This window comes from Thermodesulfovibrionia bacterium (assembly GCA_030646035.1).
Lineage (GTDB): Bacteria > Nitrospirota > Thermodesulfovibrionia > UBA6902 > UBA6902 > JACQZG01.
The window spans coordinates 1-115,343 of the sequence record JAUSMY010000036.1 but is presented as its reverse complement, the minus strand read 5'-3'; the positions used below and the strand labels follow the sequence as shown (position 1 = coordinate 115,343).

Here is a 115,343-nt window from a genome sequence, read left to right as displayed (position 1 = left end):
GAGGAATGATATTGTAGGTATCGGGTTCTATATCCGCAAATACCGGCCTTGCGCCGCAGTACACTGCGCAGTTAGCTGAAGCAACAAAGGTATTCGGGGATGTTATCACCTCATCTCCCTCTTGCACCCCTGCTGCCAGGCAGGCGATGTGAAGCGCTGAAGTCCCCGAATTGACAGCAACGGCAAAACGTGCGCCGCAGAATCCCGCTAATGCTTTTTCGAACTCATCTATCTTCGGGCCCTGTGTCAGGCGGTCAGACCGCAATGTGCTGACAACAGCCTGAATATCATTTTCATCTATCCACTGCTTTCCGTATGATATGTATTCTGCCGGTTCCATGGCCAGTGATGACCTCAGCACATCAGGCAGGCCGGACTTATAGTCCCTATAGAATAATAAAACAGATTCCTCTATCGTGGGAAGCCTGTATTGCAGTTCCGTTTCAAGCTTGCTGACATTCAAAGATAAGTCCTTCCCCCTTTTAGCCCTGAAACCGAAATCATCAATCGAAAAAGGAATGATCCCATTCTTGTCCAGTGCAAAAACATCAGCGATCTTTAAGGCAAATTCATATTTGGAGCATGAAGTGGTGCTGCCGCAATTATATATACCGCTCAGGCCTTTTTGAATCGCGATATCAATCACTCTCGCAAACTCAAAAGTATATATAGAAGAAAAAAAAGCATCCTTGAAACATCTTATCTCTCTTTTCTCCTTAAGTTCATTTAAGACCCATTCGCCAAGGCTGTATTTATTCTGGACGTTCCATCCGAATATATTTGTCCTGAATACCAGAGCCTTATCTTTATTCAGAACTTCCAGCTCCCCTTGATGCTTGGTCCTTCCGTAATAGTTTGGAGGGCTGACAGCATCATTCTCGGAAAAGTTTCCTTTGACCCCGCCATAGACTGTATCCGTGGATATGTAGATCAATTTAACATCCCTGCCGGAAATACAGTTCACAAGGGACCTGGTTGATAGAACATTCACTTCATTTGTGAGATCTTTTTCTGCTTCACATTGATCGATATTGGTTAAGGAAGCGCAATGAATAATTATTGACGGGTTGAAATCAATAATTATTTTTTTCAGGGAATCGGCATCTAAAAGGTCGCATTTCTCAGTGCAGATATCCTTCATGGTGACCGGATGAGAATTGTAAATGCCCAATACTTCATATTTGTCTTTGAAATAAAAGGCAAGATTATTGCCAAGCAGCCCGCTGACCCCTGTGATGAGCATTTTACGGTATTTAATCATTTCAGTTCATCAACTCGCCTACTGCGGGAGGTCATCCATTGACCATCTGTTCTTCTCAATACTGTAATCATCTGAAATGTCCTCGATCACGACCTTGAGTTCCTCTATGCTTATCTTCTCAGGGTTGCTGTCTGACGCATATTTAAAACCTTCAGCGCATGGACGCGCACCGTCCTTAAAATCAGATTCTTCAAGATGCTGCTTAACAACATAGCATTCATTGTACTCGATGGCATTGCGTCCTTCATCTTCGCCGATCAGGGTCTCATGTATCTTCTCTCCAGGCCTGATGCCGACAACTTCCTGCCTGCATTCAGGAGATATGGCTATGGCAAGGTCTGTTATTTTCATGGAAGGGATCTTCGGGACAAATATCTCAGAGCCTTTTGCCAGCTCCATGACCTTCAGCACAAAATGCACGCTCTGATCCAGTGTTATCCAGAAACGGGTCATGCGCGCATCTGTGATCGGCAGTACGCCTGTCTTTGCGCGCTCTTTAAAGAAAGGTATTACAGAACCCCGGCTGCCGACAACATTGCCGTAACGCACAACCGCAAACACCGTGTCCTCATGAGCTGCATATGATTGAGCAGCGACAAACAGCTTATCAGAGCATAGTTTGGTGGCGCCGTATAAGTTAATAGGGTTACAGGCCTTGTCAGTAGATAACGCAATCACTTTCTTTACTTTATTAGCAACTGCCGCATCTATTACATTCATCGCTCCAATTATATTGGTCTTAATAAACTCCTCAGGGTTATATTCTGCGGCAGGGACCTGTTTAAGTGCTGCGGCGTGGATAACATAATCAACCCCGCTGAACGCCCTCATAAGCCTTTCCTTGTCTCTGACATCGCCGAGAAAATATCGTATGCACGGATATTTCTTTACGCTCCATCTCTGGCTCATCTCAAACTGCTTTAATTCATCACGGCTGAAGATGATCAGTTTTTTAGGTTTGTAATTGTTAAGGATGATCTCTGTGCACTTCTTGCCAAAAGAACCTGTTCCTCCAGTAATTAAAACAACCTTTCCATTTAACATGTTAGTTCTCCTTTATTATTTATTATATTATTTAAACCAAAGTCATTTGATTTTTTACACTGCTCCGCCCTTTCAGTTACATTTACGTAACCTAAGGGTGATAGAATCCTGAGTTTAGAGTTGCTGAAAAACCTCTTAGCTCTTTTTTATATTCTCTCTACATCAGAGGCGTTTATACTTAGCGCAACGCCCTGAGTGAGTATATCAACGGAAAGAACGAGCATATGCCTGCCCGCCTTCTGTACAAGCATCCCTTCAACACCGCGCATCGGCCCGTGCATTATCCTGACCCTCTGCCCTTCCTTAAGATACGGGTATGGGTCAAGCGGTTCATTGCTCTCCACAGCCTTTATGAGTGATATTATCTGTTCATCAGGCACAGGCACAGGCTCTCCCGGAGCGCCGCTTAAGAGATTGACCGCGCCGTTTATCTTCAGCACATTAAGTATGTCATTCGCCCTCTTAGGTATATGAACAAAGAGGTATCCGGGAAAGAGAGGGAAAGATACCAGCTTCTTTCTGTCCTTCCATCTCCTGAGCTTCTCAACGGTCGGAAGGAACGCCTCAACCCCTTTCATTGTAAGCCTCTCCAGCACCTGAAATTCATGCCTTGACCTTACATTCACCGCAAACCACTGCGGCTCTATTGCATCTACATTTTCCATTTATGCTCCATAAAAGTTATTGGCATAAGCAACAGGGTTAAAGCGTATAGACCTTTGCCATATCAGCTCCGAGCCCTTTTATCTTTTCCATTGCTTCTTCACTCTTTAAAGATGTGACAAGTATAACGTCATATTCCAGATTCTTAAAATCCTCAAACGAATAAACATCATGCCCGAAAAAAGCCTTCTCAGCTCTTTTGCTGTCAACCACGCCGACAAGATTCAGAGGCAGTCCGCGCAGAGATATATACGCCAGCTCTGCAACCTCGCCATCTCCCCAGATGAGAATATTCTTCACCCCGTCTGTGATCATCTGTTGGTAAGTTTCATCGATCTTCTTGCGCGCTGATTTGAAATAGTTGACCGACTGGTGCATATAATCATAGGTGAGGCCGACCCGGAGTTTAAGTCCAGCAGGCGTAAGGACATACTTGACCCTGTTCATAGGGCCTTTTGTGATCTTTATATGCCCCTTCTTCACGAGCCTCTTAACATATGCGTTAACAAGGCCGAGCGCTATATTAAGCCTGCTTGAGAGGGTGCGCTGGGTGACGACAGATTCCTGGCTTATCTCATCGAGGATCCTGAGGGTTATCTCATTGTCTTTGCTGTTATCAAGACTGTTCACACTATGAACATACTAAGTTTGGGGAGATTTGTCAAGGGTAAGGGCTTTATTTTTATGAATAATCGCTAAAGTCCGTTCATGGGATGAACTCTCTACATCTACCACGCCCCTTCGCGTCTAAAGACCACCCTCAACGTCTTGAAGAGGATAACTATATCAAGCCAGAGGTTCCAATTCCTTACATACCATGAATCAAGGGCGATCCTGTAATCATAGCTCGTCCCGCTCCTGCCGCTGACCTGCCAGAGCCCGGTAACTCCCGGCGGCACGCCGAAGCAGAGCTCTGCCTTGTCCTTGTAATAGTCATCTATCTCTGTCTTTGTCACCGGCCTCGGGCCTACAAGGCTCATGTCGCCTTTAAGAACATTGAATATCTGCGGGAGCTCATCAAGGGATGTCCTTCTCAGGAAGTCCCCGATCCGCGTCACCCTCGGGTCGTTCTTGAGTTTGAAGTTCTCCTCCCATTCTGTCCTTGCCTGCGAGTCGGATGCAAGCATCTTCTCAAGCCTCGCCTCTGCGTCATGATGCATAGTCCTGAACTTGTAGCACCTGAATGCCCTGTCATGCTTGCCTATCCTCTCCTGTGAATATATCGCCCGGCCGCTTGATGTCAGCCTGATGATAACAGAGAGTATGAGCATCGGAATGGCAAGAATAAGAAAGGCTATAAGGCTGACAATGATATCAAAGCTCTTTTTGATAAATATGTTTGTCGGCCTGGCAAGGTTATTCTTTACCTCAAGGCCGATGACCTGCTCCTGAAAGAAGTTCTGCAGCTCGGTCCCCAGAACAGCGACACCGAAAAGGTCTGGGATGAGCAGGATGTGCTGCACCTTATGCTGAAGGTTATTGATTATCCTGATAAGCTTCTCCCTGTGGCAGCTTGGCATTGCTATAACGATATCGTGGATGTCATGACTGTCAATATACTTTTCAACCTCATTTACGCTTCCGAATACTTCAAGCCCATCGACCCTGCTCCCGATCTTTTGGGGTTCATCGTCCATAAACCCGACAACCTCATAGCCGAGATTTTTGTCCCTTAGTAAGGCTTTAAGGATCAGCTTTCCTGTTTCACCCGCGCCTATGATAAGCGCCCTGCTCTTAAGCAACCCGCTATTTATCAGGATCTTCTTGGCATTGAGCCTGATAAGCGGGAGAAGAGGCAGCGAGATAAGTCCCATAACGACTATTACAGTTCTTGATACCGCCTCGCCGACCTTGCCTAAAAAGAGGATGCTGAATACGGCTATCGTCGCAAAGAAGACCGCCTTCCAGAGTATCTTGATCTCATCCCAGAACGGATACCGCTTTGTATAGAGGCCTTCATACGCAAAGAATGTCAGCCAGATCGGAAATACCCACCAGAAGAAGGTGAAGTTGTTTATCGGAAAATCCGGGAATTTAAAAAAGAAGGGCAGCAGTTCCCTTCTTAATATTATCGCTCCCTGCAGTGTGATGAATATGGAAAAGATATCAATGACAAAAAGAAGAAAAGTTCCTGCCCTCTTACGTTTCATTCGTATCTATCTCCATATGAAAATATTAAGCACTTGCGCAACATTAAAGATATTGTATTGATTGCCTGAGAATAGGTCAATTATCAGAACGCCTGAGGGTTATCTTTTTTTAAGAAATTTGAAGCTTAATAACTTATAGATAAGCTTGGCAGCGAGAAAGTCAGGGGCCTTATCAACTGATGAAGGGCAGAGTTCCATAATATCAAAGCCGACTATGTTCTTCTTTATTGAAACACGCTGGAGCAGTTCCAGCACCTCATACCATCCAAGTCCGCCCGGTTCAGGAGTTCCTGTTGAAGGCATGATGGACGGGTCAAAGACATCAAGGTCGATTGTGATATATACATTAGCGCTCAGCTTTTTTATGGCCTGTTCCATCCAGTTTTTGTTCTTTTGTATGTAAGATGCATAGAACATGTTCTGGGTATTAATATTGCCGAGTTCAGATGAGTCCATACTCCTTATACCGACTGAGACGATAGTATCTGAAACCTCTTTAGCCCTTGCCATGACACAGGCATGGTTGTATTTGCTCCCCTCGTAAGAGTCCCGCATATCAGAGTGTGCGTCAAGATGGAGGATGCTCATATCCTTGGAAGATTCAGCATGGGCTTTTATGGAACCGAATGATACGGAATGTTCGCCGCCGAGCACAACTGCGAATTTTCCGTCAGATATATATTTGGCGGTTCTGTTGTAAACGCTATTCACCATGCCGGCAGGAGTGGAGGAGATTATCGCTTTGGAAGTGTGTATGCCTTTTTTATATACCTCTGAGCCTGTCTCAATATCATAAAGCTCCATATTCTTTGAGGCTTCTATGATGGCCTTAGGCCCTTTGTCAGCGCCTTTCCCCCAAGTGCTGGTCTTGTCAAAAGGAACAGGAACGATAACTATAGCGGAGTCTTTATAGCTTGAATGGTTTTGCGGAAGGCCGCAGAAATTGTTCGGGGTCTTTTGCTTCAATTAATCGATCAACATGACTGCAGCCGCAACAACAGTCGTCCACTGTCCGGATTTTTCGCCCTCTGCAGACTGACAGACGTTCATGGATTTAAAGATATACTTGCTCGCCTTATATACCTGTTTTCTGGAGTCCCATGCCTCATCAGGGTCAAATGATATACCGAGTGTAGTGGCTAACATAGATGCAGCCAGGTCCTCTGCATAGTCACCTGCCTTTTTTGCTGTCTCACCAAAAGAATGGTGCTCGGAAAGATACCCATAATTCTTTCTATCCTTGGGCACGGCAAGCCCGATCGCGGATGAGACAAGCCTGTTAGGCTCATTTGTTGAGTTTCTCGCCATTACACAGAAGGTAATCTGTCCGGGCTTTATCAGGTCCAGGCCTTTGCGTCTGGGTATTATTGTGCATTCCGGAGGAAAGATACTTGAGACATACACAAGGTTGCACTTCTCGATCCCGGCCTTTCTCAAAGCCATCTCAAAAGATGCCAGACTGTCCTTGTGAACCCCTACGCCTTTAGTGAAGAATATCTTTTTAGGTATCATGTCAGTTATAAATATACACCTTTTTCAAAAAATAATATATACGGTAACCCAACTGATTTATTTTTTCAAGTGATGGCTTAAACGCCTCAATTGAATTTACTTACTCAATCCCATAATATAAAAACATGATAGCGATCATTGATTACGGAATGGGGAATCTCAGGAGCGTTGAAAAGGGATTTCAAAAGGCAGGCGTTGAGGTCATGGTAACGAACAGGCCTGAGGATGTGAAAAATGCCGACGGCGTAGTGCTTCCCGGTGTGGGCGCGTTTAAGGACTGCATGGGCGAGCTGAAAAACCTCAATTTGAATGATACGGTCGTTGAATCAATAAAAAGCGGCAAGCCGTTTCTCGGCATATGCCTCGGCCTTCAGGTGCTCTTCAGCGAATCAGAGGAGTTTGGAAAGTGCATGGGACTTGATATCTTTAAAGGAAAGGTCCCAAGATTTAATTTCGGAGATCAAAAACTCTTAACTCTTAACTCTCAACTCTCAACTTTAAAGGTCCCTCACATGGGATGGAATGAAGTGAAGATCAAAAAAGAAAATCCGCTGTTAAAGGGCATCCCGGATAAAAGTTTCTTCTACTTTGTGCATTCTTATTACGTTGCGCCTGAAGACAGTTCCATAATCGCTACTACTACAGACTACGGAATTGAGTTCACATCTTCAATATGGAAGGATAATGTCTATGCCGTGCAGTTCCACCCGGAAAAGAGCCAGGCCCTCGGCCTGCGCCTGCTCAGGAACTTCGGGGATATTGTGAAAGCAGCTCGCTGATACTCTTCTTCAAAACCGGGTGAATCTTCTCTGGCGCGATCTCTGAAAGAGGCTTTAAAACAAATTCCCTCTCTGCGATATGCGGATGCGGTATCTCCAGTTCAGGAGTTTTTAAAACAAGGGCATCATAGAGCAATATATCGAGATCAATGATCCGCGGGCCCCAGCGTTCAGCAGGCTCACGCCCTATTTCAGACTCGATCTCTTTGAGAAGTTTCAAAAGTTCTTGAGGAGATAAAGCGGTCTCAGCCTCGACCGCCATATTGATGAACTTCGGCTGGCCTTCCAATCCCCACGGCTCGGTCTCTATCATGGATGAAAGCTTTGTAACTTTGATGCCGTTGTCTCTGAGAAGAGAGACTGCCTTCATGCAGTTCTCTTCCCTGTTGCCGAGGTTTGAGCCGATGCCGATGTAAGCTTTAGGCATGTTATTTAAAGCGCCTTCTTTATCCTCTCTACAGCCTCTTTCATCCTCTTCTCATCTACGGTAAGCGCGAATCTTATATATCCTTCGCCCGGCGCGCCGAAACCGTTGCCCGGAGTTGCGAGAACACCTGCCTTATCCAGGAGGAGCGCTGCGAATTTTGAAGAAGTGTATCCTGCCGGGACCTTTGCCCAGAGATAGAAAGTGGCTTCAGGCTTTATAGCCTTAATGCCGATCTCCTTTAATCCTTTATACAGCACATCCCTTCTGCCCTGATATGTCTTCCTTATCCTGTCAAGAACAGGCTCTTCCGTCTCGAGCGCAGCTATCCCCGCCTCCTGTATCGCTTGAAAAATTCCTGAGTCCAGATTTGACTTTATCTTGCCAAGCCCTGCTATAACATCTTTATTGCCTGCTGCAAAACCTATCCTCCATCCTGTCATGTTGCATGTCTTTGAGAGAGAGTGAAATTCAATACCAACATCCTTGGCTCCGGGTATCTGAAGAAAGCTCAAAGGCTTCTTCCCGTCGTAGTAGATCTCTGAGTACGCAGCATCATGACAGACGATGATATTGTGCTTTGCTGCAAAGGCGATCACTTCTTTATAAAAACCTCTACCGGCACATGCGGACGTCGGGTTGTTCGGATAATTGATAAAGATGAGCTTCGCCTTCTTCAGGACATCTTTTGGAATCGCCTTCAGGTCAGGGAGATATTTGTTCTTCTCGATGATCGGCATGATGTGGCTCTTCCCGCCCGCAAATAGAGTTGCAACAGGATAAACCGGATATCCGGGCGAAGGCACAAGCACAACGTCTCCGGGATTTACGAATGCAAGAGGTATATGCCCGATACCCTCTTTTGAACCTATGAGAGAGACCACCTCTGTCTTTGGGTCGAGCGTGACCTTGAACCTTCTCTTGTACCAGTCAGCAACAGCCTGCCTGAACGAGAGCATACCTGCATATGACGGATATCTGTGGTGCTCAGGATTCTCAACAGCCTTCTTCATCCTCTGAACAATATGCCTTGGCGTAGGAATGTCAGGGTCGCCTATGCTCAGATCTATAAGGTCAACGCCTTTTTTGAGCGCCTCCTGCTTCATATCATCTATGGCTGCAAAGAGATACGGCGGCAGTTTTTTTACCCTGTTGGCAAGTTCTGCAGAAACCTTTTTACTCACTTCGATCCTCCCGGGGAATTTGATAGTTATAAAAGTCGTTTATTATAAGGAGATTGAATATGATATTGCAAAAAAGATTCTTTTACCCTCTTAATTAATAGCCTTTTTTCTTCAAGCTAAGCCACTATATTTTGTTGTTGTATTTTCTTATTCATATAACTATGATATTCGTATTCCAGCAAATACGGACGGCGGTATACTAATTCTTGTGTGAGAAAACAAAATGAACGAATTAATAATTTCAATAATAACAGCATTAGGTTTTGGAGGTATTATCGGAGCGTACTTTCAATCAATGTTTCAACATCAAAGTCAAATAAAAGAAAAAGAACATGAATTGAAAAGCCGTAGATATAAAACCATTTTAATTCTTATGCTTACAAAATTAGACCCAGAAACTGGCATGCAACACATAGCTGAATTCAGAGATGATTTAAAAAGTATTAGCGACGTTGAAAAAGAAATTGAAACAGAATTGTTAAACTCTGTTTTATTTGCTAACGATGAAGTTATTAAAAATCTAGCCCAATTTAGCCAGAACCCATGTAAAAACACATACATAAAAACAGTAGTTGCAATGCGAAAGGAACTATGGAGCAAAAATACAAAAATAAAAGAAGAGTGGTTAGAAAATATTACTATTGGAAATAAAAACACATAACATAGCGCTTCAGAGGGGTTTTAACAGCGGCGAAAAACCGCCACCATTAAAAACGGGAGTCTCTCACAAACTGTGTGAGTCCGATTTTCACTGTATCCTGTCCTCAAAGCTGAGAATAGGCCTAGAACCAGCCTCTGATTGGCACACGGTCCATTTTCTTTCGAGTTCCAACGCTGCCATATATAGAGACTTCAAAATAGCATCATCAGTAGGAAACAGCCTTCTTGCTCCGGTATCTTCCCCATTAGGTTGAAACTTCCAAAGATGAGCTTCCGGCATTTTGCTTCAATATAGCAAATCCGCTATAATAATATCGTGAACTGGACACTCACCTATTACAGTGAATCAGTGCAACAGGAAATCCTCGCCATGCCGGCAGGCTTTCTTGCCCGCTATCTCCGATATTCCGACAGGATGGAGATATTTGGTCCAGACTTGGGTATGCCGCATACACGCGCATTAGGCGAGGGCCTATTTGAATTGCGGCTAAAAGCAGCAGAAGGAATTTCACGTGTCTTCTACTGCACAATGGTCGGCAAAAAGATCATGGTGCTTCACCAGTTCATCAAAAAAACAGACAAGACACCGGCCAGAGAGATTGCAACAGCTCGACGGCGTATGAAGGAGGTAAAAAATGCTGACACACAAAGAACTTAAGTCTCGCGCGCTTGCTCGTACGGATGTTAAGGCCGAATATGATCGGCTCAATGAGGAGTTTGCCCTCTTCGACGAGTTTTTGAAGGCACGCACCGCAGCCGGTATCACTCAGACGGAGGCCGCCAAACGTATCGGGACAACGCAGTCTGCTGTGGCACGCCTGGAATCCGGAAAAGGGAAGCACTCGCCATCATTGGCCACATTACAGAAATATGCTCATGCCCTCGGTTATCGACTTGAGTTGAGATTGATCAATGAGACCATAAAGGCAAGTGGCCTAACAAAGCGCTCAGCCGGACGCGCGAAAAAACTGCGAGCCGGGTAGTTTCATCGTTAACTGAAGTATTGAACAATATATTTCAATGCCAGGAAGATGATTATCGTAGCGAGCATCAATTTGATAAATTTCTGCGGCATGAACTTCTGAAAACGAGCGCCTAAATACATTCCTGCAAATCCACCGATGCCGAAAAGTATCCCGAGCATCCAGTCCGGCGATGTGGAAAGGCCTGCTTTTGCAGGCATGATGCTGTAGAGAGCGACGCCTGCAATTGATGTTAAAAATGTTCCCATAAGCGCGGCCCCTGCCACCGTATAAACTGGCAGATGGAAGACAGCCACGCAGAATGGCGCAATGATCGCGCCTCCTCCGATGCCGTATGTCCCGCCTATGATACCGACAATAAACGCAAGCAGAAACATTGCAGGCGTGCTGTATGAAAACCTCTCGCCCCAGAACTCATATTCCACACGTGAAAGAGTGAATGAGATCGTCTTTACGACAGCCTCTTTTGGAAGACCTGATGCAACTTTGGCATTCTGCTCTTTCTTTATCTCTGCAGCCCTCTGTTTGAACTTCTCATCAAGGGCCTTGATCTTGTCTTTACCAGCAGATGCCCTGCCGGTCATTTCATAAAAGAGCCTGCTTCCAAGATACAGAAGCACGCAGCCCACAAAGAGCTTGAAGGCGCGCGGGTCGGGCAGATACTGCACTCTAAGGTAATAACCTATGAAGACGCCGGGCAATGTCCCGACAATGACCACCCATGTCAAAGGCCATGCCATGCGGCCTTCTTTTATATAGCGGTAGACGCCGCTTGGGATCGCTACGATGTTAAATACAAAGTTGGTCGCGCTTACAGAAGGGCTTGTGTAGTTAAGAACGCTCATCTGAAACGGCAGGAGCAGGAACGCGCCTGAAACCCCGCCCATGGATGTAAAAAAAGAGACCACAAAAGCCACCAGCGGCGGCAGAAATATATAGGTCTCAACGCCTGATACTGGAAAAAAGATCTTAAATAAATCCAATCAGTCCTCTCTCCGCTCCGAAACTGAACCGCGCTCTTTCTTCTTCTGCGATAGCATATGCTTATCATCAAGCATCTTCTCTTTCGCGCGTTTGGAACGTTTGCGCTTCTGACGCCTTATTTTTTCAGCGCGCTGTTCCTCTTCGCACTCATCCTTTTTAATAAGACGCTCGATCTTTTTAAATAACAGTTCGCGGGCGCGGTATCTGTTCAGCCCCTGTGTCCGTTCCTTCTGGCATTTGACCTCAATGCCTGTGGGAATGTGCTTGAGATAGACGCAGGTGGAAACCTTGTTTACGTTCTGCCCGCCCTTGCCCCCGGAGCGGATAAACTTCTCCTGAATATCCTTTTCAAAGATGGCAAGGCTTTTGAGCTTCTCTCTGAGAGCCTTCTCTTTTTCAGTGGTGACTGAAAGCATTGATCTCCAACTATTAGAAATATAATAATTATAGCACCAAAATGCCGGTTATCGCGCCATAATCTGATCAGCCCTGTTATGATTGACAAGATAAGGTGATTCCATTAAAATACTATACTTTTTTTGAGGGAGGGGAGATTTTATTATGATTAAGGATAAACAGGAAATCAAGGATGATAAGGCCGCTAAAGAAGGGAAGGTAGATGTCTCAAAGCGGACATTTATTAAGGCCGCCGCATTAGGGGTTGTAGCAGCAGGTGCAGTTTTTTCAACGATCTTGATATCAAAGTCCTCTGATAGTGCTCTCAGAAAGAGGGTAAATACAACTTACATGAATGATGACCTTCAGCAGGACAAGGTTATGTCTCAGAAACAACTTGTACTTATGACAGACGAAGAGAAAAAGCAGATGCTCAATGAAATACTGCATGATTATCACGTTACTGCTTAATACTTTAAGGAGGCATTGATGTCAGAAGAAAGAATAGATATAAAAAAAGAAAGGGATGATGGGGACAATACCCGTCGTGATTTCTTAAAGAACATGGGTATTGCGGCCGTGGCGGGTGCAGCAGCGCTTAGCGCAGTTCCTGCTGATGCAGAGGCTAAAGTTGAGTTGGCAGAACATTTACAGGGGCACTTCGAGCTTATGACCGATGGGCAGAAAAAGGAGTGTATCGAGCGCCTGGAAAAGAGGTATACCGAGGAGTTCGGAAAGAAAACGACAGTCTCCAATGCGCCTCCTGTTAAGGGCGTTCTTTTCGGTTACGCTCTCAGTATCTCAAAGTGCATAGGCTGCAGGCGGTGCGTTAAGGCTTGCGTACAAGAGAACAATCAGTCACGTCATGACCCTGAGATTGAATGGATACGCGTGCTGAAGATGGAGAAAGGAAATCTCGCCTTCTCTGCCGATAAATTGGACAAGGGTTATCCGGAAACCAGCGCGCTTGGGAATCATGGCGTGCAGGTCGGCGGGAATGCTTACAATGCTGTCGGTGTCTCCGGCGAAACAGAGCATTATTACGAGCCTGATAAGGTGCCTGAAAAGGATGCCTTCTATTTCCCTGTTCAATGCCAGCAGTGCGAAAAACCTGCCTGCGTCAAGGCGTGTCCTACCCAGGCAACATACAGGGACCCAAACGGCATAGTTGTAATTGATTACAATTGGTGCATAGGCTGCCGGATGTGCCTGCTGGCATGTCCTTATTGGGCAAGGCGCTTTAACTGGGCCCAGCCAAATCTTCCTGCGGAGGATATGAATCCAAAGACCCACTACTTAGGCAACAGGCCGCGTATGAATGGCGTTATGGAAAAATGCACATTTTGCCTGCAGAGGGTAAGAGATGGGAGATACCCGGCCTGTGTTGAGGCCTGCCCTGTTGGGGCAAGAAAATTCGGCAACCTCCTTGATCCTGAAAGCGAAGTCAGAAAGATTTTGGCCACGAAGCAGGTCTTGAGGTTCAAGGAAGAATATAACACTTATCCCAAATTCTTTTATTATATAGACTGAGGAAATAACTATGAAAATAATGATATCTTTTGCAAAAGATTTTGTTTCATATGCCCTAAAAGGGGGGGGGAAGTATTATGCCTGGCTCCTTTTCCTGTCTTTCTTTATTTTGGTCGGGGCTTATACGTCATTCAGGCAGTTTTCCGAAGGCCTTATCACAATCGGCGCCACTGACCAGGTATCGTGGGAGCTGTATATATCAAACTTCATCTTCACGGCGCACATTGCAGCGGCAGCAGTACTGGTGGTAATACCCGCCTATATTTATAAGCGGAAGGACATGAAGGACCTTGCTGTGCTCGGCGAGATAATAGCCCTTAGCTTCGTCACCATCGGCATCATTTTTGTCACATATCACGTTGGCAGGCCAGACAGAATGTGGCACATGTTCCCCGGCATCGGTATCTTCAACTTACCCAACTCAATGCTCGCTTTCGACGTGGTCGTGCTTAATGTCTATCTTATAGTTAACGCTATAGCTGTCTTTTATCTGCTCTTCAAAAAGTATATCGGCCAGCCTATGAATAAAAAATTCTATACGCCGCTTATCTATCTGGCAGTCGGGTGGGGGCCGCTCATACACATCTGCACAGCTTTTGTTCTCAGCAGTAATCCGAGGGTGCACTCTTGGGCCAGCGCGGTTCTGCCATTTGCGTTTCTGTCAATGGCCGGCGCTTCAGGCCCTGCGCTGATCATAATAATATTTCTGTTGATCAGGAAATATACCAAGCTTCAGATTGACGATGCTGTCATTGACCTCTTCTCGCAAATTATCGCGTGGAGCTTAGGCATACTTTTACTGGTACTCAGCGCCGAGTACTTTACAGAGCTTTATTCGAGTACCGAGCATGCTGCCTCTTTAAAACTTAATATGTTCGGCCATCATGGGCTTAACACTTACGTGCCATGGTTCTGGATAACAATGGTATTAATAATCGGTTCCTTTGTCATGCTCCTTATCCCTAAAATAAGGAAAAGCTACAACAGTTTCCTTCCCGCGGTCTGTGCTGTTGTTTTCCTGACGGTATTGCTGGAAAAACCGGTTATCCTTGTATTCCCTGCTTTCAGCCCTACTCCTCTCGGAGAATATGCGATATACTACCCTACGCTTATTGAGTACTTCAATATGCTGTTTGTCTGGGCTCTTGGATTTCTTGGGTTAACGCTTCTGATGAAAGGCGCCATAGGCATATTGACCGGCGAGGTGAGACATTCTGATGCGGCAGCAGTAAAGGGAGGTGTGAAATGAATTTCCGGAATAATTTCACAAAAATAGGCTTTTTTACACTGTCCTGCCTGCTCATTGGCGGTTCGATTATATATCAGACCGCATATTCCCAGGATGCGGAACAGGCAAAAAAAGAGAGTGCGGCGCCTGTAACAAAATGTTTTGAAAGCATGGAGGGCTACACATCTGTCAGCAGGATTGAAAATGCTGTTCCCCAGTATGGGTATCCAAATGTTAAATGCTCGCAGACAACAAGCGGTGTTTTATGGTACGGCGATCCATATGACGGCACAAAGCCCATGGGAGATATGCCTAAGCTGAAGGACGATACCCGTGGCGATTATGACTCTGAAGAAGCGGTTGTAAAACCAAGAGAGTCCAAGCTTAACTATTTTGAATGCACTGGGTGCCATGACGGCGACACAGTCCCGGTCCCGAAGGATAAAAAAGCGAGAGCAATCGATGCGCATGATGATATAGTTGAGAATCCCCTCGAGATGATGCACGGTAGAGGGGCAATCTGGTGCCTCGACTGCCACAGCGCGACAAATCGTAACAAGCTCGTTGATCATCAGGGAAATGAGATAAGTATGGATCAGCCCCAAAAACTCTGCGGCAGTTGTCACGGCGAAGTCTATGCTGACTGGAGAATGGGCATACACGGCAAAAGAACAGGCTCATGGGTTAAGGGCGGCAAGAAGAGATGGTGGGTATGCACCGAATGTCATAACCCGCATACTGTAGAGGTAAATAGATTCGACCCGTTAAAGCCTGAACAGGCACCTGAACTGCCAAGGGGAATGAAAAAAACTGAACATAACACCGAAGAGCACTAAGATTTATCCTGAATAAAACCAGAAGGCGTCCTCCCGATACATCGGGAGGGCGCCTTTTTTATTGTACTGTTTCGTAATACCCGTAGCCTGCCGTAAAGCAGACGCTACTTACAACCAACAACCATTCTCGGAAGCACATTCCCCTTATTCGCCTCTTCAAACGCCTTTCTATACATCGCTATGGCCTTCTCTTTTTCATCCTTGAGTTCATAGGCCTTGCCAAGTTCATAAAAAGTCCTTTGCGGATTCGGGTTCTGCTGAGTGGTATCTGAAAGGATCTTTATAGCGTTGTCAATATCTCCCTTCAGGATGAGCGCCTCGCCGAGGCCTGTCTTTGCGTCATGTGACAAAGGGTCGATTTCAAGCGCCTTATTGAATTCCTGCACAGCGCTGTCTGCGTCATTTGTCCGGATATAAAGAAAACCAAGAAGTATGATTGATTTTAAGAAATCCGGGTGGGACTCCAACGACTTTTTTGCGGTCGTGACCGCCAGTTCAATAAGTTCTGCTTCTGCGAAATTAAGGGCAAGGTTGTAATTTCTTTCAGCTGCAACTTCAGACTCATCTGTGACCTTTTCAATGGGATTAAGCATCCCGCTCAATCCGTCTTCCTTGATCTCGCCGAGCATATACTTGATGTATCCTTCAGATGAAAATTTATAAGAGAGCGAGTGCCCCGGAATGTTATATGCAACCTTGCCGTCCTTGTTGATTATCAGAGTTGATGGATAGACCCTGACCTCATATCTCCCGAATATCTTCATCTCCTTATCGATCAGCACCGGAAAAGTAATTTCATTATCCGTAAGTATTTTGCGGGCATCTGTATAATCCTCAGATTCAGGGATTATGCTCAGGATCTGTACGCCTTTTTCCTTGTAGCCATTTAAAAGGTACTGGCAGTCTTTAAGAGCCAGAAAGGAACGTTTCTGCTCAGGGTTCCAGTAAACAAGCACCACTATCTTTCCACGGTATTCATTCAGCGAAAGAAACTCTCCGTTCAGGGACTTTAATATAAAATCAGGGGCCTCTTCTCCTACAGCTATATTGATAGCGTAGGCTGATGTGTTTAATAAGAAAAACGACAGCAGTAGAGTTAGGATAACCGACTTAGCTGTTTTCATAATCTTATTATACTCCCTTTTTTATCAAACAACGAAAAAACGCAAAAAGGGCACATCCCATTTTTTCGGGATGCGCCCTTTTTAATAAATCTCTCTAATAAAACTTAATGTGCGCTCTTAAGCGGTGTATGTTCGTGGGTCTTTTCCAGTCTATCCTTAAAATTAAACTTATATTTTGGATCGACCTTTTCATTGAACGGACTGTCGCTGCCATGACATGACATACATCCTTTTTCATCTTCTGAAGGAAGGATCAGCCCTGCTCCTTTAATCTCAGCAAGTTTGTAATCCTTGTTCGTCTTCATTATGTCCTTGTACGTACCTCCGGGGCCGTGGCATCCTTCGCACTGTACTCCGGCAAGATCCGGTGTCTCTTCGATACTTGTAAAACCAGTTGGTTTCCCGTAACCGGTTGTGTGGCACTTAAGGCAACCCTTATCATGGGTATAATCTTTGGCGCCATCCAGGCCTGCTTTCTTCTTTTCCTCTGCCTTTACACCAGCCTTGAGGTTCTCAAAACTGCCGGCCATTGTGGTAGCTTCCCATGCCTTAAACTGTTTCATATGGCACATCTTGCATTTTTTAGCGCCGACATAATCAGCAGCAGTTGCAACACCAAATACTGAAGCAACAAAAAGAACTGCAAAAACAACGGTCATAATCTTTTTCATTTGTTTCACCTCCTCTCTTTTTTTATTTTATATCCATCAACTCTAAAATAGAGTGTTTGCAAGCTATACATATCAGTGGCGGAGGAGGTAGGATTCGAACCCACGGGACTTTCGCCCTACGGTTTTCAAGACCGTCGCCTTCGACCACTCGGCCACTCCTCCACTAAAACATATAATATACTTATGAAAAAACAATGAACAAAAAAACTTATATATATTAATCCGTTATCTACTGCTGATCGTATCGGTTCCCATATAATGCCTAAGAACGTCAGGTATTATAACAGAACCGTCCTCCTGTTGGAAGTTCTCCAGTATCGCTGCAAAGGTGCGGCCTGCGGCAAGCCCTGAGCCGTTCAATGTATGGACAAACTCTGTGCCCTTTTTGCCCTCTGTCTTGAACCTGATATCAGCCCGTCTGGCCTGGAAGTCTTCAAAGTTAGAGCATGACGATATCTCCCTGTACTTCTGCTGCGCAGGGAACCATACCTCTATGTCATATGTCTTTGCAGCGGAAAAACCCATGTCTCCTGTGCATAATGAAACCACACGATAAGGCAACCCGAGCCTCTTCAGAACCTCTTCAGCATTATTTGTAAGGGTTTCGAGTTCATCGTAAGAGCCTTCGGGTTTCACAAATTTAACAAGCTCGACCTTGTTGAACTGATGCTGCCTTATCAGCCCTCTCGTATCCTTGCCATATGAGCCTGCCTCGCGCCTGAAGCATGGCGTGTATGCGGTGTAAGAAATTGGAAGTCCGTCTTCCTTCAGTATCTCTTCCCTGTGAATATTTGTAAGAGGCACCTCGGCGGTAGGAATGAGCAAAAGTCCTTTTGCATCGCCCTCTTCAAGCTTGAAGAGGTCATTTTCAAACTTCGGGAGCTGTCCTGTGCCGGTCATTGATTCCCGGTTCACAAGAAAAGGAGGCATGACCTCTGTGTAGCCGTGCTCTTTTGTATGGAGGTCAAGCATAAAGTTTATCAAAGCCCTCTCAAGCGCGGCACCAGCGCCTTTATACAAAACAAAACGCGCGCCTGTTATCTTGCCTGCCCTGTCAAAATCAAGTATCCCGAGATCCTCGCCGATATCCCAGTGATTCTTTGGTTCAAAAGAGAACTCCGGTATTACGCCCCACTTCCTCAGTTCAACATTCTCAGTTTCATCCTTGCCGACAGGGACAGATTCATGCGGGATATTAGGTATCAAAAGAAGCTCATCTTTGGCAAGCGTCTCAAGCTCCCTCAGCTCTGTCTCCCTTGCCGCTGTCAGCTCAGATACCTGCTTTGCCTTCTCCAGAAGTTCAGAAGCATCCCTGCCCTCTTTCTTGAGCTTTCCTATCTCCTGCGACAAAGTGTTCCTCTGCTGCCTGTCATCTTCCACAGCCTTGAGCAGTTCTCTCCTCTTGGCCTCTATCAGGAGGAATTTATCAAGGATAGCGGTATTTTCCGAACGCTTCTTAAGCGCCTCTATGACCTTTTCTGTGTTTTCCCGTACTAATTTAACGTCAAGCATAAATAGTGTCCGTAAAAAACAATTTAATATTCTCTGGTTGTTTACCCCCTTTTCATTCCCCCCTTGGCAAGGGGGGACACAGAGGGGTGGCTTTCCATCAAAAGCAATCTGCTATAATACAACACCTTGCTAAGAAAGTTCATTCATAGATCGCTCCTCCAGCTTTTTCTCTTTATCCTTCTTCTGCCTCCTTGCTCACATGCTTTTAACATTAAAATCCAGCCAAAAGAGACCTTCCCGGGCGATGTCCTGTTTCTGAAGCTTATATCAGAGACCCCGACTTTACCTGAAGCGGTCTTTCTCGGGAAGAATATAACCTTTTATAAACTTGAGGGCAATGAATATGGAGCGCTTGTGCCTCTTGATATTGAGACTGCACCGGGTGATTACAGCATAAGTGTGAAAGCAGAGAACATAAGCATCAGCCTGAACGTCAAGATAAAACCCTATGATTTCCCGACAAAGAAGATGACCCTGCCTGAAGAGAAGGTCACGTTAAGCCCCGAAGACAGCCTGCGCGTGGAAAGAGAGTTTCTCATGCAGGAGGAGATATGGAAGGCAGCTAATGAAAAGATATGGGACGGCGGATTTGTTTCGCCGACAGGCACAGCGGTCTCTGAAAAGTTCGGCGTCATCAGAATCATGAATGAGAAGAAGACGAGCGTGCACAAGGGAATTGACCTTAAGGCAAGCAGCGGGGAACCTGTCAAGGCGATAAATTCAGGAAAGGTCGTATTAAATGAAGACCTCTTTTACGGTGGGAACACCCTGATAATTGACCACGGCATGGGGCTCTTTTCAGTTTACATGCATCTCTCAAAATTCAATGTCAATAACGGCGATGAAGTTACTAAAGGAGATGTGATAGGCTTCGCAGGCATGACCGGCAGGGCAACAGGCCCGCACCTTCACATGAGCGTTAAACTTCAGGGCGTGAGCGTAAACCCCGAATCGCTTATGAAACTGGTATTTTGATCCATGAACATCTATTTAATATTCATCCTCATTGCCTACATTCTCATTACCGCCTTCGGCTACTTGCTCGATTATCTCAATCTCTCTCATTTAGAAAAGCACGGCTCTGTCATACCGCAGGAGTTTGAGGGCAAGATAGATCAGGAACTTTTGACAAAGACCAGAAACTACACGGTTGAGAAGACGCAATTCGGTTTCATCTCCTCAGGCTTTGATAACGTCATACTTCTGCTTTTTCTCTTTGGCGGGATACTGAATATCTACAACTCATGGGTCGCTTCAATGCAGATGCACTTCATACTCTCAGGCCTCGCCTTCTTTCTGCTCCTTACATATGCACAGACAATAATCTCAACTCCATTCAGCCTCTACAGCACATTTAGGATTGAGAAGAAGTACGGCTTCAATACAATGACCATGAAACTATGGATCATGGACTTTATTAAATCACTGCTCTTATCAACTGTCCTGATGGGAATACTCTTGTCAGTCGGGCTTCTCCTCATACAGAAGAGCCCTGAACTATGGTGGTTCTATCTCTGGTGCTTCTTCTTTGCCTTCACCATATTCATGATGTATATCTCGCCCTATGTGCTTGAACCGCTATTCAATAAGTTCACGCCAATAGATGATGAAGAGTTTGTTGATGATATAAAGAAGCTCATGCAGAAGGCTGGAATAAAGGTGAGCAGGGTCTTTAAGATGGATGCTTCAAAACGGTCAAAACATACGAATGCCTATTTCTCAGGAATCGGGAAAGTTAAGCGTATCGTGCTTTTTGATACACTTTTGGAAAAGCTTGATAAGGATGAGATAATAGCGGTGCTTGCGCATGAGGCAGGGCACTGGAAGAAGAAGCATCTTTTGAAGATGCTGGCGGTTACCGAACTGATAGCGTTAATAGTTATGTTCATCGCTTACAAAGCCACACAAAGCAACTTTCTGATAGAACTTTTTAATATCAATGAAAGCACATTCTTTGCAAAGGTCATCTTGCTCTCATTTATCTTCTCCATAGCAAGTTTCCCGTTCTCACCGTTATTTAATCAGTTATCAAGAAGGCATGAGAAAGAGGCTGACCGTTTTTCATATGAGCTGACAGGAGATACAGACGGCATGATCGGCGCGCTTGTAAAGCTCTCAAAAGACAACCTCTCAAACCTGCATCCGCATCCGCTGTACGCATTATTCCATTACTCCCACCCGCCTGTGCTGGAGAGAATAAGGCAGATAAAGGAATTGAAGAAGTAAACTTGTTTCTTCACACTTTTCATATATAATTATTTTAGACTTTATAATTAAACTGATCTTTTGGGATAACTTGAATACATCTGCTAAAAAGATAATTGCCGGACTTATGATAATGCTCGGCCTCTCAGGGTGCGTTACTGTCGGGCCGGATTATATTTCTCCAAAGATATCCGCGCCTGAAAAATGGGATACCGGTTCAGATATCAGGAGCAGCGATGCCGAGACCATGGAGAAGTGGTGGTCAACGCTTAATGATCCGGAGTTAACGAGTTTGATAGAATGTTCTATCAGCAGCAACCTTGGCATACGCGAAGCGAAAGCGCGCGTTCGTGAAGCAAGGGCGCGCAGAGGCATAAGCAGGGCTGGGCTTTTCCCATCAGTTGATGCCTCCGGTTCAGCGCAGCGCAGCCGGGGCAGCAGCGGCACTGAGAATGACTTTTACTATATGGGCTTTGACGCTGGCTGGGAACTCGACCTCTTCGGCGGTGTGAGGCGTTCCGTGGAGGCGGCCGATGCAGACCTTGAGGCGAGCGAAGAAGGCCTTAATGACGTGCTCGTTTCACTCCTTGCAGAAGTCTCTCTGAACTATGTTGATGTCCGCCTTTTTCAGAAAAGGATAGCGATAGCAGAATCAAATCTTGCCGCCCAGACTGAGACCTATAAGATTGCAGGGTGGCGTAATGAAGCAGGCCTTGTGAGCGGGCTCGATGTGGAAGAGGCGATGTACAATCTGGAAAGGACAAAGGCGCAGATACCTGCCTTGCGGAGCGGGCTTGAACAGGCCATGAACAATATTGCGATATTGATAGGTAAATATCCCGGGGCATTGTATGCTGAACGGTCTGAACAAAAAGCGATTCCGGTTACGCCTGTTGAGATAGCTGTCGGGCTTCCCGCTGACCTGCTCAGGCGCAGGCCTGATGTGCGGCAGGCTGAACGGAGGCTGGCAGCTCAGACAGCCCGCATCGGAGTTGCAACTGCCGGGCTTTATCCACAGTTCACTCTCTCCGGGTCGATCGGACTTGAAGCCATGGAGCTTGATGATCTCTTCACTTATGGGAACCGGACGTTCGGGATCGGGCCGGGTTTTAGATGGAATATATTTGACGCTGGAAGCATCAGAAAGAATATCGAGGTTCAGAACGCGCTTCAGGAACAGGCTTTGATACAGTATGAAACCGCAGTGCTTGAGGCGCTTCATGAGGTGAAAAACGCGCTCACAGCTTATGCCGGAGAGCAGGTTCGGAGGCAGTCGCTTTTAAACGGTTCAAATGCTGCTGAGCGCGCTGTCAAACTTGCGCAGGAACAGTATGAGTCAGGCCTGATCGATTTCCAATCCTTGCTGACCGCGCAGCAGTCACTGCTCTCGCTTCAGGATCAGCTGGCAGGCAGCGACGCTGAGGTGACATCAAATTTAATAAGGCTCTATAAGGCGCTCGGCGGCGGATGGGAATCATTGACACCCGCAGCTGAAGATCAGGGGGAATTTATAAAATGAAGACGGATACGGAATCAGATATCATCAAGACATTGGGCGTTGAGCATGCTTCAGGCAGCGGCAAACGGCTGAAGCGATGGCTTGTCATAGTCTTATTGCTGCTGATCTTAGGGGCTGTCCTGCTGATCTGGTGGAGAAGATCTGAAAACGCTAACGCACCCCAGTATAAGACCAAGGAGGCTGCCCGCGGAAATATTATCGTCACTGTTACCGCTACAGGAACGTTGAAACCGGTCAATCAGGTAGATGTTAGCAGCGAGCTCTCAGGCATCATCAAGACCGTTGAGGCGGATTACAACGACCAGGTAAAGGCCGGGCAGATATTGGCAAAACTCGACACCGAGATACTGGAGGCAAAGGTCGTGCAGTCAAAGGCTGCACTCGATGCGGCAGAGGCAAAGCTTCTGGAGACAAAGGCGACTGTCGAAGAATCGCATAATCAGCTTGCGCGCCTGAAAAAGGTCTGGGAGATCAGCAATAAAAAAGTGCCTTCTCAGCATGAGATGGATACGGCAGAAGCTGCATTGAAACGCGCAGAGGCTATGGAGACCAGTGCAAAGGCGCAGGTATCTGAAGCAAAGGCCGCTCTTAATACAAACAAGACAAATCTTACTAAGGCAATAATACGCTCACCTATAAACGGTATTGTTATTTCACGATCAGTTGAACCGGGCCAGACCGTGGCAGCATCTTTCCAGGCGCCGGTGCTCTTTACAATGGCTGAGAACCTCACCCAGATGGAGCTGTACGTTGATGTTGACGAGGCAGACGTCGGACAGGTAAAAGAGGGGCAGGCAGCCACCTTCACAGTAGACGCATACCCAGACCGGACATTTGAAGCCCTTATCACGCAGGTGCGTTACGGCTCAAAGACAGTGGGCGGGGTCGTTACATATGAAACAGTCTTAAGCATGGACAATTCTGATCTTTCATTACGGCCCGGCATGACAGCTTCGGCAGACATTATTGTCAAAAAGATCGAAGACGTGATCCTTGTGCCGAATACAGCACTGCGTTTTCTGCCGGTGATTCAGGAAGAGGAAGCTCCCTCAAGCAGCGGCGGAAGCCTTATCGGTAAACTTATACGCCCCCCCAGACATGCATCAAGGGCAAATGGGGATAAGTCCTCTGATAAAAAAGAGCAGCGTGTCTGGATATTAAAGGAAGGCAAGCCCTTTGCCATACAAATTGTTGTAGGCTCATCTGACGGGATAATGACAGAGGTTGTCTCCGGTGATGTCGAACCCGGCATGGAATTGCTGGTCGATATGAACAACACAAAGAAATAACTATGCCGGATGAATCCCGAAATACTGAAAGCCAAAAGCTGATCCGGCTCAAGGGCGTGAATAAGGTCTACGGAACCGGTGAGGCAGAGATGCAGGCGCTGCGCGGAATAGACCTCTCTATTGAAGCAGGTGAATTTGTGGCTGTGATGGGGCCGAGCGGCTCGGGTAAATCAACCTGCATGAATATACTCGGGTGCCTTGACACCCCTACTTCCGGTGCATATCTATTCCGGGGGGTTGATGCCGGAAAGCTGTATCGTGACCAGCGCGCTCTCCTGCGGCGCAACTATCTCGGATTTGTCTTTCAGGGCTATAACCTTCTGAACCGCACCACCGCCCTTGAAAATGTCGAACTGCCTCTTGTATATCGCGGCATCCCTGCGGTGCAGCGGCGCGCTCAGGCGCTTGAGGCGCTTGAATCCGTAGGCCTTAACGGATGGGAATCACATACCCCTAATAAACTCTCAGGCGGCCAGCAGCAGCGGGTAGCTATCGCCAGAGCAATAGTCACAAAACCGGCCCTGCTGCTGGCTGATGAACCTACCGGAAATCTGGATACCGCCCGCAGCCGTGAGATCATGGATCTGCTGACAAGGTTCAATAAAGAGCGGGGCATTACCATAGTGATGGTGACACATGAGGCTGATATGGCAGCCTATGCAAAACGCATCGTCCGTTTCCGCGACGGCTCTATAGAGACAGACCGGCAGAACGGGGAGAGGCCGTAATGATATTTAATACTATTCTTCTTGCACTAAGGGAGATCAGGCGGAACGTACTGCGTTCGTCCCTGACCATTCTCGGCATCGTGATAGGAGTTGCAGCAGTGATCACCATGGTCACCCTCGGCAGCGGTGCTACTGCGCAGGTCACCTCAGATATAACCAAGCTCGGAAGCAATATGCTGCAGGTGAGGCCCGGCCAGGGATTTCACGGCCCCGGCGGCGGCGCGCGTTCAAGCGCCCCGATGTTCCGCATTGATGATGCCGATGTTATCTCACGTGTGGTCTCAGGCCTGGCTGCTGTCGCGCCTATTGCAAACCAGTCCATACAGGCAATTTACGGGAGCGAGAACTGGTCTACTTCGGTCACAGGCACGAACAACGCTTATCTGGATGTTAGGAACTGGCCTCTGCTTGAAGGCCGGGAATTTACCGATGGAGAACTGCGGGCAGGAAAGTCTGTATGCATCATAGGCACAACGGTGCGTGACAAGCTCTTCGGCGGCATCAGCCCTACCGGTAGCATGATCCGTCTTGGAAAGCTCTCATGCCAGGTGATCGGAGTCCTTGTATCAAAGGGCCAGTCCAGCTTCGGCAGCGATCAGGATGATTTTGTGCTCGTTCCGGTGCATATGTTTCACAGGCGGATAGCAGGAGATATCGATATCAGCACCATACTGGTATCGGCTCAGGACGGGGTTTCAACTGAAAAGGTCAAGAGCGACATCGAACTGCTGATGCGCGAGCGCAGGCGCATCACAACAGGGGAAGAGGATGATTTTAATGTGAGGGATATGAAGGAGATCGTAAGCACACTGACAGGAACGACGCGGGTGCTTACCGCCCTTTTGAGCGCTGTAGCAGCTGTCAGCCTTCTGGTCGGCGGGATAGGCATCATGAATATCATGCTCGTCTCTGTTACAGAACGTACAAGAGAGATAGGCATCCGGCTTGCCATAGGCGCGATGGAGCGCGAAGTGCTGATGCAGTTTCTCATAGAGGCGGTTGTGCTCTCATCATTGGGAGGAATAGTCGGTATCCTGCTGGGACTTTCTGCTTCAGCTGCAGGAGCAAATTTGCTCTCTGTCCCGCTCGTGCTTAATCCATGGGTCGTGCTCACAGCCTTTGCATTTTCCGCGGCAGTAGGCGTGATCTTCGGATACTTCCCTGCGCAGAAGGCTGCGAGGCTCGATCCAATAGACGCGCTTCGGCATGAATAAACCTCCCTGCCCCTGCTTAAGGCACCTACTGTTGGTCCTTGGTAAAGAGGGGATCTTTAATTCTCCCCTTGGTAAGGGGAGACACAGAGGGGTTAATTATATTTTACTTTGACATCTTTCCGCATATTATAGTTAAATAAAATCTCATTAAATAACTACTTACAGGAGCATATCATGGCGCTGAATCACAAAAAATCAAAAGAACTCTTTAATAAGGCAAAACGCCTGATCCCCGGCGGGGTGAACAGCCCTGTCCGCGCATTCAATGCTGTCGGCGGCAACCCTATCTTCATAGATTCCGCAAAAGGCTCAAAGATATACGACGTTGACGGAAACGAATATATAGATTACGTGCTCTCATGGGGGCCGATGATACTCGGCCATGCGAATCCAACTATTATAAAGGCGCTTCAGAAGGCTGCTGAAAAAGGAACAAGTTTTGGAGCGCCCACACCTCTTGAGGTGGAGCTTGCTGGCATGGTTCGCAAGGTATATCCCTCAATGGAAGTGATGAGGATGGTCAGCTCAGGCACTGAGGCAACGATGAGCGCTATCAGAGCTGCGCGCGGTTTTACAGGAAGGGACAAGATTGTAAAGTTTGAGGGATGCTACCACGGACACGCTGATGGACTTCTTGTTAAGGCCGGTTCCGGTATGGCTACATTCGGCGTTCCCACAAGCCCGGGAGTGCCGAAGGATTATGCAAGAAATACTATCACGCTTCCCTATAACGACCTTGCTGCATTTAAGAAGATATGTGGAAAGGCAGGCAAAGATATCGCATGTGTAATCATCGAGCCTGTTGTCGGAAACAGCGGATGTATCCTGCCGAAGCCGGGATATCTTGAAGGTTTAAGAAAGGTGACGAAGCAGCACGGCATCGTTCTTATATTTGATGAGGTCATGACAGGTTTCAGGGTCTCATACGGCGGAGCGCAGAAGGCATTCGGCATAAAGCCTGATATGACATGCCTTGGCAAAGTTATTGGCGGCGGACTGCCGGTAGGCGCATACGGCGGAAGGGAAGAGATTATGAGAAAGATAGCTCCTGACGGCCCGGTGTATCAGGCAGGCACGCTCTCAGGAAACCCGCTTGCAATGACAGCAGGCATTGAGACATTAAAAATACTCTCAAAGCCTGAGACATACAAAACCCTTATGGCAAAATCAAAGGCTCTTGATGAAGCTCTCAAAGATGCTGCAAAGCGCGCAGGCATCAAGACAAAGTTCTACAGGGCGGGCACAATGTTCTGCACATACTTCACTGATAAAGAGGTCTACAACTTCACTGACGCGGCAAAGACAGACACCGCAAAGTTCTCGCTCTACTTCAGAAAGATGCTTGACAGGGGCATAAACCTTGCGCCATCCGCATACGAGGCTGGCTTCATGTCGCTTGCTCATACAAACGCTGATATAAATAAGACAGCAAGGGCTGCGTACGAGACATTTAAAGAGATCAAGTGAAGCTCATAATCACAGGCTTTTCAAATTCGGGAAAGACCACGATTTTTAACGCGCTGACAGGCCAGAACCTTGAAACCACCGCCTATCCTACTTCAATATCCGCTGATATTGAGCCGCAGCACGGCATTGTAAAAGTTCCTGATGCGCGGATCGATAAGCTCGTAGAGATATACGAACCAAAGAAGACTACCTATGCAACAGTAGAGTATCTTGATTACCTCGGCATAACATCAGGCGATACCTCGCAGAACGCAAAGGTCTTCAAACTACTGAAGGATGCTGACGCGATAGTGCATGTTGTGCGCGCATTTGAAGATGCCTCAGTCATACACCCGATGAAGAGCGTTGACCCTCTGCGGGATGTCTCTTCATTTGAGGCAGAGCTTATCCTCGGCGACCTTGAGTTTGTAGAGAAGAGGCTTGAGAAGATAGAGGCGCAGGAAAAGAAAGGCAAAAAGCCTGAGACAGGTGATAAAGGCCTTCTGCTGAAATGCAAAACCGCTCTTGAGGATGAGATATCACTGAGAGATATTGAGTTTAACGATGAAGAGAAGAGGCAGATGCTCCCGTACCAGCTGCTGACGACCATGCATGAGATAATCGTTCTCAATATTAATGAGAGCGATATCAACTCTGATAAGGCAAAAGAGATCCAGAATAAAGTTGAGACATTTTTTAAGGGAAAAGGCAAAGGCATAGCGCCTCAGATCCTGACCCTCTGCGGAAAGATAGAGATGGAGATAGCCCAGCTTCCTCCTGATGAAGCAAAAGAATTTCTGGATGAACTCGGCATTGAGGAACCCGCAATGAAGAAGCTCTGCCATGTATCCTACGATGCGCTCGGGCTTATCTCATTCCTGACATCGGGCACAGATGAGGTGAGGGCGTGGACGATAAGAAAAGGCCTCCGCGCCCAGCAGGCGGCCGGAAAGATACACTCGGATATCGAGAGGGGTTTTATCAGGGCAGAGACTGTCAGTTATGAAGACTTCATCGCCTCAGGCGGAGATATGGCCAAGGCAAAAGAAAAAGGCCTGTTCAGGCAGGAAGGCAAAACCTATGAGGTAAAGGACGGAGATATTATTAATTTTAAGTTTAATGTGTAGCTGATTTCTGCATAACCACGCCATCTTTTCAACGTTTGTAATACATCATAGAAAATCAAAATGGGACTGTATCAATTCCATCAGCAGCGAGATCAATAACTCCGTCAGCCGCGTTGCCCACGCCTGGGATAACCGAAACTACAGCCCCGCCTACTCGCATAGGAACGGTCACGACCTTTGTAAAGAAACAGCCGCTTAGCTGAATGACAAAGAGGAATACGATCAAAAGTTTTAATAATTTCATTATATTCTCCATTACTTATTTAGATACATTATAGAAAAATTAATCAATAACATTGATATGCTCTATCGCCCCGCCATTGAGAAGAAGCTCAGCAACCGCCTCTGCCATCATGCGGTATCCCTTTACATTAGGGTGAATATAGTCGCTCTTCAGGCTTGCGTTCGACACTATGTCAAAGAGTATATGATTATCATAAGGAATATTAAACTCTTCGGCAATCTCTTTGTAAAATCCTGCGGCAGACATTGAGGTCAGGCTGAGCCTCGGAACCCCAAGCAGCACTACATCTACCCCACTCTCCTTAGCCATCCTTATCATCGCCCTGATGTTATCAGCCGCCTTTTCATCTCCGAGCTTTCTCATGAGGTCATTGCCGCCGTGGCAGAGGATCAGAAGCGAGGGTTTATATTCATCCAGAAGTCCGGGAAGCCTTTCAATCCCCTTTGCTGTGACCTCGCCGGATACACCGGCATTTATCACCTTCCGGTTTATTAATTTTTGAAGCACTGCCGGATAGGTATCCTCAGACCCCTCCGCGCCTATCCCGAATGTGAGACTGTCGCCAAAGGCGAGTATAACCGAATTTTCTTGGAGATAGGAGACCTTTGGAGCGGCTTTGTGGCAGGCAAAAACGGGAAAGATTAAAAGAACGATTAAGACAGCTGACAGCCTTTTGAGATCTTTGACCATAATAGCCTTAATGGCTCTTCCTTTGTTTATCTTTTTGATTTCGGGCGTTATCCTAGATTTCTTCCCCAGAACTTTATTAAGTGTACCTCACTATCAAATAAATATTAAAGCACCATCCGCCAATATATTGATAAAATGTTATAGTTGCCGATAGATAGAGTAAATTGACTTTATATTCATTATTATGTTAAAAAATATACCTACATAAAATCTGGAGAAAAACAATGTACGCGATAATAGAGACAGGCGGCAAGCAGTACAGGGTATCTGAAGGTGATACCATAAAGATCGAAAAGATAGAAAATAAGGACAGCGTCACATTCGAAAATGTGCTGATGCTCTCTGACGGCGAGAATGTCACTTACGGCACCCCGATCATCTCGGCTGCAAAAGTAACCGCCAATGTTGTTGGTAGTGCAAAAGACAGAAAGGTCCTTATCTTTAAGCAGAAGACGAGAAAGAACCACAGAAAGCTTAGAGGACACAGACAGACCTTGACCACTGTCAAGATAACTGGTATTGTTTCAAATTAATAACGGAGAATATAGAAATGGCTCATAAAAAAGGTGTTGGAAGTACAAGGAACGGACGCGAAAGTCACTCAAAACGTCTCGGCGTAAAGAAATACGGCGGAGAGCTGGTCAAGGCCGGCAGTGTACTGATAAGGCAGCGCGGCACCAAGATACATCCCGGCTTGAATGTAGGCAGGGGCGGAGACGATACCCTCTTTGCAAAGGCTGCCGGATACGTAAAGTTCGAACATAAGGGTCGGACAAGAAAGCTGGTCAGTATCTATCCTGAAGCACAGGTATAACAAGTTATCCGACTCGTCGGATTCGCAGAGGCGAAGAAGTTAAGAGTTTAAAAATAATATTTCAATGTGAAAGGCGGGTTTCTACCCGCCTTTTTTTATTTAAGGATTTGATGTATTGTTAAAACTATGAAATTTATAGACAGCGCAGAGATACATGTAGTAGCAGGACACGGCGGAAAGGGCTGTGTAAGCTTCCGCAGGGAGAAGTACGTGCCTAATGGCGGGCCTAACGGCGGCGACGGTGGAAGAGGCGGGCATGTCATATTTGTAGCCTCTACCAGTCACAGCACCCTTCTCGACTTTAAATACAGGCGGGAGTATATCGCCAAAAAGGGAGAGAACGGCATGGGACAGGAGATGCACGGCAAGAATGCTGATGACTATATTCTGCCGGTACCGCTTGGAACTCTAGTTAAGGATGCGGAGACAGGTGAAATACTTGCCGACCTTACTATTGAAGGTGAAGAATTCATGGCTGTCAAAGGCGGCAGGGGAGGACTGGGCAATACCCACTTCAAGGGACCGTCAAGGCAGGAGCCGAGATATGCCCAGCCGGGAGAGGAAGGCGAAGAGAAAAGGCTGGTGCTTGAACTCAAGCTCCTTGCCGATGTAGGGCTGATAGGGCTTCCGAACGCAGGCAAATCTACCCTCATATCCGCGCTTTCCGCTGCAAGGCCGAAGATAGCGGATTATCCTTTTACTACTCTGAAACCTGCACTCGGTGTTGTGCAGCACGGGGAATACGGCAGCTTTGTAATAGCTGATATCCCGGGGCTGATAGAAGGCGCTCATAAGGGCACGGGCCTGGGATTCCAATTCCTGCGTCATGTTGAAAGGACCTCAATACTGCTCCATCTCGTTGATATATCAGAGATGGCTGAAGGAGATCCTGTTGAGAACTTTGAAACGATAAACAGGGAGCTTGAACTCTACAGCAAAGGGCTCACGGATAAGACACAGGCGGTTGTCGGCACAAAGCTCGATATAAAAGGCGACGGGAGCAGGCTTGACAAGCTCGCTCAATATTGCAAAGATAAGAACTATGATTTCTTCCCGATATGCGCTGTTACAAGGACGGGCTTAAAAGAGCTGACCGAGTATATCGGAGAAAAAGTAGAGAAACATAAAAACCCATGAAGAGAGTAGTAATAAAGATCGGAAGCAATATAATCGCTTCTGCCGAACAGGGCCTTAACACGAGAAGGCTGAAAGGGATCGTCAGCGACATATCGGAAATAATAGATATGGGCGCTGAAGCGGTCATCGTATCTTCAGGCGCCATTGCGGCAGGGCTCAAAAAGCTCGGCCTGAAAGAGAAGCCGAAAGATATAAAACTGAAGCAGGCTGCTGCTGCGATAGGACAGTCAAGCCTGATGTGGGCATATGAGAAGAGCTTCGCTGGATTTGATAAAAAGGTGGCTCAGGTCCTTCTGACAAGGGATGTGATCACTGAACGCACAAGTTATCTTAACGCAAAGAACACGCTGCTGACACTTATTCACCATGATGTCATACCTGTTATCAATGAGAACGATGCTGTTGCTGTTGACGAGATAAAATTCGGCGACAACGACCTTCTTGCCGCACTTACATCCGGCCTTGTAGAAGCGGAGATGCTCATAATACTCTCTGACGTTGACGGGCTTTACTCAAAAGACCCTAAATATAAAAGCGCAGAGATAATAACCAGTGTAGACAAGATCACTCCTGAGATTGAAAAGCTCGCAGGTAAAGAGGGCAGCGCAGTAGGAACAGGCGGCATGTATTCCAAGCTTATAGCCGCAAAGCAGGCGAACAACCACGGCATACCTGTTGTGATAATGAGCGGCAAGAAGAGAGGGCTTCTCAAGCGCCTGTTTGAGGGGGGAAGTGTCGGGACGTACTTTAAGGCTAATGAGACCAAACTTTCATCCAAGGATGGATGGATAGCTTACGGAGTAAGATCAAAAGGCACACTCGTTCTTGATGAAGGGGCTGTTACCGCACTCCTTAAAAAGAAGAAGAGCCTTTTGCCTTCAGGCATAGTAAGGATCGACGGGGAGTTTAAAAAAGGTGACGCGGTTAACTGCATTGACAGAAAAGGCCATAATATAGCCAAGGGCCTGACCAACTATTCATCAAAAGATCTCAATAAGATCATAGGCAAAAAAAGCTCTGAGATAGAAAAGATCCTGGGATACAAATATTCAGACGAGGTCCTTCACAAAGACAATCTGGTTTTGGTCTAAGAACTCTTTCTTAAAACTTTAAACTCGTTGATAAGCCCGTTCGTGGATGAGTCATGAGAGGTTATTTTGTTTTCACCGGCAAGTTCAGGGAGTATCTTATTTGCAAGCTGCTTCCCGAGTTCCACTCCCCACTGGTCAAAACTGAATATGTTCCAGATAACACCCTGAGTGAATATCTTGTGCTCATACATCGATATCAGACTTCCAAGCGTCCTCGGCGTCAGTTTCTTGAATAATATCGAATTCGTCGGATTATTCCCCTTGAAGACCTTGAAGGGCGCAAGATTTTTAATATCCTCATCGCTCTTTCCTGAAGACTTAAGCTCTGCCATAACTTCCTCTTTTGTCTTGCCCTTCATAAGCGCCTCAGCCTGCGCGAAAAAGTTGGAGAGTAAAATATTATGGTGCCCGCCGACAGGGTTATGGCTTATAGCAGGCGCAAGAAAGTCGCACGGGATAAGCCTTGTGCCCTGATGAATTAACTGATAAAAGGAGTGCTGGCCGTTTGTGCCCGGCTCGCCCCATATCACCTGTCCTGTCTGATACGCAACTTCATTGCCATCCCTGCCGATGCTCTTGCCGTTGCTCTCCATGTACGCCTGCTGGAGATAGGCAGGGAACCTGTGCATGTACTGATCATAAGGAAGAACCGCCTCTGTCTCAGAGCCGAAGAAGTTGATGTACCAGATGCCGAGCAGTCCAAGTATCACCGGTATGTTCCTGTCAAACGGAGTCTCGCTGAAGTGATTATCCATAGCATGCGCCCCTTCAAGGAGTTCAGTGAAATTCTCAAAGCCTATGGAGCATGATATGGAGAGGCCTATAGCAGACCAGAGGGAATATCTGCCGCCAACCCAATCCCAGAATATAAACATGTTCTCCGGGTCTATGCCGAACTTTATTACTTCCTCTTTATTTGTTGATATCGCGACAAAGTGTTTTTTTATAACGGCGTTATCTTTCACAGCCTCCAGAAACCATCTCCGGGCTGTATCCGCATTCGTCATCGTCTCCTGAGTTGTGAATGTCTTTGAAGCAATTATAAAGAGCGTTGTTTCAGGAGAGAGCTTTTGTAAAGTCTCTGTTATATGCGTAGCATCAATGTTTGAAACAAAGTGAGTGGTGATGTTTGGTTTGCGATATGGCTTAAGAGCCTCAGTCACCATCACCGGCCCAAGGTCAGAGCCGCCGATGCCGATATTAACTATGTCGGTTATCGCCTTGCCTGTATAGCCTTTCCACCTGCCTGATATGACCTTCCCTGAGAAATCCTCCATCTGCTTAAGCACAGCATTTACTTCAGGCATGACATCTTTCCCGTCAACATGAACTGGACTGTTCGAACGGTTTCTCAGAGCGGTATGAAGCACGGCGCGGCCTTCGGTCTCATTTGTCTTCCCGCCTGAAAACATATCCTCAATCGCATCTTTAAGCCCGGCTTCTTCAGCCAGTTCAACAATAAGCGCGACCGTCTCTTTATCGATTATATTTTTTGAATAATCAACGAGTATATCCTCTAACCGGAGCGAAAAAGTGCTGAACCTTTCCGTGTCATTATCAAACATATCCCTCATATGCGCGTTCTCCATCAGCGCATAGTGCTTCTCAAGCTTCTTCCATGCCCCTGTCTTCTGCGGGTCGAGCTTATTTAACATCTTCTCCTCCGGCTGCCTGACTTTTAAAATATATTATACTCCTTTTCATCCAGGCCTTATAACTCTCTCTCTTCCGCTCACCGCAGAGGCAAAATAGAGAAGCAGGCATAATAATGTGAAATATACTGTATCGAGAAAGTGCTCAAAGTAATGCGACGCCAGAAGATACGGCACTGACAGCTTTCCGCCTGATGCAAAAGCAGGCTTCTGCGCCAGACTGCCTATCCCGATTGTCAGAGGAACATATGCCTGATAAAGCATTGTTAATAAAAATACAGATGCCAGTATTCCTATAAAATAAGTTAACGCGACAGGAATATCAGCCTGCTTCAGACTGCTCTCTCTCTTCTCATAAAGCAGCATGATGGATAGCGGTATAGGAAAATATGTAATGGGAAAAGTGGCAACCTCCCTGACGCTATGGGCAAGATATCTCGGATCAGTCCAAACTTTATAAAATGCCTCTGAAACATCTTTGTTAATAATAACAGTGAATAGAAAAAACGAGACAACTCCGGCAGCGATATAGAAATAACCTCCTCTATTGATAAATATATCTCTCTTAAATATCCTCTTTATGAAATATATATAAACCGGAATAAAGGCAAAAAATATCATTGTGCTGGGGAGATGCAGATTCCAGGAACCGCCGTCCTCATAAATATTAACAGCCTGCTTCTGCTGGGCTAAAAAAGAAAGCGTATCTTCATAACCGAATTCCTTATAACTGAGGTAAAATGCTGTCGCTATGAATATGAGAAGGAGAAGGGATATTATCAGCATCTTCTTTACGGCATCCTTCTTTACGGCAAATTTGCCAAGCGATAGATAGACTCCGACAAATAAAAGTGCAAGCACTGTATGCACCGGCATATGCCCGAGAAAATGTGAAGAATAAAAGATCGTCTGCAAGAGCGTATACACTCCTCCCTCATGTATCACAGTATTGAAAATAAAGAGCTGCCGGTGGTAAAGAGAAAGGTAAATATAGGAGAGAAGATATGTAAATGCGGGAATCAAAAGAAGCAGGTACGGATTAAGCCAGGATATGTTCATCAACTATCTCCCTGCCGGACCTCATCATGCCGTGGATCCAGGCGTATTCGAACTTTCCGCTCCTTCCTGAAAGCCGCAGATTTTCAAACCGTTTCAGATAGTCGTTCACTTCCTGCACCTTTGCCTCAAACCCGGTCTCAAGCACCGGATAGGCATGGCTGAGCCTTTTAACTGAAGTTGAAATTACATCGCCGGGCTTAAGAATGCCGATGTCCGCAAGATTTGAATACGCTGTCTCAACAAGCTTCTCATCACTGCTATGCCAGAGAAGTTCATCCGGGGCGCACGGCATCTCAACAACCAGTGAGGTTCTGCCTGCCGGAGACATCTGTCTGCTTCTGTTCCTTGGTTCGTACATCCTAGTGATAGGTGTATCACTGTCAGGGAAATAGATAGTTCCGGCGTCTGTCAGCGACTCTCTCTCAAGAAAGAACGCAACAAGCACCACATTACGGTAGCGCAGTTTCTTTGCTATCTCCAGGATGCCTTCTTCAGGCTGAGGGTCCATCATCCTCAGAAAATTATAGAGTGGCAGCGTACTTACCAGCTTATCGACCTCAAGGATCTCACTGCCATTTATCTCAATATGTTTTATTTTATTATCACCACAGAGAACCTTGGTTATCTCTGATCTTCTCCTGATATTTTCTTCACCGCAATATTCTGCCAGCTTATCGGTAATGGCCCCGATGCCGAGGTCAGGATAGTAGAACGAGCCGTCAACATGTTCCGTCTTTGCCCGCTGTCCCATAACCGCCTCAACAACAAAGGTTCTGAGGTCAAGCCCCTTCATCCTCTTGCCTGCGATCTGAGGTGAAAGTTCGCTGCAGTCCCTGCCCCACAGCTTTTCAGAATAGTTCAAAAGAAAACTGTGGGCAAGCGTCTTCCCATAAGTATTGACCGCGAAATCTCTAAAACTGCCCTTGTTCTTTTCAGGCGCAATGCGTGAGGCAAGTATCTCAACGGCAACTTTAAAAAAGGTAAAAGGCCCTAAGTTCTTAAACATGTTAAGAGGTGCAAGAGGAAAGAAGACGAGCTTCCCATTGTGATAGATATAGCTGGGAACTTTTATCTTCCTGAAATCATCACCAAGCAGTTGTCTGAATTCTTCGGTGATCTCATCGTCTTTGTCATGAAAACGGTGCGCGCCTGAATCAAAACGGAAATCCCCTTCCCTGTATGTAATACAGTTTCCGCCTATGCGTTCACCGGCCTCATGAATTGTGAACGGAATCTTGTTCTTACTGGAGTAATAACCGACAGCCAGGCCTGCCGCGCCTCCGCCGAGAATTGTTATCCTGGGATGTGTTGTCATAATTGATTTCGTAAGATGAATGAAATTAATCTGATATCCTGCGGCTGGTCTTAGGATCTGCTCTTAGGCTGGCACACCTTAACACAGAGCCCGCAGATATACTGCCCGATATTATGCTCCTTGGCAAAGTATTTAAGCTTCTCAAGGCAGGCGATCCTGTCCCAATCCTTGTAAGACTCGCTTATGGCGGATACAGGGCAGGCTGATACGCACTTCCTGCACTCTCCGCATCCATTCTCAACAGGTTTATCTGTCTCCAAAGGCATGTCTGTGAGGATGGTCGCTATCCTTATCTTAGAGCCGTATTCAGGGTGCACAAGGAGGCTGTTCCTTCCTATCCATCCTATCCCGGCTCTAAGCGCGATCATCTTATGCGAGAGATGCGCTGTCTGCGCCTGCCAGTCAACTATATGGCTTGCGGGTATCGGCATGGCGTTATAGCCTTTGTCCTGAATGGCGATAGCAAGCCTCAGAGCGGTCTGGTCAAGCATATCGTTTATCATCTTATAGTGATGAAGGTAGTGGCGGGTCGGCCAGTTAATTATCCCCTTCAGTATAGGGTCAGATACCCTTACTGCTATGGATATGCCGTACTTGAGCCCTTCTGTCTGCTCCAGCGGGATAGCCTCAAAATGTTGCCGCAGTTCGTCTATATCACCTACGCCAAAAGCAGATGCTCCTGAAGTAAATGCCATCTCTTTTAAACGGTTATACACAGGCTACAGCCATTTTTCTATCGTGGCTAATGTCTCTTTATTGCCCCATTCCTGAGGGCCTACAAACCGCTCTCTGAGAATTCCTTCTTTGTCTATCAGAAAGGTCTCAGGAACACCGGTGATACCATAAAGTTTTGACATTGAATTGGCCGGGTCTATCAATGTAGCAAATGTCACATTGTTATTCGCATAATAAGATTCCAGATTAGCCGGGTCATCCCTGTAAAGCACTCCGAACATCTGTATGGGCTTGCCCCTCATTATTTCTGAAAGCCTTGCCTTGTGATTCATCTCAGCCTTGCACGTCACACACCATGTCGCCCAGAAATTTATAAGTACAACCTGGCCTTTGAGATCAGACAGCTTCCACATCTTTCCGGATGAATCCATAAGCTCAAACTGCGGGGCAGGTTTGCCCACAGCCACTATCTGATCGAACTTCTTATTCTCCGGGCTCATTAAGAGCATCAAAGCCGCACCGACCAATACAGCTGCTAAAATCAATCCTTTATATTTCATATATCCTCCTGTATTTTTTTATAATTGATACCGCACCTGCTTAAGCAGGCAGGCCGCCTGTGCAACAACTCCTTCGCCTTTTCCAATAAACCCCATGCCTTCATTTGTCTTTGCTTTGATATTGATTACTCCAACAGGTATGCCTGTACCGGAGATATTATCCTTCATTGCATCAATGAACGGCCCTATCTTCGGCTCCTGTATTATAACCGTAGAATCTATCCAGGCTACCTCAAACCCGCCTTCCTTAACCATCTTCACGGTCATTGAGAGCAGGTCAGTGCTTGAGGCATCCTTCCATCTATCATCTATATCAGGGAAGTGCTTCCCTATGTCACCCATACCCAACGCTCCGATAAGGGCATCTATTATCGCATGGCACAACACATCAGCGTCAGAGTGGCCCTGAAGCCCTTTTTCAAAAGGTATCTCAACGCCGCCAATGATCAGCCGTCTTCCAGTAACAAGCCTGTGCGAGTCATAACCAATTCCTATTCTCATAGATGACTCCGTCTTTCTATCAGCATCTCCGCAAGTTCAAGGTCTTCCTGTGTTGTGATCTTTATATTAAAATGATCACCCGGAATTATCTTAACCCTGCCGCCGGCTCTCTCAACAAGCGCCGCGTCATCTGTCCCGTAAAACCCGTCTGCATATGCCATTTTATAAGCCCTTTTGATCACGCCGGATGTAAAGGCCTGAGGGGTCTGTATGGAGCGGAACTTCTCACGGTCAACAGTTGATACCACCATGCCGTTGCCGTCAACCTGTTTAAGCGTCTCTTTTACCGGAAGTCCGGGTATCACCCCGTCAACACCTTCAAGGTTTTCCAAGAGGTTTGCTACAAGCTTCTCTGAAATGATCGGCCTTGCCCCGTCATGGATCAGGACGATACAGTCGCCTTCTATCAGTTTGACGGCATTGTTAATAGAGTCCTGCCTCTCAGCGCCTCCTGCAACTATCTGCCTCACCTTTTCTATCTTATACTGCGCAAAGAGCTTGCGTCCTGTTTCAATATCATCAGCCCTGAGCACAGGTATTATATCTGATATTGATGCAACTTCACTAAGCCTGCTCAGTGTATGCACCAGAAGCGGTATGCCTTTAAGCTCAACAAATGTCTTTCTGACCGACCCGCCGAACCTTCTGCCTATGCCGGCTGCCGGAACAATAGCCACTACAGAGGGCTTTATCAAGAACGCGCCGCCTTAAGCTCTTCTCTGTCCATCTCCTCTTTGAGCCTGGCAAATATCATCCTGCCTGTTGTTGTCTGCAGAACGCTTGTAACAACGACATTGACCTTATTATTTATGATCTTCCTGGCGTTATCAACGACAACCATTGTGCCGTCATCCAGATAACCCACGCCCTGGTTATGCTCTTTGCCCTCTTTTGCGATAAATATATTCATGTTCTCTCCGGGCATAACAACCGGCCTGAGAGCGCTTGCAAGCTCATTGAGGTTTAGGGCGGTGACCCCCTGAAGCTGGGCTATCTTGCAGAGGTTTATGTCATTGGTTATTATCTTTGCGTCAAGCTGTCTGGCAAGGGCTACAAGCTTGGAGTCCACTTCTTTAATATCAGGAAAGTCCTCGCTGACTATCTTGACTGTGACATTGCCCATCTTCTGTATCTTGTCAACAACCTCAAGCCCCCGCCTGCCGCGCGCCTTTCTTAAGACATCAGATGAGTCTGCAATGTTCTGGAGTTCCCGCAGGACAAATTGAGGCAGTATGAATATGCCTTCTGCAAAGCCTGCCTCGCATACATCTGCCAGCCTGCCATCGATTATAACGCTGGTATCAATGATCTTGGGGCTCTCCCCCACAACCCTGCCTCTGAAGACACTTACTATATCAGACAGGGTAAAATCCTTCCCCTTTCTGAGGCCGAAAAAAAGTCCGCTGTAACCGAACAGGGCGTTTAAGGATAACAATATATAAACGCCTTCTGTTTCGCCTAATACCGCCTTGACAGGAAGATATATCAGCTTTGCAAACAAGAGGCCTGCGGAAAGCCCGATAACTCCGCCTATCAGCATGCCGATGCCCAGCTTTGTATTGACATAGTCAAGGGCAAGCGCCAAAAGGCCGATGCCGACACCCCAGTACGCCCCTTCGATGGAAAAACCTTGTTTTAATCCGAAACCATAACCGCCTGCAACAAATACGAGAAAGTAAATAATCCGATAGAGCATAATGAGTTCACCCCTTTTTAAGAAAACATTTTCAACGTAATATAAAATTTGTTTTCGCCCCTGTTAATAAAGAGGAGGACCGTGTCGCCTCCGCGTATATGAGATACCGCCTTATTAAAATCATTTACATTATTTATCCTGGCCTTATTGACCTCCTGTATAAGGTCCCCCTTCTTAAGCCCTGCCTCATCAGCCGCACTGTCAGGCTCCACAGATTCGATCACTACGCCATACACATCTCCGGGAAGACCGAGCTGTTTGGCAGTATCGCTGTTGATATCCATAACAGAAAATCCCGCAAGGGCGTTCTTCTCGGTGCCGCGCCTCTCCTGCCTGCTGTCGCTCCTTGACTCGGCGCTGTCCTGTGCAAGCTCCGCAACAGTCAGATTAAGTGAGATTGACTTTGTATCGCGCAAAACATTTAATGCTATCCTGCTTCCTACCCTGCTCTGCGCGATAAAATTTCTCAGCTGCTCCACATCATCAACACCCTTTTTATTAACCTCAAGGATTATATCTCCCCTCTTCAGCCCGGACTTTTCAGCCGGACTGTTGTCAATGATCTCCGTCACAAGAGCGCCTTCCGGCTTCTTTAAGCCGAACGTCTTGGCAAGTTCGGGAGTCACCTGCTGTATCGCTACCCCGGCCCATCCCCTTGTGACCTTCCCCTCTTTTATGAGCTGGGTCATGACCGATCTCGCCATGTTGCTCGGCACTGCAAAGCCGATGCCCTGATTACCGCCTGTCTTTGAAATGATCGCGGTATTAACACCTATAAGTTCACCTTTGACATTTACAAGCGGGCCGCCGGAATTGCCGGGGTTGATAGAAGCATCCGTCTGGATAAAATCCTCATAATCAGCTATGCCGACGCTCGCCCTGCCTAACGCGCTTACTATTCCCATAGTTACAGTGTGGCTCAGGCCGAAGGGGTTGCCGAAAGCAAGAACGAATTCACCCACATCAAGCTTGTCTGAATCACCCCAGTTAATGGCAGGCAGGTCTTTTGCCTTGATCTTGATAATGGCGATATCGGTCTTGGGATCCGAACCTATGACCTTACCTTTATAGTCCTGTTTGTCAAAGAGGGTCACCTTGATCTCTTCAGCCTTCTCAATGACATGATTATTGGTGATGATATAGCCGTCAGCAGATACGATTACTCCTGAACCAAGGCTCTCTTCCTTCCATTTTTTAGTGTTGCGGAGCTGTCCGAATAAGTCGCCCAAACCTACAACCTTTGTTGTCGATATGTTTACAACAGTAGGGCTTACCATCCTTGCCACATCGGAAAAAGCTGAACCCTCGCCCTTCAGTCCCGGCGGAGCCTGAAAATTATATATGTATGGCGATTGCGCCTTCTCTTTTGTGAATATATCGAGCCTGGTGCCTGCTAAATAACCAACTGCCAATGCTATAATAAAAATCAGTACGGTTTTCTTATTCATATTCTCAGATCATACTCCTGTTCTTTCGAATTTATAGTAATAATTATAACAGATGGCCATAAGATAATGAGTATAAGCGCAACTAAAAGACGCCTTGAACGGCTTGATAAAAAACACCTCTGGCATCCCTTCACCCAGATGAAGGAGTGGAATGATGAAGAGCCTTTGATCATAACAGAAGGAAGGGGTTCGTTCCTCAAAGACATCAACGGCAGATGGTTTCTCGACGGGGTTTCCTCAATCTGGGTCACAGTACACGGACATGGTAAGAAAGAGATAAACGATGCCATTAAGGCGCAGGTTGATAAGATAAGCCACTCAACCCTCCTCGGCCTCACACACCCGCCTGCAATAGAGCTTGCGGAAAAGCTTGTAAATATCGCGCCGAAAGGCCTTGCCAGGGTCTTTTATTCAGACAGCGGTTCTACTGCCGTAGAGATAGGGCTGAAGATGGCATACCAGTACTGGCAGCTTAACGGCGTTAAAGAGAAGACGAAATTCCTTTCTCTGAAAAACTCATATCATGGCGATACAGTTGGCGCGGTAAGCGTTGGCGGCATTGATATCTTTCATAAGATATTTGCTCCTCTGCTCTTCAAATCATTTAAAGCCCCTTCGCCTTACTGTTACAGGTGTGAGCTTAAGAAAGAATATCCATCATGCGGGCTTCAGTGCCTGAAAGAGATGGAGAAGGTTTTAAGCAAAAATCATAAGAAGATAGCCGGCCTGATAATCGAGCCGCTTGTCCAAGGGGCCGGAGGCATGATCGTGTCACCTCCGGGATATCTGAAAGGCGTCAGAAGGCTTTGCACTAAATATAAGGTCTTATTGATAGCTGATGAGGTGGCGACAGGTTTTGGAAGAACAGGGAAGATGTTTGCCTGCGAACATGAGAGTGTGAATCCTGATATCCTATGCGTTGCAAAAGGCATAACAGGCGGCTACCTTCCTCTTGCTGCAACTTTGACAACTAAAAAAATATATGAGGCGTTTCTCGGCGAGTATAAAGACCTCAAGACCTTCTTTCACGGCCATACATATACCGGAAACCAGTTAGCCTCTGCCGCCGCGATTGCAAATATCGATCTTTTCAAAAAAGAGAAGACACTTCAGAAGATGCAGGCGAAGATAGCGCTGTTAAAAAAGGAACTCGCCAAGATCGCTGAACTTCCGCACGTTGGCGATGTAAGGCAGATGGGTTTTATGGTCGGGATCGAACTTGTAAAGAACAAAAATAAGAAAACATCTTTTGCATTGGAAGATAAGATGGGCTGGAAGGTCTGCGAAAAAGCAAAAGAGAAAGGCCTTATCATAAGGCCGCTTGGAAATGTCATTGTCCTTATGCCGCACCTGAGTGTTTCAAAAGAAGAGCTGAAGCAGATAACCGGTAAGACTGCTGAGGCGATAAAGGAAGTGGCGGGATGAGAAAGCTTTTTACTTTCCGCTCTCCTTATCAAACTTCTCCATCCTCTCTCCAAGCAGCTTCCAGTTGCACTCCTGTAAAACCCTGACCGTCCTGTTCATGTCGCCCCGCTCAACCGCCTTTATCCTCTCGGCCTCTTTTTCAACTCCGTGAAATGGAAGCATGATGAAGAAAGCCTGGTCAACATATTTCTTTGCCAAAGGGAGCACATCTTTGTTTCTTGTGTAGTAAGGGTCTTCGCCTTCTTCACACTGTTTCCCGAATACTGTGAACTGCCTGCACGCCATCGGCCTCATGGAATGTATCGGACATGCTCCTTGAATCAGAAAGGGGCACTGGTCACTTCTTGTATATTCTTTAAGCTGTTTTTTTAGAATATCCCGGATATCTCCCGTCATCTTTTCCGCGATATACCATGAGATTCCCATAAGCTCAAGCGGATATATGGGTATGTCCCTGAGCGTTCTGCAGCAGTTGGAGCATCCTTGCGTACACGCCAACACCTTCCCGTTCTTCTCCTCAGTTTCAATCGCTTTTGCAATACCTTTGTCAACGATGTGATAAGCATCAAGGAGCATGGAGAGCCATGGAAGCTTCTTCTCTTCATCAAATGTCAGCCGCTTTGTCTTTATCGTTGTTTTTTTTCTGCTCATGATTTTAACCAGATTAGTAATTAGTATAATATTTTTATCATGCGATACATTATTCTCTGTGTCCTCTGGATGATGAATTAGACGATAATTACAGGGAATATAAGAAAAATTGCCAATGTTTTTACTAAAATTATTATATTAATTAATTTTTGCATGATGCAACAAAAATTCTCTTTATTTACAGCATGTTATCTAATATCACTTTTTTCTTGACAAGAATCATTCTTATCTGGTATTATTTCTAATATAGGGCATCGTATAATATAAACAGTTATAATTGATATTTGGAGGGAATAAATGATGTATACAGAACATACAGTAAGATGCAGATGCGGGAAACGCGCAGTAAGTTTCCACTTTAAAGACAATATAATGCCGCCTAAGATCATTAAAATATTGTATTGCCCGGACTGTGCAAGCGGCATAGCCTTTGATCCGATAAGCATGCTGGCATATAACGGCTGGATAATTTATTACAATATGGATGTTGCCAGTTTTTACAGGTCAAAGCTGCCAAGCAATGATATGGACAACCTGCTTCCGGAGATGCTGTTTGAAAAGGGATATGCGACATGGAACAGGCCGCTTACGGGAAAAGATAAAGATATAGACAAGATAAAAGAAAGATGTGAATGCGGCGCCCTGGTTCAAAACATAAAGTAAAAAAGGGTCACCTAGTTATATATCAGCCTCAAAGCAGCGGTCAACCTATGAGCTTTTTCAGCTCTTCTGCGTCTATCTGTATCTCATGCGCAAGATGTTCCAGCGTGGCTCCTGTATAGCTCATTACCTCTTTAAGGTAATCGATGAAGGACAACTGTTTTTCACAGCTATTGAAGTAATGCTCAAGCACAGAAGCCAGCCCTTCTGAAGGGATTCTGTATCCCTTCTTTGTCGCTTCCTTTTCACCGGTGCTTTCAGGTATGCCGATCACCGATGTCTTGCCGTCCACAATAATGAAACGCATGTTGTGGACCATAAGACAGTTGCTGTAACAGACCTCAGCGCCTGCCTTTGTATAGAGATAACCTATATGAAGCCTGTCAGGGAATTTCGGCAGAAGATACTTCACACGTACCCCTCTGCTGGTCAGCCTTTCGAGCAGAACGATGATGTCCCTTGTCATCTGTTTATCATCACCCTGCGGGATCCTGCCCGTAATACAGCCCGTAACCTCGGTCTTTGCCTCGACCATGGCATGAATTACAGTGAGAAAGTATTCCTGTCGTGAAAGCACCTTTGTTGCCCGGCTCACCTCCATAAGGAGTTTGTCCCTCTGCTTGCCCTCTTTTATGCTGTAGGCAAGAAGAATAACAGTCACAATGAGAAGAATAGACTCAAGAATAATCAGGCCTGTTTCAAGTTGCAATGCTCAACCTCCGATAAAATATTTTTAATTCTATCATTTTTCTTCATCTTTATCATCAAACATCCTGTATTTCGGCCCCTCTATATCATCATACTGCCCGCTCTTTACTGACCATATAAAAAACAACCAGGCCGCTATCCCTGTGCCGAGGCCGATTATTATAAGAAGGAAAACAGACCACATAGTCAGTTCACCTTTAATCTCATCGAATTGCCTACAACGCTTAATGAGCTGAAGGTCATTGCAGCAGCAGCCATTATCGGGTGGAGCAAGCCTGCTGTCGCAAGCGGGATGGCCGCTATATTGTAAACAAATGCCCAGAAGAGGTTTTGTTTAATAACGCTGTAAGTCCTGCCGGATAATTTTAAAGCCTCAGGAATCAGCCTGAGGTCGTTCCTCATAATCACCATGTCCGCGCTCTCAAGAGCTATGTCCGTTGCCCTGCCCACCGCGATCCCGACATCAGCCTGAACCAGCGCCGGAGCGTCATTTATTCCGTCGCCAGCCATTAAAACCTTTCTCCCTTCTCTCTGAAGCCCTTTTATGATTTCAGCCTTTTCTACAGGTGAAACCTCAGCCCTTATCATATCTGTCTTTAATCCTATTTTAGAGGCAACTGAGAGCGCGGTCTTCCTGTTATCGCCTGTCATCATCATGACATCATATCCACTCTCTATCAAGTTTCTTATAACTTCGCCTGCTTCTTTTCTGATACTGTCAGCGATCACGAATATGCCGGCGAGCCTTTTATCATATGAGAGATAAACAACTGTTGAACCGGACATCTCTTCAAAATCAGCCTGTAAAAACAACTCCGGCCCGAGTTCATCCTCAACGCCCTTGAATATACCTTCAGCCTCAATAAAGTTCCTATTGCCGACAAGGACATCCTTCCCGTCTATCTTGCCCTTTATGCCATTTCCAGGCTCTGCCTTGAATTCAGATACGGTCAAAGGCTGAACTTCCGAGGCATCGACTATCGCTTTGGAAATTGAATGCTCTGAAAGCCTTTCAAGCGATGACGCAAGGCGCAATGCATCTTCATCTGAACATCCTATCCCTTTATATGACTTCAGCAGCGGCCTTCCCTCTGTGACCGTCCCGGTCTTATCCAGGACAACCGTATCAATGCCCTTTGACCTCTCAATGATATCGCCGCCTTTTATGAGTATGCCCTTTGATGCGCCGCTTGTTGTGCCGATAAGTATGGCAAGAGGGGTGGCAAGCCCGAGAGCGCACGGGCATGCGATGACAAGTACAGAGACAGCGTTCATTACAGCATTGGTCAGGTCGCCGCTGTATACCCACCATCCCAGCCCGGTCACAAAGCCCAGAAAAAGAACAGCCGGAACAAAGACGCCCACCGCCCTGTCAGCCAGCGCCTGTACCGGAGCGCGCCTTGCCTGCGCGTCCTCAACCGTCTTTATGATCTGTGAAAAGACCGTATCTTCACCTGTTCTGCTCACCTTAAAGATAAAGCTGCCGTAAAGGTTCTGTGTTCCGCAGAAGACCTCACTGCCTTCTGCTTTTGAGACAGGCATTGACTCACCTGTCAGCATGGACTCATCTATCTCTGACCTGCCGTTAAGGATTACTCCGTCAAGAGGGATCCTCTCCCCGGGTTTGACCTGAATCCAGTCGTCTGTTTTAATGGAAGAGATTGAAACCATTTCAGATAACTCTGAACCCTGTTTTATTATGCGCCTTGCCTCTTTGGGATTAAGCGAAAGAAGCCTTGTGATCACATTAGATGCCCTGCCTTTTGCGCCTGTCTCTATGTATCTGCCGAGGAGAATCAAGGTCACTATCATCGCTGCGGTATCAAAATATACCTCCCCGCCCGCGTATATCTGATACGCGCTGAAGAGATATGCCGAACCTGCTCCTGTGGCAATGAGCACGTCCATGTTAAAACTGAGGTTCCTTAACCCACTTATGGATCCTTTCAAAATAGGCCAGCCGGAATAGAAGAGAACAGGGGTTGTCAGCAGAAGGGATATTATCTGAAACGCACCCCTAGTCCTGTCACCGATGCCCTGAAAATATCCGGCATAAAGCGCGACAGAGAACATCATCAACTGCATTGAAAAGAATGCCGCAGTGCCGAACCTCATTAGAAGATCCCTGCGTTCTTTCCTGAGCTCACTCTCATACGCCTCTGCATCAAAAGGTTTTGGGATATAGCCTATTGATATGATGCGTTCAAGTATCTCATTAATGCCCGCTATTTCAGGGGCCCATCTTATCTTTGCCCTGTGGGTCGCGTAATTAGCCCTGCAATATGTAACACCTTTCTTCTTGAGCAGCGCCCTTTCGATCAGCCAGATGCATGAGGCGCAGCGGATACCGTCAATGACTATGTCTATCTCATCCTCATCGCCGGACCTTCTTATCTTCCCTGCAAAGGCGGAAGGCTCTATCTTTACCTCTTGAGCCGGGCCGGGTACCCATGAGGAACCCCTTTTGTCATAAAAAGCATCAAGCCCCTCATCATTTATCAGCCTGTAAACGCCCCTGCAACCGTAACAGCAGAAGGCCTTCTTCCTGCCGTTCACCTCATCAAAGACAGCCTTGCTCCCCTGAAACTCAAGCAGGCAGTGGTCACATGTGAGCATGATGCCTGAACCCCCTTAACAGAAAGAGTATCCCCATAATTATCACTGTGACGCCTGCTGCCTTATAAAAAAGGCCCCTCAGCTTTGAACTGATGAAGGAGGCTGCTATGCCGAAGATGACAAGTGACGGCATCGTGCCGAGGCCGAAGAGAAACGAAAGCAGCATGCCTGAGGCTGTGCTACCCGTGCCTGCGGAAGCAGCAAACGCAGCCATGGAAAAACCGCAGGGCAGAAGGCCGAAGAGCAGGCCGAGAGGAAAGTACTTCATGAGAGAGCCTCTCTTTAAAAGACCCTTCCCCTTCTTCAGTATGAAAACATTATGCCTTTCAAACCATGCCATATTTCCGGGAAGGCCGAGAATGCTCACACCCATAAGGATCATGGTCAGCCCTGCTGTTACAGCTATCGCGTTCCGGATGCCTGAGAGTTGTCCGGCGATGTTAAGAAGAGAGCCTGCAAAGCCCATTGCTCCGCCGATGAGTGTGTAAGTCATAATGCGTCCGGCATTATAAAGCAGATGCGGAAGGAGAAGGCTCATGAAAAAAGGGCGTTCGATATCAGTCTTGCCGCTGATGGAATAAGACGCGACTATCGGCCCGCACATGCCTATGCAATGGCCGAAACCTCCTAACAATCCGGTTGTAAAGATCAGAAGATAATCCGCATTCATGTCAATCATATCAACCCTTCTCCACAAATACTCTCTTTTCGAATATGACCTTATCAGTACTTTTTATCACGTCAGCTTTTATATCCCAGTATCCGTAAAGCGGGAATTCGATATCCAGCCTGAATGTTCCTTCCTTAACCTTCACCAGCTCATAACGACTGTCATATGATGATGTTGACGGCCTGCTGAGCATGACGGATACGGATGAAGCGTCAAGAGGGCTGCCGTCCTTCTCAACAAGTGTGATGGTGATATTGTTTTCACCGGCTGTAAGCTTATCCCCATGCATATCAAAACCCCAGCCAAGCTCAGACTTAATCTTTCGGACTTCATCCCACCTGAGGCCTTCTTCATAAGGGTTGCTTGTTACTGTGCCGTCAAAACTTTCAATGCCTACAAAAATAGCTCCTGCAACAGCAAGCATGGCGAAGATGGCGGAAACAATTATTATCGTCTTCATCTATTCCCCTGAAAAAATAAAATTTGCCGTTCTTGTCAGTCTAAATTCACTCTCTTCTGCAGGAGCTACGGATATGTCAATCGTCTGCGGCAATCTCTCTTTCATATCTCCGGCAACAGTAACATAGGCCGGAATTTTTTTTATCTCGCCTGCCTTGATAAAAATATCCTCTTCAGGAACGATCCTGATCCTGCCTGCAAAACCGGCTGCCATTACTTTAAAAGCCTTATCAACCATTCCCCTGTTCTTTATCGAGAGGATATATGAGTTTGTCATCATGCCGTCCGCTGTTGCCCTGGGATGAAAAGAGTAATTCGGCAGCACAGTGAGGTCATAAGGCAGGCGCGTGAATAAGAGATAGCAAACAAAGAGAAGAGAGAGGAGCGTTGCTGCTCCAAACATGACGGTATTCTTGCGGAGAAGATTCCCTGTCCCGCCCGGCAGCCCCCGGCAGTAATCTATCAGCGTCTCCTTTTGCTTCTTCCCCATGATATCCCTGCACTCGTCTATGCATTTTGCGCAATGTATGCACGCCCTGTTTTCGCCTTGCCTTATATCAATGCCTACAGGGCAGGCCCGCACGCATGCCTTACAGTCAATGCATTCTTCTTTTCTCCGCGGGTCAAAAGCGACGGTCAGGGTGCTTTCGTCAAAGAGCGCTCCCTGGAGCATCGAGTAAGGGCATACGGTAGCGCAGAACCTCTGCCTCAAAAAAGAGAGATCCAGAAATATTATCAATGAAAGCGTTACCCAGAACGCCCATACGACGCTGCCGAGATGCCGGCCGGCCAATGCCGGGAAAAAGTCATAAGGCGATACAAAATACCAGATGAGGTTCGCGCCAACTGCCAGACTCAGAACAAAGACCGCAGCATATGAAATGATCCTCTGATAAAAGCCCTTGCCTGAATATCTCTCAACAGAAGCGGTAATGTCAGACAGCACGGTCTGCGGGCAGGCCCAACCGCACCAGATCCTGCCGAATAACAGAGTCATAGAGATGAACAGGAAGCTCAGGAAGATGATCCCGATAAGCACGATGAAGAACTCCTCCATCCATATGCTTGTGCCGAAAAAGTGAAGCTGAAGCGCCGGGATATCAAATCTCAGGGCGCTTTCGCCTTTTATTTTAAGAAAGGGAAGGCTGACAACGACCGCTGCTCCAAAGAATGCCGCTAACCTGCGCCATTGCTGTAAGTTACCGGTCGTCATCAAGCATTCTGAACTTTGGTTCCTCTATCTTCTTCTGCCTCTTCTTCGAATAATAATAGACGATTATCACTCCGAAGATAATGACCATTGAAAGGCCGAATAAAAAATATGCCGCAGTCTGCATGTTCATATAAGCTACCTGCCGCCTTTCCTGGCTATCAAATAAAGGATCAATATCCCGATTGCGGCTATAGTTGTAAAGCCGATTGTTGCCATGACCGATATATCCATCACATGCCTCCTTTGCTTATTCCTTCAACGCCTCGAAGACCCTTCCGACCAACTGCGCGGAAGGTTTCAACGTCTTGTCGCCTTTGTCCTTCCACTTTGCCGGGCATCCTTCGGCAGAATGTTTTGCAAGGTGAAGATTTGCCTTGAACTTTCTCAGCAGTTCCTCTACATTCCTGCCCATATTAAAGTAATTTATTTCAGCGTTAAGGAGCTTGCCTTCAGGGCTAATGATAAAAGTGCCTCTCAGTGAAAGGCCTGTTGCCTCGTCATAGACACCGAACATCTTTGCAAGCTTTCCCGTGACGTCAGAGCCCATCGGATATTTCACATCCTTAAGCATCTTCTCATCTCTCTGCCATGCAAGATGGACGAACTTTGTGTCCCTGCTTACAGTAATTACCTCAGCGCCCATCTTTTTGAACCTGTCCTGCTGCTCTGCCAGAGCAGCGAATTCCGTAGCTCAGACAAAGGTAAAGTCAGCCGGATAAAATACCAGTATCGTCCACTTCTTGTTCTTCTTCAGTGTTTCAAGGCTGATCTCTCCAAAGTCTCCTTTTGACGGCTCAAAAGTCTCCAATTTAAAGTCCGGCACTGTTGCGCCAATATTACAACCTAAACATACACAATCTTCTGACATGATCATTACCTCCTGTTAATTTTAATTCAAATATTTCTTTCACTTTCCTGCTGACTCCTCATAATCCTTTGCCTGGCTCCACCCGCTGATCTCAGGGGTATACGCTGCAAAATAAAAGATGCCCCATATTATCAGTCCCCAAAAAAGTATAAGCCAGCCGACAGGGAGCTTATGCGCGGTATCCTTTGCCTCAAAGGCCTTTATATCATCATATTCCTCTGCCATGGCTCCTCCTTTTACTTATGCTGTAAAGACCTTATATATGAGATCACAGACCATATCTCATCCCTGCTCATCACATCACTGAACTCAGGCATGCCGCCCTTTTCAGCCCGCCCCTCATCCATCTCACCCTCTTCAGTCCCGTCATTGATAAGATGAAAGTAAACACTATCATTAAGGTCTCCCTCCACATACAAAAACATATCGTCAATGAGGCTCGGCCCTATGTCGCCCTCGCCCGCAACACCGTGGCACATGGCGCAGTTATCATCAAAAAGTTTCTTGCCTGCCGCTATCGCGCCTGCATCTCCGGCAACAGGATTTATAAGCTCCTCTTCCGTTACTGCGGATTTTGGTTTGGCAATCGCCGGCTTCTTTGTGACAGCCGTGCCTATGACCTGCATATACGCGACAAGGGCGTCCATCTCGTTCTTGCCCTGAAGCACATAAATATCCTCATCAGAATAACTGAATCCAAGGGCGTCCATATGGCCCTGTAGATCAGACGGATCGAGCGCCCTCTCTTTTATCCATGCGTAAGAAGGCATGTTCGATTCTTTAAAAAAGGCCCTCGGGTCCTCAAAATGCCTGTAATGCCATGCGTCAGGATACTTCCCGCCTATCCTTGCAATGTCAGGGCCTGTCCTCTTTGACCCCCAGAGAAACGGGTAGTCATATGCGAATTCTCCGGCCTTGGAATACTCGCCGTATCTCATCACCTCTGACTTAAGCGGCCTTACCGTCTGTGTATGGCAGTTGTTGCAGCCCTCTCTCTGATATACATCCCTGCCCGCAAGCTGAAGCGGAGTGTACGGCTTGAGGTTCTCCAGTTTAGGATGCATCTGGTCGGTCATCATGGGAGCGAACATCGTAACGGCCGTTCCAGAAAGTATTACAAGCAGCGCGACTATAGAAAACATTATCGGTTTTTTATATATTTCTCCGGCCATCACCGCACCTCCCCTGCTTTTGCAGCGGCAAGGGCGTTACCCTTGCGGATAGTCATAAATACGTTATAGATAAAATAAAGCATGCCGATGGTGAATATAACTCCTGCAAAAGTCCTCATCTGCCAATACGGATAGTTCTTCGCGAGCGTCTCGACAAAGGTGTATTTTAGTGTGCCGTCAGGGTTCACAGCCTTCCATAACGCGCCCTGCTGTATGCCTGTTATCCACATTGTGACAGAGAAGAGAAGCTGTCCGACCAGGACAAAATAAAAGTGCGTATTGGCGATCTTTTCACTGTATATCTCTGTGTCATATATTTTGGGGATGATGTAATAAATGGAAGCCGCGACGGTCATGGTCACCCATCCCATAGTGCCCATATGAACATGGCCAGGAACCCAGTCAGTATAGTGTATGAGCTGACTGACAACCCTCAGAGCCTGAGTCGGCCCCTGCACGGTCTGGAGACCGTAGAATGTTATGCCTAATATAAAGAACTTTGTGAGATAGTTCGTCCTCATCTTTGACCACTCAGGAGCCACTGTGTAGAAACCATTCACAACAGAGCCCCATGACGGCGCGATAAGGAAGAGGCTGAACGCGATACCGAGCGTCTGGATCCAGTCAGGCAGGGGTGTATAAACCAGGTGATGAGACCCTACCCATAAATATCCGAATACCAGCGACCAGAAGGATATGATCGAGAGCCTGTGGCTGAATATCGGCAGCCCTGTGGACTTAGGCAGAAAGTAGTAGAACATAGCCAGAATGGGAGTTGTAAATATAAAACCAACCGCGTTATGGCCGTACCACCACTCGATATTCGCGCTGTTGATCCCGGCATATACCGAGTAGGACTTAAAGAGCCCCGCAGGCACGGCAAGGTTGTTAACTATATAGAGGACCGCAACCGCAATGACAGTGGCGATGATAAACCAGAGCGATATGTACATCTGCTCCTCTTTTCTTTTGATGACGGTGCCGAAGACATTTACCGCGAACATTACCCACAAGATAACGACTCCTATATCAAGAGGCCACTCAAGCTCAGCATATTCAAGTGACTGGTTCATGCCTGCGAATAGGCTTAAGGCGGCAAGTGTTATGGCGATATTGAACAGGTGCAGATGAAACCTCGCAAGCCGGGGAAATAGCAGGGGCCTTCGTGTAAGCCTCATCACAATGTAGTAGGAAATGCCGAATATCGCTCCGATGCCGAGGCCGAATGCGAGCCCGTTCGTATGCACCACCCTCAGCCGCCCGAAGGTGAAATAAGGCGCGATGTTCCATGAAGGCGCCCACATCTGGATGGATATCCAAAGCCCGATGAGGATGCCGACCACACCCCAGAAGATCGAAGATACGATAAATCCTTTTACCGTCTGATTATCATACTGATAATCACTCATATTGCCGCCTCCTTTTTAATGATTCATGCATGACCAATGCCTATCACTCCCGCTTGTCGGGAGTCTTGCAGCTGCAAAGATTCCGGACAAGCCGGAATGATAAAGTTACAGCATTCAATAATAATTAAGAACATATCACTCTTTAACCTGTCAAACAAGGTTGATCATCATTTTTTCCTGTTTGCGGCAAGCATCTCAAAGTTGTAGCCTTTTAAAAGATTCTCGACCCCGGCCCTTATTCCAACCCATACAGGATGGACAGAGCATGTCCTGCTGAGATCACAGAACTCCCTGTCAACAACGCACTTGTTCATCGCAACCGGCCCCTCGATCGCTTCTACGACATCCAGCAGAGTGATGTCCTTCGGCTTTCTCGCAAGCTGGAATCCGCCTTTAACACCCCTGTAGGATGTGACGATGCCCGCCTTTGAGAGTTTCTGGAGTATCTTGGCAAGAAAGCTCCTTGGAACATCCCTTATGCCGGCGATCTCATCTATCACAACAACCTCATCCGGCGTTCCGGAAAGATGTATAAGGCACCTGACCGCATAATCTGTTTCGCGTGTGATCTGCATAATCAAGAGTATTTTAGTCCCGTTTAAAGAAGATGTCAATAGGCAAGTTTAATTTTTTTCATTTATCTGCTATTATCGAGTCAACTTTGCGATTACGTAAAAAAATATGAAGACAGCATTGGCCCTCGATATTGACAGCACCCTGACCCCGCCGCGCCAGCCCATTACCGCGCAGATGGTCGATATACTTATGCGTCTTAATGTCCCTTTTTATGTAGCTGCGGGCAGCCACTTCTCACTTTTGCAGGGGCAGTTCTTTAATCCTCTCTATGTCCACAGATTCCGCGGACAGTTCGACGCCTTTGTCAGCAACGGCGCAGTTCATTATCATTGTGATTATTCAAAAGAGATGTCAATCAAACTGGTCTCAGAGTTCAATATCAGGAATTATCTCGGAGAGAACGATTATCTCCGTTTGATGGATATACTGGCTGAGACCCTGAAGATGCAGCAGTTTCAGCTTCCTGCTGATCTCATGATAGTGGATAATAGGATAGTTGACAGGGTCTCAATGATAAATCTTTGTCCTATCGGCAGGCTGGAGCATGAAGACCCGGATGCCGTGCGCAACAGGGAACAATTCGTAAGTTTCGACCAGTCATCAGGCTATAGAGAAAAGATAATGGAATATCTCAATCTTTCATTGTCATCGCTTATAAAAGAAAAGCATCTGCATATTACACTCGGCGGGCAGACCTCGTTCGATATCGGGATATCAGGTGAGGACAAGACCAAACCTGTGCGAAAGCTGCTGGAAGAAGGATTTGATAAAGTGGTATTTATCGGTGATGCATTATTTAAAGGCGGCAATGATGCAGCTGTCAATGAACTTATCGACACATGGCCCTCAGGGCCTGAATGCCCGGTGGAGGCGATTCAGACAGGTTCCTGGCTTGAGACGATAGAGATATTTAAAAAGAAGGGTTTTCTGGATTAAGATCTATTACAAAGAAATATCTTCGGGATTACTACATCCCCAACACATCTTTCGTCATCTTCTCAGCAGCTTCAAATACCGCCTTTTTTCCCGCCTCTGACCTTGCTTCAATATAGAACCTCACCTTCGGCTCAGTGCCGGACGGCCTTATCATAAGCCAGGAACCGTCATCAAAAACGAGCTTTGTACCGTCTACTGTGATGATATTTATGACGGTCTTTTTACTGCCGCCGAGATCAACTACCGTCCCCTCTTTATATCTCTCCCTGATGACTGAAAGCTTTTTTTGCAGTGCCTCTCCTGCAAGAGACGGGTCAACAGCGATGCCTGAACGGTCAGGATAGTACCAGCCGAATTCATCCATTATATCTTTAAGATAGTCACCGAGGTTTTTGCCTGTGACAGCCATCATCTCAATAGCTATGAGTATCCCGAAGAGGGCGTCTTTCTCAAGGGTATTGTTAAATCCCGTGATGCCGTCAGACTCTTCAAAACAGACTATCGCCCTCTCCTTTGCATTGCGGAGCATATACGGCCTGAAGTTCTTGAAGCCGACCTTTGTCTCTTTCACAGGGATGTTAAGTTTCTCCGCGATAGCGTTTACAAGGTTGCTTGTGCCGACTGATTTCGCGACAACACCTGATATTCCTTTATGAACATGAAGAAAGTGCAGAGCCATCGCGCCGAAATAATTCATCGGTATCTGAATATTCGGGTCTGCATAACGTATGCGGTCTCCGTCAGGATCCAAAATTGCGCCAAGCCTGAACTTGGCATCGCTTGCAGCCAGGACATTTTCCACTCCTCTCATATTCCCTGCTGAAGGTTCAGGAGCAACGCCGCCGAACAGGTAATCATCTTCTGTGCGCAGATACTTGATCTTTTCGCTCTTACCGATTATTCTTTGGATGCGTCCTCTTGTCGCACCGTGAACATTATCAATACAGATTATGCAGTCCTCTTTTGCGATGAAATCCTTTATCCTCTTTATGTCAATGGTCTTTCTCTCTGTTATGAACTTAATATAGAGTTCAGTGAGGTCTGTCTTTTCAATGCTTTCAGGCTTACGGCTTTCTATCACAGGAGATTCGGCCATCATTCCGTTGGCAATCTCTTCTATCCTTGAAGTGATCTCAGTTCCTGCCGGCCCGCCGTCAGAAGGGTTGAATTTGAATCCGCCGTAATTTGCAGGATTGTGTGAAGGTGTGAGATTGATAGAGCATGCCGCTTTAAGCATCTCTATGCCTGCGGAAAATTCAGGGGTAGTAGCCTCGCCCGCATACCATGTCCTGATGCCTTCTTTCTGAAGAAGGCCGATCACTTCCATGGCAAATTCATGCCCGAGAAAACGGTTGTCATGCCCTACGATAACGCCCATCTTCTGAATATCTTCAAAACCCGAAACTCCCATCGCCTTCATGACAGACGGGTCATTTTCCCTGAACATCCTGATGATGGCAGAAGTCACGATCCTGACATTATTGAATGTGTATTCAGTGCCTATCTCCCCTCTCCATCCTGAGGTGCCGAATACTATATCCGCAGGTTCGTTGTTCTCATAGGCGAATCTTTCTATCTCAGAGAGCAGCCCCCTGTTTTTGTTAACATCAGACAGTATTTTTTCCCAGCAAGAAGAAGCGGTTGCCATGAGACCTCCATTTTCAGTTTCTGAAAGAATTATATCATATGCGATACCGGGCATTTATACGTCTGTATTATTAATGTTCTATGGTTTGACATAAGCCGGTGTAAAGTATTAAATTATACAGCTCGACCGGCAGGCAATTATGCCTGCTAATTTTTTCTCTAAAGAAGATAAAATGTGCAGATTAGCCGCGTTAACTTCAGCTAAATACTTCTCCCCGATAGAGAACGTTATCGCCCTTGAAACCATGAAAGAGGGGCATGACGGCTCAGGAATGGGCCTTATACTCAAGGACCTAGGCGGTGATTTCAAAGACCTTAAAAGCTATCCCATCCTATCCGGTATCTGTTCAAAAGACGGCATAAGCGCTCTTGACAGCTACATGGACAAGCTGGGCTTCCGGCTTAAACATGAATGGTCGCCAAAGATCAAGCCTGTCAAAGGGATCAATAAAAGAGATCATTACTTTGCCAGGGCATATGACTACCCTGATGAATATAAAGGCAGATCTTTAGAAGAGAGAGAAAGCCTGCTCTTAAATACAAGGGTTGCGCTCAGAAAGATGGGCGAGGCTGACGAATCCATAATCGTCTTTGCATTCTATCCTGACATAATCGCATTGAAAGAGGTCGGCGACCCGATGCAGCTTAGCGAGTTCTTCGGCCTTGACAACTCATCGCTTAAGGCAAAGATCATCTTTGCGCAGGGAAGGCAGAACACCAATTACGCTATTAATTTATACGCATGCCATCCCTTCTTTATCCAAGGATACGGCACAATGACCAACGGCGAGAATACAGCATTTATCCCTATCAAAGAGTTCCTTCAGGGAAGAGGTATGCCGGGTTATATCGGTTATAACAGCGACAGCGAGGTATTTGCCCATATTCTTCATTACAGCTGTAAACATCTGGGTTACCCGCTTACTTATTACAAAGATATTATCACGCCTCTTAAGTCAGAGGAGATAGATACGAGGAAAGACAGCGAGGTCGCGAGGCTGCTTAAGATGTCCCTCAGGCCGCTCTGTATAGACGGCCCTAACTGCGTCATCGGTTTTACGCCTGACGGCACCACATTCATGGTGCAGGACGCGAAGAAGTTAAGGCCCGGCATTGTAGGCGGCAATAAAGGAAAGTTCGGACTCATGTCAGAGGAGTGCGGGCTTGACAGCGCAGTGCCAAAGAGAGACAAGTCGCTGGATGTTTTTCCAATGAAATACGATATGGTAATAATCGAGCCTGACGCAAAAGGAGTGAAGGTATGGAACCAGCTTCAAGGTTGGACAACAATCATAAGCTGACGCTGAAAGATTTTCCATATGTCGTCCGCTGGAGAGATGACAGGTGCACACGGTGCGGGAAATGCACCGCCGTATGCCCTATGTTATCCATTGAACCGTCGGTCGTTGTAAAGAGAAGCGTTCATTCCGACGGCCCGATACCGAATCCTAAGTCAGCAAGGCAGACGGTCACGGTTATTAAACAGTCTACTGACATCGACCGTTACTGCACAGGCTGCGCTACATGCTCGCTCGTATGCCCTAATGAGGCCATAGAGCCGGAGTTCAACCCTCAGCACAAATTAGCCTTTCATAAAAACAGGGGCGGCCACCCATACAGAAGGGGCGGCAGAAGAAATGACCCGCTGGTCTCAACACTTGACCGTCTTAAGTTCACAAGGATATCGATGCTCACCGACCCTGCGCTTGACGCTGGAAGACATGAGTTCAGGATAAGGACATACCTCGGAAGGATACTTCCCCCGGAAGAACTGCCGATAAAGCTGGTGAACGGGAATCTTAAATTAGATAAAAAGAGTGATACCTTCATGCCGCCGGTAAGGGAGATCTACCCTATCATGATCGGAAGCATGTCCATAGGCGCGCTCTCTCCGAATATGTGGGAAGGGCTTGCCATGGGGATCACATACCTTAATGAAGTGGAAGGCATGCCTGTTGTCATGTGCTCCGGTGAAGGCGGTATGCCTGCAAGGCTGCTCAGGTCAAGGTTCCTTAAATATTTCATACCGCAGATCGCATCAGGTTACTTCGGCTGGGATGAGATCGTAAGGGCTCTGCCGCATATGATCGAAGACCCGTGCGCGATCGAGATCAAGTACGGCCAGGGCGCAAAGCCGGGTGACGGCGGGCTCCTGATGGCGCATAAAGTGCTCAAGCTTATCTCAGAGATAAGAGGCGTCCCGATGGGTGTTGACCTTCCGTCTCCTCCGACGCATCAGACAAAATATTCAATTGAAGAAGCGGTTGCTAAGATGATCCAGTCCATGTCCATGGCATGGGGATTCAGGGTGCCGGTCTATCCAAAGATATCAGCGACACAGACTTCAAAGGCTGTTCTTAATAACCTCGTGAGAAACCCGTTTGCCGCAGCGCTTTCGCTTGACGGCGAGGACGGCGGAACAGGGGCTGCATATGATGTATCAATGAACAGCATGGGGCATCCTATAGCATCAAACCTCAGAGACTGTTATCTCGACCTTGTTAAACAGGGCAAGCAGAATGAGATCCCGCTTATAGCCTCCGGCGGTGTCGGAAAGAAAGGAAACCTTGCAGCAAATGCCGCCTCGCTCTTTATGCTCGGCGCGTCAGCTGTTTCTATAGGAAAATATATCATGCAGGCTGCGGCAGAATGCCTTGGTGATGAACAGAACCGCTGTAACGTCTGCAACATAGGCAGATGCCCCAGAGGTATTACCACTCAGGACCCGAAGCTGTACAGAAGGCTTGACCCGGACAAGGTTGCGGAGAGGGTTGTTGAGGTATTTAAATCCGTTGATATTGAACTCAAAAAGATCCTGGCTCCCATGGGTAGGAGCACAGAGCTGCCTATCGGCATGTCTGACGGCCTGAGCGCAGACGACCCTGCGATAGCAGAGAGATTAAAGATAAATTACGCGTGCTGATAATGAAAAAGATAACTATCAAAGCAAACATAAGCGGCAAGAGAACCCCTTCAAGGATACTTGAGGAAGAGATTCAGGATGCCGTAAAAGGCGGCGCCAGAAACCTTCACATAATCGCGGATGGCCAGCATGGTATCGGCGGACGCATCTGGCCTACAGGGGATACTGTAAAGATAACTGTTGAAGGCCCTGTCGGGCAAAGGCTCGGCAGCATGGGAATGTTCGGCACTGAGATCCTTGTCAAAGGCGGAACCTCTGACGACATAGGCTGGGTAAACTGCGGTGCAGATATTACAGTCCTGGGTGATGTCACAAACGGAGCGCATAACGCCTGTGCCCAGGGCAGGCTCTATGTTCAGGGCAGCGGAGGAGCGCGCTGCGACACCATGACAAAGCACAACCCGAGGTTCAATCCTCCTGAGTCATGGTACTTCAGGAATGTGGGAGATACCTTTGCAGAGTTCAAGGCAGGCGGAATATCTGTCATATGCGGAGTAAATCCCAGAAACCCCAGAAACATACTCGGCTACAGGCCCTGCGTCGGAATGGTCGGCGGAGTCGTCTACTTCCGCGGCCCGATAGACGAAAGCTACAGCAAATCTGATGTGAAACTTCTTGACCTTACAGATCAGGACTGGGAATGGCTGACTGAGAATATGAAGCCTTATCTCAAGGCCATCGACAGGAGCGATCATTATAAAGAGCTTACCGGTTCCAGAAAAGAGTGGAGAAAGTTCATACCTTTCACAGCGCAGGAGAAATCAAAAAAAGGTAAATTGAAGATGTCCCTTGTGGATTTCCGCAATAAGGTATGGGACGACGGAGTTGGCAAGGGCGGGATATTTGCCGAGTATATAACACATCCCATGACCATTCTCCCATATATTACAACAGGCGATGAAAGGCGTTATAAGCCATTATGGAACAATATGAAGTATTCTCCGCCCTGTGAATTCAGCTGCCCGAGCAACATCCCGACACAAAGGCGCACACAATTCATAAGGGAAGGAAAGCTCAAAGAAGCTATGGAGCTTGTCATGGAGTACAGCCCGCTGCCTGCAACAGTATGTGGCGAGATATGCCCGAACCTCTGTATGGAATCATGCACAAGGGCGAGGCTTGATACAGCTGTCAGCATTAAAGATCTCGGAAAGGCGAGTATCGGAGCCAAAGCTCCAAAGCCTAAGGCAAAGACCGGCAAAAAGATAGCCGTCATCGGCGGCGGCCCGGGCGGCCTCTCTGCGGCATGGCAGTTAAGGCTTAAAGGCCATGATGTGGAGATATTTGAATCAGAGAATAAGCTCGGCGGAAAGCTTGAATACTGCATACCAAGAGAACGGCTTCCGCAGAAGGTCCTCAAAAAAGAGCTTGAGAAGTTCACTGAGATAGGCATCAAGTCAAACCTCGGTGTGACAATAGATAAGAAGAAATTCATGGAGCTCTATAAGAACCATGATGCTGTAATCGTAGCCTGCGGCGCGCACAAACCGAGAAAGCTCAATGTCCCGGGAATTGAAGATATGGTAACTGCATACGATTTTCTAAAGGGAATAAACCTGGGACAACTGCCTGACCTGAAGGACAAGAAAGTGGTCATTATCGGAGCTGGAAATGTCGGCATGGATGTCGCTGCGCAGGCCTATCAATGCGGGGCAAAAGAGGTGACCGCTGTTGATGTTCAAAAGCCTGCTGCATTCGGCGAGGAGCTGAACATAGCAGAGTCTCTCGGCACCAAAATAGCATGGCCGAAGTTCACTGATAAGTATGTCAAGAAAGAGAGAAATATATATTTCAAGGATGGTTCAAGCCTTGAGGCTGACCTCGTTGTAGTCTCGATAGGCGATATGCCTGAGACAGGCTTTCTGCCGCCAAGTGTCCAGACTAATAAGAACGGGTGGGTAGAGGCTGATGAGGCAGGCTATACGTCAGATCCTAAAATATTTGCGATAGGCGATGTAACGAGCCTCGGGCTTGTCACGCACGCGATAGGACACGGCAAAAAGGCAGCTGAAGCAGTGCATGCCCTGATCTCCGGGCTATCATATAACAGACTTCTGTCGAGGCCGGTTGTTCAATACGAAAAGATAAAGGCGGCATATTACGACTTATGCAAGGGTGAACCTTTTAAACCTAAGACCGAAGCTGACCGCTGCATGTCCTGCGCAGCATGCAGGGACTGCCATATGTGCGAAGCAACCTGCTATTACGGCGCTATCAGCAGAAAAGATCTAGGCAAGGGCTTTTATGAATACGTTGTTGACAAGGACCTCTGCATAGGCTGCGGCTTCTGCGCAGGCATATGCCCCTGCGGTGTATGGGAGATGAAAGAGAATAATTAATGCTCTTTTAGGCTGGACAGTCTCTATTGCCTTGGCATTGACAAATAATTTGGCTTTTAAGTAAGATATCTCGTTCCGCGGTTTTACCGTCCTGACGTATTCTGCTTTCAATACCAATGGAAAAGGAAACATCGCAGGTAAATTTTTGCGTCTGCGACATAAGTACTGCAATTTAGAGTCTCATATAAAAGGAGGAAGTAAAAATGGCTGGAAAATCCAAGACAAATGTATCCGCGCGTGCAGGAGCAAAGAACATTTCAAAGCTCTGCAGTTTGTGCGGGAAAAAGGTGGAAGTAATTCTGTCATATTCGGCTACAGGAAAAAAGAGCATGAAGCGTCTCTGCTGCGGAAATTAATCAATCGTCTCCTGCGGCATGGAAGGATCTGCTGCAGGAGATATTTTTCTTCTGACCGCTGCAAAAAGAAGAAACCCTGATACCGCTCCGCTAAGGTCAATAAGCCAGTCATAGATCTGAGGTGTACGGTCATCAACAAAAAACTGCATAACCTCTGTAGTCCCCGCAAACATAGCTACAACTATTATGAGCATCATGTATCTGTCCATGCTGAAGCCTGCTGCCAGGCTTAAGGCAAGAATAGAGAAGAGAATAAAGTGGCCGCTCTTGTCTGCCAGGATCCATCGTTTGGTAATTTTCAGCTTTTCTTGTACAGCTATTTTATCTTTAATTTCTATGTTAGGCCGTTCCTGGCCGGTTATTTTTTTTATGGTACCTGCCGCATCCTCCTGAAACTGAAGCTTGCTGGTGCCCGGGGTCAGAGCCCCGAAAAGAATTACTGTAACTGTAAAAAAAACCACTGCTTTAAGTATCATGCCGTTACAGTCAATAACAAGAGGCGGCAATAACCATGCAAGAAAAATAAACCAAAGCACATAGATAAACTGCCAGTATTTGTATATCGGTTTTTCAACAGCCTCTCTGAGGCTGAGGTTCTTGACCCACATAGAACCGGTGACTTTGATCAGCTGCGCGATAACCCTTACCTGCTCAGCTTCAGGTTTTATCTTGAAGAGCATCTCATATCTCTTCCAGGGATTATCTCCTGTAAGGGCAACAACAACATGCGGGGCAGATATCCATTCTCTCTTGGCATCAAAGTGTGCCAAAACCAGCCCTGCCCTGTACCATTCCCTGCTGCCGGCGCTGACCGCTTCAGTCTTTAAATCTCCTGAAAGTTTAAGCAGCCTGAATCGTCCGGGTTCATCAATGCCCTGAAAAAAACTTATATTATTCTGCGGCGTTTTTGAATACAGCTTTGCAGCAGGAGGGTCTTCAAGCACAATCAGATCGTCAGGCCCGGTACGTTTCCAATGGGCAAACCCCTCTTTGAAGTCATTGTTGGCAAGCAATTCCGGCCCGACCTCTTCATAAAGGCCGATATAGTCCGCAATAAAGACCGTTAAAAAAGCAAGAATGAGAAAAAGAACGGATTTTTTAAGATATGAATTACCTTTTATAGCTCTCATTATTAAAGTTTATTCCAGTCAGTTGTTTCCATTAATAAGACAACAACTGAACTAACAATAACATACTGATCAGGTTACAAGTAAAGCGTTATCTGTCATGCTGTCGTTTTATTTCTATTTTATAAATTATAAAATTATGGCACAATAACGTAGCATGGAAACAAAATTGTCATATGGGGAGTAATTAAAAAAATGAATTCAGATTCAGACCTGATAGCGCGGAAGAATGAAGAGCTCACAGCCATACTTGAGGTGAGCAGAGTGCTTACCACTTCGTTTGACCTTGAGAAGAACCTCTCTTCTGTTATGTCCACACTTGGCGAGATGCTTGACCTTCAGCGCGGATGCGTCTTTCTGCTTGACCCTTTATCAAATGAATTGCGGATAGTCGCAGCGCACGGGCTTACAAAACAGAATATTGAGAAAGGCAAGTATCGGATAGGCGAAGGGATCGTAGGAAGGGTGCTTGAACAGAAAAGCCCCATGGTCATTTCAAATATAGGTAAGGAGCCGCTCTTTCTAAACAAGACAGGCTCAAGGCCTGAGAAGGACGGCATCTCATTTCTCTGCGTGCCGATAAAGTTCAAGAGCGAGCCTCTCGGCGTTCTGAGCGTTGACAGGATATACACAACAGAGCACGGCAATGTGGATGACGACCTCAGGGTGCTGAATATAGTGGCGTCACTCATCGCCCAGTTCATCAAGCTCAGAGAGAGCTATGAAGAAGTTGAAAAAGAGAAAGAGCACCTGAAGCGTGAGCTGAAAGGCAAATACAGCATAGCCAATGTCATAGGCGAGTCAGACCGGATGCAGGAGGTATTTGAGGCTGTTCACCGCGTATCCCCGTCCAAGGCGACCGTCCTTTTGAGAGGCGAGAGCGGAACGGGAAAAGAGCTTATCGCCAAGGCTATCCATTATATGAGCCCGAGAAGCAAAGGGCCTTTCATCAAGTTCAACTGCGCCTCCATACCTGAGGGGCTTCTTGAGTCAGAACTCTTCGGCCATGAAAAAGGCGCATTCACTGGCGCGATATCAGCAAGGAGCGGCAAGTTCGAACTTGCAAACGGCGGCACGATATTTCTTGATGAGATAGGCGACCTGCCGATCCTGCTTCAGCCCAAGATACTGCGTGTGCTTCAGGAGAGGGAGTTTGAGCGCGTAGGCGGACAGAAGACGATAAAGGTTGATATCAGGATAATTACCGCAACCAGCAGAGACCTTGAAGCCCTCGTCTCTCAGGACAGATTCAGAGAAGACCTCTACTTCAGGCTTAATGTAATACCTATCCTGCTCCCATCACTTAACCACAGAGGCGAAGACATCCCGCTTCTGATAGATTATTTCTTAAAGAAGTTCAATAAAGAGAACAACAGGTCTGTATCTTTTGATAAGAACGCGCTGCAGGTATTTCTGGAATACGGCTGGCCCGGCAATGTGAGAGAGCTTGAGAACACGATTGAGAGGCTCGTTGTTATGTCGCCAAAAGATAAGATATCCGCGTCAGACCTTCCTATATCATTAAGCCTACAACGCCCAAAGACCTCAAGAGGCGAGATGTCATTAACCACCGATTTGAAGGAGCTTGAGAAGGTGAATATCATGGACGCCCTTGAAAAGACCGGCTGGGTTCAGGCAAAAGCAGCCCGCCTCCTCGGTATTACATCAAGGCAGATCGGGTATAAGATGAAGAAGCTGGGGATAGAGGTTAAGGGGTAACACTCAAATACTATTGATATACTCCAAACAAACCTCTTTATCCTCCTATTAACTTCTTATTATTTAAGATCCTCTCTATGAGGACTTACTGAAACCTCTATCTTACCGTTAACAATCTTGAGGATCTTGTCGCAATACGGGAGCATCCTCTCATCGTGGGTGACCATGATGATCGCTACATCCTGCTCGCGCGCTATTTTTTTTAACATTTTGACCACACTGACCGATCGCTCCGTATCAAGAGCTGCCGTAGGTTCGTCGGCAAGGATGAACTGCGGTTCGCTGGCCAGCGCCCTGGCAATGGCAACACGCTGGTTCTGGCCGCCGGAGAGCTGACTTGGCATCGCATGTATCTTGTCGCCGATATCCAGATAGTTGAGCAATTCCCTGGCTTTTTGATCTGCCCTGGTTTTGGGCCAGGAGTTTGCCATAGGAAGAAGCGTAATATTTTCCAGGACATTTAAAAAAGGGATCAGATAGTGCGCCTGGAAAATAAAACCTATTTTCTCACGGCGTATTTTCCGCGTATCACTGCTGAGCCAGCGGTTGTCGTATACTTTTTTATCACCCAGCCAGATGCTGCCCGAGGTCGGCTCTACTACACAGCCGATCATCAGAAGCAAAGTTGTTTTCCCAGCGCCGCTCGGCGCGACAAGCGCCACAAATTCACCCTTTTGTATCTCAAAGGAGGCCCCTTTCATGACATGCACCGCGTTCTCACCTTCGCCAAAGGTCTTGACGAGGTTTTCTACCTTTATGCTCTGTCCGCTCATTTTGTCTTTACCCCCCTATCGCAGCAGCAGGATCAGCCTTGATCACTTTACGCACGCCAAAAAATGATGATAAGATCGATGCAAGAATAATGACGCCAAAGAGCATCCACGCATCAGGCATTTCAAGCACCACACGCCGTGGAAACCTGGAATAAATAAGATGGGCAAAGATATTGCCGAAGACAAAGGCAAACATACCCAGCACCAGTGTTTCCTGCATGATCATTTTAACGATCATCCAATTGGGAATGCCGATGAGCTTTAAAATTGAAATTTCCTTGATCTTCTCCAATGTCATTGTATATATGATGAGCGCGATGATGATGCTTGAGACGATAACGAGGATCACCGTGAACATCCCTATCTGCTTGGTCGCCCACTTGAGCAGGTTTTGGGCGAGGATACTTTTTTCTTCCGCCAGAGTATAAACGCTTTTATGCTTCCACCTTTGAATTTCTCCGGCAACCTCCTCAGGAGAAAATCCGCTTTTAACAGTAGCGATAACCGCATTGGCCATAGGGGAATTCTGGCTGTTCATGCCGCGCGCCATGTCGTTTCTGATCTCTGCGTTTGAGTAGAGAAACTGCAGCTGCTGGGCATCTTTAAGGCTGATATAGATGAGCGGGTCGCCGGCCGATGAGGTAGTGCCTCTCGTGATACCCACAACTGTGTAGATGTCGCGCCCCAGCTGAATACGTTCATTCAGGATAAATCCTGTCTTTTCTGAAACCACCATTTCGTAATGCTGTTTATTCAGGCCTCTCCCCTCGATCAGTCGGTCGGGATTGACCACTTTAAAAGCGCCATAGGGATCATAGCCTATGGAAAATACCCGCACGGCATCGCCTTTGTCATTAATAAGCTGGAGATTTTGAAAGGTAATGGCCTCACTTTTATCAACACCACGCATAACAGAGACCGTATCTTTCAGATCTTCATGTACACGTGAACTCTCAGCAAAAGGCCCCAGCGTGTTTTCCTGCACCACCCAGAGTTGCGCGCCGATATCTTCAATAAGTATTCCGGCATCCACGATCATTCCCCGATAGACGCCGATCATAATAAGCACCACGCCCAGAAGCATTCCAACACCCATGGCTGTGATAATGAATTTACCCAAAGAATGGGCGATATCTTTTTGCGCCAGATTGATCATGGCCGGATACTCATCCCCTCATGGAGCGTTTTTTTATGAGCATCAGGAATTATGATGCGGCTGTTTTCATCGATGCCTGAACCAACGGCAACCTCATCATCGCTTTGCGCGATAATTTCAAGTGTCTGAAAATGCGCTGCTTTGTCTTTTGAGATCCAGACGCCCTTCTTCCCGCCATATGCGACAATGAGTGAGGCCGGGATCTTAAGTATATTGGAGAGTGTTTTGACCTGGATATGCACTTCAGCCTGTTCATTTACAAAAAACGGCATTGGTATCTCGTCAAAGATTATCTCAACTACACGCTCTTGCGTCACGGAATCGCTCATGGTATTGATACGGCTCACATGACCGGAAAAGGATCTGTCAGGCTGCGAGCGCAGCGTGATCCCAGCCCGCTGTCCGGCGCGGATATCACCGCTTATGCGCTCGTCAATATATGTGCGTATCCAGAGAGTTTCAGGGTCGACGATTCGCAGGATGGGCTGAGAAGGTGTTACGGTCTCAGAGGTTTCAGCCTCTTTGACGATCACGTACCCATCGATGGGCGAGCGGATCTGAAGGGTTTTAAGCTTCGCTTCAATCCCATTGATGCTTTGAAGAAGTCCGGCTGCCTCTGCTTCGCCCGAGCGGATATTTACGCCATTGCCCTGGAGCTGAATCTCTGATGTAAGCATCTCAGTTTTGGCATTATCATATTCAGCTTGTGCGACATATTCCTTCTTATAAAGCCTGTCATAGCGCTCGTAAGTGAGCAGGGCCAGTTTGTGCCGCTCTTCATTGAGGGCATACTCTTTTTTTGCAGCCTCGATCTCCAAAAGCGCTTTTTGATAAGCAGCCCGGCCTTCAGCAAGCTTTGACTTCAAATCAACAGGATCTATAACTGCGAGAAGTTCGCCATTTTTAACCCATTCGCCCTGGTCTTTATATACTCCATCCAGTTTTCCGCCGCTTTGCGAACTGATGGTGTAAATGTTTTTAGCGTCCACCTCTCCTATACCAAAGACCTCCACTTCAAGATCGCCCCGTAAAGGTGAAACGGTTGTAAATGTCCTTTTAGGTACATAGGCCTTTTGGTAAAAAAATAAGGCGCTGACGAATAGCAAAACAGCTGCCAATGCGTATTTGATCCAACCTCTATTCATGAATATTCTCCTCTTTTGCCGTCATGTAGTCGATATAATAACGGGAGTTGCTTTTGTTATAGCGTGCCTGCAGCAGCCCCAGTTTCGCATTCAGATACTGAGACGTCGCATCAAGGACTTCTATATAAGTAGACAGTCCCTCCAGGTATCGCGCCTCCATCAAATCACTCGCCTCTCCGGCCGCCTCCATCTCTGCCTTCTTTGCCTCTATACTCGCATCAGCCCGGTGCAGGTCGATCAATGTCCCTTCAAACTCATTAAGCAGTTTAAGCTTTTGCGAGGAGTAAGCCTCTTCCGCCTGGAGGACAGACTTTTTTGCCTGGGCTACCTTGGCTGTAAGATAGCCGCCGGTAAAGATAGGTATCTGCGCTTTGATCCCTGCCATTGAAACGTCATAATCTGAAAAGTTGGACTCTCTCGTATAGGAGGCTACGGCATCGATAGTTCCATACCGCTCGCCTTTAACAGATGCTAACAGCGCCTCGCTCTGGCGTATGGCCTGCTTCTGAATCTGCATTTTGCTGTTCTTCTCCAAAAAGTTCGCTTTCAACTCTATCTCTTCCTCATGGCCCAGTTCGGCCAGGCTTCTTTTTTCGAGCAGATCCTCATACTCCGTATCAGGAGCAATAGTTTCGCCGATATAAAGCTCCATCAAAACCCTGGCCTTTAAAAATGCAGCTTGCGCGCCGGAATATGCATCTTTGGCGCTGTAAACAGATGCCAGAAAACTCGCTTCATCCGCCTTTGTCTTCATCCCGTTCTTTACCAGCTCCTGAGCCTGGAGGTAGAGCTCTTCTTTGGTTTTGATATCTTCTTCTCTTACCTTCATCGCCTCTTTTTGCAAAAGCAGCGTATCGTACAGGGTCTGGACCTGGTAGATCAAAAATCTCTTTGCCTCTTTTAGTGAGAGCTCGGCAATTTCTTTTGAGAGTTCGGATGACTTGATCCTGCCCCGGCTGCTGCCAAAATCATAAATTCTTTGCGTCAGGCTAATGCCTGCCCGCATGGCATCATGGTCATCAGTCAAAACGCGGCTATTTTGCGGCATCACAAAGGTTTTTACCGGGTCATACTCTGCACTGACAAAGACCTGCGGGAGATTGTCTGCTTTGCTGGATGTTATAGCAGCATCCTTTTGTTCCATCTGAAAGAGCAGCTGCTTGATATCAGGATGTGTTGCAAGTGTTTTATCAATGCAAGTTTGCATTGTCAGAATATTTGACTGTGCTTCATCTCCTGCCTGGGAATTCCCTGAAAGAATGAGAAGAGAGCTTATCAGCAGAACAATGATTCTCATAACAAGCCCCGGACTTCTTCCTTGTGAGGATCAAGTGACGACCAGAGAAAACGCCATAACACCTCACCCTCTTTTTCAATCGGAAATGAAAAATCAAAAATTGACCATCGTACAATAGCCCCTTGGAGAAGTGCTATAAAACAACGGGCGGTTTCTTCAGGATCTGCATCATTGCGGAACTGCCCCTCTTTAATTCCTTCGCGGATAATATCTGAAACAAGAGTTATATATCGGGTGATTATCTCCTGTGCGGCTTTCTTAAGATGAGGTGATTCCTGATGCAGGCGGTCGGAAAAGAGGAGGCGAGGCAGCCCTCGATGTTTGCTCACCAAAGCAAGATGCCTATTGATGAGATAATGCAGTCGTTCCATTGGAGTTGTTGACTCCACTGACGTCTTCTGCTCGAGCAGGCTGAAGATCTGACCCGATATCCACTTTATGGCGGCGCTGAATATATCGTCGCGTGTTTTAAAATGCTTAAAAATAGTTGACTGCGCAATCCCCACCCGGTCCGCTATGATCTGGGTCGTCAGTCGCGTTATCCCCTCTTCAGCAGCCAATTCAAGCGTTTTTTTGATGATCTCCTCTTTTCTTTCCTCATGCGGCTTGCCCAAGGTTTCCTCCCTCTAATTCCATTTGTCATATACTTAAACTGGAAAACAGTTTAAAGGTGAGTGATTAGTTACTCACCTTTTGATTATTATGTTATCTTACAAAATTGTCAAGTTTTGATATGTTTCCTAAAAGGAGAAAAGGGGGAAACTAAATACTATATATCCCCGGGCACATCGGGTTCCAGCCCGCTGTGGCATTGCCTGCATTTATTCTCTGTAGGCATCTGGTACATCGCAACCTGTGAGCGGCGGGAAGGCTGGAACTTGCCGTCAGACCAGTCATTTAAAAGTTCCACCGTCTTTATAGTCACATCCGCCGTGAGCCTTGCGCACCTTTCCATTCTTTGAGGAGAATGGAAAGTGCCCCCTTCCTGGGCCATCCATTTTCCGACAGAGATATGACAGAGAGCGGAGCCGCTTATATTTTTCTGCCTGATCTGAGCGATGGGGTTCGCAGGTTCATAGATTGGCAATATAGTTTTTGTATACCATGTTATTACTTCATTCAGGATCAGCTCCCCCTCCTGGCCTGCTATGAGAGAAGTGGCTAAACCGGCTCCGGTCAGGCAGCCGCACAGCGTTCCCCAGCCGACTGCTCCGCCGTGGCCCCATATCATAGCTTCAAGAGGGAAGCGGGTGTAAGGGTCTCCCACATCCTGCTGAAGCGGCAAGAGTATCCCGCTGGTAGTTCCATAACAACAGAAGTTTTTGTACCAGTTCTCATAAGCTATCTTCCCCGCCCTGGCAGGGTCTATCTTTTTATAGCCCCACGGGAATTCGGTATTTTTGGCTTGAGCTTCAGATAACAGGCCTAACCCTCCTGCTGATACTATGCCGATCCCTGCTGCTGCACCAACAGCAATCTTCCCTGCTCCTGTCAGCAGCTCTCTCCTTGACATGCTCTCTTTTTTAATATGCTTTACAAATGACCTGATAAATTTCATAATGCTGCCTCCAACGCTGTCATTGATATATGATAAAACAATATTTACTTGCGATCAGGCGGCGGGGAATATGCCGTTACTTCCGGGTCATATGTCCTGCCCTGATGTTCAAGATGGCAGTCAAAACACCTTATTTTATTTATGTAGGCTTTTGCTATATCGTCATAATAGTGTTTGTTGTCAACATGGCATTTTATACAGGAAGCGTCCTTGACCCCCTCCCATGGCACATGGCATGCGTTGCAGTCTTTCTTCAGGTATGAATGTTTGTATGATATCTCCCCATTCATAAATACCGCATGACTGCGAGGGTACCCGTATAAAAAAAGAAAGATGATCACAAAAATAGAGAGGTACACGCCCGCGATTATCTTGATATCTATATTTTTCATTTAATAATATAAAATGACAGCTATGTGAATTATGACGCCTGTGAGCAAAGCTAAAGTTAAAGGCATATGCAGACTCAGCCAGGCTTCCTGTATCTTTATCTTGGCCAATACAAAAGAGGTTTTCTCTGATTCTATAAAAATGGAGCTTAGTGTATTCAGGTCATGAATATCCTGACTCAGAACACTTGCCTTTAATCCCTCGATCTCCCCCCTGCGTTTATCAAGCAGCTCCCTTTCTTCCATGAATAAATATTCCCACTTGATCCTTTCTAATTCGATAGATGGCCTTATTTTTTCTTCATAGATCTTTTTCAGCTCATTGGAAGTCTTTGAAACCAGAGAGTCTGCCTCTTCCAGAGAATTCTTTAGATCGCTGATCAACTCTTCTTCAGATCTTGTTTTTCTGCCGAATTTCACCAAAGAAAGAGGGACGGACCTATAGATCAATGCCCCGGCGATCCCGCTGACAACGGTAAGAAGATATAACATTACAAGAAAAATGCTGAAGGTTCCGGTAAGCCGGAAGCCGGAATGCATGAGCAGGAGCACCAGGCTTATGATGCCTATATAAATGTGTGACTGCAGCCATGCCTGCTGGGAACCAAGCCTGTAACTGTAAATATTTTTCCTGAAGATATACAAGATAAGGGGCAGCAAGAGGAATAAGCAAAGAAACCCGTAACTCAGCACAAAATAAGACCTGTTGATCGGGTATGTGACGCGAGTATATAGATAATAACTTATGGAAAGCAAAGTCATTATTATCAGCGATACAAGCGGCCATCTGCTTCTCAGATTATTTTTCATATCTCAATTTAGATTTATGACATCCGTAAAGAAATTTGAAGTATCTATCTTCCGTGCCGCTCCGGTCGGGCAGTTGTAAACGCATCCCATGAAAGGATGTTCACGGCACATGTCGCATTTTACAACCATTCTTTTTGGTTTTCGTTTTACATCAGGTTCCTGATCTATCTGCCTGCTGTCTCTTTTTTTAAAATAACGGCTGAGGAATCCATTATTAACATCCTTATTTCCATTAGTATCAGGCAGAGCTACAACAAATATGTTCCCGTACGGGCAGTTTTTGGCACATAGCCCGCATGCAATACAAGACTTATTGTGATAGATCTCACCCTCAAAACCTCTGTTGATAGCACCTGTCGGGCATTTGATCATGCATGAGGGATTTTCACAATGCCAGCATGATGAGGCGATGAGCAGGTTGTTGTTTAATGCTACCCCCTTTCTTACCAGCCTGACCTGATCATTGTGCAGCGCACCGCAGGCTTTCAGGCAATTATCACAATTGATACATTTTGTAATATCAATAACCAGCACCTCTTTCGACTGAACAATTCCCATGTCGATCACAGAGCGCAGAGTCTTCTCCATATGTTCATCCTCGCGCATATGCATGTTCTTCTGTTTTATCTTTTCAATACTTGTCTCCAGACTTGTTTTAACCCTTGGGTGCAATTCTATTATATTTTGGAAATCAGCCCGCGATACCTTAATAAGTTCAGTCCGGCTGATAGCAGTAATGGTAGCCATCCTCTTCTCATTCTCATTTACCAAGGCCATTTCACCGAAGTAATGCCCTGCCTTAAGATAGGCCAGCACCCTTTTTCTTCCATCAGCCCCCGTCTCCGTGATCTTTACCAATCCATATCTAACGACATAAAAGGCATCCGCTTCATCTCCCTGATGAAAAACAGCCTCACCGCTGTTATAGGTATGGAGAGTTGCTTTATCGATCAGCTCTTCAATTATGTCTTTGGTCAATCCCATAAAGATTGGAATAGAGGGGAGCTGAGAAGCAAGAACACGCTCACAATATAGAGCATCTATCCTGCTTTTGATCAGAGGGAATTTATCAAAAAGATTTAATAACGTCTCTTTAGGTATTACAAGAACTTCTGTACGTTTTAAGGGGACAACATCCGCTGTTCTGACATATCCGGAAAGTGCCGCTATTTCCCCAAAGATGTCACCTTCACCTAACAATATTTCACCAAAAGTATTTGCAGGACTTAACTCAACCCTTACCCGGCCTGAGAGAATGACACAGCAGTCTTCGCCATAATCGCCGTAGTTATAGATCTTTTCTCCACGATCAAAAACCTCTACAGTACAGGTATTCAGTAAAGTGAAGAGTTCGTCGTGGTCGACCTCTGAAAATAGAGGGATCTTCGAGATATGCTCTCGCAGGATTATTTCCATTGAACTATGCCGTTAACGATATGTTTTTCATAGATAATTAAGAATATCATTATAAATAATTGACCAAAAAAAGTATATCTTAGTAACCATAAGATATACAGCTGAACCTCAAGGCTTCCTCACATCAATATTTGGCATAATTACTTTTTTCAGTGTCTGTGTTGGAGTATAGAGAGGGCTAAATACTATTGATATATTCCAGGCAAACCGCTTTATCCGCCAGATCCTCAAGAACCAGATCAGCCCCCGCCTCTTCCAAATCAGCTTTGCTGTACGGCCCTGTAGCGACTCCGATCGAATGGGCATTGTAGATCTTGGCGCACATCACATCACGCGGGGTATCGCCGATGACAACGCACTTTTCATATGTTGTATTGATCCCGATCTGTGAGAACTTTTTAACCGCTATCGGCAGGAGCATATTGCGGTCTTCATGGTCGCTTCCGAAAGCGCCGTCAGAGAAATACTTTCTAAGGTCAAACGATGCCAGCTTTATATCCGCGCCTGCCTCAAGGTTGCCTGTCAGAAGTCCGAGGGGAACCGCATCCCAGGTAAGCGTATCAAGTATCTCAAGCACGCCGGGCTTTATATACTTCCACGGGTTGTTGATCTCATGAGAAAGATGATCGAGATATTTATACATAAGCACCTCAACCTCTCCGCTGTCGCTTAAGAGCCCATGCATCATAAGCCCTTCCTTCATTATCTGGATATCTGTCATGCCCGCCATCTTAATATCCCTGAAGGCGTCTCTGATGCCGAAGAGCTCATAGAACGCGCTGTTAAGCGCCCTGCTCCCGGCCTTGCCGGAATCTATAAGCGTCTCGTCAATGTCAAAAAGGACAAGTATGTTGCTCATTTTCAATGAACCTAAACGCCGTAGAAGAAGGAGTCTTAAGGTTTTTTATAATAGAACAGACTTTAATTAACATGCAATTATTGAAGAATTAAGATGGGAAAGTCTATAATCAAAAAACCATTTCAAAGGAGCTATAAATGATCAAGGTCGGAATCATCGGAGGCTCGGGGCTTGATAACCCTGATATCCTGAAAGATGCAAAAGAGATAAAGGTTGAGACCCCATACGGCGCACCGACATCACCTCTTACGATCGGCTCGATCGGCGGGATCGATGTGGCGATCATCGCCAGGCACGGCAAAGACCACTCAATATATCCGTCAAAGGTAAACTTCAGGGCGAATATCTGGGCGCTCAAAGAGCAGGGATGCACGCACATACTCGCATCTACGGCGGTCGGCTCTTTAAGGAAAGAGATAGCGCCGGGGCATCTTGTATTTCCGGACCAGTTCATAGACCATACCAGAAAGAGAGAGACCACATTCTTTAATGAGGATGTTGTAGTGCATACTCCGATGGCAGAACCTTTCTGCCGAAATCTCATAAACCTTCTCTCTTCATCTGCCAAAGAGATGGGCCTGCCCTTTCATGCAAACAAGACCGTCATAACCATCGAAGGGCCGAGGTTCTCCACAAAGGCTGAAAGCCATATGTTCAGAAGCTGGAACGCAGATGTCATAAACATGAGCACCGTGCCTGAGGCCAATCTCGCGAGGGAGAAGAAGATGCATTACGCGGCGATTGCGATGTCAACTGATTATGACTGCTGGCATGAGGAAGAAGAGCCGGTCACATGGGAGATGATATTAGAGACGATGAGGAAGAACTCAGGCAATGTAATAAAGCTGTTCCTGAAGGTCATTCCGAAGATCGCTGAATACGACGATAACTGCTGTCAATAACTGTAAATAATAAGGAGATCATTATGTCTATCAAATCCAGAATAAGAACAATCCCGGATCATCCCAAAAAAGGAATAATGTTCAGAGACATCACCACCCTTATTAAAGACCCGGTCGGCTTCAGGCTGGTCATTGATGCCCTGACGCAAAGATATATTACAAAAGATATGGATTTTGACGTTATCGTCGGCATAGAGGCAAGGGGCTTTATCATCGGCGGGGCATTATCATACACGCTCGGGAAAGGATTTGTGCCTGTCAGAAAGATCGGCAAACTTCCGGCTGAGGTCGTAAGACATGAATACGAACTTGAGTATGGGACAGACACTGTTGAGATGCATAAGGACGCCATAGAGAAAGGCGCAAAGGTCATACTGGTCGATGACCTGCTTGCAACCGGCGGAACAGCTCTGGCTGCGGCAACTCTTATAGAAAAACTCGGCGGCATAGTATCAGAGATGGCATTCATCGTGAACCTTCCTGATGTGGGCGGCGAAAAGAGGCTGACCGGCAAAGGGTATAAAGTGCACTGCCTTACAGAGTTTGAAGGGGATTAAACCACCCGTCATACTGCGGCCTGGCAGTTCATTTATTTTACATATTTATCAATGTCCTATGTATAATATTGTGAAATATCATCATGGGTAACATTACTGAAAATAGACGTTCAAAAAGAGTCAACTTAAGCCTTTTTGCGGAACTCACATTCGCTGATAAAAGCTTAAACGGCTTCATTGAAAATATCTCTGAGCACGGCATCTTTCATAGGGTCTTTTCTGATGTAGAAGTGCAGGGGTTTATTCCGGGGAACAATGTCAGTGTGAATTTCATGCTCCCGTCAGATGATATTATTGACCTAAAATGCAGCATAAAGTGGTTGCATGTTAATTCTCAGCAATTTTCAGAGATAATATACAATGTAGGAATGGAGATCATTGAACCTCCGAACGCGTATCTGAAATTTGTTAATGATCTGTATAAGTACTGCTAAGCGGAGAAACGATGCCTATTTACGAATATATATGTAATGATTGCAAAAAGAGGTTCTCTCTTTTACGAAGCATTCTGGATTCTGATAATAACCCAGCTTGTACTGCGTGCGGCTCACTTAAAGTCAATAAACTGATATCATCTTTTTCCACGTCTTCCACATCCGAAAGAAGCTCCCCCGCCCACTCATGCGACCATAGAGGTGGCGGTTGAGGCGTCTCATCCTGCTGAACCGGTCAGGTTCGGAGATCAACTGCATCATTATTGTCACTAATATTACCTTACTGTAGTTCTGTAACAACATGCTTTCTTTTTAATTCAGCGGGTTATAAGCTGGCACGCTTTTCGCTCTATTAATAATTAAGGAGTGCAACGTGATAAAAACAAAATATTCCTCATCAGGCCAGGAACTTTATCATGAGATATTCGGCTCTATCCTCGAGAGAACCGAAATGACCCCGTATTTATTGCTGCAGGCAACGAATTATGAGGCCGCCCTGAGACAAGCGGCCAGGATGATGGGCAACCGCGGGTTTGATACGTCAGACAGCAATGAGCTGAATGAAAGCGAGAAAAAAAGGGCGCAGCAATACATAGCGCAGGCCTACAGCTACTGTTTTGATTTTATGTTCCCGTTTTTAAAAAAACAGCTTGAAGGGCTCAAGGCTTTGAATACCAAAAATCAGTATCTATACACTAACTCTTTACAGGTCATGGAAGAGATAGAGGCTATATTGCGCGGTCAGGAGTTCAGGGAAATTGTCGCCGAAGACCCGCGTCATCTCTTTCTTCTGGCTTCATCAAAAAAGTATCCGCATGTTTTCTATGGCTACAAAGGGCAAAATCTAAATGTTACGCCCGGCTGGCAGCGCATGGCATGCTCGATCCTGAAAGTGGCGCATCTGATCAAGTCAATCGAGGAGGAGAGCCAGGATGTTAACGACTTCGCCCAGCTGGGCTTGTTCTTTGAAAGTAAAGGGCAGAGCCTTCACGACATATTTAATTATGATTGGGAGAATCCCGGAGAACTTCCGGAAAGCGAAGCAGCTCAAAGGGCATTTGTAAAGATCTCTGCTTTTTTCCATAAGCTGAAAGAATTTGTTAAATATAATGTAGAACAAAAAATCCTGACCTTCAATAGCGGAGACGGGGTTGAAGTCGATATTGTTGAGATAAAGGCAAGGTTGAAGAGCCCGGAAAGCATGTTTACCAAACTTGGCAAGAACCTTGAGGGAGAGGCCTACAATATCAGAGACCTTCTGGCAATTACCTTTATCTTAAAGAAGAGAGATGATACCTTAAAACTATTTCATGCGCTTCAGAAGCGAGGCGTTATACTTCAGGAAAATACGATCTCACAGTCCATAACCCAGACATTATTTGACCTGCCTGAGGATATGACAGACGCGGTAGGAAGCCTCATGGCCTCCCTCTCTATGGGTAAAGGAAAGGATGCGCCGAATGATAAGGATGAAGTTTCAGCTAATGCCAACAATTTTTATAACGCCCTTGGAGTCAATACGGCCAATAACCCTTATTCTTCATTAGGCCATAAGAAATTCCAGTGCAAGATAAACTTCTTTTTACCCATTCACCGGATAGCCGGAACAGGCAAAATTATCATTCCCGGTACTGCTGAATATAAAATGAGGGGCCGTCTTAATATAAAAACGGAACAGCATACACTTGCATTAGAGCTCCGCATATCAGATGAGAAAAGCTGGCAAAGGTCGGAATATAGCGGAGAGTCTCATCACAATGCCTATAAATTCCGTCAATTGATCTCTGTAATGAACAGGGTCTTTAAGAACATCTTTAATCTGCCTGAAAAATCCTTCTCTCAGGTCAGAAGCGACCAGGATATACTCTTCTCATAACATCTCCTACTTACTAAATTGTAGCCTACCTTCTTTTTTGTCAGCTAAGATACTTTAATGTAGCCTTGCCGTCCTGATGTTTCCTTTAAAATCAAAGAGTTACAAACTGGCATGTTTCTCGCTATTAACTGTTTATGGTTTCACTAAAAAATAAGATAGAGAGCTTTGAAAAGAGCTCAATAATCTATGCGCTTATTGAATGTGACTGGGTGATGGCAAAGGCTGCGAGACAGCTCGGCATCACCGAGAGGATGATAGGTTACAAGATTAAAAAATACGGTATCAGGGAGGTGCAGGATGATGTCTGTAAAACATGCGAAGTGAAGAAGGAACCAAATAAGCCGGGGCAGGTTTGAAAAAAATAATTTAATGAGGAGAAAAAAGATGAAAAGGAAGATAAAAAGGAGTATAAGTATTTTAATGACAGCAATGTTTTTAACAGCGGCCTTTTCCGTTTCAGCTCCAAAAGCTGAGGAGGCTAAGGTCACAGGAAGCGCGGCAGCAGGGGTCTTCAGCAAATATGTATTCAGGGGTTATGAACTAAGCTCAGACAGTGTGCTGGTGCAGCCGTCAATCGGTATCGCATACAAAGGGTTTTCCGCTTCATTATGGGGCAATATCGACAGCAAGGAGAATCCGACACAGTCCTTTGTCCCGGACAGGCTGAACCAGAAGAGCTTCAACGAAACAGACCTTACCCTGAGTTACACATACGCTATTGACAAGCTCAGCCTTACGGCAGGCTACATATATTACGGAACCAAATACGCGGCTGAAACAGAAGAGCTCTTTGTTACGGCGGGCTATGATACGCTGCTGAAACCTGTGCTGTCGGTCTACCGCGATGTAACCGAATACCCGGGCACGTATATAAATATTGCGGTATCTCATTCAATGCCTGTATACAATGACATAAACCTTGACCTTGCCGCGTCAGCGGGTTATTTCATCGGAAGCGGAAATTACTGGAAGACATATGAAAGCTCAACAGGATCGTATACAGGTGAAAAATACAGCGCGCTCCACGACGGCATGCTTAAGGCAGGGTTCACAATACCCGTGGCTGCGACCCTTACGGTTCAGCCTGTTGTCCAGTACTATTTCCCGCTGTCCGCAAAAGCAAAGAGAACTGTTGACGGAAATTCATACAATTTTAACGGAAAACTTGATGACACCCTGCTTGGCGGTGTTAATCTGACCCTCAGTTTCTAACTGAATATAAGGAGGAGAGATGAAACGATTATTAAGTATTTTATTTGCAGCGCTGACATTATTGAGCATCGCAAGCTTTGCTTTTGCAGAGGAGGCAGCGGCCGCAGCTTCAAAGATCGATACGGGCGATACCGCATGGATGCTGATCTCAACCGCGCTTGTCATGCTGATGACGCCGGGGCTTGCGCTCTTTTACGGCGGCATGGTCAGGCGGAAGAACGTGCTTGGAACGATCATGCAGAGCTTTATCGCACTCGGTGTTGTAACCATTATCTGGGTGCTTTACGGTTACAGCCTTTCATTCGGCCCGGATGTCGGGCATGTCATAGGCAATCTCGACTGGGCCTTCTTAAATGGTGTAGGGCTTGAGCCGAACACTGATTATGCGGCAACGATCCCGCATCAGACCTTTATGATATTCCAGATGATGTTTGCCGTCATCACTCCTGCGCTTATAACAGGGGCGTTTGCCGAACGGTTCAAGTTCAGCACGTATCTCGTATTCATTGTGGTCTGGGTAACTTTTGTATACTTCCCGCTTGCTCACTGGGTATGGGGAGTCGGAGGATGGATTAGGAATCTCGGCGCGCTTGATTTCGCAGGCGGACTGGTAGTTCATATCAGTTCAGGTGTGTCGGCGCTGGCTGCCGCCATCGTTGTCGGCAAGAGAAAGGGTTACGGCAAAGAAGCGATGATGCCGCATAACGTAACAATGACGCTTCTTGGAGCAGGGTTATTGTGGTTCGGATGGTTCGGATTCAACGGTGGAAGCGCGGTTGCGTCAGGCGCTCTTGCGACATCAGCCTTTGTTGTTACGCATATCGCTACGGCGGCTGCTGCATTATCGTGGACATTTGCGGAATGGAAGCACAGGGGCAAACCGACAGCTCTCGGAGCTGCATCAGGAGCGGTTGCAGGGCTTGTCGCGATCACCCCGGCTTCAGGTTTTGTCGGGCCTATGTCATCGATCGTTATCGGTCTTGTGGCAGGCGCCTTATGTTACTGGGCGGTAAATCTCAAGACAAAATTCGGCTACGATGACTCGCTCGATGCGGTCGGAGTTCACGGCGTCGGCGGAACATGGGGTGCGATAGCAACAGGTTTATTTGCTTCAAAGGCGATCAATGCGGCAGGCAATGACGGTTTGTTTTTCGGGAATTCGTCTCTCATGGTGAATCAGCTGATAAGCATCGGCGCCTGCTGGGTCTATTCCTTTGTGATCACACTCATCATCCTGAAGGTGCTTGATGCGGTCATGGGGCTAAGAGTTGACGAAGAGGACGAAATGGCAGGATTAGACCACGCGCAGCATGGCGAAAGCGGATACACATTATAAAAATTGGAGGACAATACTATGAAGATGATCTCAGCAGTTATAAAGCATTTCAGGCTTGATGAGGTGAGAAAGAGCCTTACAGATATGGGCATTGAAGGCATGACCGTAACAGAGGTCAAAGGTTTCGGCAGGCAGAAGGGCCATATGGAAGTCTATCGGGGCGTGGAGTATGAGGTGAAGTTCCTCCCCAAGATAAAGATAGAAGTTGCCATACCTAAAGAAAGGCTGGATGCCGTGCTTAAGGCGATACAGGAGAGTGCAAGGACCGGCGAGACAGGATCGATAGGCGACGGCAAGATATTTGTCTATAACCTTGAAGATGTCATCAGGGTCAGGACAGGGGAAAGAGGCAAGGAAGCGATTTAACAGCAGCACTAAGAAGCCGGATATGATCTGTAGGTATTACCGTTCTTTGATAATTGAAGTTGTCCTACATTTTTGTAGCTCCCACAAAAATGTAGGACAACTTAATTCGTAACTCCTTTAAAATAAGCAGTTTCAAGGTGGTACGCTTCTTGATATATAGTCAATGCTTATTGGCCTTGTTTATAACCCAATGCATGAGCTTAAAATCAGGAGGTGTGTTTCATGAAGATGGTTTCTGCTGTGATCAAGCATTTCAGGCTCGACGAGGTCAGAAAAAGCCTCACAGATATGGGCGTTGAAGGCATGACAGTAACAGAGGTAAAAGGTTTCGGCAGGCAGAAAGGCCATATGGAGGTCTACAGGGGCGTGGAGTATGAGGTAAGGTTCCTTCCCAAGGTCAAGATCGAAGTGGCTGTGACCAAAGAAAGGCTTGACGATGTGCTTAAAGCTATCCAGGACGGCGCAAAGACAGGCGAGACTGGCTCAATAGGAGACGGCAAGATATTTGTCTACAACCTTGAAGAGGTCATCAGGATCAGAACCGGAGAAAAAGGGAGGGAGGCGATATAATGGCAAAGCTGAAAGTTGAGAGTTTAACGCTAAAAGTTTTGGCGGTATTGTTCACATTCTTTGCTCTTTACGGCAGCGCCTTTGCAGGCGAGGCATCAAAACTGGATTCAGGCGACACATCGTGGATACTCGTCTCAACCGCCTTGGTTCTTTTTATGACGATACCCGGGCTGGCCATGTTCTACGGCGGGCTGGTGCGCACAAAGAATGTCCTTTCCGTATTGCTTCAGTGCTTTGCCATCACCGGGATAGTCTCGATCATTTGGCTCGTCGCAGGCTACAGCCTCGCCTTCTCCGAAGGCAGCCCTTTTCTGGGCGGGCTTTCAAAGTTCCTTTTTGCCGGCGTGATGGAAGATTCATTGACCGGCAGTATACCTGAGTCGCTCTTTGCGATATTTCAGATGACATTTGCGATCATTACACCGGCGCTCATTATCGGCGCTTTCGCTGAGAGGATGCGGTTCTCAGCCATGCTGCTCTTCTCTTCTGTCTGGCTTATCGCAGTCTATTGCCCGGTTGCCCACTGGGTCTGGGGAGGCGGATGGCTGCAGCAGATGGGCCTTCTTGATTTTGCAGGCGGCACAGTCGTTCACATCACAGCAGGTGTAGCAGCACTTGTGACTGCTATTGTGATAGGAAGGCGCGACGGTTTCCCGACTGAGTTATTGCCGCCGCATAATATGACCATGACGGTTGCCGGGGCAGGCATGCTCTGGGTGGGATGGTTCGGCTTTAACGGCGGAAGCGCGCTCGCTGCAAACGGCAACGCCGCAATGGCGATGCTGGTCACTCATATCTCAGCCTCTGCCGGAGCGATGTCATGGATGTTCTTTGAGTGGAGAAAGTTCGGAAAGCCCACAGCGCTCGGCACTGTAACAGGCATGGTGGCAGGGCTTGGAACGATAACTCCGGCTTCAGGATATGTGGGGCCTGCAGGCGCACTTGTCATAGGTGTTATCGCAGGGTTTGTCTGCTTCAATGCCGTGATCTTTATGAAGAGCGTTATGAAGATAGATGATTCGCTTGATGTATTCCCTGTTCACGGAGTGGGCGGTATAATGGGCACCCTGCTTGCCGGTGTCTTTGCTTCAACAGGGCTGGGGATATTCAGCGGACAGGGGTTTGCTCAAGGGATCAGCAGTATGTCAGGACAGCTTTTTGTACAATTCATCGGCGTGGCAGCGATAGGCGTATATACAGCAGTTGTAACCTATGTTATTCTAAAAGCCGTAAATGCGGTCACCCCGCTCAGGGTCTGCAGGGAGTGCGAGGTCGAAGGGCTGGATGTTTACGGCCATGGTGAGCAGGGATATATAATAAATTAATGTCAGTTCTTATCATAAAAAACATAACGTCTGAGGGCCCCGGAACGATAGAGGACTTTCTTAAGGAAAAAGGCATGGCATACAGCATTATTGACCTTTCTGACTGCAAGACCGAGATCCCTGACATGAGGAATTATTCTCATCTTGTAATTATGGGCGGGCCAATGGCTGTCTATGAGATGGATGATCATTCATTTCTCAGCTATGAAGCAGCTATGATAAGGGCATTTATAAAGACCGGAAGGCCTGTGCTGGGCATCTGCCTCGGCGCGCAGATGATAGCTTACGCCCTTGGCGCAAAGGTATATCCCGGTGCGGCAAAAGAGATCGGCTGGCATGAGGTTGGTATAACAGAAGAAGGTATGAAAGACTCTGCTGTTTCCGCCTTGTCTGTAAACGGCGAACCTCTTGCAGAGGTCTTTCAGTGGCATGGCGATACCTTTGACCTGCCGAAAAAAGCGGTGAGGACAGCCTTTTCAGACAAGTATGAAAATCAGTCGTTCAGATACGGAGATAATATTCATGCCCTTCAGTTCCATATAGAGGTCACTCCTGAGATAATCAGGGAATGGTTTAAGGATGAAAAGGGAGAAGATATCGACAAGATGCTCAGGCAGTCAGAGAGCATATACCCTGAATATCACAAGAGGGCTCTGAAATTTTACGAGAAGTTCTTTGCTTAAAGTTTTGTTGTCATTCCCGTGATCTTTTAGGCGGGAATCCAGGAGGCTTTAGGATGTTCTGGATGCCCGATTAAAAACTTCGGGCATGACAAATAGTAGGATGGGCGTTAAATTTAATTACTAAAAACTGTCAACTTATAGCTGACAATAAATCCAAAGGAGGAGAAAATGACACCACAAGAAGTGATCAAAATGGCTCAGAAGAACAATGCGGTAATGGCTAACTTCAAGTTCCTTGATTTCCCGGGGATCTGGCAGCATTTTGCTGTACCGGTTGCCGAACTGAAAGAGGAGATATTTGAAGAGGGCCTTGGTTTTGACGGCTCGTCCATAAGGGGATGGCAGTCGATCCACACATCAGACATGCTTGTATTGCCCGATCCGACAACAGCATTCATGGACCCGTTCATGAAGTACCCGACGATCAGCCTTATCTGCAATATCGTAGATCCGATAACAAAGGAGTTCTACACAAGAGACCCGAGATATATAGCTCAGAAGGCAGAGGCGTATCTGAAATCAACAGGCATCGGCGACACCGCGTATTTCGGGCCTGAGGCAGAGTTCTTCATCTTTGACGGCATACGTTTCGACCAGAACGCGCACAGCGGCTACTACTTTATCGACTCTGCAGAAGGCATATGGAATTCAGGCAGGGAGGAGAATCCGAACCTCGGCTACAAGCCCCGTCATAAAGAAGGATATTTCCCTGTGCCGCCGACAGACAGTCAGGTTGACATCAGGACCGAGATGGTAGTTGAGATGCAGAAATGCGGCATCTATGTAGAGAGAGAGCATCATGAGGTTGCAACCGCGGGACAGGCTGAGATAGATATGCGGTTTGATTCCATGGTGAAGATGGCAGACAAGAACATGATCTTTAAATATATTGTTAAGAATGTCGCAACCAGGCACGGCAAGACCGCAACATTCATGCCAAAGCCTCTCTTTGGCGATAACGGCTCTGGAATGCATGTGCATCAGAGCATATGGAAAGACGGGAAGCCTCTCTTCGCAGGCAACGGATATGCGGGACTTAGTGAGATGGCATTACACTATGTCGGCGGAGTATTAAAGCACGCAAAGTCGCTTGCAGCTCTGACAAACCCGACCACCAATTCCTACAAGAGGCTCACACCCGGATTCGAGGCTCCGGTCAACCTTGCATATTCAGCAAGAAACCGCTCGGCATCAATAAGAATACCGACCTATTCAGCAAACCCGAAGGCAAAGAGGGTTGAGGTAAGGTTCCCTGACCCGTCATGCAACTCCTACCTCGCGTTTGCCGCGATGCTCATGGCAGGCCTTGACGGAATTGAGAACAAGATCAATCCGGGAGAGGCTATGGATAAGGATCTCTACGACCTTCCGGCAGAAGAACTCAAGAATATCCCGCAGATGCCGGGCTGTCTTGACGACGCGCTTGACGCGCTTGAGAAGGACCATAAGTACCTCATGAAAGGAAACGTCTTCACAGAAGATGCCATTACAAAGTGGATAGACTACAAGAGGACAAATGAGGTAGACGCGCTCAGGCTCAGGCCGCACCCGTACGAGTTCTTTATGTATTACGATATTTAAGAGATTATCAATAGCAAAACAAAAAGGCTCAGGCTGATGATTCAGCTTGAGCCTTTTTATATTTAATTACTAATATGCATCAACCAAATGTTTATAAAGAGATTGAAAGTTCCGTCAACCCTTTTCATAACTCTGCCCTTTCTTATTCTTTTCTCAATCTGCTTTTTAAAATAAGTTTATCAACTATAGTTTCTGCATCTTTTTTCTTAAATTCATGCTCCCAAATTCTATAAATTCCCCAACCTGATTTTTTGTAATGTTTATTTACTTCTTTGTCTCGTTCTTTATTTCTATTGATTTTTTGATTCCAATACTTCAAATTGCTTTTTGGCAAGTAGCCATGTTTTGGACAATTATGCCAAAAACAAGAATCTATAAAAATAACGGTTTTATACTTCGGCAAAACGAGGTCGGGCTTACCAAAATATTTACTGCTGTTTTTTCTGTATCTAAAACCTTTTTTCCAAAGGGCTTTTCTAAATAGAATTTCAATTTTTGTGTCCTTGCTTCTAATTTTAGACATGATTTCGCTTCTTTTTTTCTTCGAAAACATGTCCATATGCTACAAGTTAAAGTTTTCTTTAAAATTATCATAGGTTCCAGTTGCGGAAAAATTAATTTCAAATTGATTGTTGGAAATTTTATCTATTCTCACCGAATCAATTCCAAATAATTGCAATTTATCATAAGTGGCTAATTCTCCCTCTCTTAGTTTTAACCCATCTCTCAAAATCAATTTTCCTAATTTCCTATTAGATTTAGTCATCAAAGCCTTTCCGCCTGCCTGGCATATTTTTGATTCTACATTTTCGCCATCTGGAAATTTTAAGAAAAATGGCGTATCTCGACCTGGAAAGAACTTAGGGAAGTTACGATGAATTTCTGCTGGAATTGGGATATAAACCTCATTAGGATCTCTCGGTCTTCCCCCAGCATTCCACTGATTAAGTCCGCTTTTTTCAAAAACTGTCTGCTTTCTGCCATAAAGCGGTAAAAATATAGTTTGTTTTATTTTAACTTCTCCCTCAAATCCAATATCTTTGATATTCAGTAATTGTTCGAGTTCAGCAAGCGGATCCTTTAAAATTTCAATGTCAAATTTATGCAAAACTGATTCAGTTATAAATCTTTTTGTCAGTGTGCTTTTTGAAACTAAAAACGAATAATCATTTTTACCGTCTTGAAAAGATATTGATCCTTTATTCATTTTAATATTTTTGATGTTGCCGATTTCAATTTTATGCATCGGTTCCTCAAAAATTAAAAATTTACCTTTATCTCTTAATACGCAATGGTAAATGGAATTTTCCAGTCCGTGAGCTTTTTCTGTAAAATTTATTCTTGCATTTCTTAATTCAGCAATTTTAAAAACAAGTTTTTCAGCGTTTAATTTTTCATACAAAAATCTATCGCTGTTAAATTCAGCCACTTTTTGGAAAGTTCTTGAATTGCCGACTAAAAATGTCTTTAAACCAATCCCAAGGTTATTTTTTTTTGCGTCAGTCGAAACATCGCTCCTTGATAAATCTTCCGCGAGAAAAGATTTACAAAATATTTTCTCCGCAATTCGGTAATACAGATATGGAACAGCAGAATCTGAAAATAAATTAGAAAGACAACCTGCTATTTTAAGAAGTTTTTTATATTCTATTTGCTGTTGTTTTGGCTGATTAGGGAAGAAAATCATATTGTTAGATTAATGCTTTTTTAATATTAACAGCAACCCGCTCAATCACTGGAATAGAAACAGAATTGCCAAATTGCTTATAACGACTAGAATCTGCGATATTCGGCAATTTAAAATCTTCGGGGAATCCTTGGAAATTAGCGCATTCTCTGGGTGTTAATTTACGTATTCCTTTTTTATCAACTATTATTGGCACATTATGTCCGCCCATTCCCATATTCGCTGTTAACGTGGGGCATACATTATTTTTATTTTCTCGCACATATTGTCGCCGCCATTGGTATATGGTATTTTTCTTAACAACTTCTTTTTTTAGTTTTGCATAAAGAGATTTGCCATTATAGTAATATTTTTCTTCAACATTTTCTTCTAGGCAGTCATTAATAGTTTTTGTAAGAATAATCTTATCTGGGAAGGAAAAATTGTTAAATGCTTCTTGATCTAAAAAGCCGACAATATAAATACGCTCTCTGTTTTGCGGTATGTTACCGTATTCCATGGTGTTTAGCACTTTATCTACAACATGGTACCCGAGTTTTTGCAACTCACTGTAAATAATGCTTATTGTCCTCCCGTCATCGTGGGTTTTAAGATTTTTTACATTCTCAAGCAAAAAAGCTTTTGGTTGTTTGTCTTTTAAAATTCTTACTATCTCAAAAAATAAATTGCCCCTGCCGTCATCCGAAAAACCTTTTCGGTATCCAGCAATTGAAAAAGGCTGGCAAGGAAACCCTCCTGTTAAGATATCGAAATCAGGAATTATATTGGATGAAATTTTAGATATGTCGCCAAGGACTAAAGATTTTTGATCGTCAGAAAGATTTAAATCGTAAGTAATCTTGCAATCCTTATCAAAGTCGTTTGAAAAAACGCATTCAAAGCCAGCTTTTTCGAAACCGATTTTTATTCCACCTATTCCAGCGAACAAATCTAAGATTTTTATTTTTTTTATTGCCCCTGCTTCTTGGTTGTTATATGCATTTTTCTTGTCTATCAATAAGTCGAGAAGTGAAAATTGCACTCCATCGGAAATGTAAAAATCTTGCTTCTTTTCTCCCCGCAAGTATTCAAAAAAACTGTAGTTTTTTTCATCTCCTATAATAATAAAATCAAGAACATTCACGCCCATGATTTTTCCTGCTTCAACAATCTTATTAAAAACTTCTTTGTCTTGCTCGCTTGGCATTGGGTCGCCAGAAGGATGGTTGTGAAGCAATATAATACCAGCCGAGCGCAATTCAACAGCTGGTCCAAAAATTTCTCTGGGATGTATTAAGCTTTTATCAAGCGTGCCGATGGATATTATTTCCTTTTTAAGCAAAGCATTTCTTGCGTTGAGATAAAGGCAAACCAAATATTCTTTTTTCTTTTCTTTTAAATTGGAATTTAAAGCAATGGCGTCCTTAGCAGTTAAAATTAAATTTTCCTGCGGTTTCTTTTCGTCATAAAATCTTTTAACCAAAGCAATTGACGATATAATCTGCAACGCCTTAGCTTGACCAATTCCTGAAATTACAAGCAAGTCATCTATAGTTAAATTTAGGAAATTACTGCCGTGTTTTTTGATAATTTGTTCGGAAAGCTGTTTGACATTTTTTCCTTTTATCCCGCTCCCGATAAGAATAGCCAAAAGTTCGCTTTTAGAGAGCGCGTCGGAACCCTTTGCTAAAAATTTCTCTCTCGGTCTGTCAATTTTTGGAATATCTTTAATTTTTGACATAGTTAATTAGTGTTGGGTTAACTGTCTATATTATTGCAAATTGGCGTTAATTTTTAAATAAATCATTTTCGCTTGCGGAGATAAGCGGGACAAGCTAAAACACCTCATGTCTACTCTTGAAATAAATAAGAAAACTTACTTTATTCATTAGTTAAGAGCAGATTGGGAAGAATTTATAAAGAAATAAATTTATTTCACATACTGAAAGATTAACGATCCAGATATTACTATCCTCTAAATCGCCGACTCTCCCCTCTCGCCTGTCCTTATCCTCAGCACTTCTTCAAGGTTATAGACGAATATCTTGCCGTCTCCTATCTCTCCTGCCACTCCTGTCTTCGCGGCCTTCTCTATCGCAGTTACCACCTCATCGAGCTTATCATCAGTGACAGCTACCTCTATCTTTACTTTAGGCAGGAACTTCACTTCATACTCAACTCCCCTGTAAACCTCCATGTGCCCTTTCTGCCTGCCAAAGCCTTTGACCTCAGTGGCGGTCATGCCCACGGCGCCCATGTCTGTCAGCGCCTTTCTTACATCATCTAGCTTAAAATGCTTTATAATAGCCACGATCATCTTCATAGTATTTTCCTCCGGTTTGGATTATTCTATTACAACTTCAGATATCGGTTATATTAGCAAAAAATCATTAATTATGCCCTTAAAAGACAAAATACTCTGCCGATAACGAGTCATGGTTATTAATAACGATACATTAAAGCAAATATCAGAGGCCGCTATGAAGTCTTCAGACCCGAAGCGGGCCGAGAGAAACCTTGTAAGGTTCTTTGAACAGAATCATGAGAACAGGCTTGGCCAGGAATATCTTGAAATTACAGCCAGGCTCTTTGCATCAAGCCAGTTCCTTGCGAATTTCGGCATCGCCAATCCTGAAGAGCTCTATTCGGCGATAGATGAAAGCAAAGATGTGATTACAAAAGAGCTTCTTCAGGCAAGGGCTGTTAAAGAACTCATCTTTGATGAAGGCGCAGAGACAAATGATGTAATGAAGGCGCTGAGGATTTTCAAGAAGTGTTATCTGCTGAGAATAACCTTGCGAGATCTTTCAGGGGAAACAGATATTCAGACTACAATGCATGAACTCTCCTCCCTTGCTGAGGTGGTAATTTCAGAAGCGCTCTCCTTCTCTTTCAAATTCAATCAGTCAAGATTCGGCGCGCCTTCTGAAAGCGCGATCACACTCATAGCCCTTGGAAAGCTTGGAGGGGAGGAACTTAACTACAGCTCGGATGTTGATCTGATAGCTGTTTATGCTGATGATGAGGGAGAGACGTCAGGCGTTGCAAACCCCTCAGGCGTGATCTTCAACAGGATAAGCAACCATGAGTTCTATTGCAAGACAATAGAGCTTTTCAGCAAATTGCTCTCTGCTCAGACTGAAGACGGGGTTGCATACAGGGTTGACCTGAGGTTAAGGCCTCAGGGACAGAAGGGCGACATAGCCCTGCCTGTGAAGGCATATCAAACTTATTACGAGTCATGGGGACGGACATGGGAGAGGATGGCGTTGATAAGGGCACGGCCTGTTGCAGGCGATATCGGCCTGGGCGTAGCGTTCATGAAGACAGCAGCCTCATTCGTCTGGAGAGAGACGCTTGACTTCTCTGAGTTAGAGGAGATAAAAGGATTAAAGAAGAGCATTGACTCGACATTTTCACGCGATGATATCAAGCGCGGTTATGGCGGCATCAGGGAGGCTGAGTTCTTTGTCGAGACATTTCAGCTTCTCTTTGCCGCAAAGAACAGCTCTTTAAAGACCTGCAGGATACTTGAAGCCATTCAAGCGCTTATAGATATGAAGATGATCCCGGAAGAAGACCTGACGATCCTCTCGCAAAACTACCTTTATTTAAGGCGTGTTGAACACTATCTTCAGATGAAGGAAGACCTTCAGACACACACGCTCCCTTCATCTGATGAAGAGGTCGAGGCGCTTGCGAAGAATATGGGCTTTTTGTCCGGGGATGATTTTCTTGCAGACCTGCGTGTGAAAAGGATGCAGGTCAAGTCAATGTACAACGGACTGCTCGGCACCACAGAGGATGTCCATGCAGAGGCGCTGAATCTGCTGGAAGGCGAGCTGAAAGATAATGAGCTCAGGAGCTACCTCTCATTCAGAAAGGTGCGGAAGCCGGATCAAAGCCTGATGAATCTCAATAAGATAAGAGAGCATATGCGCGTCTTCCGCACGATGCAGGAGCGTTCTCTCTCAAGAAAGGTAATGCCCCAGCTTCTTGAAAGCGCGCTGACGGCTGAGAATCCTGACAGCGCTATTGCCGGCATCGAAAGCCTTCTGACATCATTCGGCATGAAGACCGCCCACCTTACAGCTCTTGTGGAGCAGAAGGAGCTGATGACAGGCATTATCAAGATATTTTCTTTGAGCTCTTATCTTTCAAGGATCTTCCTCAGCAGCCCGCACTATTTTAATATGCTGATCGAAGACTGGTTCATATATAAGACGCTCAAGTCTATAGAGGAAAAACTCCAAAAAACAACACGTGAAAATAAAGATTTTAATTTCCAGGCCGCAAGGTTCAGGAGGCTTGAAGAGGTCAGGCTCGGAATGCTCTTTCTTCAGAAGATACTTGATACGGAAACACTCTTCAGGGATATGTCATATCTTGCTGAAGCGGTCATTAACGTGATAACTGATAAATATATTCATAGCGGGCTTTCTGTTATTGCGCTCGGGAAACTCGGCGGAAGAGAGATGACCTTCGGCTCTGACCTTGATATAATCTTTATAGCAGAGACGCCTGAGGCAGCTTCAGCAGCTGAGAAGATCATGAAGTCGCTGACATCATATACTGACGCCGGGCTGCTCTACAGCGTGGATACAAGGCTGAGGCCTGACGGTTCAAAAGGCAGCCTTGTCAAGGATATAAAAGGATATAAAGATTACTATCTTGAGAAGGCGCATCCGTGGGAGCTTCAGGCGCTCCTTCGTGCAAGGCCTGTGGCAGGCGATCCGGAGATCGGAGATGAGTTCCTTTCAATGGCTTCATATGTGATCACAAAGAAAGGCATTGATGTGAAGAAGGAAGAGATAGCCGGGATGAGACAAAGGATAATGAAAGAGCTCTCGCGGGAGTCTGACGGCATTGATATCAAGCTCGGGCCCGGAGGCATAGAGGAGATCGAATTTCATGTGCAATATCTCCAGCTTCATAATGCGGCAAAATACCCTGAAGTGCTTGTACAGAATACGCCTGCCGCTATCAAGAGGCTCGCCAAGTTCGGGATAATATCCGAGCAGGAAAAGACGATCCTTCTGGATGCGTATGAATACCTGCGGAAGATCGAGACACTTATGAAGCTGAACAGCATAAATATCATCAACTCTGATCCTGACTTCATAGAACCTGCAGCCCTCTTTATGGAGCATAAGAAGAGTGATGAGTTCCTATCGCGGCTGAGGTCTGTGAGAGAGGGCGTGACCAAAGTTATCTTTGATGTTATAGAATATAAGCCATGATAATCCACAGACTGATATTCAAAGAACTCTTCAAGAACTTCATGGTGGCGATATTCTCCCTCTCCGTGATCCTCTTTATGGAAAAGTTCGTCAGGCTCACAAAGCTTGTCATGGGCAAGGGCGCAGACATGAAAGATATCATCAAGGTATTTCTCTATCTTCAGCCGTCGATACTCCTGCTCTCGATCCCGATGGCGATACTCATATCGATATTCCTTACATACGGAAGGATGTCTGCTGACAACGAGATCGTCATATTGAAAGGCAGCGGCATGAGCTTCGGCGGCATAGCCAAATCATCTGTAACCATCTCAATACTCGGCTTCATCATTCTTCTCTTTGTCAGCCTTTATCTCTCCCCTCTCAGCACGCGCTTATTTAAGGAGACGCTACATGAGGCTATCACAAAAAAGGCATCCATGGCGCTTGAGGAAGAGACCTTTTCAAAGGTATTTAAAGACACCGTGATCTATGTAAAGGATATGCCTTCAAGAAATGAATTTAACGGCATCTTTTTATATAATGACTCGGAAAACCCGGCCAAAAACCCGGTCATTATCGTAGCTCAGAACGGGTCCATCAGCTCAAACATTGATGACGGCACGATAAAACTGAGCATGAACAACGGCCTGATCCACACCTACAACAACGAGAGCTCTTCGGAGATAAGATTTTCCCAGTATGACTTTATCCTTGCCTCAGGCATTAATACCGTAAGCCAGTCAAAACCCGCAGAGATGGAGACCACGGAACTGTGGAAAGGCAGAAATAACAATCTGCCATGGAAGATAGAGCTTAACAGGAGGCTCGCCATACCTTTCGCCTCTCTCATCTTCGGCTTTCTCGGCCCGGCGCTTGCGAGCAGGATGGGAAAGATGGGCAGGATGGGCAGCTTCTCATTCAGCCTCACAATACTTTTATTGTATTACCTCTTCCTGATAATGGGAGAAGGTTTTGCAAAGGCGGAAAAGATACCCCCGTTCCTGAGCGGATGGGGGCCTAATATCTTTTTCGGGATCATCGCCGTATTCTTCTGTTATCTGGCATATAAAGATAAACCCATAAAAGCACTTCGCCCGTTATGAGCATACTGCGCAGATATTATTTAAAAGAGTTCTTCAAGTTCTTCCTGATATTCATATTCACCATCACCGCTATACTTGTGATCGCAGAATTCTTTGACAAGGCAGATGAATTCTATGCCAATAAAAGCCCTGTTTATCTCACGTTTCAGTACCTTATATATAACTGCCCTAAGTTCCTTCTCTACGCATCGCCTATGGCATCGCTTTTTTCCATACTCATTACTATCGGCATAGCTTCAAACCTGAGAGAGACGGTAGCCATCAAGGCAGGCGGTGGAAGCCTCAGGAAGCTCTTCTCATCTTTCCTTGTGCTCGGCGCCATTATAAGCGTCTTTACATTTATTATCGGAGAGACAGTCGTGCCGGCGGCAACAAGAAAGGCTGCCTATGTCAGAAGTGTAAAAATATTAAAACGGTCTCAAGTGGTCACCTTCAGGGAAGAGGCGCTCTGGCTCAAAGGGCTGGACGGAAGCCTCATCCGCATAAAGGATTTTGTCCAGGACAGCGACAAGATACTCCAGACAAGCATATTCAGCTTTGATCCATCTTTCAAGCTCCAGAAGAGGATCGAATCAGAAGAGGCAGAGTGGTCAGACGGGGCATGGAAGCTGAAGAACTCAACTGTATTTGACCTTGATACCCAGATGAGGGAGAAACATGATTCTCTCGTCTCCAATGCTATGGACGAGCCCAAGATATTCAAGGAAGAGGTAAAGAAGCCTGATGAGATGAACTTCATCGAGCTTCGCGATTATTACAACAGGCTGGAAAACTCAGGCTTCAAGAACCTCAAATACAAAGTCCAGCTATATGAAAAGCTGGCATATCCCACGATCAATTTTGTGATGATAGTATTCGGCGTAGCCCTTGCCTTAAACACAAGATGGGGCGGCGGCGTCAGGGCCGCGGGACTCGGGATCGTCGTGACCATCCTCTACTGGCTCACCTATTCAGTAAGCATCTCCCTCGGAAACACAGGAGCGATAGTCCCGTGGCTCGCTCCATGGATCGGCCCTGTTGCATTCGGTATTGCCGGGAGTTTGATGTATGTGAATATTAAGGAGTAGGATTGGTGCTCTCTCAATAGAGCATTTATGAATTAGTTATATTAGAAACCTGCCTATCCACAACCATTGACACCCTGCCTTAATAGTTATATATAAATATCATGGCCTATAAAAATATACTCGCCGCTGTGAATGAATTTTCTAACTCTGAGATAGCTGCGCGGTATGCCATCACCCTTGCGAAGTCATCAGAGGCAAAGCTCTTTCTCGTCTTTGTAGCGGAAGAGAATATCGACAAGGATAGGCTGCGGCATGCTGAGGCTGCGCTTGAGAGGCTCTTTATCGAGGCTGAAGAGAACAGCGTTGAGGTTGAGAGCATTATCAAGAGCGGAGAACCAGCGGAGAAGATACAGGAGATCGTGAATGAACATGATATAGACATCGTCTTCACAGCCACAAGAAGGCAGGATGTGAAAGCACGTTTTTTCGTAAAGACCCTTTCAAGGCAGCTGATGATAAAACTCCCATGCGCTGTTGCGATGGTGAGGGTTGTAAAGATGGGAGGCACGCATCTGAAGAACATACTCGTGCCACTGCGCGGCAAAACAGCAGGGCTCAAAGAAAAGGCATACTTTGCCGCAAAGCTTGCCGAAGGCATGGGCTCGGGAGTAACGCTGCTGCACACACGCAAGCCGGCTAAGAAATTCTTTCACGGCGAGGTGCGCCTGAAGCCGGTGGAGAGGGATATTCACATCCCGCAGGATATCAAGGAGTTTTCAGAATACCTGTATAAATACAAGATCCCTGTTGAGAAGAAGATAGAATACGGGGGAGTTGCGCGGAGCATAACGGTAGAGGCGGCCTTCAGAAAGAATGACCTCATCGTAATGGGGGCGAGTGAAAAAAGCCTCCTTAGTTCCATTGCAAGGGATAATCCTGTTGAACATGTCCTGCGCGATACGCCGTGCAATCTGATAATATTCAGAGGAAAGAAAAGCTGACGACCCATCATGAACATACACAACCTCTCAATAGAAGTCGCGCTCAAAAGCCTTCTCACCTCTGCCAAAGGCCTTTCCGAATCTGAAGCGTCAAAACGGCTTCATGAATACGGGCCAAATGAGATAAAGGAAGTAAGGAGAACACCTCTCTACAAAAAGTTCATCGCACAGTTCACACATTTCTTAGCCATCCTCCTCTGGATAGCTGCGGCGCTCTGCTTCTTCTCGGAATACATGCATCCGGGCGAAGGGCTGCTCTCTCTCGGCATAGCGATATCAGTGGTCATACTGATCAATGCGGTCTTTACATTCATACAGGAATACCGCGCTGAAAAGGCTGTAGAGGAATTGAAGAAACTCCTGCCGTTCAGGGTAAAGGTATTGAGAGACGGTGCGGCAAAAGAGATAGAGTCCGGCAATGTGGTGCCCGGAGACATGATGCTCCTCAGTGAAGGCGACAAGGTGCCGGCAGACGCGAGGATCATTGAATCAAACCGCCTGATGGTAAACAACGCCCCGCTCACCGGCGAGTCGGATGCAAAGCAGAGAAAACCTGACGAATTTTCTGGCGAGTTTTTCGAGAGCACTAATGTCGTATTTGCCGGAACCCTTGTTGTAAGCGGCAACGGCAAAGCGGTTGCATTTGCAACAGGCATGTCAACTGAGTTCGGTAAGATAGCCCATCTGACAGGAGGGGTTCAGGAGTTATTGAGCCCTCTTCAGAAAGAGATCACCAGGGTGACAAAGATCGTCGCGGTCATTGCGATGATAACTGGCATATCATTTTTCTCTCTGGGATTTTTTGTAGGAAAGGGCTTCTGGCAGAACTTCCTATTTGCGATCGGCATTATTATCGCGAATGTGCCTGAAGGCCTTTTGCCTACGGTCACGCTCTCGCTTGCAATGGGGAGCCAGAGGATGGCGAAGAAGAAGGCATTGATAAAGACGCTCAATTCCGTTGAGACGCTCGGCTCTGTCACAGTCATCTGCACTGACAAGACAGGCACGCTTACACAGAATAAGATGGAGGTTCAGAAGATATGGAGATTAGAAAAAGAGGGGTCAGCAGTTCCCTCCCCTGACATGCTTATGGCAACCGCATCCCTCTGCAACAATGCGACTTTTGAAAATGATATTTACAAAGGCGATCCCACCGAGGTAGCAATCCTGAAAGCTGCAAGAGAGGCTATCGGCGACCTGCATTCTGAAAGAGTTTACGAGATACCTTTTGATTCAGAGAGAAAGAGGATGACAACGGTAAACACCCCCCCTTCGCCCCTGCTTAAGGCACCTACTGTTGGCCTTGCAAATGGGGGAACTTCATTTATCCCCTCCTTTACAAGGGGGGGCGAAGGGGGGGTAGTTGTTTTCACCAAAGGCGCCATGGAGACGGTCTTTCCGCTATGCAATTCAATTCTTATAAACGGCAAAGCTGAGGCGATGAGCGAGGATAATAAAAATACGATTACTCAGGCTTATCACTCAATGATGGATGAAGGATTAAGAGTTATCGCATTCGCGTATAAAGAAATAAAGGAAGATGGGAAGATAGGAAAATGGGAAGATGAGGTTTTAGAAAAAGACCTCGTCTTCACAGGCCTGATGGGGCTTCAGGATCCGCCACGGCCGGAAGTGCCGGAAGCTATAAAAAAATGCAAGGCAGCAGGCATCAAGGTCATCATGATAACAGGCGATGCGGGCAGGACTGCCACTGCGATAGGCAGGCAGATCGGGCTTGTCAAAAATGAGCCCGTCCTTATTGAAGGGCATGAGATGAATGCCATCACTGACAATGAATTAAGAGAGAAGCTTTCAGCAGAAGAGATCATCTTCGCGCGCATGACGCCCCTTCATAAGATGAGGATAGTCTCTGTTCTGCAGGATGAAGGAGAGCGTGTTGCCGTGACCGGTGACGGGGTCAATGACGCACCTGCGCTGAAGAAGGCGAACATCGGCATTGCGATGGGGATAACCGGGACAGATGTTGCAAGAGAGGCTTCTGATATGATCCTGCTTGATGATAATTTCGCCTCGATCGTCAATGCGGTAGAGGAAGGAAGAAGCATATTTTCGAATATCAGAAAATTTATCAGCTACATATTTGCATCCAATATTCCTGAGGCTGTACCGTATATCGGATATATCATCTTCAATATCCCTCTGCCTCTTACAATTATGCAGATACTTGTTATCGACCTTGGGACAGACCTCTTCCCCGCGCTTGCGCTTGGCGCTGAGAGGCCGACAAAAGATGTTATGAGCCAGCCTCCGAGAGGCCCGGAGGAAAGGCTCCTGAACTTTAATACGCTTGGCAGGGCATATCTATTCCTCGGCCCTATTGAGGCGCTTGCCGGCATGTTCGGATTCTTCTATGTGCTCAACTCCGGAGGATGGCAGTGGGGAACGATGCTTCCTGCGAATAATTTACTTTATATACAGGCAACAACAGCATGCCTTGCCGGAATTATCATCTCACAAATTGGAAATGTCTTTGCATGCCGTTCATCCAGGGAATCTGTCTTCAGCATCGGTTTTTTTTCAAACAGGCTGATTTTACTCGGCGTGATATTAGAGATAATCCTTTCGGCATTTATCATCTACAATCCTATTGCAAATAAAATCTTCGGGACAGCCCCTCTGGGACAGAAGGTATTGATAGTCTTGATTCCTTTCAGCATCGGCCTGTTTTTAGCAGAAGAATTGAGGAAGTTTTATGTCAGGAGATTTTTGTGAAAATAATAACAGGCGGCAGGAATCTCCCTGCCGCCTGTTTTTTGATTATCAATTATGGTTCAGGAGTCTCTTCGCAGGTAAATGAAGCAATCAGGTCATCAGCTCTTTGGAGCAGTCCATCTCCTGTCTCTCCGTTAATCTCACCTGTTTTAATATATTTATTTACATACATCTTGAACTGCTCAATATATCTTACGGCATAGTTTAGTGACCGGATGTCTCCATCAATCGCTGCAGGCATTCTGTTAAAGCAACTGTCCAGTGTACCTTTAAGCCTGATTCTTATACTGCGCAGCGCAACTTCTGTGTTAACAGAATCATAAAGATCGTTAATGATTTCATAGGGGTCAGAGCATGTAAATGTTGCTGTGCAGGTCTTATCAGCATCCATCGTCACCTGCCCATCGGCATCACAATCCCCGCTCCAGCCTGTGAAGGTGTAACCGGCATCAGCTGAAGGTGTAAGGCTTACTACAGTGCCATCATCATAGACCTCTGAGCAATCACCGCCGGATGTGCCATTGGTTATGGTGCAGTCAATGCCGGTTTCAGATACAGTGCCTGAGCCGTTGCCGGAGCCTGTAATGGTAAGAATAAAAGATTCGTATTGTTCAGGCCCTATAAACTGACCAAGGGCAGAAGGCCCAATCCCTACCGGCACTGTCGCAACAACTGTATTGGTTGCTGTGTCTATGACAGAAACATTGTTGCTGCTCTGGTTTGCCACATAGGCCCTTGTGCCAGCCGGATTCACTGAAACGCCAAAAGGCCCAATCCCTACCGGCACTGTCGCAACAACTGTATTGGTTGCTGTATCTATGACAGAGACGTTGGCGCTCTCGGAGTTTGTCACATAGACCCTTGTGCCTGTTGGATCCACTGAAACGCCAGGAGGACTGGTCCCTACTGCCACTGTCGCAACCACTGCATTGGTTGCTGTGTCTATGACATAGACATTGTTGCTGAAGAGGTTTGCCACATAGACCCTTGTGCCAGCCGGATTCACTGAAACGCCATAAGGATTGGTTCCTACCGGCACTGTCGCAACCACTGCATTGGTTGCTGTGTCTATGACATAGACATTGTTGCTGCCGACGTTTGTCACATAGACCCTTGTGCCTGTTGGATTCACTGAAACGCCAACAGGACTGGTCCCTACTGCCACTGTCGCAACCACTGTATTGATTGCTGTGTCTATGACAGAGACATTGTTGCTAAAACCGCTAGCGTTTGTGATATAAGCAAAAGGCGCAGCCTCTGCTTTCGCTCCAATGAGCGAAATTGCCGCTAAAAGAATCACTGCTAAAAAATCTGCTTTAAACCTTAACATGTCCTTACCCCCTTGTTTTTGAAATAGAGTCAGTCGCTGAGTCGATGGCGTACTATATTGCATTTCTATTATGATTGTAAAGAAAAAAATATTTGCTTTAGGCAAGATGGTAATAAATGGAAAAGCGAAAAAACAAAAAGGGCCGGCAGAATGATCCGCCGGCCCATGAAATCAGAATATTTAAAATTTAGTTGATCGTAATGCCCCAGGGCGAGCCTGAGTAAGTGCTGTCAGTTGCAGGTGCGAGCTTGATCGTAGCGACTACTTTATTGCTTGTCGTGTCAACGACCGAGACAGAAACATCCTCGTGATTTACTACATAGAGCCTGTTGCTCGCTGAATCTACGGCAACTCCGATAGGGCCTTTGCCTACAGCTATATCAGCGATGACCTTATCTGTGGCTGTATCTATGACCGTTACAGCGCCTTCCTCTCTCTTGCTTACATATGCCCTGTTCTTTGGATGGTCAACTGCGATATACCAGGCGGTATTGCCGACCTTTATGGTGCTGAGCTCTTCCATCTTTTCTGTATCAAATACCTGAACAGAGCCTTTGCCGTGTACCGCTACATAAGCCTTGTTCTTATCTACCGCAACCCCTAAAGGCGTATCAATGACCTTCAGGGTCTTCACAACCTTATGATCGGCTGTGCTGACAAAAGCGACCGTCCACTCGCCTGAATTACTTACAAAGAGGTTCTTCCCGGCAAGCTTAAGATCGAACGGACCGACTCCTACATCGATCTGCTTCAGGACCTTGGCTGTCTTCAGGTCAATTACAGAAAGCGTGTGGCTAAGGTTCTTTCCATCGACCATGTTCTCCGCGTCAGCAACATATCCTATACCGGCAGCTGTATCAAGCGCTATAGCCATGGGGCCTACACCGACTTTCATATTAGCTACAACCGAATTACTCTTAAGGTCAACGACTGATACGCTGCTGTCGCCTGTGTTCGAATTAACTACATACGCCTTGCCTGAAGCAGCATCCACCTCAATGCCCGCAGGCCAGACACCGACCCTTATCGTGTTGATGACCTCATTTTTTGCAGGGTCAATAACCGATACCGTATTGTTGCCAGAGTTTGTGACATAGATAAGTTTGCCTGTGCCATTAGCCCAGACAGGAAGGGCAAAGACCGCAACTGCAAAAATTGAGACTGCTAATATTCCCAGACTTTTAAATTTCATTTACTCTCCTTTTGATCTATTTATATTATTTCATACTGTTAATACAGCATCCTGAATAAATCTAATCCACAGCAACATCCCAGGGCGATCCTGCATACGGACTGCTCGGGGTAAGGCTCAGTTTTATAGTGTTAATGACAACATTATTTTCCGTGTCTATAACTGAAACGCTGATGTCCTTGTGGTTTGTAACATAGGCACGGTTGTTGGCAGAGTCAACAGTAATGCCAAGCGGGTCATTGCCGACCTTTATAGAGCCCATGACCTTATTTGATGCAGCATCAATTATACTGACGATATCAGCCGATCTGTTAGGAACATACAATCTGTTATGCGCAGTATCAACCCCTATGTACCACGGGTTCTTCCCGACGCTTATAGATGCAGCAACCTTGTTGCTTTCAGGATCTATGACTGAGATGCTGTTGCTGTTATGATTGGCTACATATATCCTGCCGCTGGCAGGGCTGTACGCGGCGCCAAGAGGCACATTGCCGACAGGTATTGTTGCTATAACTGAATTCTTCTTCAGGTCAATTACAGATACTGTGTCTTCTCCTGAATTGACGACAAAGAGCCTGCTTCTTTTCGGGTCAAGGGCCAGGCCAAAAGGCTCCTTGCCGACCTTTATATTGCCTGTCGCAGTATTATTCCCTATGTCTACAATTGATATTGTATTGTTATTATTATCCGTATTAGTGACATATGCCTTTTTTGATGCGGTATCCAATGCTATATGCATCGGGCCTGTTCCCACTTTGATAGTGCCGACCAGAGAGTTGCTCTTAAGGTCTATTACTGAGACATTATTATCTGAAGGGCTTGAGTTGACAATGTAAGCCTTATGGGATTCATGGTCTATCGCAATACCTGCCGGCCATACACCAACCCTGATCGTATTTACAACCTCTGCCTTTGAAGCATCGATGATAGATACGGTATTATTGCCGGCATTGGTAACATAGACCATTCTGGCAGGTGCGGTGCTCTTAGCTATCGCAAATAAAGGCGCTGCCATTATTAAAAACAGACAAAAAGAAAATAAAAAGATCCTTATATTCCTTACCATCATTTTCCCCCTTATTTTGTAGATAACCTTTTTATATGCAGTGCTTATTACGGCTCGCTATCCATTTATATAGTTTTATGGCTTTACTTGTCAAGCCTTATATTGTTGCTTTACGTATTCAGCAACTTTTCTTTTGTACTCCTGATGGATGGCCTTTGTGATCTTGCCGGGGCCGCTGCCGATCTTTATATCGTCTGCCTTTGCAACAGGCATTACCTCCATGGTCGTGTTTGATATAAAGACTTCCTCAGCGCCATAGATATGAGCGGGCCTGAACTTTCCCTCGCGAACCTTTATTCCAAGCTCTTTCGCAATGCCGATAATTGCCATGCGCGTAATACCGTTGAGGATGCCGACACTGACTTCAGGGGTATAAAGGGTTCTGTTCTTTACAAAAAAGATATTGCTTATTGTGCCTTCGGTAATATAGCCGCTGTAATTCAGCATGATCGCCTCATACGCGCCCCTCTCTTTCGCCTCTATCTTTGCGAGTATATTATTCAGGAAATTAAGCGACTTGATCGCAGGGTCAATGGACTTGTTGAAGTTCCGCCTGGTATTCACTATGGCGACATTCACGCCTCTCTTATAATAAGCAGCAGGGTATCCATGAAAGGGATTGGCGATAATAACGAAGGTGGGTTTTGGACAGAGTGCCGGATCCAGCCCTATAGGCCCCTTACCCCTTGATACTGTTATTCTTATATAGGCATCAGACAGCCTGTTCGCCTTACCCGTCTTATTTACAGCCCTGATTATCGTTTCAGGAGTTTTGGATATATCCAATCTGATAAGAGCTGCGGAATTAAAGAGCCTTTCAATATGTTCTTCGATCTTAAAGACCACACCATCATACGCCCTGAGAGTCTCGTAAATACCGTCGCCATAGAGAAAACCGTGGTCAAAGACAGAGACAACCGCCTTGCTGTCAGGAACAAGCCTGTTATTCAGGTAGATCATAGAAATTGATTGATCTTACGCTCCGATCAACTGCGCAAGCTCTTTAAGCTGTTTCTTTTCACCCATTGCGATAAGCGTATCACCTGTCTTGATAATGCTTGATGATGTGGGGTTGAATTCCATCTCCCCTGTCTCTCTCTTTATCGCCACAATTATGACCCTCAATGCCTTGCGGAGCCCGCACTCATCAAGTGTCCTGCCGGTAAAGTTTGATTCCTTCTTAACCTTTACCTCTTCTATCTGGAGCTCAAGGTTTCCGCTGCGTGTTGCAAATTCTAAAAAGTCTACAACTGACGGCTTAAGAAGTGTGTGCGCTATCCTGAGCCCGCCGATCTGATAAGGCGATATGACGTTGTCAGCCCCTGCCCTTAGAAGTTTCTTGTCAGACCCTTCCTCGCCTGCCCTCGCAACTATCCTGAGCTTTGGGTTCAGCCCTCTGGCAGAAAGAACCACATACAGGTTGTCGGCATCTGACGGCAGCACCGATATCAGCCCCTTTGCCCTCTCGATACCAGCCTCTTTCAGGTCTGCATCCTGTGTCGCATCCCCTTTTAGCATGAGCACTCCCGGGCTTGCAAGCGCAGGGTTTTCAACTGAATTCTCAATCACTACAAAGGGCGCCCCGTGCTGGAGCATCTCCTTGCAGATGATCTTTCCCATCCTTCCATGCCCGCAGATAATATAGTGGTCTTTTATGCTTTGAATTTTTTTATCCAATTTGCTCCTCCCGAAAACCTCTCTGATTTCTCCTTCAAATATCAATCTGGCCCCGACGCCAAGCGCGTAAAGCATCGCTCCCACGCCAAACATTATAAGAATAATGGTAAAAAACCTTCCTGCCATTGAAAGGGGGTGGATCTCCCCATACCCTACAGTGGTCAGGGTTATTATCGTCATGTAAAGGGAATCGAATAAATTCCATCCCTCTACAAAAAAATAGCCTGCTGTGCCAAACGATATAACGCCGGCAATGACCAATATCGGGCGTATTATCCTTTCCTGTATATTCACGATCATTAATTATAAAGAATTATCAATAGTTTTTTGTGGTTTTTTGCCGGAAATAAAAAAAGGGATGAGCCTGTATGTGCAATACAAAACAGGCTCATCCCTACAAATTGAAAATTATTCTTTTTCTACTGTCCCAAGAAAAGTATCTTTATACCTCGGCATTCCTGTACCGGCAGGGATAAGTCTTCCCATGATCACATTCTCTTTAAGCCCTCTCAGCTCATCAGTCGCTCCGCTTATGGCCGCCTCTGTGAGCACCCTTGTGGTCTCCTGGAAAGAGGCTGCGGAGATAAAGCTGTAAGTGCTAAGTGATGCCTTTGTGATACCAAGCAGGATAGGTTTCGCCTTTGCAGGCTGCCCCTTCTGTTTCACCATCTTCAGGTTCTCGGCCTCAAAGTCTGCCTTGTCGACCTGCTCGCCTTCGAGAAATCCTGTATCTCCTGAATCCTCGATCTTCACCTTCTTCATCATCTGCCTGGCGATAACTTCTATGTGCTTGTCGTTGATAGAGACGCCCTGAAGCCTGTAGACCTTCTGCACCTCTCCCACAAGATAACGCTGAAGCTCTTTGGGTCCGAGGATCTCCAGTATGCTGTGCGGATTTACAGAGCCGTCCATGAGAGGTTCACCGGCTTTCACAAACTCGCCTTCGTTTACACTGAGGTGCTTGCCCTTTGGTATGTTGTACTCTCTCGTATCCGTGCCGCCTCTTACATTTACAACTCTCATGCCCTTGTGAAAGCCCTTGAATTCCACAATACCGTCGATCTCACTGACGACAGCATGTTCTTTCGGCTTCCTTGCCTCAAAGAGTTCGGCAACACGCGGAAGTCCTCCGGTGATGTCCTTTGTCTTTGAAGTCTCTCTCGGGATCTTGGCAATTATGTCACCGGGCTGTACGAGATCCCCTCTGTCAACAAGAAGATGAGAACCAAGTGAAAGCAGGTATCGCGCAATATTGTTTGTGCCCGGGATCTTCTGTGTGGCTCTCCCATGTTCATCCTTAATGGAAAGCCTCGGCCTTCTGTCAGGCGGGTACTCGATAACAACTTTATGCGAAAGCCCTGTAACTTCATCAACCTCTTCCTTAACCGTTACGCCTTCTATAATATCTCCAAGAGCTATCTTGCCGCCGACCTGCGTGACGATCGGTATTGAGTACGGATCCCACTCTACAAGCAGATCTCCCGCATTTATCTTCTGGCCATCCTTGACCTTTATCTTTGCTCCATAAACTACAGAATATTTTTCCTTCTCTCTTCCTTTTGAATCCACGATTGCGATGCTTCCATTACGGCTAAGCGCGACAAGATATTTTTCTTTATTGACATTATTAACATCATCGAACTGAACTGTAGGGAGGTCAATGAACTGTACCGATCCGTTATTCTTGGCCTTAAGCACGCTCTGCTCGACCATTCTTGTTGCTGTACCGCCGATATGGAAGGTTCTCATGGTAAGCTGTGTCCCGGGCTCACCTATGGACTGCGCTGCCACTATACCAACGGCTGCGCCTATCTCTACAGGTTCGCCTCTTCCAAGGTCCCTGCCGTAACACTGCCTGCAGACACCGTGTTTTGACTCACATGTAAGAACAGACCTTATCTTGACGTTGCTTATTCCTGCACCAACTATATCCTGAGAAAGCTGGCTGTTTATCTCCACGTTTCTCTTTGCTATCACCTTTCCGGTTATCGGGTCCTTAACATCTTCTGCTGATACTCTTCCGAATATCCTCTCCTCAAGCGGTTCAATGATCTCGCCGCTCTCTACAAGGCTTGCGACCTCGATCCCGTCACGTGTGCCGCAGTCATCCTGCGAAATAACAACATCCTGGGTGACATCGACAAGTCTTCTTGTGAGGTAACCTGAGTTTGCCGTCTTTAACGCCGTGTCGGCAAGCCCCTTTCTCGCGCCGTGCGTTGAGATGAAATATTGAAGCGGCGCCAGCCCTTCCCTGAAGTTAGCGGTTATCGGGGTCTCGATGATCTCACCCGAAGGCTTTGCCATAAGTCCCCTCATTCCTGCCAGCTGCCTTATCTGTGCGGCAGAACCCCTTGCGCCGGAATCTGCCATCATGAAGATATTATTAAATGAACGAAGCTCTTTAAGTTCGTCATCAGTAAGCTTTTCAACATGCTTTACGCCTTCAGCGCCCAGTTCCTTCATCATCGCATCCGCGACCTTCTCTGTGACCTGCGCCCATATGTCCACGACCTTGTTATACCGCTCGCCGTTTGTGATAAGGCCGTCAGAATACTGTGTCTCTACATCCAGTACCTCATGCTCCGCCTTCTTTATGAACTCGGTCTTCTGGTGCGGGATATGCATGTCATCTATGCAGATCGAGGAACCTGATATGGTCGCATATTTAAATCCTATCTTCTCAATATTATCAAGGAAAGCGACCGTCTCTTTTCTTCCAACCCTCTTGTAGTAATAGCTGATAAGCTTTCCGACCTCTTTCTTGGTCATTACCTTGTTCACCATCTCATATGGTATATCTTCATGCACTATCTCATTAAGGATGATGCGGCCGACTGTTGTGTCAACAAAAGCGCCGTTCATTCTCACCTTAACAGCGGCATGCACGCTTACTACTCCTGCATCATAAGCTATCCTCACTTCTTCCGGACCGTAAAAGGTCTTGCCTTCTCCTTTTGCCCCTGTCTTCTTCTTTGTGAGATAGTAAATGCCCAGGACCATGTCCTGCGAAGGTATTGTTATCGGCTCACCGTTAGAAGGGTTGAGGATATTATTAACAGACATCATAAGCACCCTTGCCTCTATCTGCGCCTCTATCGAAAGAGGAATATGAATAGCCATCTGGTCGCCGTCAAAGTCAGCGTTAAATGCCGTACATACAAGCGGGTGAAGCTTTATAGCCTTGCCCTCTACAAGCACAGGGTCAAATGCCTGAATGCCAAGTCTGTGAAGGGTCGGCGCCCTGTTAAGAAGGACCGGATGCTCCCTGATGACCTCGTCAAGACAGTCCCAGATAGCCTCATCTCCCCTCTCAACCATCTTCTTTGCAGCCTTTATCGTAGTGACATATCCCTTCTCTTCAAGCTTGCTGAAGACAAAAGGTGTGAAGAGCTCAAGCGCCATGCTCTTTGGAACTCCGCATTGATGGAGTTTAAGATCAGGACCTACAACGATAACCGAACGGCCTGAGTAATCAACCCTCTTACCAAGGAGATTCTGCCTGAAACGCCCCTGCTTGCCCTTGAGCATATCACTGAGTGATTTGAGAGGCCTCTTTGTAGCAGCCTTCAGTACCTTACTTCTCCTGCCGTTATCAAACAGCGCGTCAACAGCCTCCTGCAGCATCCTCTTTTCATTACGTATGATAACGCTTGGAGCCTTAAGCTCCATAAGCCTCTTAAGCCTGTTATTTCTATTAATGACCCTTCTGTAAAGATCGTTAAGGTCAGATGTTGCAAATCTGCCGCCTTCAAGCGGAACCAGCGGACGAAGGTCAGGCGGAAGTACCGGTATGACATCCATTATCATCCAGTCAGGTTTGTTGCCTGATTTCCTGAACGCCTCTACAACCCTCAGCCTCTTGGTAAGTTTTCTCTTGACGCCTATTGAGGAAGATGCCTGGATCTTGAGCCTTAATGACTTGCTGAGGGCATCAAGATCTATGCTTCTGAGCAGTTCCCTTACAGCCTCTGCGCCTATGCCTGCCTTGAACGTGTCGCCTAATTCCTGTGTCTTTTTTCTAAACTCCTCATCTGTGAGAAGGTCTTGTTCCTTCAGCTTGGTATCGCCGGGGTCAACAACAACATAGCTCTCAAAATAGAGCACCCTCTCAAGCTGTCTCATGGTCATATCAAGAAGAGTGCCTATCCTTGAAGGTATCCCCTTTAAAAACCATATATGAGCAACAGGGGTCGCCAGCTCTATGTGGCCGAGCCTTTCCCGTCTTGCCTTTGCCTGGATGACCTCAACGCCGCACTTATCACAGACCACTCCCCTGTGTTTCATCCTCTTGTACTTGCCGCAGATGCACTCCCAGTCCTTGACAGGGCCGAATATCTTGGCACAGAAGAGGCCGTCCCTTTCAGGTTTGAAGGTACGGTAGTTTATTGTTTCAGGTTTTGTAACCTCTCCATATGACCATGCCCTTATCTTTTCAGGAGAGGCAAGCTTTATCTTTATCACCTCAAACTCTGTCGGGTTTTTCGGCTTTTCAAAAATCGAATATATATCTTCCACGTGTTATTTACCCCCTTTTCCCTTATCCGAGGCTGTATGTTTGTGCTTTTCAGAACCCTGGTCTCCGTCGTGTGACAGCTTGTCTTCCAGAAGTTCCACATCAAGGCCAAGGCTCTGGAGTTCCTTGATAAGAACATGGAATGATTCAGGAACGCCCGGCTCAAGATTTGCATCGCCTTTGACAATAGCTTCATAAACGCGCGACCTTCCGGCCACATCGTCACTCTTTACAGTAAGAAATTCCTGAAGTGTGGATGCAGCGCCGTATGCCTCAAGCGCCCAGACCTCCATCTCACCGAGCCTCTGTCCGCCGAACTGCGCCTTGCCTCCGAGCGGCTGCTGCGTTACAAGTGAATAAGGCCCTATGGAACGCGCGTGCATCTTGTTCTCTACCAGGTGATGGAGCTTCATCATATACATGCAGCCTACCGTAACAGCGTTATTGAAAGGCTCCCCGGTCTTGCCGTCATGCAGGATTATCTGCCCGCTTGCAGGCAGTTTTGCCTCTCTTAACAGATCCTTTATCTCTGTCTCTTTAATACTTTCAAAAACAGGCGTAGCCACAAATATCCCAAGCTCCTTTGCCGCCCACCCGAGATGAATCTCCAGGATCTGACCCACATTCATACGTGAGGGAACGCCAAGAGGGTTAAGGACTATATCAATAGGTGTCCCGTCAGGCATATAAGGCATATCCTCTTCAGGAACTATTATAGAGATAACTCCCTTATTGCCATGCCTTCCTGCCATCTTGTCTCCGACCTGGATCTTCCTCTTCATGGCTATATAAACCTTTACGGTCTTAAGAACACCCGGAGGAAGCACATCGCCTTTCTTAAAGTTCTCCTTCTTCTCTTCGTAATAGCTTTCAAGCTTCTTTAAACCCGAGAGTATCTCCTTTGCAATTGCTACAACCTCTTCTGTGATATTCTCGTTTGCGATACCTATCTTGGAAAGAAGTTTATCAGGGACCTCTTCAAGGATCTTTGCTGTAAGCTGTTTCCCTTTCGCGCATATGAGATCGCTTGTCTTTTGAGACTTTATCCCTTCAGTAACCGTCTGATTCAGCAGAAGCTTTCTCATCCTGGCATAGTTGTTCTCTTTTAATATGGCCGCCTCATCCTCATGGTCGCGTTCAAGGCTGGCTATCTCATCCTCTTCAATGCTCTTTGCCCTCTTGTCCTTCTGGGCGCTCTTTCTTGTGAATATCTTTACATCCAGCACAGTACCGTTGATCCCGGGCGGAACATAAAGGCAGTCCTCTCTGACCTCTTCAGCCTTTTCACCGAAGATGGCCCTGAGTAACTTCTCTTCAGGTGTAAGCTGTGTCTCGCTCTTTGGGGTGACCTTGCCGACAAGTATATCTCCGGGCTTGATCTTGGCACCTATTCTTATTATCCCGCTCTCATCAAGGTTCCTGAGTGCCTCTTCGCCGATGTTCGGTATATCCCTTGTTATCTCTTCAGGCCCGAGCTTTGTCTCCCTGGCCTCTATAGAGAACTCTTCGATATGTACTGATGTATATACATCTTCCTTAACGAGGCGTTTGCTGATAATAATGGCATCCTCAAAGTTGTACCCGCCCCATGGCATGAAGGCAAGCATGACGTTCTTGCCGAGGGCCAGTTCGCCCATGTCGGTAGCAGGCCCGTCAGCTATTACCTGTCCTTTTTTTATAGAGTCCCCCAGCTTTACGATAGGCTTCTGATTAACGCTCGTAGCCTGGTTGGATCTATAGAACTTTACGAGTGTATAAATATCCACTCCGCCGTCATTAGCCTTGATTATTATCCTTGCAGAATCAACAGACGCAACTTCTCCGGCCCGTTTGGCAGTTATGACAACTCCAGAACCCTTGGCTGCTACAACTTCCATTCCGGTGCCGACCCTTGGGGCTTCTGTATGGAGCAGCGGGACAGCCTGCCTCTGCATGTTGGAGCCCATGAGCGCCCTGTTGGCGTCATCATTTTCAAGAAAAGGAATGAGCGCTGTTGCAACGCTGACGATCTGTTTTGGAGAGACATCCATATACTGAATGTCATTGGGGTTCAGCATCTTAAAGTCCCCTCCTGACCTGCCTGCGACAGTCTCACCTATGAGGTTGCCGTCCTTATCCAGAGGAGTCGTTGACTGCGCAATGATATGCTTTTCACCGTCTATGGCAGACAGATACTCTATCTCTTTAGTAGCGGTGCCGTCTTTCACTATTCTGTAAGGAGTCTCTATGAAACCAAAATCATTGACCCTTGCATAAGTGGCCAGCGATGTTATCAGTCCGATATTCGGGCCTTCAGGAGTTTCAACAGGACATATACGGCCGTAATGAGTAGGGTGAACATCCCTGACCTCAAAACCTGCCCTCTCCCTTGTAAGACCGCCGGGCCCGAGGGCACTGAGCCTTCTTTTATGCGTTATCTCTGATAAGGGGTTTGTCTGATCCATGAACTGGCTCAGCTGGCTCGATCCGAAGAACTCCTTGATCACGGCAATAACAGTCTTTGCGTTTATAAGGTCATGCGGCATTGCAGTCTCAAGTTCCGCAAGTATCATCTTTTCCTTGATGGCCCTCTCCATCCTCACAAGGCCTATCCTGAACTGATTCTCCAGAAGCTCGCCGACAGCCCTTATCCTTCTGTTTCCCAAGTGGTCAATATCATCGATCTCTCCGCGGCCGGCCCTTAACTCAAATAAATAACGGAAGATCTCAATGATATCCTTATCCGTCAGGATCCTCGTCTCCAGAGGAATGTCAAGGCGCAGGCGTTTGTTCAGCTTCAACCTTCCGACAGTTGAAAGATCATATCTCTTGGGGTCAAAGAAGAGCCCGTTGAAGAGCGCTTCAGCATCGGCCATAGAAGGCGGGTCTCCAGGCCTCAGCTTTTTATATATCTGGGTGAGCGCCTCATCTTTAGTAACTACCTTATCCATCATTAATGTGTTTCTAAGTGAAGGAAGATACCTGATGCCGTCAATGAACAGGAGCTGAAGCTCAACCTCTTTAAAAGAAGATATCTTATTAAATATATCCTCGCTTATTTCTTCGTTGCTTTCCAGAATGACCTCTCCGGTCTCAGGGTCAATAATGTCCTTCAGCGTAACCCTGCCGATAAGGTCTTCTTTCAAGAGAGGGATACTATCTATCCCGGCAGCCTGGATCTTCTTATATACAGAGTCTGTGATCTTGCCGTTCTCTTTGACTATTACCTCTTTTGTCTTTGGAGCGATTATCTCGATAGACGCCCTCAACCCTACCAGCACATCACTTACCTTGCGGGTCACAGCGCCTTTTTTGATATTTATGACTTCAGTGGGATAATACATCTTCAGGATAGCTTCTTCGGAATAGTCAAGGGCCTTGAGTATTATCGTGGCAGGAAGCTTCTTCCTTCTGTCGATCCTTACATAAAGGATATCTTTTGAGTCGAACTCAAAGTCAAACCATGACCCTCTTGCCGGTATTATCCGGGCAGAAAAAAGCGTTTTACCGCCTAAGCTCGTCTTTACCTTGTCCGGGCTGAAAAATACTCCGGGTGACCTGTGCAGCTGGCTTACAATGACCCTCTCGATGCCGTTAATAATAAAAGTGCCGGTATCTGTCATCAGCGGGAGCTCTCCTAAATAAACTTCCTGCTCCCTGGATTCTTTTATTATTTTTTTGCCGGAATCATCTTTTTCCCAGAGATTCAGCCTGACCTTTATCTTTAAAGGGGTCGCATAGTTCACGCCCCTCTCCAGGCATTCCCTTGCATCAAATTTAGGCTTGCCGACTACATATTCGACAAACTCCATGGATGCTGTTTCATTATAATCAAATATAGGGAAGACGCTGCTGAAGGCCGCCTGTAAACCTATATCCTCTTTTTTGGAAGGCTGGATATCCTGCTGCAAGAAACGGTAATAAGATCGCTTTTGGATCTCAAGAAGATCAGGAATGGCAAGCACCTCTTCTGACGACTTCCCAAGATTTTTTCTAACCCTAGAACTACTGGCCATATTTCTCCTTTTGTAAACAGAAGTTTATCCATCGGGCACAGTCCGGCATCTGAACCGTCTGTGCCCGAAACTCGTTTATCAATTATTTACTTAACTTCTACAGTTGCGCCCTGCTCTACAAGCTTTGCCTTGATCGCCTCTGCTTCATCCTTTGTCACGCCGGTCTTAACAGGACTTGGCGCGCCGTCAACAAGGTCTTTTGCCTCTTTAAGGCCGAGGCTGGTGATCTCCCTGACAACCTTTATCACCTGTATCTTCTTGTCACCCGCTGCAGTAAGAACTACATCAAAGCTGGTCTTCTCTTCCACGGCTGCTGCTGCCGGAGCTGCTGCTGCCGCTGCCGCGACAGGCGCTGCTGCGCTGACGCCGTATCTTGTCTCAAACTCCTTAATGAACTCTGATATCTCCAGAATCGTCATCTTGTCAATAAATCCAAATACATCTTCCTTTGTTGCTGACATGTTCCCTCCTGATTTTTTTAAAATAAATTATAAATTTAGTTTATGAATCACGCTTAGTCTTAAGCGCTTCCATTGCGTAAACAATCTGAGCGACTGACGCATTCAGCAGCCTTGCAAGCTTGCTGATAGGCGACTGCATGGCCCCGATAAGCATTGACAGCTGAACTTCTCTTGACGGAAGCTCTGAGATCGTCTTGATCTCCGCGGCATTGCAGACCCCGCCTTCAACAATCCCTCCTTTGATCTGGAGCTTTTCGTTTCCCTTGCTGAACTCAAGCATCTTCTTGGCAAGCAAAACAGGATCATCATAGCCGAACGCCACTCCTAACGGGCCTTTGAATATCTCTTTTGCGGCATCAACAGGTGTATCAACTGCAGCTCTCTTGGCAAGAGTGTTCTTTACTACCCTGTATTCGAAGGAATGTTCCCTCAGCTTCTGCCTGAGATCGGATATCTCTTCAACAGTGAGCCCTCTGTAATCGGTAAAGATAAGACCTGTTGCCTTGTTGAACTTTTCGTGGAGCTCTGCTATTACGTGGACTTTCTCTTCTTTCTTCAGCTTCTTTCCCCCCTTTCCATATAATCAGAGACCCCGGTTTGAGAGTTGAAAATTAAGAGTTGAGAGTTTAAAGGTATTGAAAACAAACTAACCTTAAACTTTTCACTTTCAGCTTTTAACTTTTTTCCGATCTGCGCAGGTCGATACGGCCCGTTTCCGGTCTCGTGTCTCTCTTGTTTAAGCTGCCCTGTAAAAATGGGCAGCACCTGCGGTCTCTGACCTTTATATTTATCAGCCTTATAATGGCTGATCCCTGCAATCTATGCCGGTACTGCTGTCTGTGTATCTACGGGTACACCTGCTCCCATAGTTGATGAAACAGATATCTTCTTTAAAAATTTCCCCTTGCTTGTAGAAGGCTTTGACCTGACGATAGATTTAATGACAGATTGGGCATTGTCAAAAAGCTTTTCGCTCTCAAATGAGACCTTGCCTATCGGGACATGGATAATGGCTCCCTTTTCTGTCTTGTACTCTACTTTTCCGGCCTTTGCCTCTTTAACGGCATTCCCTACATCAAAAGTAACAGTACCTGTCTTCGGATTAGGCATGAGACCCCTTGGCCCCAGCAGCTTGCCTATCTTACCGACAACACCCATGATGTCAGGAGTTGCAATTACTCTGTCAAACTCAAACCAGCCCTTGCTTATCTTATCGGCAAGGTCATCAGCGCCTACAAAATCAGCTCCGGCATCCATCGCCTCCTTGCCCTTATCGCCTTTTGCAAAGACCACGACCCGCACTTCCTTCCCGAGTCCGTGAGGGAGAACAACACTGCCCCTTACAAGCTGGTCGGATTTCTTGGCGTCAATGCCGATATTAACGGCAAGGTCAACGGTTTCATCAAACTTCGTATGCGCAAGCCCTTTGACAAGGTCAATCGCCTCTTTCAGGTTATATTGATTTTCCCTGTTTATCTTTCCTTTTGCTTCATCATGTTTCTTGCTCATTGTTCCCCCAATAAAAAACCAAAATTGATATTGAATTTTTAACCTGTTATCTCTACTCCCATACTTCTGGCAGTTCCTTTTATGGTCTCCATAGCCTTTAAAAGATCGAATGCATTCAGATCCGGCATCTTGGTCTTGGCTATCTCTTCCACCTGTGCCATGGATATCTTCCCGACTTTATCCTTATTAGGAACGCTGGAACCCTTGATGATGCCGGCAGCTTTCTTTATGAGCTGAGAGGCAGGCGGCGTCTTTAATATAAAAGTAAATGACCTGTCCTTATATATAGTAAGAAGAACCGGAACGATGGTATCTCCCATCGCCTTTGTCTGAGCATTAAAGGAATTGCAGAAATCCATAATATTGATGCCGTGAGGCCCGAGCGCAGGCCCTATGGGCGGAGCCGGGTTAGCCTTCCCTGCAGTTACCTGAAGTTTTACCATTGCTGTTACTTCTTTTTGTGGTGCCATTTATTCCTCCAACAAATCCGATTTATTTTTATGTCTTTTCAACCTGTAAGAAATCCAGCTCAACAGATGTCTGTCTGCCGAATACGCTGACCATGATCTTCAGCTTATTGTGAACATCATCTATCTCATCAACAAAACCGTTAAAATTGGCAAAGGCGCCGTCAGTTATTCTTACATCATCACCCTTGTTGAACTGGGTCTTGACCCTTGAACCGGAACCGTCTTCCATCTGGCGTATAATAACGTCCACTTCTGCCTGCTCAAGCGGGGCAGGTATCTCACCGCCTACAAACCCTGTGACTCTCGGTGTGCTGCTGACAAGATGCCAAGTCTCGTTATTAAGCTCCATCTTTATCAGGATATATCCCGGATAGAACTTCCTTTCCAACTGCTTCTTTTTCCCGGCCTTCAGCTCTACCACCTTTTCGGTAGGTATCATTATCTGTTCGATCTTTTCAGTCAGCCCCCGCCTGCGCGCGCCGTCCTCAATAGTAGCCTTGACCTTATCCTCAAAACCAGAGTAAATATGCACAACATACCATTCCATAGTTACATTTCCTTTATTTAATAACAAAATCTATGATTTTCGAAAGAACCAGATCTATCGCTCCAAGGAAAAATGCTGTAATAAATACCAGGACAAGCACGACCTTGGTCGAACCTATCACTTCCTCCCTGCCCGGAAAGACAACCTTCTTTAATTCTGCCTTTACTTCCATGAAAAATAATTTTATTTTTTCAAACATTCTTTCGCCTTCCCTTTAAAATAAAGTAAAATGGCAGGCCAGGAGGGATTTGAACCCCCAGCCCTCGGATTTGGAGTCCGGCGCTCTACCGTTAGAGCTACTGGCCTATACCAAAATCAAAATAAAAAATTAATATGCTCAAAATATCTTGCTTAATTTTGATCTTTAATCTTTGGGTTTTCTCTATGCCTTTGTCTCTTTGTGAATTACGTGCTCCCTGCAATGCTTGCAGTATTTCTTGAGATTAAGCTTCTCTTTTGTATTCTTCTTGTTCTTGGTGGTCGAGTAATTCTTGTGCTTGCAGCTTGTACACTGTAAAAGTATTATATCCTGCATTATCCCGTTTCCTTTTAGTGTTTAGAATATGTTCGGTTCTATTCAATTATCTTTGCGACAACACCTGCTCCAACTGTCCTTCCGCCTTCTCTTACTGCAAATCTCAATCCCTCTTCCATCGCTATATTGCTTATGAGCTCAACTTCTATATTTACGTTGTCTCCGGGCATTACCATCTCTACTCCCTCAGGAAGCTGTGCTATTCCTGTAACATCGGTCGTCCTGAAGTAGAACTGGGGCCTG

Annotated in this window: 116 protein-coding genes, 2 tRNA genes and 1 pseudogene (1 of these 119 running past the window's edge); 46 read left to right on the top strand and 73 right to left on the bottom strand. The window is 46.2% G+C overall.

Annotation, left to right across the window (positions count from 1 at the left end; all coding sequences use genetic code 11):
- The 8 genes and pseudogenes from pseC to Q7U10_05930 form a co-directional block, all read right to left on the bottom strand.
- Positions 1-340, bottom strand: partial view of a UDP-4-amino-4,6-dideoxy-N-acetyl-beta-L-altrosamine transaminase gene (pseC, locus tag Q7U10_05965; protein MDO8282157.1) — the start only. 881 nt of this gene lie to the left of the window's left edge; only the first 340 of its 1,221 coding nucleotides appear in the window; the start codon lies at positions 338-340; its stop codon lies off the left edge, out of view.
- Between the two features lie 54 nt (positions 341-394).
- A pseudogene (locus tag Q7U10_05960) lies at positions 395-1,243 on the bottom strand (SDR family oxidoreductase).
- Between the two features lie 36 nt (positions 1,244-1,279).
- Positions 1,280-2,305, bottom strand: coding sequence for a UDP-N-acetylglucosamine 4,6-dehydratase (inverting) (gene pseB, locus Q7U10_05955; protein MDO8282156.1), 1,026 nt, complete (start codon positions 2,303-2,305; stop codon positions 1,280-1,282).
- A 146-nt stretch (positions 2,306-2,451) separates the two neighbouring features.
- Positions 2,452-2,970: a UpxY family transcription antiterminator gene (locus tag Q7U10_05950; GenBank protein MDO8282155.1), complete on the bottom strand. Its 519-nt coding sequence runs from the start codon at positions 2,968-2,970 to the stop codon at positions 2,452-2,454.
- 37 nt (positions 2,971-3,007) lie between these two features.
- Positions 3,008-3,598 (bottom strand): winged helix-turn-helix domain-containing protein, encoded by a 591-nt coding sequence (locus Q7U10_05945; protein ID MDO8282154.1) that lies wholly within the window; start codon positions 3,596-3,598, stop codon positions 3,008-3,010.
- A gap of 98 nt (positions 3,599-3,696) precedes the next feature.
- On the bottom strand, positions 3,697-5,118 hold the full coding sequence (gene wbaP / locus Q7U10_05940) for an undecaprenyl-phosphate galactose phosphotransferase WbaP (GenBank protein ID MDO8282153.1): 1,422 nt from the start codon (positions 5,116-5,118) through the stop codon (positions 3,697-3,699).
- 99 nt (positions 5,119-5,217) lie between these two features.
- The gene (gene speB, locus Q7U10_05935) at positions 5,218-6,084 is read right to left on the bottom strand and encodes an agmatinase (GenBank protein MDO8282152.1); all 867 of its coding nucleotides are present in this window, start codon (positions 6,082-6,084) and stop codon (positions 5,218-5,220) included.
- Positions 6,085-6,630, bottom strand: coding sequence for an arginine decarboxylase, pyruvoyl-dependent (locus Q7U10_05930; GenBank protein ID MDO8282151.1), 546 nt, complete (start codon positions 6,628-6,630; stop codon positions 6,085-6,087).
- A 125-nt stretch (positions 6,631-6,755) separates the two neighbouring features.
- On the opposite strand from Q7U10_05930, the gene hisH reads away from it, so the two are divergent.
- Positions 6,756-7,409, top strand: a complete 654-nt coding sequence (gene hisH / locus Q7U10_05925; protein ID MDO8282150.1) for an imidazole glycerol phosphate synthase subunit HisH — start codon at positions 6,756-6,758, stop codon at positions 7,407-7,409.
- Here the strand turns inward: hisH and folK are convergent.
- Together folK and Q7U10_05915 are read right to left on the bottom strand one after the other, a co-directional pair.
- A complete protein-coding gene (gene folK / locus Q7U10_05920; GenBank protein ID MDO8282149.1) occupies positions 7,372-7,836 on the bottom strand; it encodes a 2-amino-4-hydroxy-6-hydroxymethyldihydropteridine diphosphokinase in 465 nt (154 codons plus the stop codon). The two genes, hisH and folK, sit on opposite strands and share 38 nt — an antisense overlap.
- Before the next feature lie 5 nt (positions 7,837-7,841).
- Positions 7,842-9,017 (bottom strand): LL-diaminopimelate aminotransferase, encoded by a 1,176-nt coding sequence (locus Q7U10_05915; GenBank protein MDO8282148.1) that lies wholly within the window; start codon positions 9,015-9,017, stop codon positions 7,842-7,844.
- Positions 9,018-9,240: 223 nt separating this feature from the next.
- Between Q7U10_05915 and Q7U10_05910 the strand changes: the two genes are divergently transcribed.
- The gene (locus Q7U10_05910; GenBank protein ID MDO8282147.1) at positions 9,241-9,678 is read left to right on the top strand and encodes a hypothetical protein; all 438 of its coding nucleotides are present in this window, start codon (positions 9,241-9,243) and stop codon (positions 9,676-9,678) included.
- A gap of 87 nt (positions 9,679-9,765) precedes the next feature.
- On the opposite strand, the gene Q7U10_05905 is transcribed toward Q7U10_05910, so the two are convergent.
- The gene (locus Q7U10_05905) at positions 9,766-9,957 is read right to left on the bottom strand and encodes a hypothetical protein (GenBank protein MDO8282146.1); all 192 of its coding nucleotides are present in this window, start codon (positions 9,955-9,957) and stop codon (positions 9,766-9,768) included.
- A 36-nt stretch (positions 9,958-9,993) separates the two neighbouring features.
- On the opposite strand from Q7U10_05905, the gene Q7U10_05900 reads away from it, so the two are divergent.
- Both Q7U10_05900 and Q7U10_05895 read left to right on the top strand, forming a co-directional pair.
- A complete protein-coding gene (locus Q7U10_05900) occupies positions 9,994-10,335 on the top strand; it encodes a type II toxin-antitoxin system RelE/ParE family toxin (GenBank protein ID MDO8282145.1) in 342 nt (113 codons plus the stop codon).
- Complete coding sequence (locus Q7U10_05895) at positions 10,313-10,660, top strand: helix-turn-helix transcriptional regulator (GenBank protein ID MDO8282144.1); 348 nt, start codon at positions 10,313-10,315, stop codon at positions 10,658-10,660. Before Q7U10_05900 ends, Q7U10_05895 begins: the two co-directional genes overlap by 23 nt.
- Before the next feature lie 8 nt (positions 10,661-10,668).
- On the opposite strand, the gene Q7U10_05890 is transcribed toward Q7U10_05895, so the two are convergent.
- Positions 10,669-11,628 carry a sulfite exporter TauE/SafE family protein gene (locus Q7U10_05890; GenBank protein ID MDO8282143.1) on the bottom strand — a complete coding sequence of 320 codons (960 nt, stop codon included), beginning with the start codon at positions 11,626-11,628 and terminating at the stop codon, positions 10,669-10,671.
- A gap of 15 nt (positions 11,629-11,643) precedes the next feature.
- Entirely contained in the window at positions 11,644-12,060 is a 417-nt protein-coding gene (locus Q7U10_05885) for a peptide chain release factor-like protein (protein ID MDO8282142.1), read from the bottom strand.
- A gap of 145 nt (positions 12,061-12,205) precedes the next feature.
- Here Q7U10_05885 and Q7U10_05880 point away from each other — a divergent pair, with 145 nt between their 5' ends.
- Genes Q7U10_05880 through Q7U10_05865 form a run of 4 tightly spaced genes read left to right on the top strand, consistent with a single transcriptional unit; the run spans position 12,206 to position 15,634 of the window.
- Entirely contained in the window at positions 12,206-12,511 is a 306-nt protein-coding gene (locus tag Q7U10_05880; GenBank protein ID MDO8282141.1) for a hypothetical protein, read from the top strand.
- 18 nt (positions 12,512-12,529) lie between these two features.
- Positions 12,530-13,570, top strand: a complete 1,041-nt coding sequence (locus Q7U10_05875) for a 4Fe-4S dicluster domain-containing protein (GenBank protein ID MDO8282140.1) — start codon at positions 12,530-12,532, stop codon at positions 13,568-13,570.
- A gap of 10 nt (positions 13,571-13,580) precedes the next feature.
- On the top strand, positions 13,581-14,819 hold the full coding sequence (gene nrfD / locus Q7U10_05870; GenBank protein MDO8282139.1) for an NrfD/PsrC family molybdoenzyme membrane anchor subunit: 1,239 nt from the start codon (positions 13,581-13,583) through the stop codon (positions 14,817-14,819).
- Entirely contained in the window at positions 14,816-15,634 is an 819-nt protein-coding gene (locus tag Q7U10_05865; protein ID MDO8282138.1) for a cytochrome c3 family protein, read from the top strand. The genes nrfD and Q7U10_05865 overlap by 4 nt, the downstream gene beginning before the upstream one ends.
- A gap of 104 nt (positions 15,635-15,738) precedes the next feature.
- Here the strand turns inward: Q7U10_05865 and Q7U10_05860 are convergent, their stop codons facing one another.
- The 4 genes from Q7U10_05860 to serS form a co-directional block, all read right to left on the bottom strand.
- Entirely contained in the window at positions 15,739-16,758 is a 1,020-nt protein-coding gene (locus Q7U10_05860; GenBank protein ID MDO8282137.1) for a redoxin domain-containing protein, read from the bottom strand.
- 104 nt (positions 16,759-16,862) lie between these two features.
- On the bottom strand, positions 16,863-17,429 hold the full coding sequence (locus tag Q7U10_05855; GenBank protein MDO8282136.1) for a cytochrome c family protein: 567 nt from the start codon (positions 17,427-17,429) through the stop codon (positions 16,863-16,865).
- Positions 17,430-17,505: 76 nt separating this feature from the next.
- Positions 17,506-17,591: transfer RNA gene (locus Q7U10_05850), tRNA-Ser, on the bottom strand.
- Between the two features lie 63 nt (positions 17,592-17,654).
- The gene (gene serS / locus Q7U10_05845) at positions 17,655-18,941 is read right to left on the bottom strand and encodes a serine--tRNA ligase (protein ID MDO8282135.1); all 1,287 of its coding nucleotides are present in this window, start codon (positions 18,939-18,941) and stop codon (positions 17,655-17,657) included.
- Between the two features lie 126 nt (positions 18,942-19,067).
- On the opposite strand from serS, the gene Q7U10_05840 reads away from it, so the two are divergent.
- From Q7U10_05840 to ychF, 8 genes are all read left to right on the top strand, one after another.
- Entirely contained in the window at positions 19,068-19,916 is an 849-nt protein-coding gene (locus tag Q7U10_05840) for a M23 family metallopeptidase (GenBank protein ID MDO8282134.1), read from the top strand.
- Between the two features lie 3 nt (positions 19,917-19,919).
- The gene (locus Q7U10_05835) at positions 19,920-21,167 is read left to right on the top strand and encodes a M48 family metallopeptidase (GenBank protein MDO8282133.1); all 1,248 of its coding nucleotides are present in this window, start codon (positions 19,920-19,922) and stop codon (positions 21,165-21,167) included.
- Positions 21,168-21,237: 70 nt separating this feature from the next.
- Positions 21,238-22,665, top strand: a complete 1,428-nt coding sequence (locus tag Q7U10_05830) for a TolC family protein (GenBank protein ID MDO8282132.1) — start codon at positions 21,238-21,240, stop codon at positions 22,663-22,665.
- Positions 22,662-23,954, top strand: coding sequence for an efflux RND transporter periplasmic adaptor subunit (locus Q7U10_05825; protein ID MDO8282131.1), 1,293 nt, complete (start codon positions 22,662-22,664; stop codon positions 23,952-23,954). The genes Q7U10_05830 and Q7U10_05825 overlap by 4 nt, the downstream gene beginning before the upstream one ends.
- A 2-nt stretch (positions 23,955-23,956) precedes the next feature.
- The gene (locus Q7U10_05820; GenBank protein ID MDO8282130.1) at positions 23,957-24,682 is read left to right on the top strand and encodes an ABC transporter ATP-binding protein; all 726 of its coding nucleotides are present in this window, start codon (positions 23,957-23,959) and stop codon (positions 24,680-24,682) included.
- On the top strand, positions 24,682-25,896 hold the full coding sequence (locus Q7U10_05815) for an ABC transporter permease (protein ID MDO8282129.1): 1,215 nt from the start codon (positions 24,682-24,684) through the stop codon (positions 25,894-25,896). Before Q7U10_05820 ends, Q7U10_05815 begins: the two co-directional genes overlap by 1 nt.
- 180 nt (positions 25,897-26,076) lie before the next feature.
- The gene (gene hemL, locus Q7U10_05810) at positions 26,077-27,363 is read left to right on the top strand and encodes a glutamate-1-semialdehyde 2,1-aminomutase (GenBank protein ID MDO8282128.1); all 1,287 of its coding nucleotides are present in this window, start codon (positions 26,077-26,079) and stop codon (positions 27,361-27,363) included.
- Positions 27,360-28,469, top strand: coding sequence for a redox-regulated ATPase YchF (ychF, locus tag Q7U10_05805; protein ID MDO8282127.1), 1,110 nt, complete (start codon positions 27,360-27,362; stop codon positions 28,467-28,469). The genes hemL and ychF overlap by 4 nt, the downstream gene beginning before the upstream one ends.
- Positions 28,470-28,524: 55 nt before the next feature.
- On the opposite strand, the gene Q7U10_05800 is transcribed toward ychF, so the two are convergent.
- Positions 28,525-28,713, bottom strand: a complete 189-nt coding sequence (locus Q7U10_05800; GenBank protein MDO8282126.1) for a hypothetical protein — start codon at positions 28,711-28,713, stop codon at positions 28,525-28,527.
- A 39-nt stretch (positions 28,714-28,752) separates the two neighbouring features.
- Complete coding sequence (locus Q7U10_05795; GenBank protein MDO8282125.1) at positions 28,753-29,403, bottom strand: arylesterase; 651 nt, start codon at positions 29,401-29,403, stop codon at positions 28,753-28,755.
- A 224-nt stretch (positions 29,404-29,627) separates the two neighbouring features.
- Here Q7U10_05795 and rplU point away from each other — a divergent pair, with 224 nt between their 5' ends.
- From rplU to proB, 4 genes are all read left to right on the top strand, one after another.
- Positions 29,628-29,936: a 50S ribosomal protein L21 gene (rplU, locus tag Q7U10_05790; GenBank protein ID MDO8282124.1), complete on the top strand. Its 309-nt coding sequence runs from the start codon at positions 29,628-29,630 to the stop codon at positions 29,934-29,936.
- 17 nt (positions 29,937-29,953) lie between these two features.
- Positions 29,954-30,217 carry a 50S ribosomal protein L27 gene (rpmA, locus tag Q7U10_05785; GenBank protein ID MDO8282123.1) on the top strand — a complete coding sequence of 88 codons (264 nt, stop codon included), beginning with the start codon at positions 29,954-29,956 and terminating at the stop codon, positions 30,215-30,217.
- Positions 30,218-30,343: 126 nt separating this feature from the next.
- A complete protein-coding gene (gene obgE / locus Q7U10_05780; GenBank protein MDO8282122.1) occupies positions 30,344-31,354 on the top strand; it encodes a GTPase ObgE in 1,011 nt (336 codons plus the stop codon).
- A complete protein-coding gene (gene proB, locus Q7U10_05775) occupies positions 31,351-32,445 on the top strand; it encodes a glutamate 5-kinase (protein MDO8282121.1) in 1,095 nt (364 codons plus the stop codon). Before obgE ends, proB begins: the two co-directional genes overlap by 4 nt.
- Here the strand turns inward: proB and pgi are convergent.
- The 9 genes from pgi to Q7U10_05730 are packed head-to-tail and all read right to left on the bottom strand — an operon-like array spanning position 32,442 to position 41,351.
- A complete protein-coding gene (pgi, locus tag Q7U10_05770; GenBank protein ID MDO8282120.1) occupies positions 32,442-34,100 on the bottom strand; it encodes a glucose-6-phosphate isomerase in 1,659 nt (552 codons plus the stop codon). The two genes, proB and pgi, sit on opposite strands and share 4 nt — an antisense overlap.
- Before the next feature lie 45 nt (positions 34,101-34,145).
- Complete coding sequence (locus tag Q7U10_05765; protein ID MDO8282119.1) at positions 34,146-35,156, bottom strand: hypothetical protein; 1,011 nt, start codon at positions 35,154-35,156, stop codon at positions 34,146-34,148.
- Entirely contained in the window at positions 35,137-36,471 is a 1,335-nt protein-coding gene (locus tag Q7U10_05760; GenBank protein ID MDO8282118.1) for an FAD-dependent oxidoreductase, read from the bottom strand. The genes Q7U10_05765 and Q7U10_05760 overlap by 20 nt, the downstream gene beginning before the upstream one ends.
- A gap of 50 nt (positions 36,472-36,521) precedes the next feature.
- Complete coding sequence (locus Q7U10_05755; protein MDO8282117.1) at positions 36,522-37,187, bottom strand: hypothetical protein; 666 nt, start codon at positions 37,185-37,187, stop codon at positions 36,522-36,524.
- A gap of 3 nt (positions 37,188-37,190) precedes the next feature.
- On the bottom strand, positions 37,191-37,706 hold the full coding sequence (locus Q7U10_05750) for a TlpA disulfide reductase family protein (GenBank protein ID MDO8282116.1): 516 nt from the start codon (positions 37,704-37,706) through the stop codon (positions 37,191-37,193).
- Between the two features lie 18 nt (positions 37,707-37,724).
- The gene (gene ispF / locus Q7U10_05745; protein MDO8282115.1) at positions 37,725-38,207 is read right to left on the bottom strand and encodes a 2-C-methyl-D-erythritol 2,4-cyclodiphosphate synthase; all 483 of its coding nucleotides are present in this window, start codon (positions 38,205-38,207) and stop codon (positions 37,725-37,727) included.
- A complete protein-coding gene (gene ispD / locus Q7U10_05740) occupies positions 38,204-38,902 on the bottom strand; it encodes a 2-C-methyl-D-erythritol 4-phosphate cytidylyltransferase (protein MDO8282114.1) in 699 nt (232 codons plus the stop codon). The genes ispF and ispD overlap by 4 nt, the downstream gene beginning before the upstream one ends.
- Entirely contained in the window at positions 38,899-39,903 is a 1,005-nt protein-coding gene (locus tag Q7U10_05735; protein MDO8282113.1) for a PIN domain-containing protein, read from the bottom strand. Before Q7U10_05735 ends, ispD begins: the two co-directional genes overlap by 4 nt.
- A gap of 17 nt (positions 39,904-39,920) precedes the next feature.
- Positions 39,921-41,351 (bottom strand): DegQ family serine endoprotease, encoded by a 1,431-nt coding sequence (locus tag Q7U10_05730; GenBank protein MDO8282112.1) that lies wholly within the window; start codon positions 41,349-41,351, stop codon positions 39,921-39,923.
- Positions 41,352-41,417: 66 nt separating this feature from the next.
- Here Q7U10_05730 and bioA point away from each other — a divergent pair, with 66 nt between their 5' ends.
- Positions 41,418-42,776, top strand: coding sequence for an adenosylmethionine--8-amino-7-oxononanoate transaminase (bioA, locus tag Q7U10_05725; protein ID MDO8282111.1), 1,359 nt, complete (start codon positions 41,418-41,420; stop codon positions 42,774-42,776).
- Between the two features lie 9 nt (positions 42,777-42,785).
- Here the strand turns inward: bioA and Q7U10_05720 are convergent, their stop codons facing one another.
- Positions 42,786-43,427 (bottom strand): YkgJ family cysteine cluster protein, encoded by a 642-nt coding sequence (locus Q7U10_05720; protein ID MDO8282110.1) that lies wholly within the window; start codon positions 43,425-43,427, stop codon positions 42,786-42,788.
- 297 nt (positions 43,428-43,724) lie between these two features.
- Between Q7U10_05720 and Q7U10_05715 the strand changes: the two genes are divergently transcribed.
- Positions 43,725-44,090, top strand: a complete 366-nt coding sequence (locus tag Q7U10_05715) for a hypothetical protein (protein ID MDO8282109.1) — start codon at positions 43,725-43,727, stop codon at positions 44,088-44,090.
- Positions 44,091-44,130: 40 nt separating this feature from the next.
- Here the strand turns inward: Q7U10_05715 and Q7U10_05710 are convergent, their stop codons facing one another.
- The 12 genes from Q7U10_05710 to Q7U10_05655 all read right to left on the bottom strand — a co-directional run bounded on the left by Q7U10_05710 (position 44,131) and on the right by Q7U10_05655 (position 53,777).
- Entirely contained in the window at positions 44,131-44,796 is a 666-nt protein-coding gene (locus Q7U10_05710; GenBank protein ID MDO8282108.1) for a hypothetical protein, read from the bottom strand.
- Positions 44,797-44,829: 33 nt separating this feature from the next.
- A complete protein-coding gene (ccoS, locus tag Q7U10_05705; protein MDO8282107.1) occupies positions 44,830-44,979 on the bottom strand; it encodes a cbb3-type cytochrome oxidase assembly protein CcoS in 150 nt (49 codons plus the stop codon).
- A 2-nt stretch (positions 44,980-44,981) separates the two neighbouring features.
- A complete protein-coding gene (locus tag Q7U10_05700) occupies positions 44,982-47,411 on the bottom strand; it encodes a heavy metal translocating P-type ATPase (GenBank protein MDO8282106.1) in 2,430 nt (809 codons plus the stop codon).
- Entirely contained in the window at positions 47,398-48,090 is a 693-nt protein-coding gene (locus Q7U10_05695) for a sulfite exporter TauE/SafE family protein (protein ID MDO8282105.1), read from the bottom strand. The genes Q7U10_05700 and Q7U10_05695 overlap by 14 nt, the downstream gene beginning before the upstream one ends.
- Before the next feature lies 1 nt (position 48,091).
- Positions 48,092-48,541 (bottom strand): FixH family protein, encoded by a 450-nt coding sequence (locus tag Q7U10_05690; GenBank protein ID MDO8282104.1) that lies wholly within the window; start codon positions 48,539-48,541, stop codon positions 48,092-48,094.
- Entirely contained in the window at positions 48,542-49,753 is a 1,212-nt protein-coding gene (locus Q7U10_05685) for a FixG Ig-like domain-containing protein (GenBank protein ID MDO8282103.1), read from the bottom strand.
- On the bottom strand, positions 49,740-49,883 hold the full coding sequence (locus Q7U10_05680; protein ID MDO8282102.1) for a cbb3-type cytochrome c oxidase subunit 3: 144 nt from the start codon (positions 49,881-49,883) through the stop codon (positions 49,740-49,742). The genes Q7U10_05685 and Q7U10_05680 overlap by 14 nt, the downstream gene beginning before the upstream one ends.
- A 117-nt stretch (positions 49,884-50,000) precedes the next feature.
- Positions 50,001-50,621: a peroxiredoxin gene (locus tag Q7U10_05675; protein ID MDO8282101.1), complete on the bottom strand. Its 621-nt coding sequence runs from the start codon at positions 50,619-50,621 to the stop codon at positions 50,001-50,003.
- Positions 50,622-50,660: 39 nt separating this feature from the next.
- Complete coding sequence (locus Q7U10_05670) at positions 50,661-50,846, bottom strand: cbb3-type cytochrome c oxidase N-terminal domain-containing protein (protein ID MDO8282100.1); 186 nt, start codon at positions 50,844-50,846, stop codon at positions 50,661-50,663.
- 11 nt (positions 50,847-50,857) lie between these two features.
- Positions 50,858-51,793 (bottom strand): cbb3-type cytochrome c oxidase subunit II, encoded by a 936-nt coding sequence (locus tag Q7U10_05665; protein MDO8282099.1) that lies wholly within the window; start codon positions 51,791-51,793, stop codon positions 50,858-50,860.
- Positions 51,793-53,202 (bottom strand): cbb3-type cytochrome c oxidase subunit I, encoded by a 1,410-nt coding sequence (locus Q7U10_05660; protein MDO8282098.1) that lies wholly within the window; start codon positions 53,200-53,202, stop codon positions 51,793-51,795. Before Q7U10_05660 ends, Q7U10_05665 begins: the two co-directional genes overlap by 1 nt.
- A gap of 167 nt (positions 53,203-53,369) precedes the next feature.
- Positions 53,370-53,777, bottom strand: coding sequence for an Rrf2 family transcriptional regulator (locus Q7U10_05655; protein ID MDO8282097.1), 408 nt, complete (start codon positions 53,775-53,777; stop codon positions 53,370-53,372).
- Between the two features lie 106 nt (positions 53,778-53,883).
- On the opposite strand from Q7U10_05655, the gene Q7U10_05650 reads away from it, so the two are divergent.
- The gene (locus tag Q7U10_05650; protein MDO8282096.1) at positions 53,884-54,714 is read left to right on the top strand and encodes a hypothetical protein; all 831 of its coding nucleotides are present in this window, start codon (positions 53,884-53,886) and stop codon (positions 54,712-54,714) included.
- Positions 54,715-54,745: 31 nt separating this feature from the next.
- Here the strand turns inward: Q7U10_05650 and Q7U10_05645 are convergent, their stop codons facing one another.
- Positions 54,746-56,362, bottom strand: a complete 1,617-nt coding sequence (locus tag Q7U10_05645) for a phosphomannomutase (GenBank protein MDO8282095.1) — start codon at positions 56,360-56,362, stop codon at positions 54,746-54,748.
- A gap of 172 nt (positions 56,363-56,534) precedes the next feature.
- On the opposite strand from Q7U10_05645, the gene Q7U10_05640 reads away from it, so the two are divergent.
- The 4 genes from Q7U10_05640 to Q7U10_05625 all read left to right on the top strand — a co-directional run bounded on the left by Q7U10_05640 (position 56,535) and on the right by Q7U10_05625 (position 61,979).
- Positions 56,535-57,662 carry a glutamate synthase gene (locus tag Q7U10_05640; protein ID MDO8282094.1) on the top strand — a complete coding sequence of 376 codons (1,128 nt, stop codon included), beginning with the start codon at positions 56,535-56,537 and terminating at the stop codon, positions 57,660-57,662.
- Positions 57,623-59,284 (top strand): glutamate synthase-related protein, encoded by a 1,662-nt coding sequence (locus Q7U10_05635; protein ID MDO8282093.1) that lies wholly within the window; start codon positions 57,623-57,625, stop codon positions 59,282-59,284. Before Q7U10_05640 ends, Q7U10_05635 begins: the two co-directional genes overlap by 40 nt.
- A gap of 2 nt (positions 59,285-59,286) precedes the next feature.
- Positions 59,287-61,623 (top strand): FAD-dependent oxidoreductase, encoded by a 2,337-nt coding sequence (locus tag Q7U10_05630; GenBank protein MDO8282092.1) that lies wholly within the window; start codon positions 59,287-59,289, stop codon positions 61,621-61,623.
- Positions 61,624-61,826: 203 nt separating this feature from the next.
- Positions 61,827-61,979 carry a hypothetical protein gene (locus Q7U10_05625; protein ID MDO8282091.1) on the top strand — a complete coding sequence of 51 codons (153 nt, stop codon included), beginning with the start codon at positions 61,827-61,829 and terminating at the stop codon, positions 61,977-61,979.
- On the opposite strand, the gene Q7U10_05620 is transcribed toward Q7U10_05625, so the two are convergent.
- Positions 61,976-63,109 (bottom strand): VanZ family protein, encoded by a 1,134-nt coding sequence (locus Q7U10_05620; GenBank protein MDO8282090.1) that lies wholly within the window; start codon positions 63,107-63,109, stop codon positions 61,976-61,978. The genes Q7U10_05625 and Q7U10_05620 overlap by 4 nt on opposite strands.
- Before the next feature lie 192 nt (positions 63,110-63,301).
- Between Q7U10_05620 and Q7U10_05615 the strand changes: the two genes are divergently transcribed.
- Entirely contained in the window at positions 63,302-64,825 is a 1,524-nt protein-coding gene (locus Q7U10_05615) for a sigma 54-interacting transcriptional regulator (protein ID MDO8282089.1), read from the top strand.
- A gap of 59 nt (positions 64,826-64,884) precedes the next feature.
- Here Q7U10_05615 and Q7U10_05610 read toward each other — a convergent pair whose 3' ends face one another.
- The 10 genes from Q7U10_05610 to Q7U10_05565 all read right to left on the bottom strand — a co-directional run bounded on the left by Q7U10_05610 (position 64,885) and on the right by Q7U10_05565 (position 74,228).
- Positions 64,885-65,598: an ABC transporter ATP-binding protein gene (locus Q7U10_05610; GenBank protein ID MDO8282088.1), complete on the bottom strand. Its 714-nt coding sequence runs from the start codon at positions 65,596-65,598 to the stop codon at positions 64,885-64,887.
- Between the two features lie 7 nt (positions 65,599-65,605).
- Entirely contained in the window at positions 65,606-66,754 is a 1,149-nt protein-coding gene (locus tag Q7U10_05605; protein MDO8282087.1) for an ABC transporter permease, read from the bottom strand.
- Entirely contained in the window at positions 66,751-67,899 is a 1,149-nt protein-coding gene (locus Q7U10_05600) for an efflux RND transporter periplasmic adaptor subunit (protein ID MDO8282086.1), read from the bottom strand. Before Q7U10_05600 ends, Q7U10_05605 begins: the two co-directional genes overlap by 4 nt.
- The gene (locus tag Q7U10_05595; protein MDO8282085.1) at positions 67,892-69,196 is read right to left on the bottom strand and encodes a TolC family protein; all 1,305 of its coding nucleotides are present in this window, start codon (positions 69,194-69,196) and stop codon (positions 67,892-67,894) included. The genes Q7U10_05600 and Q7U10_05595 overlap by 8 nt, the downstream gene beginning before the upstream one ends.
- On the bottom strand, positions 69,193-69,810 hold the full coding sequence (locus Q7U10_05590; GenBank protein ID MDO8282084.1) for a TetR/AcrR family transcriptional regulator: 618 nt from the start codon (positions 69,808-69,810) through the stop codon (positions 69,193-69,195). Before Q7U10_05590 ends, Q7U10_05595 begins: the two co-directional genes overlap by 4 nt.
- 155 nt (positions 69,811-69,965) lie before the next feature.
- Positions 69,966-70,754 carry a C-GCAxxG-C-C family protein gene (locus tag Q7U10_05585; protein MDO8282083.1) on the bottom strand — a complete coding sequence of 263 codons (789 nt, stop codon included), beginning with the start codon at positions 70,752-70,754 and terminating at the stop codon, positions 69,966-69,968.
- Positions 70,755-70,798: 44 nt separating this feature from the next.
- Positions 70,799-71,146: a cytochrome c3 family protein gene (locus Q7U10_05580; protein MDO8282082.1), complete on the bottom strand. Its 348-nt coding sequence runs from the start codon at positions 71,144-71,146 to the stop codon at positions 70,799-70,801.
- Positions 71,147-71,953, bottom strand: coding sequence for a hypothetical protein (locus Q7U10_05575; protein MDO8282081.1), 807 nt, complete (start codon positions 71,951-71,953; stop codon positions 71,147-71,149).
- A gap of 3 nt (positions 71,954-71,956) precedes the next feature.
- A complete protein-coding gene (locus Q7U10_05570; GenBank protein MDO8282080.1) occupies positions 71,957-73,369 on the bottom strand; it encodes a cyclic nucleotide-binding domain-containing protein in 1,413 nt (470 codons plus the stop codon).
- 178 nt (positions 73,370-73,547) lie between these two features.
- Positions 73,548-74,228 (bottom strand): HAD family hydrolase, encoded by a 681-nt coding sequence (locus Q7U10_05565; GenBank protein ID MDO8282079.1) that lies wholly within the window; start codon positions 74,226-74,228, stop codon positions 73,548-73,550.
- 137 nt (positions 74,229-74,365) lie between these two features.
- Between Q7U10_05565 and mtnP the strand changes: the two genes are divergently transcribed.
- The 13 genes from mtnP (at position 74,366) to glnA (ending at position 85,070) form a co-directional block, all read left to right on the top strand.
- The gene (gene mtnP, locus Q7U10_05560) at positions 74,366-75,130 is read left to right on the top strand and encodes an S-methyl-5'-thioadenosine phosphorylase (GenBank protein MDO8282078.1); all 765 of its coding nucleotides are present in this window, start codon (positions 74,366-74,368) and stop codon (positions 75,128-75,130) included.
- Between the two features lie 23 nt (positions 75,131-75,153).
- Positions 75,154-75,687 (top strand): adenine phosphoribosyltransferase, encoded by a 534-nt coding sequence (locus tag Q7U10_05555; GenBank protein MDO8282077.1) that lies wholly within the window; start codon positions 75,154-75,156, stop codon positions 75,685-75,687.
- 83 nt (positions 75,688-75,770) lie between these two features.
- Positions 75,771-76,121 (top strand): PilZ domain-containing protein, encoded by a 351-nt coding sequence (locus Q7U10_05550; protein ID MDO8282076.1) that lies wholly within the window; start codon positions 75,771-75,773, stop codon positions 76,119-76,121.
- Positions 76,122-76,132: 11 nt separating this feature from the next.
- Positions 76,133-76,333, top strand: coding sequence for a zinc ribbon domain-containing protein (locus Q7U10_05545; protein ID MDO8282075.1), 201 nt, complete (start codon positions 76,133-76,135; stop codon positions 76,331-76,333).
- A 161-nt stretch (positions 76,334-76,494) separates the two neighbouring features.
- Entirely contained in the window at positions 76,495-77,997 is a 1,503-nt protein-coding gene (locus Q7U10_05540) for a hypothetical protein (protein ID MDO8282074.1), read from the top strand.
- Positions 77,998-78,131: 134 nt separating this feature from the next.
- Positions 78,132-78,353 (top strand): helix-turn-helix domain-containing protein, encoded by a 222-nt coding sequence (locus Q7U10_05535; protein ID MDO8282073.1) that lies wholly within the window; start codon positions 78,132-78,134, stop codon positions 78,351-78,353.
- A gap of 28 nt (positions 78,354-78,381) precedes the next feature.
- Entirely contained in the window at positions 78,382-79,209 is an 828-nt protein-coding gene (locus Q7U10_05530) for a TorF family putative porin (GenBank protein ID MDO8282072.1), read from the top strand.
- Positions 79,210-79,228: 19 nt separating this feature from the next.
- Positions 79,229-80,545, top strand: coding sequence for an ammonium transporter (locus Q7U10_05525; protein MDO8282071.1), 1,317 nt, complete (start codon positions 79,229-79,231; stop codon positions 80,543-80,545).
- Positions 80,546-80,563: 18 nt separating this feature from the next.
- A complete protein-coding gene (locus tag Q7U10_05520) occupies positions 80,564-80,911 on the top strand; it encodes a P-II family nitrogen regulator (GenBank protein MDO8282070.1) in 348 nt (115 codons plus the stop codon).
- 222 nt (positions 80,912-81,133) lie between these two features.
- On the top strand, positions 81,134-81,481 hold the full coding sequence (locus tag Q7U10_05515; protein MDO8282069.1) for a P-II family nitrogen regulator: 348 nt from the start codon (positions 81,134-81,136) through the stop codon (positions 81,479-81,481).
- Complete coding sequence (locus tag Q7U10_05510) at positions 81,481-82,806, top strand: ammonium transporter (GenBank protein ID MDO8282068.1); 1,326 nt, start codon at positions 81,481-81,483, stop codon at positions 82,804-82,806. Before Q7U10_05515 ends, Q7U10_05510 begins: the two co-directional genes overlap by 1 nt.
- Positions 82,806-83,489, top strand: coding sequence for a gamma-glutamyl-gamma-aminobutyrate hydrolase family protein (locus Q7U10_05505; GenBank protein ID MDO8282067.1), 684 nt, complete (start codon positions 82,806-82,808; stop codon positions 83,487-83,489). Before Q7U10_05510 ends, Q7U10_05505 begins: the two co-directional genes overlap by 1 nt.
- A 168-nt stretch (positions 83,490-83,657) precedes the next feature.
- Positions 83,658-85,070, top strand: coding sequence for a type I glutamate--ammonia ligase (gene glnA / locus Q7U10_05500; protein MDO8282066.1), 1,413 nt, complete (start codon positions 83,658-83,660; stop codon positions 85,068-85,070).
- 142 nt (positions 85,071-85,212) lie between these two features.
- Here the strand turns inward: glnA and Q7U10_05495 are convergent, their stop codons facing one another.
- The 4 genes from Q7U10_05495 to Q7U10_05480 all read right to left on the bottom strand — a co-directional run bounded on the left by Q7U10_05495 (position 85,213) and on the right by Q7U10_05480 (position 89,059).
- Positions 85,213-85,623, bottom strand: a complete 411-nt coding sequence (locus Q7U10_05495) for a very short patch repair endonuclease (protein ID MDO8282065.1) — start codon at positions 85,621-85,623, stop codon at positions 85,213-85,215.
- 9 nt (positions 85,624-85,632) lie between these two features.
- The gene (locus tag Q7U10_05490) at positions 85,633-86,757 is read right to left on the bottom strand and encodes an NgoFVII family restriction endonuclease (GenBank protein MDO8282064.1); all 1,125 of its coding nucleotides are present in this window, start codon (positions 86,755-86,757) and stop codon (positions 85,633-85,635) included.
- Positions 86,758-86,761: 4 nt separating this feature from the next.
- Entirely contained in the window at positions 86,762-88,477 is a 1,716-nt protein-coding gene (radC, locus tag Q7U10_05485) for a DNA repair protein RadC (GenBank protein ID MDO8282063.1), read from the bottom strand.
- 234 nt (positions 88,478-88,711) lie between these two features.
- Positions 88,712-89,059 (bottom strand): P-II family nitrogen regulator, encoded by a 348-nt coding sequence (locus tag Q7U10_05480; protein MDO8282062.1) that lies wholly within the window; start codon positions 89,057-89,059, stop codon positions 88,712-88,714.
- A 157-nt stretch (positions 89,060-89,216) separates the two neighbouring features.
- On the opposite strand from Q7U10_05480, the gene glnE reads away from it, so the two are divergent.
- The 5 genes from glnE to Q7U10_05455 all read left to right on the top strand — a co-directional run bounded on the left by glnE (position 89,217) and on the right by Q7U10_05455 (position 97,802).
- The gene (glnE, locus tag Q7U10_05475; protein ID MDO8282061.1) at positions 89,217-91,976 is read left to right on the top strand and encodes a bifunctional [glutamate--ammonia ligase]-adenylyl-L-tyrosine phosphorylase/[glutamate--ammonia-ligase] adenylyltransferase; all 2,760 of its coding nucleotides are present in this window, start codon (positions 89,217-89,219) and stop codon (positions 91,974-91,976) included.
- Positions 91,973-93,061 (top strand): LptF/LptG family permease, encoded by a 1,089-nt coding sequence (locus tag Q7U10_05470; protein MDO8282060.1) that lies wholly within the window; start codon positions 91,973-91,975, stop codon positions 93,059-93,061. Before glnE ends, Q7U10_05470 begins: the two co-directional genes overlap by 4 nt.
- Positions 93,058-94,128, top strand: coding sequence for an LptF/LptG family permease (locus Q7U10_05465; protein MDO8282059.1), 1,071 nt, complete (start codon positions 93,058-93,060; stop codon positions 94,126-94,128). Before Q7U10_05470 ends, Q7U10_05465 begins: the two co-directional genes overlap by 4 nt.
- Positions 94,129-94,229: 101 nt before the next feature.
- Complete coding sequence (locus Q7U10_05460; GenBank protein MDO8282058.1) at positions 94,230-95,069, top strand: universal stress protein; 840 nt, start codon at positions 94,230-94,232, stop codon at positions 95,067-95,069.
- A gap of 9 nt (positions 95,070-95,078) precedes the next feature.
- Positions 95,079-97,802, top strand: coding sequence for a cation-transporting P-type ATPase (locus Q7U10_05455; protein ID MDO8282057.1), 2,724 nt, complete (start codon positions 95,079-95,081; stop codon positions 97,800-97,802).
- 52 nt (positions 97,803-97,854) lie between these two features.
- On the opposite strand, the gene Q7U10_05450 is transcribed toward Q7U10_05455, so the two are convergent.
- The 16 genes from Q7U10_05450 to tuf form a co-directional block, all read right to left on the bottom strand.
- Positions 97,855-99,132, bottom strand: a complete 1,278-nt coding sequence (locus Q7U10_05450) for a hypothetical protein (GenBank protein MDO8282056.1) — start codon at positions 99,130-99,132, stop codon at positions 97,855-97,857.
- A gap of 187 nt (positions 99,133-99,319) precedes the next feature.
- Entirely contained in the window at positions 99,320-100,324 is a 1,005-nt protein-coding gene (locus tag Q7U10_05445) for a hypothetical protein (GenBank protein ID MDO8282055.1), read from the bottom strand.
- 61 nt (positions 100,325-100,385) lie between these two features.
- A complete protein-coding gene (locus tag Q7U10_05440; protein ID MDO8282054.1) occupies positions 100,386-101,396 on the bottom strand; it encodes a YncE family protein in 1,011 nt (336 codons plus the stop codon).
- Positions 101,397-101,483: 87 nt separating this feature from the next.
- Positions 101,484-102,353, bottom strand: coding sequence for a branched-chain-amino-acid transaminase (gene ilvE, locus Q7U10_05435; GenBank protein MDO8282053.1), 870 nt, complete (start codon positions 102,351-102,353; stop codon positions 101,484-101,486).
- Between the two features lie 15 nt (positions 102,354-102,368).
- Positions 102,369-103,370 carry a potassium channel protein gene (locus tag Q7U10_05430; protein MDO8282052.1) on the bottom strand — a complete coding sequence of 334 codons (1,002 nt, stop codon included), beginning with the start codon at positions 103,368-103,370 and terminating at the stop codon, positions 102,369-102,371.
- Between the two features lie 108 nt (positions 103,371-103,478).
- Positions 103,479-107,585 (bottom strand): DNA-directed RNA polymerase subunit beta', encoded by a 4,107-nt coding sequence (gene rpoC / locus Q7U10_05425; GenBank protein ID MDO8282051.1) that lies wholly within the window; start codon positions 107,583-107,585, stop codon positions 103,479-103,481.
- A gap of 3 nt (positions 107,586-107,588) precedes the next feature.
- Positions 107,589-111,578 (bottom strand): DNA-directed RNA polymerase subunit beta, encoded by a 3,990-nt coding sequence (rpoB, locus tag Q7U10_05420; protein ID MDO8282050.1) that lies wholly within the window; start codon positions 111,576-111,578, stop codon positions 107,589-107,591.
- A gap of 86 nt (positions 111,579-111,664) precedes the next feature.
- Positions 111,665-112,039: a 50S ribosomal protein L7/L12 gene (gene rplL / locus Q7U10_05415; GenBank protein ID MDO8282049.1), complete on the bottom strand. Its 375-nt coding sequence runs from the start codon at positions 112,037-112,039 to the stop codon at positions 111,665-111,667.
- A 40-nt stretch (positions 112,040-112,079) separates the two neighbouring features.
- Entirely contained in the window at positions 112,080-112,598 is a 519-nt protein-coding gene (gene rplJ / locus Q7U10_05410; protein ID MDO8282048.1) for a 50S ribosomal protein L10, read from the bottom strand.
- A gap of 260 nt (positions 112,599-112,858) precedes the next feature.
- Positions 112,859-113,548, bottom strand: a complete 690-nt coding sequence (rplA, locus tag Q7U10_05405) for a 50S ribosomal protein L1 (protein MDO8282047.1) — start codon at positions 113,546-113,548, stop codon at positions 112,859-112,861.
- Between the two features lie 38 nt (positions 113,549-113,586).
- Complete coding sequence (gene rplK, locus Q7U10_05400; protein ID MDO8282046.1) at positions 113,587-114,018, bottom strand: 50S ribosomal protein L11; 432 nt, start codon at positions 114,016-114,018, stop codon at positions 113,587-113,589.
- Positions 114,019-114,046: 28 nt separating this feature from the next.
- On the bottom strand, positions 114,047-114,565 hold the full coding sequence (gene nusG / locus Q7U10_05395; protein ID MDO8282045.1) for a transcription termination/antitermination protein NusG: 519 nt from the start codon (positions 114,563-114,565) through the stop codon (positions 114,047-114,049).
- 13 nt (positions 114,566-114,578) lie between these two features.
- Positions 114,579-114,764: a preprotein translocase subunit SecE gene (gene secE, locus Q7U10_05390; GenBank protein MDO8282044.1), complete on the bottom strand. Its 186-nt coding sequence runs from the start codon at positions 114,762-114,764 to the stop codon at positions 114,579-114,581.
- A 31-nt stretch (positions 114,765-114,795) separates the two neighbouring features.
- Positions 114,796-114,871: transfer RNA gene (locus tag Q7U10_05385), tRNA-Trp, on the bottom strand.
- A gap of 76 nt (positions 114,872-114,947) precedes the next feature.
- Positions 114,948-115,100 carry a 50S ribosomal protein L33 gene (gene rpmG, locus Q7U10_05380; GenBank protein MDO8282043.1) on the bottom strand — a complete coding sequence of 51 codons (153 nt, stop codon included), beginning with the start codon at positions 115,098-115,100 and terminating at the stop codon, positions 114,948-114,950.
- Positions 115,101-115,138: 38 nt separating this feature from the next.
- Positions 115,139-115,343 (bottom strand): elongation factor Tu (tuf, locus tag Q7U10_05375; protein ID MDO8282042.1); only part of this gene is annotated, 205 nt, incomplete at its 5' end.

What these genes read in the sequence shown, in the direction of transcription:
- rpoB (MDO8282050.1), bottom strand. Translation starts at nt 111,578, where the DNA reads ATGGCCAGTAGTTCTAGGGTTAGAAAAAATCTTGGGAAGTCGTCAGAA.
- Q7U10_05495 (MDO8282065.1), bottom strand. Translation starts at nt 85,623, where the DNA reads ATGTTTTCGAAGAAAAAAAGAAGCGAAATCATGTCTAAAATTAGAAGC.
- Q7U10_05470 (MDO8282060.1), top strand. Translation starts at nt 91,973, where the DNA reads ATGATAATCCACAGACTGATATTCAAAGAACTCTTCAAGAACTTCATG.
- Q7U10_05585 (MDO8282083.1), bottom strand. Translation starts at nt 70,754, where the DNA reads ATGAAATTTATCAGGTCATTTGTAAAGCATATTAAAAAAGAGAGCATG.
- Q7U10_05700 (MDO8282106.1), bottom strand. Translation starts at nt 47,411, where the DNA reads ATGCTCACATGTGACCACTGCCTGCTTGAGTTTCAGGGGAGCAAGGCT.
- Q7U10_05460 (MDO8282058.1), top strand. Translation starts at nt 94,230, where the DNA reads ATGGCCTATAAAAATATACTCGCCGCTGTGAATGAATTTTCTAACTCT.
- serS (MDO8282135.1), bottom strand. Translation starts at nt 18,941, where the DNA reads ATGCTTGACGTTAAATTAGTACGGGAAAACACAGAAAAGGTCATAGAG.
- Q7U10_05450 (MDO8282056.1), bottom strand. Translation starts at nt 99,132, where the DNA reads ATGTTAAGGTTTAAAGCAGATTTTTTAGCAGTGATTCTTTTAGCGGCA.
- Q7U10_05730 (MDO8282112.1), bottom strand. Translation starts at nt 41,351, where the DNA reads ATGAATAAGAAAACCGTACTGATTTTTATTATAGCATTGGCAGTTGGT.
- Q7U10_05720 (MDO8282110.1), bottom strand. Translation starts at nt 43,427, where the DNA reads ATGAGCAGAAAAAAAACAACGATAAAGACAAAGCGGCTGACATTTGAT.
- Q7U10_05430 (MDO8282052.1), bottom strand. Translation starts at nt 103,370, where the DNA reads ATGATCGTGAATATACAGGAAAGGATAATACGCCCGATATTGGTCATT.
- Q7U10_05490 (MDO8282064.1), bottom strand. Translation starts at nt 86,757, where the DNA reads ATGATTTTCTTCCCTAATCAGCCAAAACAACAGCAAATAGAATATAAA.
- Q7U10_05885 (MDO8282142.1), bottom strand. Translation starts at nt 12,060, where the DNA reads ATGCTTTCAGTCACCACTGAAAAAGAGAAGGCTCTCAGAGAGAAGCTC.
- Q7U10_05855 (MDO8282136.1), bottom strand. Translation starts at nt 17,429, where the DNA reads ATGAAAAAGATTATGACCGTTGTTTTTGCAGTTCTTTTTGTTGCTTCA.
- rpmA (MDO8282123.1), top strand. Translation starts at nt 29,954, where the DNA reads ATGGCTCATAAAAAAGGTGTTGGAAGTACAAGGAACGGACGCGAAAGT.
- Q7U10_05685 (MDO8282103.1), bottom strand. Translation starts at nt 49,753, where the DNA reads ATGACGACCGGTAACTTACAGCAATGGCGCAGGTTAGCGGCATTCTTT.
- Q7U10_05520 (MDO8282070.1), top strand. Translation starts at nt 80,564, where the DNA reads ATGAAGATGATCTCAGCAGTTATAAAGCATTTCAGGCTTGATGAGGTG.
- Q7U10_05575 (MDO8282081.1), bottom strand. Translation starts at nt 71,953, where the DNA reads ATGAAAAATAATCTGAGAAGCAGATGGCCGCTTGTATCGCTGATAATA.
- Q7U10_05765 (MDO8282119.1), bottom strand. Translation starts at nt 35,156, where the DNA reads ATGAACATATCCTGGCTTAATCCGTACCTGCTTCTTTTGATTCCCGCA.
- Q7U10_05715 (MDO8282109.1), top strand. Translation starts at nt 43,725, where the DNA reads ATGATGTATACAGAACATACAGTAAGATGCAGATGCGGGAAACGCGCA.
- Q7U10_05875 (MDO8282140.1), top strand. Translation starts at nt 12,530, where the DNA reads ATGTCAGAAGAAAGAATAGATATAAAAAAAGAAAGGGATGATGGGGAC.
- glnE (MDO8282061.1), top strand. Translation starts at nt 89,217, where the DNA reads ATGAAGTCTTCAGACCCGAAGCGGGCCGAGAGAAACCTTGTAAGGTTC.
- Q7U10_05535 (MDO8282073.1), top strand. Translation starts at nt 78,132, where the DNA reads ATGGTTTCACTAAAAAATAAGATAGAGAGCTTTGAAAAGAGCTCAATA.
- glnA (MDO8282066.1), top strand. Translation starts at nt 83,658, where the DNA reads ATGACACCACAAGAAGTGATCAAAATGGCTCAGAAGAACAATGCGGTA.
- Q7U10_05735 (MDO8282113.1), bottom strand. Translation starts at nt 39,903, where the DNA reads ATGCTCTATCGGATTATTTACTTTCTCGTATTTGTTGCAGGCGGTTAT.
- Q7U10_05580 (MDO8282082.1), bottom strand. Translation starts at nt 71,146, where the DNA reads ATGAAAAATATAGATATCAAGATAATCGCGGGCGTGTACCTCTCTATT.
- Q7U10_05680 (MDO8282102.1), bottom strand. Translation starts at nt 49,883, where the DNA reads ATGAACATGCAGACTGCGGCATATTTTTTATTCGGCCTTTCAATGGTC.
- Q7U10_05555 (MDO8282077.1), top strand. Translation starts at nt 75,154, where the DNA reads ATGTCTATCAAATCCAGAATAAGAACAATCCCGGATCATCCCAAAAAA.
- Q7U10_05930 (MDO8282151.1), bottom strand. Translation starts at nt 6,630, where the DNA reads ATGATACCTAAAAAGATATTCTTCACTAAAGGCGTAGGGGTTCACAAG.
- wbaP (MDO8282153.1), bottom strand. Translation starts at nt 5,118, where the DNA reads ATGAAACGTAAGAGGGCAGGAACTTTTCTTCTTTTTGTCATTGATATC.
- Q7U10_05635 (MDO8282093.1), top strand. Translation starts at nt 57,623, where the DNA reads ATGGAACCAGCTTCAAGGTTGGACAACAATCATAAGCTGACGCTGAAA.
- Q7U10_05820 (MDO8282130.1), top strand. Translation starts at nt 23,957, where the DNA reads ATGCCGGATGAATCCCGAAATACTGAAAGCCAAAAGCTGATCCGGCTC.
- Q7U10_05565 (MDO8282079.1), bottom strand. Translation starts at nt 74,228, where the DNA reads ATGAGCAACATACTTGTCCTTTTTGACATTGACGAGACGCTTATAGAT.
- Q7U10_05815 (MDO8282129.1), top strand. Translation starts at nt 24,682, where the DNA reads ATGATATTTAATACTATTCTTCTTGCACTAAGGGAGATCAGGCGGAAC.
- Q7U10_05620 (MDO8282090.1), bottom strand. Translation starts at nt 63,109, where the DNA reads ATGAGAGCTATAAAAGGTAATTCATATCTTAAAAAATCCGTTCTTTTT.
- folK (MDO8282149.1), bottom strand. Translation starts at nt 7,836, where the DNA reads ATGCCTAAAGCTTACATCGGCATCGGCTCAAACCTCGGCAACAGGGAA.
- Q7U10_05895 (MDO8282144.1), top strand. Translation starts at nt 10,313, where the DNA reads ATGCTGACACACAAAGAACTTAAGTCTCGCGCGCTTGCTCGTACGGAT.
- Q7U10_05795 (MDO8282125.1), bottom strand. Translation starts at nt 29,403, where the DNA reads ATGGTCAAAGATCTCAAAAGGCTGTCAGCTGTCTTAATCGTTCTTTTA.
- Q7U10_05690 (MDO8282104.1), bottom strand. Translation starts at nt 48,541, where the DNA reads ATGAAGACGATAATAATTGTTTCCGCCATCTTCGCCATGCTTGCTGTT.
- Q7U10_05610 (MDO8282088.1), bottom strand. Translation starts at nt 65,598, where the DNA reads ATGAGCGGACAGAGCATAAAGGTAGAAAACCTCGTCAAGACCTTTGGC.
- rplK (MDO8282046.1), bottom strand. Translation starts at nt 114,018, where the DNA reads ATGGCACCACAAAAAGAAGTAACAGCAATGGTAAAACTTCAGGTAACT.
- secE (MDO8282044.1), bottom strand. Translation starts at nt 114,764, where the DNA reads ATGTTTGAAAAAATAAAATTATTTTTCATGGAAGTAAAGGCAGAATTA.
- Q7U10_05515 (MDO8282069.1), top strand. Translation starts at nt 81,134, where the DNA reads ATGAAGATGGTTTCTGCTGTGATCAAGCATTTCAGGCTCGACGAGGTC.
- Q7U10_05670 (MDO8282100.1), bottom strand. Translation starts at nt 50,846, where the DNA reads ATGGCAGAGGAATATGATGATATAAAGGCCTTTGAGGCAAAGGATACC.
- Q7U10_05640 (MDO8282094.1), top strand. Translation starts at nt 56,535, where the DNA reads ATGTGCAGATTAGCCGCGTTAACTTCAGCTAAATACTTCTCCCCGATA.
- pseB (MDO8282156.1), bottom strand. Translation starts at nt 2,305, where the DNA reads ATGTTAAATGGAAAGGTTGTTTTAATTACTGGAGGAACAGGTTCTTTT.
- Q7U10_05910 (MDO8282147.1), top strand. Translation starts at nt 9,241, where the DNA reads ATGAACGAATTAATAATTTCAATAATAACAGCATTAGGTTTTGGAGGT.
- rpmG (MDO8282043.1), bottom strand. Translation starts at nt 115,100, where the DNA reads ATGCAGGATATAATACTTTTACAGTGTACAAGCTGCAAGCACAAGAAT.
- Q7U10_05905 (MDO8282146.1), bottom strand. Translation starts at nt 9,957, where the DNA reads ATGCCGGAAGCTCATCTTTGGAAGTTTCAACCTAATGGGGAAGATACC.
- Q7U10_05695 (MDO8282105.1), bottom strand. Translation starts at nt 48,090, where the DNA reads ATGATTGACATGAATGCGGATTATCTTCTGATCTTTACAACCGGATTG.
- Q7U10_05825 (MDO8282131.1), top strand. Translation starts at nt 22,662, where the DNA reads ATGAAGACGGATACGGAATCAGATATCATCAAGACATTGGGCGTTGAG.
- Q7U10_05655 (MDO8282097.1), bottom strand. Translation starts at nt 53,777, where the DNA reads ATGCAGATCACACGCGAAACAGATTATGCGGTCAGGTGCCTTATACAT.
- Q7U10_05660 (MDO8282098.1), bottom strand. Translation starts at nt 53,202, where the DNA reads ATGAGTGATTATCAGTATGATAATCAGACGGTAAAAGGATTTATCGTA.
- rplL (MDO8282049.1), bottom strand. Translation starts at nt 112,039, where the DNA reads ATGTCAGCAACAAAGGAAGATGTATTTGGATTTATTGACAAGATGACG.
- rplA (MDO8282047.1), bottom strand. Translation starts at nt 113,548, where the DNA reads ATGAGCAAGAAACATGATGAAGCAAAAGGAAAGATAAACAGGGAAAAT.
- Q7U10_05570 (MDO8282080.1), bottom strand. Translation starts at nt 73,369, where the DNA reads ATGGAAATAATCCTGCGAGAGCATATCTCGAAGATCCCTCTATTTTCA.
- Q7U10_05595 (MDO8282085.1), bottom strand. Translation starts at nt 69,196, where the DNA reads ATGAGAATCATTGTTCTGCTGATAAGCTCTCTTCTCATTCTTTCAGGG.
- Q7U10_05530 (MDO8282072.1), top strand. Translation starts at nt 78,382, where the DNA reads ATGAAAAGGAAGATAAAAAGGAGTATAAGTATTTTAATGACAGCAATG.
- nrfD (MDO8282139.1), top strand. Translation starts at nt 13,581, where the DNA reads ATGAAAATAATGATATCTTTTGCAAAAGATTTTGTTTCATATGCCCTA.
- ccoS (MDO8282107.1), bottom strand. Translation starts at nt 44,979, where the DNA reads ATGTGGTCTGTTTTCCTTCTTATAATAATCGGCCTCGGCACAGGGATA.
- Q7U10_05650 (MDO8282096.1), top strand. Translation starts at nt 53,884, where the DNA reads ATGAAGACAGCATTGGCCCTCGATATTGACAGCACCCTGACCCCGCCG.
- obgE (MDO8282122.1), top strand. Translation starts at nt 30,344, where the DNA reads ATGAAATTTATAGACAGCGCAGAGATACATGTAGTAGCAGGACACGGC.
- hisH (MDO8282150.1), top strand. Translation starts at nt 6,756, where the DNA reads ATGATAGCGATCATTGATTACGGAATGGGGAATCTCAGGAGCGTTGAA.
- Q7U10_05880 (MDO8282141.1), top strand. Translation starts at nt 12,206, where the DNA reads ATGATTAAGGATAAACAGGAAATCAAGGATGATAAGGCCGCTAAAGAA.
- Q7U10_05465 (MDO8282059.1), top strand. Translation starts at nt 93,058, where the DNA reads ATGAGCATACTGCGCAGATATTATTTAAAAGAGTTCTTCAAGTTCTTC.
- Q7U10_05800 (MDO8282126.1), bottom strand. Translation starts at nt 28,713, where the DNA reads ATGAAATTATTAAAACTTTTGATCGTATTCCTCTTTGTCATTCAGCTA.
- Q7U10_05865 (MDO8282138.1), top strand. Translation starts at nt 14,816, where the DNA reads ATGAATTTCCGGAATAATTTCACAAAAATAGGCTTTTTTACACTGTCC.
- Q7U10_05630 (MDO8282092.1), top strand. Translation starts at nt 59,287, where the DNA reads ATGAAAAAGATAACTATCAAAGCAAACATAAGCGGCAAGAGAACCCCT.
- rplU (MDO8282124.1), top strand. Translation starts at nt 29,628, where the DNA reads ATGTACGCGATAATAGAGACAGGCGGCAAGCAGTACAGGGTATCTGAA.
- Q7U10_05665 (MDO8282099.1), bottom strand. Translation starts at nt 51,793, where the DNA reads ATGGCCGGAGAAATATATAAAAAACCGATAATGTTTTCTATAGTCGCG.
- Q7U10_05615 (MDO8282089.1), top strand. Translation starts at nt 63,302, where the DNA reads ATGAATTCAGATTCAGACCTGATAGCGCGGAAGAATGAAGAGCTCACA.
- nusG (MDO8282045.1), bottom strand. Translation starts at nt 114,565, where the DNA reads ATGGAATGGTATGTTGTGCATATTTACTCTGGTTTTGAGGATAAGGTC.
- Q7U10_05545 (MDO8282075.1), top strand. Translation starts at nt 76,133, where the DNA reads ATGCCTATTTACGAATATATATGTAATGATTGCAAAAAGAGGTTCTCT.
- Q7U10_05950 (MDO8282155.1), bottom strand. Translation starts at nt 2,970, where the DNA reads ATGGAAAATGTAGATGCAATAGAGCCGCAGTGGTTTGCGGTGAATGTA.
- Q7U10_05605 (MDO8282087.1), bottom strand. Translation starts at nt 66,754, where the DNA reads ATGATCAATCTGGCGCAAAAAGATATCGCCCATTCTTTGGGTAAATTC.
- Q7U10_05510 (MDO8282068.1), top strand. Translation starts at nt 81,481, where the DNA reads ATGGCAAAGCTGAAAGTTGAGAGTTTAACGCTAAAAGTTTTGGCGGTA.
- ilvE (MDO8282053.1), bottom strand. Translation starts at nt 102,353, where the DNA reads ATGATCTACCTGAATAACAGGCTTGTTCCTGACAGCAAGGCGGTTGTC.
- Q7U10_05860 (MDO8282137.1), bottom strand. Translation starts at nt 16,758, where the DNA reads ATGAAAACAGCTAAGTCGGTTATCCTAACTCTACTGCTGTCGTTTTTC.
- Q7U10_05525 (MDO8282071.1), top strand. Translation starts at nt 79,229, where the DNA reads ATGAAACGATTATTAAGTATTTTATTTGCAGCGCTGACATTATTGAGC.
- proB (MDO8282121.1), top strand. Translation starts at nt 31,351, where the DNA reads ATGAAGAGAGTAGTAATAAAGATCGGAAGCAATATAATCGCTTCTGCC.
- Q7U10_05480 (MDO8282062.1), bottom strand. Translation starts at nt 89,059, where the DNA reads ATGAAGATGATCGTGGCTATTATAAAGCATTTTAAGCTAGATGATGTA.
- Q7U10_05835 (MDO8282133.1), top strand. Translation starts at nt 19,920, where the DNA reads ATGAACATCTATTTAATATTCATCCTCATTGCCTACATTCTCATTACC.
- Q7U10_05600 (MDO8282086.1), bottom strand. Translation starts at nt 67,899, where the DNA reads ATGAATAGAGGTTGGATCAAATACGCATTGGCAGCTGTTTTGCTATTC.
- Q7U10_05550 (MDO8282076.1), top strand. Translation starts at nt 75,771, where the DNA reads ATGGGTAACATTACTGAAAATAGACGTTCAAAAAGAGTCAACTTAAGC.
- radC (MDO8282063.1), bottom strand. Translation starts at nt 88,477, where the DNA reads ATGTCAAAAATTAAAGATATTCCAAAAATTGACAGACCGAGAGAGAAA.
- Q7U10_05645 (MDO8282095.1), bottom strand. Translation starts at nt 56,362, where the DNA reads ATGGCAACCGCTTCTTCTTGCTGGGAAAAAATACTGTCTGATGTTAAC.
- ispF (MDO8282115.1), bottom strand. Translation starts at nt 38,207, where the DNA reads ATGAGAATAGGAATTGGTTATGACTCGCACAGGCTTGTTACTGGAAGA.
- Q7U10_05445 (MDO8282055.1), bottom strand. Translation starts at nt 100,324, where the DNA reads ATGAAATTTAAAAGTCTGGGAATATTAGCAGTCTCAATTTTTGCAGTT.
- Q7U10_05505 (MDO8282067.1), top strand. Translation starts at nt 82,806, where the DNA reads ATGTCAGTTCTTATCATAAAAAACATAACGTCTGAGGGCCCCGGAACG.
- pgi (MDO8282120.1), bottom strand. Translation starts at nt 34,100, where the DNA reads ATGTTAAATAAGCTCGACCCGCAGAAGACAGGGGCATGGAAGAAGCTT.
- mtnP (MDO8282078.1), top strand. Translation starts at nt 74,366, where the DNA reads ATGATCAAGGTCGGAATCATCGGAGGCTCGGGGCTTGATAACCCTGAT.
- Q7U10_05760 (MDO8282118.1), bottom strand. Translation starts at nt 36,471, where the DNA reads ATGACAACACATCCCAGGATAACAATTCTCGGCGGAGGCGCGGCAGGC.
- Q7U10_05750 (MDO8282116.1), bottom strand. Translation starts at nt 37,706, where the DNA reads ATGAAATATAAAGGATTGATTTTAGCAGCTGTATTGGTCGGTGCGGCT.
- Q7U10_05440 (MDO8282054.1), bottom strand. Translation starts at nt 101,396, where the DNA reads ATGATGGTAAGGAATATAAGGATCTTTTTATTTTCTTTTTGTCTGTTT.
- bioA (MDO8282111.1), top strand. Translation starts at nt 41,418, where the DNA reads ATGAGTATAAGCGCAACTAAAAGACGCCTTGAACGGCTTGATAAAAAA.
- Q7U10_05625 (MDO8282091.1), top strand. Translation starts at nt 61,827, where the DNA reads ATGGCTGGAAAATCCAAGACAAATGTATCCGCGCGTGCAGGAGCAAAG.
- Q7U10_05455 (MDO8282057.1), top strand. Translation starts at nt 95,079, where the DNA reads ATGAACATACACAACCTCTCAATAGAAGTCGCGCTCAAAAGCCTTCTC.